We start from the raw sequence: 112,684 nt of genomic DNA, 5'->3' as shown, positions 1-112,684 counted from the left end.
CCAGACCGTAGAACTTGCCGAATGAGCGCAGCACGATCAGCCGCTCATGGCCGGGCGCGCCGGCGAAGGCTGCGACCGACAGCGACGGCTCGCACTCGACGAACGCCTCGTCGACCACCGCGCCGCGCTGGCCCAGCGCCAGCACCGCCTCGGGCGCAAGGTTGCGGCCGTCGGGATTGTTGGGGTTCACCACCACGCAGAGGTCGGCCTCGTCCGGATCGGCCACGACCTCGGAACCGACACGCCGCCAGGCCAGCGGATGGCTGGAATAGGTGGGAACCGGCAGGCTGACCCGACCTCGTGGCAGGATCTTGGGCAGCAGGCGGATCGCCGTCTCGCTGCCGGGCACGGCGACCACCCGGGCGGGGTCGTCCACGCCGAAGGCCTTCGCCGCGACGGCTTCGAGCTTGGCCAGGTCGGCCGGATCGGGCAGGCGGCCCCAGTCCTCGAAGGCCTGGGGGGGAACCGGATAGGGGCGGGGATTGATCCCCGTCGACAGGTCCAGCCAAGGCGCGGGCGCATCCGGAAAACGCGCCCGCGCCGCCGCCAGGCGGCCGCCGTGTCCGGAAAGGGACGACGGCGAACCGCTCATCAGAACTTCGCCCGCAGGCCGACGAAGGCGCCGCGGCCCAGCGAGCCGTAGCGGTAGATGGTCTCGTAGTCCTCGTCGAACAGGTTCTCGACGCGGCCATAGACCTCGAAGCCCTCCTTCACCGGGTAGGAGGCGCGCAGATCGACCAGGGTGTAGCCCTTCAGCACGCGGGTGTTGGTCGCGTTGTCGAAGCTGTCGCCGACCGATTGGACGCTGACGCCCGTCTTCAGGCCGTTCGTCCAGGCATAGTCGGCCTCGACCGTGGCGGTCTCGTCGGCGCGGCGCGCCAGGCGCTTGCCGTAGGTCGAGCCGGCCGAACGGTTCTGGGCCTTCATGTCCGTGTAGTTGGCGCTGAAGGTCAGGCGGTCGGTGGCCTTGAAGCTGGCTTCCAGCTCGACGCCGTCGGTCTTGGCCTTGGCGATGTTGGCGTAGAGGTAGGTCAGGGAGTCGAAGTCGATCTGGTTGGTCACGTCGCGGGTGAACCAGGTCAGCGAACCGCGCAGGCGGCCGTCCAGCAGGCTGTGCTCGACGCCCAGGTCCCAGCTCTCGGCTTCTTCCGGCTTCAGCGTCGTCAGGCCATAGGGGCTGTAGAGCTGGTACAGCGACGGGGCCTTGAAGCCTTCACCGTAGTTGATCCGGAACACCGTCGCGCCGGCGTTGGGGGTATAGGCCGCGCCGGCCTGCACCGTGGTGGCGTCGCCGAAGGCCGAGTGGTCGTCGCGGCGCACGCCGCCGGTCAGGGTCAGGCCCGCGACCGGCTTGGCCTGCAGTTGCAGGTAGGCGCTGTCGAGGTTGGCCGCGTGACGGTCGGGCGTCGGGTTGGGGTCATAGGTCGCCGGCGAGGCGGTGCGGAACCACGAGCGCTCGCTCTCGACGCCGAAGACCGCGCGCAGGGTCTCGCTGATCGTCCAGGTGCCTTGGTATTCGAGCCGGGCGTTGGTGCCCTTGGCGTCGAAGGTCTTGGGAACGCTTGAGTCCGGATCGAAGTTGTCGCGATCGGTCTGGGTGTAGGCCAGGGCGACCCGGCTCTCCAGGACGCCGTCGAAGCCCGTCATGCGCACGCCGCTGTAGGTCAGGATTTCCTTGGTCTTGGCGTACTCGTTGGTGTCGGCGAAGCTGTAGGCGGGGGCCGGGAAGCCGTCCACGTCGGCCTTGGAGTCGGCGTAGTAGGCGCGCAGGTCCAGGGTCGCCCAGTCGGTCAGCTTCAGGTCGACGCGGCCCGACAGGCCGTAGTTGCGATAGCCGTCCTTTTCCTTGCCGCCATAGGCCTTGTCGAAGGCCGAGACGCCGCCGGTGGTGTAGTAGCCGCCGGCCAGACGCCAGCCGCCCCAGTCGCCGCCGGCGCCCACGCCGACGCGGCCGTAGGCGGTGTCGCGCGAGCCGCCTTCGACGGTGACGTCGGTGGCCAGGTCGCCGGTCGGGGTCTTGGTCAGCATGTTGATCACGCCGCCGATGGCCTCGCTGCCCCACAGGGTCGACTGCGGGCCGCGCAGCACCTCGATGCGGCTGACGTCGCCGGCCAGCAGGTTGGCGAAGTTGTAGCCGCCGCCCGTCGAGGACGGGTCGTTCAGCTTGACTCCGTCGATCAGCACGACGGTCTGGTCGGTCTCGGCCCCGCGGATGCGCAGCTGGGTGGTGGTGCCGACGCCGCCGTTGCGGGTCACGGTGACGCCGGGCGTGCGGGCCAGCACGTCCGAGATGATCACCGCCTGGACGCTCTCCAGCTTGGCGGCGTCGATCACCGTGGTGGCGACCGCCGTCTCAGACTGCTTTTCGGGCGCGCGGCTGGCGGTGACGATCACTTCGTCGACCGCCGAGGCGGTGTCCGCGAAGGCGCAGGCCGGCAGGGCCAGGGCGGGAACTGCGGCCATCAGGGCCAGCAGGGAAACAGGGCGCATGTCATTCCTCCGTGCGCGACAAGAAGGAGCGTGTTCTCGTGAACACGCCCGGACCGAAGCGTCGCCATGCGGGAAGACCCGATCGTACGGCGCACCCCGGCCGGACGAAGGACGACCGCGACAGGCAGGTCTCCTGGCTCGCGGGTCATCGTTGCTGCGCGTCGCCTTCCCAGCTCTCTTCCGAGGAACAGACCCAGTGGCATGTGACGCGCGAACTCGCCGCTTACAGTTGCGGGGGCAGCCCGGGTTTCACACCCGAGTTCCCTTTTCATCCTCTTTGGGAGGAACCTGTCGCGCTGGCTGGACTATAGGGTGCGCCGCACACCGTCAATCTGGAGTTCCCCGTTGTCACTGACCCTGGTTCTAGGCGGCGCGCGCTCGGGTAAGAGCGCCTTCGCGCAACGGGCGGCCGAGGCGAAGGCCGCCGCGGTCGGCGTCCGACCGGTGATGGTCGTCACCGCCCAGGCCTTCGACGCCGAGATGGAGGTGCGCATCGCTCGTCACCAGGCCGATCGCGGAGAGGGCTGGATCACCCTGGAGGCGCCCATCGATCTCGTGTCCGCCTTGCATGGCCTGCCGTCGGGCGGCGTGGCGGTGGTCGATTGCCTGACCCTTTGGTTGACCAATCTCATGCTGGCGGAAAAAGATCTTTCGACCGAAGCGGCAGCGCTGGTCGCGTCCGCCGCCGCCTTCGATGGCGAGCTCTGGCTGGTGTCCAACGAGGTCGGCTGGGGCGTCGTGCCCGACAACGCCTTGGCCCGCAGGTTCCGCGACGAGGCCGGCCGGCTGCATCAGGCCCTGGCGGCCGCCTCCGACGCCGTCGAACTGGTCGTGGCCGGACTAAGCCTGCGGATGAAGTGATTCTCGGCGCTCTCGCCCAGCTTGCTCAACTTTCGGCTATGCGACGATTGCGCACGCTGACACCGGGGGCGCAGGCATGGTTAAGACCTGTTTACACATTCGAATTCACTTAATTCGACGGGCGGGCTGCCATGCGACGGATCCTCATCGCCGAAGACGACATGCTGCTTGGCGGCGTCTACGAGGTCCTGCTGGAAGAGGCGGGTTTCGAGGTCCTTTGGAGCCGGGACGGCCAGGAGGCCCTGGAAGCCTTTGACGCCTTCGCGCCCGACCTGTTGATCACCGACAACGCCATGCCGCGCATGACCGGCGCCGAACTGATCCGTTCGCTCGAAGGGCGGGGTACGCCGGTGCTGATGGTCTCGGCCAGCGATCCGAGCATGCTGCAGGTCGAGCCCGACCAGTGGCTCGAAAAGCCTGTGACGCCGGCTCGTCTGCTGTCGGCCGTGCGCGCCATGGAGCGGGCTGGCGTTCAGGCGGCGGCCTGAAGTCCCACGGCCACGGCGGTCGCGAACAACCCCAGACCCAGACCCCAGGCGGCGCAGAAGGCCAGGGTGGGGTGGCGCTGCCACCAGCGCGGCTGGGGAACACCCGTGATGGTCTTGTCGGTCATGCGGTCGTCTCGCGTGGTCGTCGAGCAACCAACGCGAGACGCCGTACCTCTAGTTCCCTCTAACCGCCGAAGCCGCGCGAGCCGCCGCCGAAGCCGCCGCGCGAGATGACGCTGCTGCGGCTCTGCACGCGGGACGGGGCTTCGTAGCGCGAGGGGGCGTCGAAGCTGTCGGTGCGCACCCGGCTGCGGCCGGTCAGGTAGTCGCGCGACACCGGATAGCCAGAGCCGCTGTAGTAGGTGCCGTCGCGGTCGCGGTACATCGGCGCGCCGCGATAGCCGCGGTTGTTCATGCCTTCCAGCGCCTGGCCGATGATGAAACCGGTCAGCAGCGGGGTGAAGAAGCTGCCGCCGCCGTTGGCCTGGCTGCGCGGCACGCACTGATCGACGCCGTAGCGCTCCTCGCAGCTCTGCTGGTCGGAGAACTTCGGCGCGTTCTCGGCGCTGGCCTTCTGGGCCTCGTCATAGGCGGTCTGGCACTGGTCGGCGGTGAAGTCGCCCGAGGCCTTGCACTCGTCGAGATTGGCGAAGCTGGAGGCGTCGACCTTCTTGCCCGAGACGGCCGCCGGGGGATCGCCCCACTGGGTGGCCGAGCCGGGATCGTCGCACGCGACCAGGGTGAAGGCCGAGCCGGCCATCAGGCCCGTCAGCGCCACGGCGCTGGAGCGCTTGCGGCGCTTGGGAGCGGGCAGGGGGGAATGGGCGTTCATGTCCGGCCTCACGAGGTCATGCAGGCGGCGTTCAGCAGGCCGACGGCCAGCGAGATCGAGGCCAGGTAGACGCCGGCGGCGACCTCGGCCTTCTCGATCCGGTCGATCAGGTCCTTGAGCACCGTGAACCGCACCAGGGTGAAGGCGGCGATCTGGATGACGGCGGCCAGGGTGGCCCAGGCGGCGAACTCCAGCAGGCTGACGGTGTGGCTGAGCGCGGACGCCAACGGCAGCACATAGCCGACCACGGCGCCGCCCAGAGCGATGGCCGCGGCGACGTTGCCCTCGCGGATCAGCTTGGCCTCGTTGTAGGGCGTCACCGCCTGGTAGACGATCTTGAAGATCACCGTGAACACGCCGGCGGCGACGAAGGCCACCAGGAAGGCCAGGGCGCTTTCGCCGAAGGCTTGGACGTCGAACATCTCTAGTTTCCCCTATGGACCGTGGTTCAGGCGCGGAATTCGCCGACTTCGAGCGGCACGCCGATCATGGTTTCGAACGAGACCTCGCGGTCCTCGGTCTCCATCTCGATCGCCAGCAGCAGTTCGCGGCCCTCGCCCGGCAGGTCGCGGGCGAACAGCATGCAGGTCTGGAAGATCCGCCGGTCCGGGATCCCGTCCCGGTCGTCGTGCAGGTCTTCCCAGAAGGTCACGGGCTCCTGGCTCTCGGCGTCCTCGCCGAACCAGAAGCGGTGGTACTCGGGCAGGCCGGCGGGCGTGAAGGTGCGGGCGCGCAGGCGCTTGCCCCAGGCGTCGCGATCGGCGCGGCTGCCCGGATAGGCGCTGTCCCAGGGGACGAACAGGGTGACGTCGGTCAGGCGCTGGCCCTCGCGGTCGTCCGAGACCGCCTGAAACATCACGTGGTCGTCGGTGTAGAACCGGTGCACGAAGCCGCCGTCCTTCAGGTCCACCAGGCCCTGGGCGGTGATTTCCAGCGTGTCGTGGTCGAGCGGGAACTTGCTGTCGGCGCCGAAGCGCTTCCAGGCCAGAGGGTCCAGCCAGACGGTCCGCCCCAGCGTCACGTTGCGGATGGCGGGCAGGGCCGACTCGGGAGCGGGCTCCTTGCGGCCGAATAAGCGACTGAACATAGTTGGTCCCTGAAAGAACGCTCCCTCATGTACGGCGCCAGCCTGCGCTGTAAAAGGGGCCATGCTCGCTCTCGACGACTGGCCTTCGACCTCCCATCTTGTATGAAACGGCCAAGATGGCCCGTGAAGAGGATCACGACCCGATGAGTCAGACGCCCTGGACTGTCCGCTCCCTGAAGGCGGCCCTGGACGAAGCGCCCGGCGTGGGCGCCGACGAACTGAGCGTGCGGGTGCTGGAAGGCTCCGACCCGATCCTGCTGGTCACCATGCACTGGCAGGGCGACCTCGAGATCTATGTCAGCGTCAGCGACCAGCAGGTCGCCGCCTCGGCCCTGCTGTGGCCCGTCGACGAACAGGAAGACCGCCACGCCTTCAACGAATTCCTGCTGAAGGCCCAGAAGCTGGTGCCGCTGTCGAACTTCGGCATCAGCGCCGTCGGCGGCCGCGACTACTACGAGCTGTTCGGCGAGCTTTCGACCACGACCTCGATCGAGGATATCGTCATCGAGTTGCGCACCCTCGCCGAGAACGCCATCGAGGCCGCCTCGGACCTGCGCGCCTCGTTCTCCACCGCCGCCTGACCCTAACCGAAGTTTCCCGGAGCCCTCCGATGTCCATCTGGCGCAAGCTGTTCACCCTGGGTCGCGCCGGCGCCCACGAAGCCACGTCCGCCGTCGTCGACGCCAACGCCATCCGCATCCTCGACCAGGAGATTCGCGACGCCGACACGGCCCAGGCCAAGGCGCGCGACAACCTGGCCACCCTGGTCGCCCGTCGGCGCATCCAGGAGAACGACGTCAAGAGCCTGCGCGAGCAGGTCGCCAAGTACGAGAACTCGGCCCGCGCCGCCGTCACCAAGGGCGACATGGACCTGGCCCGCCAGGTGGCCCAGCGCATCGCCGACCTCGAAAGCGACATCGCGCTGAAGGAGCCGCAGATCGCCGGCATGCGCGAGGCCGAGGATCAGCTCCACACCGCCATCGCCGCCACTGACCGCCGCATCGACACGCTGAAGCGCGAAGTCGAGGTCGTGAAGGTCAACGAGTCGGTGCAGCGCGCCCAGGCCGCCGTCACCGCCCGCGGCGCGGGCGCGGGTGCGTCCCTCGGCTCGGCCGCCGACAGCCTGGCGCGTATCAAGGAGCGCCAGATGGTCCGCGGTGAGAAGATCAAGGCCGCCGGCGAACTGGAAGATCGCCGTACGGGCGCGGATCTGGACGAGAAGCTGCGCGTGGCCGGCATCCTGCCGGGCCAGTCGTCGGCCGACGACATCCTGGCGCGTCTGGCCCCGGCCGCCCCGCCGCTGCAGATCGAGCAGAAGTCCACCGACGGTTCGAAGACCGAATAAGGACCCCGCGTGCGCCGTCTTTCCCTGACCCCGCGCCCAGACTGGCGCGAGAAGGCCGAAGCCGTCGGCTTCGTCTACCACCACACCGGCGGACAGGCCTATTGGGACGAGGGGACGGCGTACGCCTTCACCCTGCGCGAGATCGAGGAAGATCTGGAGCCGGCCGCCGCCGAGCTTCACGATCTGTGTCTCGATCTCGTCGACGAGGCCGTCGCCAGCGAAGAGATCCTGCAGAAGCTGGCGATCCCGCCCGAGCACTGGGACTTCGTCGCCGCCTCCTGGCGGGCCAAGGAGCCGTCCCTCTATGGACGGTTCGACTTCGGCTACGACGGCTCGGGTCCGCCCAAGCTCTACGAGTACAACGCCGACACCCCCACCAGCCTGTTCGAGGCCGCCACCTTCCAGTGGCTGTGGCTCGAGGACCTGCTGGCGCAAGGCGCGCTGCCGGCTGGGACCGACCAGTTCAACAGCCTGTTCGAGGCCATGCGCGAGCGCTTCGGCGTGCTGTTCCCCAAGGGCGGCTTCGTGCACTTCGCCAGCGACGCCGACGCCGTCGAGGACCGCCAGACGGTGCGCTTCCTCGAAGACCTCGCCACCCAGGCGGGGCTGGATCCCAAGTTCGTGGCCATGGACGCCATCGGCCTGAACGAGGAAGGGCAGTTCGTCGACAACGACGGCTACCTGCTGCAGGCGGCGTTCAAGCTCTATCCCTGGGAAGACATGCTGCGCGAGCCCTACGCGGCCAACCTCACGACGGCGAAGGTCCGCTGGCTGGAGCCGCCGTGGAAGGCGATCCTATCCAATAAGGCGATCCTTCCGCTGCTGTGGGAGCGCCACAAGGGCCACCCCAACCTGCTGGAGGCCTATTTCGAGGGCGACCCGGCCGCCGCCGACCTCGGCGCGAACTATGTGCGCAAGCCGCTGTTCTCGCGCGAGGGCGCCAATGTCGAGATCGTCGGGGCGGGCGCCGAGCCCGTGCTCGACCAGGGCTACGGCGCCGAGGGCGCGATCGTTCAGGCCTTCCACCCGCCGCCCAGCTTCGATGGCAAGCACCCGGTGGTCGGCGCCTGGATCGTCGGGGCCGAGCCCGTGGGCATGGGCATCCGCGAGGACGACAGCCAGGTCACCAAGAACCTGGCCCGGTTCGTGCCGCACATCATCGAGGGCTGACCTTCTTCTCCGTAAAATCCCCGCGAAAGCGGGGACCCAGGCTTTTTCTGAAACGCGGGGCGCTAAACGATAAAACACCTCGGTCCCCGCTTTCACAGGGGGTTTACGGATGTGGGGGAGGGCGAGGCCCGTGCTAATCTCACCCCCATGAGCGACTCCCACGACGACGGCCCGCCGGGCGAGACCCCGATCCAGCGCGCCCTGCGCCTCAAGCAGGCGGCGATCGCCGCCCGTCCCAAGCCGCCGCGCGGCGGTCGCTTCCAACGTGAGCAGGCCAACCGTATCGCGGCCGGCTCCTCCAAGCCGTGGAACAGCTGATGGCCGGTCTCAAGGACAAGCGTGGCTTCATCGACAAGGACCGCCTCGACCTCTCCGAGCGCCAGGCCGTCGAATATTGGATGAAGCGCTGGGGCGTCACCCGCGACCAGCTGACCGCCGCCCACCGCAAGGTTGGCAAGATGACCAAGGACATCGCCGCCGAGCTCGGCAAGAAGCGCTGAGCGAGCAGGGCGCTCGCCCCCCCGCTGGCCCCCATGAGTCCGTCCGGCGACTCCCGCTGTGCGATCACAATCCAAATCGGCGACGCGCGGTGGTCGTCCGCCAGTCCCGAAAAGGCGGCATGATTGTCCGTGTGGCGACGTTTCGTGCCTTTGAAATGGCGAGCGCCGTCAAACTGCGATCAAGACAACGTTGTCATGGCAATGATTTGCTGAATTCTTGGCAAAACTGCGGGAACGCAAAGCGCAGGTGGACGCGTTCTTGGCCAAAATGCTAGGGAGGCCACGGATATTGCACTGCGGGATTCAAGAACGCGGTCATGTTCCAGGGCGAGACGACCCCGATAGAGGGCGCGGCCTTTTTTCACTTTATCGCAGGGTGAATTCAAAATGCCGGTTGAGACGCTGACGAAGTCCCTTTGGGTCTATTCGTTCGGGGGAGGCGGCGCCGATGGCGACGCTTCGATGAAGAACCTCCTCGGAGGCAAGGGCGCGAATCTCGCTGAGATGTCGTCGCTGGGTCTGCCGGTTCCGCCCGGCTTTACGGTCACCACCGAGGCCTGCGTCCACTATTACAGCAACGGCAAGCAGTATCCGGCCGAGCTGGCCGGGCAGGTCGCCGCTGGCCTCGCCAAGGTGGAAGCCATCACCGGCAAGCGCTTCGGCGACGTGACCAACCCGCTGCTGGTGTCGGTGCGCTCGGGCGCCCGCGCCTCTATGCCGGGCATGATGGACACCGTGCTGAACCTGGGCCTCAACGACGAGACCGTCGAAGGTCTGGCCAAGCTGTCGGGCGACCGCCGCTTCGCCTACGACAGCTATCGCCGCTTCATCCAGATGTACTCGAACGTCGTGCTCGACCTGGAGCACCACATGTTCGAGGAAATCCTCGATGACCATAAGGACCGCCTGGACGTCCACGTCGACACCGGCCTCACCGCCGACGACTGGGCCGCGGTCATCAAGGACTACAAGGCCGCCGTCCAGAACGAGCTGGGCAAGCCGTTCCCGCAGGACGCCCAGGAGCAGCTGTGGGGCGCCGTCGGCGCCGTGTTCGCCAGCTGGATGAACGACCGCGCCAAGTTCTATCGCCGCATGCACGACATCCCCGAAAGCTGGGGCACGGCCGTCAACATCCAGTCGATGGTGTTCGGCAACATGGGCGACACCTCGGCCACGGGCGTGGCCTTCACCCGCAACCCGTCGAACGGCGACAACCGCCTCTACGGCGAGTTCCTGATCAACGCCCAGGGCGAGGACGTCGTCGCCGGCATCCGCACCCCGCAGTCGCTGACCAAGGCCGCCCGCGAAGAGATGGGCGACACCTCGCCGTCGATGGAAGAGGCGATGCCGGAGGTCTTCCAGCAGTTCAAGACCGTGGTCGAGACGCTGGAACGCCACTACCGCGACATGCAGGACATCGAGTTCACGGTGGAGCAGGGCGTGCTCTACATGCTGCAGACTCGCAACGGCAAGCGCACCGCCAAGGCCGCGCTGAAGATCGCCGTCGACATGGCCGCCGAGGGCGTGATCAGCAAGGAAGAGGGCGTTTCGCGCGTCGAGCCGGCCTCGCTGGACCAGCTGCTGCACCCGACCATCGACCCGACCGCTCACCGCGACGTCGTCACCGTCGGCCTGCCGGCCTCGCCCGGCGCTGCCACCGGCAAGATCGTCTTCGACAGCGACGAGGCCGAAAAGGCCGCCGCCAACGGCGAAGCCGTCATCCTGGTGCGCGAGGAGACCTCGCCGGAAGACATCCACGGCATGCACGCCGCCCGCGGCATCATCACCGCCCGCGGCGGCATGACCAGCCACGCCGCCGTCGTGGCGCGCGGCATGGGCCGTCCCTGCGTTTCGGGCGCCGGCGACGTGTCGATCTTCGCCAAGGAAGGCCTGTTCCGGGCCAAGGGGCGCGAGTTCAAGGCCGGCGAGATCATCACTATCGACGGCTCCACCGGCGAGATCCTGGCCGGCGCGCCGAAGATGATCGAGCCCGAGCTGACCGGCGACTTCGCCACCCTGATGGGCTGGGCCGACGACGTCCGCCGCCTGAAGGTGCGCGCCAACGCCGAGACGCCGCTCGACGCCAAGACCGCCCGCCAGTTCGGCGCGGAAGGCATCGGCCTGTGCCGCACCGAGCACATGTTCTTCGACGACACCCGCATCGCCGCGGTGCGCGAGATGATCCTGGCCGACGACGAGGCCGGCCGCCGCACGGCCCTGGCCAAGATCGCGCCCTTCCAGAAGGCCGACTTCGTCGAGCTCTTCACGATCATGGAAGGCCTGCCGGTCACCATCCGCCTGCTCGACCCGCCGCTGCACGAGTTCCTGCCGCACACCGAGGAAGACGTGCAGGCCGTGGCCCAGGCCACGGGTCTGGACGCCGCCAAGCTGCTGCGCCGCGCCAAGGAACTGCACGAGACCAACCCCATGCTCGGCCACCGCGGCTGCCGCCTGGGCGTCTCCTATCCCGAGATCTACGAGATGCAGGTCCGGGCCATCGTCGAGGCCGCCTGCGAGATCGCCAAGTCGGGCAAGGCCGCCCCGGTGCCGGAAATCATGCACCCCCTCGTCGCCAAGGGCGAGGAGATGAAGTATCTGCGCGAGCTGACCGACCGCGTCGCCAAGGCGGTGCTGGCCGAGCAGGGCGTCGACCTGAAGTACACCGTCGGCACGATGATCGAGCTGCCGCGCGCCGCCCTGCGGGCCGGGGATCTGGCCGCCAACGCCGAGTTCTTCAGCTTCGGCACCAACGACCTGACCCAGACGACGTTCGGCATCAGCCGCGACGACGCCGGCAAGTTCCTGGGCGCCTATATCGACAAGGGCATCTTCGAAAAGGACCCCTTCGTCAGCCTCGACCAGGACGGCGTGGGCGACCTGATCCGCATCGCCGCCGAGCGCAGCCGCGCGGTCCGTCCGGACGCCAAGCTCGGCATCTGCGGCGAGCACGGCGGCGACCCGGCCTCGATCGCGTTCTGCGAAAAGGTCGGCCTCGACTACGTCTCCTGCTCGCCCTACCGCGTGCCGATCGCCCGCCTGGCGGCCGCGCAGGCGGCTCTGGCCGGGAAGTAGGGAGGGGGGAGCTCCCCTCAAGACTGCGACAACTTGAAACGGCCCCGCTCCACGAGCGGGGCCGTTTTTCGTCATTCGCCCGCTTGCACGAACATCGATAGGAAGCTATCTAAATAGATAGCAAGCTACCTATCGTTCTTCGAGCATCGTTCCATGACCGACGTCCGCATCCTCAGCGAGCGCACCTTCACCGGCGCCATCCTGCGCTTGGCGCGCATCTACCGCCGCGAGGTCAACCGCGCCCTGGCCGAGCACGGCCTGTCCGACGCCCGCGCCCTGCCGGTGCTGCACATCGCCCGCGCCGGCGGCGGCATGCGCCAGGGGGTGCTGGCCGAGGAGCTGGGAGTCGAAGGGCCGTCGCTGGTCCGCGTGCTCGACCAGCTGTGCGCCGCCGGCCTCGTCGAGCGCCGCGACGACCCGGCCGACGGCCGCGCCAAGACCCTGCACCTCACCCCCGACGGCCAGGCCCTGGCCGTGATCGCCGAAGACACCGTCCAGGCCGTTCGCTCGCGACTGCTGGTCGGGGTCAGCGACGACGATCTTGCCGCCACCCTGCGCACCTTCGCCGCCTTCGAGGCGGCGCTGGAAGCCGCCAACGGGCAGGGGGCTTAAGTCCCCGCCATGCCCAAGCTCGACCGGTGGACGCTGCTGTTCTCGCTGAACAGCTTCGCGGCCGCCATGCTCGCTCTCTGGATCGGTTTCGCCGTCGGCCTGCCGCGTCCGTACTGGGCCATGACCACGGCCTATATCGTCAGCCAGCCGCTGGCCGGCGCCGTGCGCTCCAAGGCGCTGTACCGCGTGCTCGGCACCATGCTGGGCGGCGCGGCCGCCGTCGCCCTGGTGCCGGCCCTGGTCAATGCGCCGGTCCTGCTGTGCCTGGCCCTGGCTCTGTGGGTCGGCGGCTGTCTGGCCGTCTCGCTGCTGGACCGCACGCCGCGCAGCTATGTCCTGATGCTGGCCGGCTACACCGCCGCCATCATCGGCTTTCCGGCCGTCAGCCAGCCGTCCGCCATCTTCGACCTGGCCGTCTGGCGCGTGGTCGAGATCGGCCTGGGCATCGTCTGCGCCACCCTGGTCCATAGCCTCGTCTTCCCGCGCCCGGTCGGCACGGTGCTGCGCGCCCGCCTGACCGCCTGGCTGGGCGAGGCCGACCGCTGGGCGCTCGACGTGCTGAAGGGCGCCGACGCCCAGGCCTTCGCCCGCGACCGCCGCCATCTGGCCGCCGCCGCCAGCGAGATCCAGATGCTGGCCGTCCACCTGCCGTTCGACACCTCGCGCCTGCGCGAGACCTCCGGCGTCGTCCGCGCCCTGCACGAGCGCCTGCTGATCCTCATCCCGCTGCTGTCGGGCCTGTCCGACCGCATGCTGGCCCTCAAGGACGTCCGCGACCCGGCCGCCCGCCAGGCGCTCGACGCCGTCGTCGCCTGGATCGAGGCCGGCGCCACGCGCGGCCCGGGCCTGGAACTGATCGACCACCTGCGCGCCGAAGCCGCCACGCGCCGCGGCGGCGACTGGAACGCCCTGCTGGTCGAGAGCCTGCTGGTGCGTCTGGCCGAGACTGTCCAGGCCCTGGCCGAGGGCCACGCCCTGATGGTTCGCTTCGAGAACCCCGACGCGCCGCTGTCGCCGGCCCTGGCCGCCGCAACCGTCACCGCCGGCCGCCGTCGCATGCACAGCGACTTCCCGCTGGCGCTGCTTTCAGGAGCGGCGGCCGCCATCGCCGTCCTGCTGTCCTGCGCCATCTGGATCGTCTCGGGCTGGAGCGACGGCGCCACGGCCCCGGTCATGGCGGCGGTGTTCTGCTGCTTCTTCGCGGCCATGGACGACCCCGTGCCGGCCATCCGCAGCTTCGGGATCTTCACCCTGGTCTCGCTGCCGCTGTCGGCGCTCTACATGTTCGCCGTGCTGCCGGCCATCGACGGCTTCCTGCTGCTGGTCGCCACCCTGGCCCCGCCGCTGCTGTTCATCGGCCTGTTCATTCCCAATCCCAAGACCATGGGGGCGGCGCTCGCCGTGCTGATGGGCTTCTGCAACGCCATGGCCCTGCAGGAGACCTTCAGCGCCGACTTCGCCAGTTTCCTGAACGTCAATCTGGGCCAGTTCGTCGGCTTGGGCGCGGCGATCTTCGTCACCGCCGCCATGCGCTCGATGAGCATCGACGCCGGCGCCCGCCGCCTGCTGTCGCGCACCTGGAAAGGCCTCGCCCGCCTGGCCCGCGCCCGCAACGCCCCCGAGCCCGCCGCCTTCGCCGCCACCCTGGTCGACCGCCTGGGCCTGCTGACTCCCAAACTGGCTGCGGTGGGTGAGCGCCACGACCTGGTCGGCGTCGATGTCCTGCGCGACCTGCGGGTGGGCATGAACCTCGTCGCCGTCCAGGGCGCGCGCGGCGAGGTCTCGGGTCCGGCCCGCGCCAGCCTCGACGCCGTGCTCGACGGGATCGGCGACCACTACGCCGCGCTATCGGCCGGCCGCCGTCAGTCGCCGCACGCCGACCTGCTGGCCTGTCTCGATCAGGCCCTGACCCGGATGGGCCAGACCGTTTTCGTATCCGGCGGCGTCACCGGCCTCGTCGGCCTGCGCCGCAACCTCTTCCCCGACGCCCCCGCCTTCAATCCGGAGCCCGCCGCATGATCGGCGAATACAACATCGACGGCGTCTTCCTGTCGTCCGTCCTCGTCTCGGCCGTGGCCGCCCTGGCCGCCACCTTCGTGCTGCGCCGCGTGCTGTCCTGGACCGGCGCCTACCGCCTCGTCTGGCACCCGGCGCTCTTCGACACCGCGCTTTTCGTCATCCTCTGGGCCGCCGCCGTGGCCCTCGTCCGTCCGTAAGAAAAACATGCCCCAGCTGAAAACTATCCTCCCCCAAGCCGGCCGCGTCGCGGTCACCCTGGCCGTCGTCGCCGTCGCCGGTATCGGCGGCAAGCGCCTTTGGGACCACTACCAGGTCGATCCCTGGACCCGTGACGGCCGCGTCCGCGCCGACATCGTCCAGGTGGCCCCCGACGTCTCGGGCCTGGTCACCGACGTCCAGGTCGTCAACGACCAGACGGTCAAGGCCGGCCAGCCGCTGTTCTATGTCGACCGTGACCGCTACGCCCTGGCCGTCCGGCAGGCCGACGCCGCCGTCGCCGCCCAGAGGGCCCAGCTGGCCCAGGCCCGCCGCGAACTGGCCCGCAACCGCCTGCTGGGCGACCTAGTCGCCGGCGAGGTCACCGAGCAGAGCCTGGCCAAGGTCGAGCAGGGCCAAGCCGCCCTGGCCCAGGCCGACGCCGCCCGCGATCTCGCGGCCCTCAATCTGAAGCGCACCCTGGTCACCGCCCCCACCGACGGCTTCCTGTCGGACCTCACCCTGCGCACCGGCGACTACGTCACTGCCGGCAAGCCGGTGCTGGCCCTGATCGACAGCCGCTCGTTCCGGGTCGAGGGATACTTCGAGGAGACCAAGCTCAAGGGCCTGCATGTCGGCCAGAAGGTCGACGTCCGCGTCATGGGCGAGGACCGCCCGCTGCACGGCCACATCCAGTCGATCGCCGCCGGCATCGAGGACCGCGACCGCGCGGCCGGCGCCAGCCTGTTGCCCAACGTCAACCCGACCTTCAGCTGGGTGCGCCTTGCCCAGCGCGTGCCCGTTCGTGTCGCCCTGGACGAGACCCCGAAGGACCTGCGCCTGATCGCCGGCCGCACCGCCACCGTCGCGGTTCTGGGCCAAGGCGTGCGGGCTGCGGGGGCGAAGCAATGAGTACGCTCCGCACCCTCGGCGCGGCCGCCTCTCTGCTGGTCCTGGCCGCCTGCACGACCGTCGGTCCCGACTACAAGCGCCCCGACGCGGCCAAGATCAACGAACCGGCCGCCCAGGCCCCGTTCATGGGCGCGGCCAACCCGGCTGTCAGCCAGGACCCGGTCCCCGACGGCTGGTGGAAGCTCTATGACGACGAGACCCTGAACGGTCTCGTGCAGGAAGCCCTGGCCGCCAACACCGACCTGCGCGTCGCGGCCGCCAACCTGGCCCGGGCCCGCGCCGTGGCCGGCGAGGCCGACGACGCCGGCGGGTTCTCGGCCGGCGCCTCGGCTGCGGCCATGCACGCCCGCGAGTCCGGCGAGCAGTACCTGCTGACCGAGCCCCTGCCGGTCGAGAACCTGGCTGACGCCGGGGTCAAGGTCTCCTACCAGGTCGATCTGGTCGGCCGGCTCAAGCGCGCCGCCGAGGCCGCCCACGCCGACGAAGACGCCGGCCAAGCGGCTCTGGACCTGGCCCGCGTCAGCGTCGCCGCCGACGTCGCCCGCGCCTATGTCGAGGCCTGCTCGTCGGGCCACGAGATCCACGTCGCCGAACAGACGCTCGATCTTCAGCGCAAGAGCCTGGACGTCACCAATCGCCTGATCGCCGCCGGCCGCGGCACGGCGCTGGACGCCACCCGAGCCCGCGCCCAGGTCGAGCTGCAGCGCGCCGCCATCCCGACCTTCGAGGCCCATCGCAAGGCCGCGCTCTACAAGCTGGCCGTGCTGACCGGCAAGCCGCCCGCCGAGTTTCCGAAAGCCGTCGAGGCCTGCGCGGCGCCGCCGAAGCTGTCGCAGCCCCTGCCGGTCGGCGACGGCGCGGCTTTGCTGAAGCGGCGTCCTGACGTCCGCCAGGCCGAGCGCACCCTAGCTGGCGCCACGGCCCGCATCGGCGTCGCCCGCGGCGCGCTCTATCCGAACATCAGCTTCGGCCTGGGCGCGGGCACGACGGGCCTGCTGGCCGATCTGGGCCAACCCGCCGCCAACCGCTGGAGCCTGTCGGGCCTGGTCTCCTGGACCCTGCCGGGCGAGGGCGAGCGCGCCCGTATCCGAGGCGCCGAGGCCGGCGCTGACGGGGCGCTGGCGAAGTTCGACGGCGTCGTTTTGAACGCCCTGCGCGAGACCGAGACCAGCCTGACCGCCTACGCCCACGAACTCGACCGCAACGCCGCCCTGCGCGCCGCCCGCGACGAGGCCGACAAGGCAGAACGCCAGGCCGCCATCCTCTACAAGGCCGGCCGCACGCCCTACCTGCAGGGCCTCGACGCCCAACGCACCCTGGCCGGCGCCGAAGCCGCCCTCGCGGCGTCTGACGCGGCCGTCGCGGCGGATCAGGTCAACCTCTTCCTGGCGCTAGGCGGCGGCTGGGAAAACGCGCCGGCGGTGAAGGTGGTGCAGGCCCAGCGCTGAATCCCTCTCCCCTTGTGGGAGAGGGTGGCCTGCGAAGCAGGTCGGGTGAGGGGTCTCTCAGAACTCAAAGCTGCGTACGGCGGCCAGGCGGGGTAAAGCGTCCAACATCTGAGAGACCCCTCATCCGTCGGCCTTCGGCCGCCACCTTCTCCCGCAAGGGGAGAAGGATCAGCCGACCCGCTCGCTCCAGAGATCCAGATCCGTCTCATGTCCGATCAGGGCCAGGCCCGAGGCGATCGACTCGAATTCGCCGCCGCTTTCGATGCGCTCGACCCCGAACCGCCGCAGGAAGATCTCGCGCACCGCCGGCACGAACGACGAGCCGCCGGTCAGGAACACGCGGTCCACGCCGTCGGCCGACAGGCCCGAGCGCTCCAGCGCCTGGTCCATGGCCGTCTCGATGGCCTTCAGTTCCGGCGCGATCCAGGCCTCGAGCTCGGTTCGCGCCACCTCGCGCTCGATCTCCACCGAGCCGGCCTTGAACGAGAACAGCGCGCGCTCCTGGCTCGACAGCGCCTCTTTCAGCCCCGAGACCGAGCGGTAGAGGGCGTAGCCGTGGTTGTCGTCCAGCACCTCGATCAGGCGGGCGATCTTCTCCGGCTCGACCGCCGTGCGCTCCAGGGCGCGGATGTCGCGCATGTCCTTCGACGCCCGCAGCATGGCCAGCTGATCCCAACGGGCGAAGGCGGTGTAGTAGCGCTGGGGGATCGGCAGGCGGCTCGACATCGCCTTGTAGAGGCTGCCCTTGCCCAGTTCCGGCGACACCACGTTGTCGATGATCCGGTAGTCGAAGGCGTCGCCAGCCACGCCGACGCCCGAGCGGGCCAGCGGGACCGAGCGCAGCTGACCCTCGTGACGCTCGAACCGAACGATCGAGAAGTCGCTCGTGCCGCCGCCGAAGTCGGCCACCAGCACCGTGGCGTCTTCCTTCAGCTGGCGGGCGAAGAAGAAGGCCGCCCCGACCGGTTCGTGGGCGTAGCGGATGTCGGAGAAGCCGAGGCGTTCGAAGGCGGCCTCGTAGCGGCGCAGGGCCAGGGCCTCGTCCGGATTGCCGCCGGCGAAGGTCACGGGCCGACCGACGATCACGCGTGGCGGCAAGTCGCTCATCTGGTCGCCGGCATGGTCGCGCAGCTTGAACAGGAACGCCGCCAGCAGGTCCTCGAACAGGTAGCGGCGATCGAGGATCTTGGTCTCGGTGAAGGCCGCGCTCGCCGCGAAGGTCTTGAACGACTGGACGAAGCGGGTCTCCAGCGGGTCTTCGACATAGGCCTCGATCGCCCAGGGGCCGGCCTCGATGACGCGCTCGGTCGGCCGGCCGTCGGGACCGGCGACCGAATGGAAGCTCAGGGCCGAGCGGAAGGCGAAGATGTCCTTCTCGCCGACGGGAAAGCGCACCAGGCGCGCGGGACCGCCGCCGTCCGCGATGGCGACGACGGTGTTGGTGGTGCCGAAATCGATGCCGATCGTCGGCTGGACGGCGGACGTCATGAGAAAGCTCGGGCCGGGGAGGGGCCGTGCGTCCTACAGCCATCAGCGCGGGGGTCAAGCGACTTAACGGGGTTTTTACGTCGTAGTCGAAAAACTGGGTTCAGTAACCGCGAAACCGGCGCGGACTTAGACAACATCCGGGGGGAAACAGACATGAAGCTCGACGATCTCAAGATCGCCTCGAAGGTCGCCCTGCCGGCCGTCGTGCTGGGCGCAGCTGTGCTGGCCTGCACGGGTCTGGGCGTCTGGCAGCAGAAGAGCCTGGACGCGGCCACCAGCCGTCTCGTCGAGCATCGCGCCCCCGCCGAGGTGCAGTCGGCCCGCTTCAGCCGGCGCCTGGCCATGATGGGCCACGCCGCCCATCGCACCGTCACCTATGACGGCGGTTCCGAGCAGGCCCTGGCCGCGTCCAAGGAACTCGACAAGGTCTATGGCGAGGGCAAGGACAGCCTGGCCAAGATGACCGGCTTCGACCCCGCCGTCGCAGAGAAGACCCAAGGCTTCGCCGCCCGCATCGACGCCTTGTACGCGGATGCGCGCGCCGCGGCCGATAAAGGTTTGTCCAATGATGACACCGGTGCCATGTCGCATCTGGCGGCCATGGACCCGGCTATCGAGGGCCTGGCCAAGGACGTGAAGGCCTGGGGCGACGGCTATCATGAAGAGACCGATGCAATGGTCGCCGCCGCGCGCTCCAAGGCCGAGCGCGGTGTGCTGCTGACCCTGCTGTTCGGCGTCGCCGCGGCGCTGGGCGGCGTCGCCTTCGCCCTGTGGATCGGGGCGGTGAAGATCTCGCGTCCGGTGGCCGGCCTTTCGCGGGCCATGAGCGATCTCGCCGAAGGGCGGCTGGAGGTCGCCGTGGCCGGCGCCGGCCGCCGCGACGAGGTCGGGCAGATGGCCCGCACCGTGCAGGTGTTCAAGGACAACGCCCTGGCCCTGAAGAGCGCGCAGGCCGACCAGGCTCGCAGCCGAGCCGCCGGCGACGAGGAGCGCGGCCGCAACGAAGCCGCGCGCGAGGCCGCCGCCCGCGAGCAGGCCTTCGTCATGGAGCGGATCGCGCAGGGCCTGTCGCGGCTGTCGCGGGGCGACCTGACCGTGCGCGTGGCCGAGGCCTTCCCCGACGGCTATCGCCAGCTGCGCGACGACTTCAACGCCGCCATGGGCCATCTCGACGAGGCCATGGGCCAGATCCTGTCGGCCGTCGACGGCATCGGCCGGGGCTCGGACGAGATCGCCGCCGCCGCCGACCACACCGCCCGCCGCAGCGAGCAGCAGGCCGCCAGCCTGGAAGAGACCGCCGCCGCCCTCGACGAGATCACCGCCACGGTCCGCCGCGCCTCGCAGGGCGCCGGCGAGGCCGCTCGGGTGGTCGGCTCGGCCCGGGGCGACGCCGAGCGCTCGGGGCAGGTGGTGCGCGGCGCCGTCGAGGCCATGACCGGCATCGAGACCTCCTCGCGCCAGATCGGCCAGATCATCGGCGTCATCGACGAGATCGCCTTCCAGACCAATCTCCTGGCCCTCAACGCCGGCGTGGAAGCCGCCCGGGCGGGCGAGGCGGGGCGCGGCTTCGCCGTCGTCGCCCAGGAAGTCCGTGCGCTGGCCCAACGCTCGGCCGACGCCGCCAAGGAGATCAAGACCCTGATCTCGACCTCGGCCCGCCAGGTCGACGAGGGCGTCAAGCTGGTCGGCCAGACCGGTGAGGCGCTGGAAGGCATCGTCTGCAAGGTCGGCGAGATCGACGCCCTGGTCCGCGAGTTGGCGGCTTCCGCCGGCGAGCAGGCCACCGGCCTCAACGAGGTCAATGCGGCGGTGAACCAGATGGACCAGGGCGTGCAGCAGAACGCCGCCATGGTCGAGGAAGCCAACGCCGTCGCCCACGCCCTGAAGAGCGAGATCGCCGGGCTGGTCGAGATGACGGAACGGTTCCGGGTGTCGGGCGAAAGGGAGGCGCGCGGCTACCGGATGGCGGGGTAGGGTTCGGTTCGCATTGACTTTTCCTTCGCGCGCCCGTCCTTGGCGCGCTCACTTGGAAGGGCCGGATCTTGGAACAGTTCGACGTCGTGGTGCTCGGGGCCGGCGCGGCCGGCATGATGTGCGCCATCGAGGCCGGCAAGCGCGGTCGCTCGGTGCTGATCGTCGATCACGCCAAGGCGGCGGGCGAGAAGATCCGCATCAGCGGCGGCGGCCGCTGCAACTTCACCAACATGGGCGCGACGCCGGCCAACTTCCTGTCGGCCAATCCAAAGTTCTGCGTCTCGGCCCTGCGCCGCTACCGGCCGGCCGATTTCATCAATCTCGTGCGCAAGTACGGCATCGATTTCCACGAGAAGACCCTCGGCCAGCTGTTCTGCGACGGCTCGTCGAAGGAGATCATCGGCATGCTGCTGGACCTGATGGACCAGGCCGGCGTGGTGCTGCGGCTCGAGACATCGGTACAGGGCGTGGCCAAGAAGGGCGAGGGCTTCGTCGTCACCCTGTCGAGTGGACCGGTCGCCTGCGCCTCGCTGGTGGTCGCCACAGGCGGCAAGTCGATCCCGAAGATGGGCGCGACGGGGCTGGGCTACGAGATCGCCCGCCAGTTCGGCCTGGCCATCGTCGAGACCCGGCCGGCCCTGGTGCCGTTGACCTTCGAGGCCCGCACCCTGGAACGCCTCTCGCCGCTGTCGGGCGTCTCGATCGACGCCGTGGTCAAGAGCGGCAAGACCAAGTTCCGCGAGGGGATGCTGTTTACCCACCGGGGCCTGTCGGGGCCGTCGATCCTGCAGATCTCGTCCTACTGGCGCGAAGGCGGCGAGATCGTCGTCGACATGGCGCCGGGGACCGACGTCTTCGCGACGCTGAAGGCCGAGCGCGCCGCCAACGGCCGCCGGGCGCTGCACACGGTGCTGGGCGAGATCGTGCCCAAGCGCCTGGCCCAGAAGATCGTCGAGGACGAGGGCGTCACCGGCAACATCGCCGACTGCTCGGACAAGGTGCTGGCCCGCGTCGCCGGGGTCGTGAGCGCCTGGACCTTCAAGCCGGTGGGCTCGGAAGGCTATCGCACGGCTGAAGTGACGCTGGGCGGGGTCGACACCGACGGCCTGGATTCGCGCAGCATGGAGGCCAAGGCCGTGCCGGGGCTCTATTTCATCGGCGAGGTCGTCGACGTCACCGGCTGGCTGGGCGGGTATAACTTCCAGTGGGCCTGGGCGTCGGGCTGGTGCGCGGGGCAGGCGGCCTAAGAAAAACCCCTCAGTCGCCGGGCGACTGAGGGGTTTTCGAAGGCGGACTACTTCTTCTTGAACGGCTTGGGCTTGCCGGCGAAGTCGCTCTTGCCCTTGAAGGGCTTGGGACCCTTGAACGCCGGCTTGTCGCCGAAGGCCGGTTTGGCCTTGTAGGGCTTGGCCGGGGCGTCGCCGAACGCCTTGGGCGCGCGGGGCTTGTATTCACGCGGGGCGTCGGCGTTGTCACGGCCCTCGGCGCGCGGCTTGTAGGCCCGCTTCGGCGCGCCGTCGCTTTCGATCGGCGAATAGGGACGCGGAGCCGCATCGCGATCGCGCGGCTTGAAGTCACGGGGCTTGTCGTCCCGCGGCGGGCGCGGCTTGTAATCGCCCTTGGGCTCTTCGCCACGGCCGTACGGCTTGGCGCTGCTCACGCCGTCGCGGTCGTAGCCGCCCGGACGCGGGGTGTGGTCGCGCGAGCCGGGGGCGTTGACGCGGGGGCCGCGCGGGGCGTCGTCGTAGTTGCGCGGCGGACGCGGGGCGCGGGGCGCGTCGCCGTCGAACTCGCGACGCGGACCGCGCGGGGCCGGCGCGGCGGTCGGGGTGATCGAGACGTCCTCGCGAACGGTCGACTGGACCGCGGCGCCGAACTTCACCGCCGCCTCGGCCGAGATCTCGAACTTGGTGTCGTAGTCGAAGATCCGGATCGAGCCGATGTCCTTCTTGGTGATGTGGCCCTGGCGGCAGATCAGCGGGATCAGCCACTTGGGATCGGCGTTGCCGCGACGGCCGACGCTGATGCGGAACCACTCCGAGCCGTCCATGCTGGTGCGCGGTTCGCGCTCGGGACGGTCGCCGAAGTCACGCGGGGCGAAGTCGCGGTCGCCGCGCGGCTCGCGCGAACGCGGACCCGGATCGGCGCCGTGGCGCGGGTCGTCGTAGATTTCTTCCGGCGCTGGCAGCTTGGCGCGGCGGGTGCGGATCAGCGCCGCGGCGATCTCGGTCGGGGTGCGCTTGGCCAGCATGGCTTCGGCCAGGGCTAGGTCTTCCTCGTTCGAGGCCTCGGCGAAGATCGGATCGTCGAGCAGGCGCTCGGTGTCCTTGGCGCGGATCTGGTCGGCGCTCGGGGCGCCGCCCCAGACGCCTTCGACGCCGGCCGCGAACAGCAGCTGCTCGGCCTTGCGACGGCGGGTATAGGGCACGACGAGCGCCGAGACGCCCTTCTTGCCGGCCCGGCCGGTGCGGCCCGAACGGTGAAGAAGCGTGGCCTTGTTGACCGGCAGTTCGGCGTGGATGACGAGGCCCAGGTCGGGCAGGTCGAGACCGCGGGCGGCGACGTCGGTGGCGACGCAGACGCGGGCGTGGCCGTCACGCAGGGCCTGCAGGGCGTCGGCGCGCTCGCGCTGGCTCAGCTCGCCGGACAGGCCGACGACGGCGAACCCGCGCTCGCGCAGCTTGCTGTGCAGCGAACGGACGCCTTCGCGGGTGTTGGCGAACACCAGGGCGCCGGGGCTTTCGAAATAGCGCAGCAGGTTGACGACGGCGTGTTCGGTCTCGTTCGGCGCCACGCGCACGGCGCGGTACTCGATGTCGCGGTGCGGCTCGTTGCGGTCGATGGTGTCGATGCGCAGGGCGTCGTTCTGGTAATTCTTCGCCAGGGCGATGATGTCGCGCGCCAGGGTGGCCGAGAACAGCAGGGTGCGGCGTTCGGCCGGAGCGGCGTCGAGGATGAACTCGAGGTCTTCGCGGAAGCCCATGTCGAGCATCTCGTCAGCCTCGTCGAGGACGGCGACCTTCAGCTCGGACAGGTCCAGGTGGCCGCGTTCGATGTGGTCGCGCAGGCGGCCCGGGGTGCCGACGACGATGTGGGCGCCGTAGTTCAGGGCGCGCTGCTCGCGGCGGGCGTCCATGCCGCCGACGCAGTTGACGACCGTGGCGCTGGCCTGGGCGTAGAGCCACTCCAGTTCGCGATTGACCTGCATGGCCAGTTCGCGGGTCGGGGCGATTACCAGGGCCATGGGCAGGCCGGCCTTGGGCAGGCGCTCGGCGTCGCCCAGCAGGGTCGGGGCGGCGGCCAGGCCGAAGGCCACGGTCTTGCCCGAGCCGGTCTGGGCGCTGACCAGCAGGTCGCGGCCTTCGGCGTCGGCTTCCAGCACGGCGGCCTGGACGGGGGTGGGCTCGGCGTAACCCTGAGCGGCGAGAGCCCGCTCAAGAGCGGGGTGAGAGGCGGGGAAGGGCATGTTGGTCCAGTTCGATCCTGCAGGCGGCGTGCACACAAAAACGCCCGCGGCCTGCGCCACGACCAAATTACGACCCCGATGTCCCGGACCCGTCTGATTGGTCACTTGTCATGAGAATAAACTCCTCCGGCCGCCAAAACGAGGCGCTCGGGCGACCGAGGAAGTTTGGAAAGGCGCGTTAAGACGCCAATCTGCCTCGAAAGGCAAGAGCCGGCGGATAATTAGCCCCCACTGCGGCGCTTTGGCCGCAGCGTTTGGTTAAATGAAAACGCCCCGCCCGGATGGTCCGGACGGGGTGCCGTTCAGGCGATGCGCAGTGCGATCAGCTCTTGGGCGGAGCCATGTTCGGCAGCTTGCTGGCCGTGGCCTTGTTGGCGTCGTGCTGGGCGGGCGGCAGCGGGATCAGGCCGCGGCCCTGCAGATAGCCGCCGCGGCCGGTGGCGGCGTCGGAGACGAACTCGGCCAAGTATTCCTTCAGGCCCGGAGTCACGCCGACCTGGCCCTTCTTGACGTAGATGTAGAGCGAACGCGACAGCGGGTAGCTGCCGTTGGCGATCGCCTGCGGGGTCGGCTTCACGCCGTTGACCGCCGCGCCCTTGATGACGTTGGCGTTCTCTTCGAGGAACGAGAAGCCGAACACGCCCAGGGCGCCCGGGGTCTTGGTCAGGGTGCCAACGATGGCGTTGTCGTTCTCGCCGGCGTCGATCCAGCCGCCGTCCTTGCGCAGCGGGTCGATCTTGGCCTTGAAGGCCTTCTCGTCGCTGTCGTGCAGGGACTTGGCGGTCGGGAACTTCTTGGCGCCGTTCTCGATGGCCAGTTCGACCCAGGCGTCGCGGGTGCCCGAGGTGGGGGGCGGCCCGTAGACCAGGATGCGGTTGGCCGGAAGGCCGGCGCCCACGTCCTTCCAGGTCTTGTACGGGTTGGCCACGAACTGGCCGCCGCGCAGGGCGTTCTGGGCCAGGCCCAGATACAGGTGCTCAAGCTTGAAGTTGTAGTCGGGCGACTTCTTGTCCATCGCGATGACGATGCCGTCGAAGCCGATCTTGATCTCGACGATGTCCTTGACGCCCTTGGCCTTGCAGGCCTCGAACTCGGACTTCTTCATCGGACGCGAGGCGTTGGCGATGTCGGGGAAGCCCTCGCCCATGCCGCCGCAGAACATCTTGATGCCGCCGCCGGTGCCCAGGCTCTCGACCTTGGGCGACTTCTTGCCGGTCTTCTTGGCGAAGTTTTCGGCGACGCGGGTGCTGAACGGGAAGACGGTCGAAGAGCCGGCGGCCCAGACGTAGTCACGGGCGGCGTGGGCGCTAGGCGCCAGGGCCAGCAGGCCGAGCGCGGCGGCGGCTCCGAGGAAGGCTTTCATGGACGACATCCTGATGGTCGGCTTGGGGCCACGGGGATCATTGGACGCGTTGAAGGATCCGGGGGACCGATCCTTCAACCTCGCCGCGCGCAGACTAGCGGCGGCGAGGTCGGCTATTTGTCACAGTTCGACGACAGATTTGCGACACCGTCCACGAAAACGTCCGATCACGGATCAGGATGCGTCGGTGGGCGGGTGGCGATCCAGGACGTCCAGCACCTTCTCCTTGGGACGGGCCAGCACCGCGCCCTTGGGCGTGACGACGATCGGGCGCTCGACCAGGATCGGGTGTTCGACCATGGCCGCCAGGATCGTCTCGTCGGAGGTCGCCGGATCGGTCAGGCCCAGCTCTTCGGCCGGCGTGCCCTTGACGCGCAGCAGGCCGCGGGCGCCGAGACCGGTGCGGGCGGCCAGATCCTTCAGCTGCTCCAGCGTCCAGCCGGTCTTCAGATATTCGACGACGGTCGGCGCGTAGCCGGCGGCCTCGATGATCGCCAGGGTGTTGCGCGAGGTTCCGCACTTGGGATTGTGGAAGATGGTGACGGGGAAGTCGGTCATGCGGGCCTCTCGATGCTTTGGCGAGGCAGATAGCAAGTCGGTCGCCCGGTCGCCACGGGATGCGTGACGCTTCAGGATAGTAGTTGCGATTCACTCGCAATGATGCGAGGAGGGCGCCCCCGACCGGAGAGGAGCGCCCGATGCGCGACGACCGGGGTCTGGACGACCCGCCGCCTTCACTCGACGAACTCCTTTCGGAGCCGATCGTCCGTCTGCTGATGCGTCGGGACGGGGTGGAGGAGGGCGAGGTCCGCAAGCTTATCGCCCGGGTCGCCCTCCGCCGGAAACGCTAGAGGCTCTTGAGGATCAGGTTGGGCAGCACGCTGTTGTCCCACTCGGGCGTCTTGGGCGGGTTATCGCCGACCCGCAGCACGATCAGGCGCTTGGACGGCACGATGTAGACCACCTGGTTGGAGTTGCCGCAGAAGAGATAGAGGTCCTCGGCCGCGTAGGGCTCGCTGTGCAGGATCTTGGGCCAGGGCAGGTCCGGCGCGGCCCAGCCGCGGCGCTCCAGATAGGGCGCGCCGATATAGACGCCGAGGCCATAGTGCGGGTTCTGCTCGGTCGGGGTGCGCATCTCGCTCACATAGCCTTCCGGCAGCAGGCGCACGCCGCCGTGGATCCCGTCGTCGAGCAGCAGGATCGCCAGGCGCAGCCAGCTTTCGGCCGGCAGCAGGATGCAGCAGCCCGAGTGGGCGAGACCGCCCGGACGGTCGAGCCAGATCTGGCCTCCCGGCGCGTCGATGGGCTTGAGCACCTCTTCGGAGATGAACTCGGCGTAGCGGCGGCCGGTGGCGCGCTCGATGACCAGGGCCACCAGTTCCGAGGTGGCGTTGGCGTAGTCGTAGCGGCTGCCCGGCGTGTGGACGAGCGGGTAGTCGTTGATCAGCACGTCGTCATGGCGCGGGTGCAGGTAGGCGCGGTTCAGCACGTCGGCAGGATCGGTGCTGAAGCCCTGGGGCAGCAGGCCCGTGCGCATGTCCAGCGTGTGGCGCACCAGGATGTCGGCCTTGGGCGTGCCCTTCCACTCGGTGATGAAGTCGGCGACCGACTGGTCCAGCGACTCGATCACGCCCAGGGACAGGGCGCGGCCGATGGCGACCGCGGTCAGCGGCTTGGCCAGCGACTTGGAGGCCAGCAGGGACGGGCGGGCCGCGCCGGCGAAATAGGTCTCGCGTTCCAGCACGCCGTCGCGCCAGACCATGAAGGCCTTGGCGTTGCTGTCCTTGGCGTAGGCCTCGGCCGCATCGAGCGCCGCGGCGTTGATCGTGGCTGTGGCGGCGGCCGGAATCAGCGTGCGCCCAGCCGCGCCGGGCACGGGCTCCAGCGTGTCGTAGGTCTCCTGCGGAGCGTTGGCGGCGGCCTGAAAGCGCTGAAGATACAAAGCCTCGTCGGCTGACGTTACGGAAGTTTCAGCGGTCATCTCGGGCTCCGACGTTATGTGAGCCTGACCGTAATTCCACGAATTGCCACTTCGTTGACCGCGTGGTCAAATATCCGCCCTGCGAAAGAGCAGGCGACGCACAAAAGACGACTCCGACCGTGGCGGGGCTTCGTTGCGCTATCCGGCGAACGGATAGTCGGGACGTGGTTTCCGCCAGACCCTCGCCGCCACGGTCTGGAGTTCGCGTGAATCTGGAGGAGGCGTTTCTATGGAAAAAGGTGTGCCGATCAGGGCCATCAGCCGCTGCATCTCGGTGCTGCAGGCGATCAACCGCCGTGGTTCGCTGTCGATGATGGAGATCGCCCAGACCTCGGGCGTTCCCTATCCGACGGCCTGCCGTATCGTGCAGACCCTGCTGCACGAGAAGCTGATCGAGCGGGAGCCGGCCCGGAAGCGCTATCGACCGACCATGCTGGTGCAGTCGCTGTCGCATGGGTTCCAGGAGAGCGATCGCCTGGTCGCCTGCGCCCGCCCGCACATCGTCGACCTGACCGCCAAGGTCACTTGGCCGGTGTCGATCGCTACCCGGGTCGGCCAGCAGATGATGATCCGCGACTCGACCCACACGATGACGTCGCTGACGCTGAACAACTACTATCCGGGCTACACCCTGCCGATCCTGGAGAGCGCGGCGGGCAAGGCGTATCTCGCCTTCGCCAGCCCCGACGAGCAGGCGGCCGTGCTGGAGGCCTATCGGCGCGGCGAAGGCCAGGTCGATCCGCTGACGCTGCAATATGCGGAGTCCGGCGGCATGTTCTCCGACATCGTCGAGGCCGGCTGGGCGACCAAGGGGCGCAATCCCTATACCGCCACCCCGGGCAAGACCTCGTCGATCGGCGCGCCGATCTTCAACAGCGAGGGCGTCTGCGGGGCGCTGGTGCTGGTGTTCTTCAGCTCGTCGATGAAGATGCCGGACGCCGTCAAGCAGTACGGCGACAAGCTGAAGTCGGCCGCGGCCGCCATCAGCCGCGACCTGTCGGAGCCGCTGTCCCGCGCCGCCTGATGGCGCGGGCGAGCGCCTCAGGCGGTCTTCTCGGGCGTGGTCCATTGCGGATAGCGTCCCATCAGGAGGATCAGCGCGCCGCTGGCGACAAAGCCGGCGGCCGCGATCGCCAGGGCGCGGCCGTAGCCGCCGTCATGGTCGTAGAGCGCGCCGAAGCCGATGGCGCCGATCGGCACGCCCAGGGAGATGGCGATCCCCAGCAGGGCGTAGATCGCGCCGTAGGAGCGCATGCCGAAATAGCGGGCGACGAAGAAGGCGGCGACGTCGACTTCGCCGCCTTGCGCCGCGCCGATCAGCAGCACGGCCAGGACCGCGATCGGCCACTGGCCGTGGCCGATCGCCAGCAGGCCGACGCCGAGGGCGGGCAGGACGAGGGCGATGGCCGCCGGGATCGGGGCCCAGAAGCGGTCGACCGCCCAGCCGACCACGATCCGTCCCAGCATCACCGACACCGCCAGCAGGGCCAGCATCCAGCCGGCGATGCGGGCGTCGAGGCCCTGGTCGGTGAGGATCGGCTGCAGCTGGCTGATGACGCCGGTCAGGCCCGCCGTCGCCAGCAGGATGGCCAGCGACAGGATCCAGAAACGGCCGGTCTTCAGGGTCTGGCCGACGGTCAGGCCGACCTGGGACACGCGCGTGGCGGCGGCGATCTCGATCTCGCCCGCGCCCTGTTTGGCCAGCAGGCGAGGGCGCTCCCACAGGGCCAGGAAGACGGTGGGCAGGGCGACGACCAGCGACAGGGCCGCCAGGGCCGCATAGCCGCCGCGCCAGCCGTGATGGGCGATGACGAAGCTCAGGGTCGGGGCGCTGAGGGCGGCGATCAGCGAGACGCCGGTCAGGGTCAGGCCCAGCGACAGGCCGCGGCCCTTGTCGAACCAGGTGTTGACGGCGCGGGTGTAGCCGATCGGCCCGGTGCCGCAGCCCAGGATCACCAGCAGGGCGAAGAGGCCGTAATAGGCGCCGAGCGACGGCGGCATGGCGGCCAGGCCCAGATAGACCGCCGCCAGCAGGACGATGGAGACCATCGCCACCGGCCGCACGCCGACCTTGTCGATCAGCCAGCCCAGCACCGGGGCGACGAAGATCGCCGCCAGGGCCGCGCCCTGGGCCTGGGCGATCTTGCCACGGCTCCAGCCCAGATCGGCCTGAAGCGCCTTCACGAAGAGCGAGCCCACATACTGCTGCAGGCTGATGCCGCAGCCGACCCCGATCCCGGCGGCCAGCACCACGCTCCAGCCCTTGCGGAATTCGTCCCGAACCTCGCTCACGCCTCAAGTCCCCCAATAGCCCCATTGGAGCATCCGACGGCTCGCGCGCGGCGCGCCATCGCTTCGCGCGGCTTGGTCGACAGGCGGGGAGGGCGCGCGCGAAAGCGGCGGCCAGACCGCTCGCGCTTCAAAACAGATCCCAGTTCATTCCGACGGAGTTTCCCATGGCGGACGCCAGCGACGCAGCGATCTTCGGCCCCTCGCGGGAGGCCCTGGCCTTCCTGGCGGAGAGCCATGGCCAGCTGATCGGCGAGGCCTTCGTCGAGGGGCGCGGCGAGACTCTGATCGAGGTCGAGAACCCGGCGACGGAGCAGACCATCGCCAAGGTGCGCGCGACCTCGGCCGAGGATCTCGACCTGGCCGTCGCCGCCGCCCGCAAGGCGTTCAAGGTCTGGAGCCGCACGTCCGGCGCCGACCGCGCCCGGATCATGCTGCGCTTCGCCGACCTCCTGGAGCGCGACGCCGACAAGCTGGCCGAGATCGAGGTGCTCGAGAACGGCATGCCGATCGCCCTGTCGGGGGCGACCATCAAGGGCTTCTGCGCCGACTACGTCCGCTACTATGCGGGCCTGGCCACCAAGCTGGAGGGCTCGACCATCCCGGCCCGGGCCAACGGTCGAGAGGCGCTGGACCTGCTGGTCTATACGGTGCGCGAGCCGGTGGGCGTGGTCGGGGCGATCGTGCCCTGGAACGTGCCGGTGTCGATGATCATCCTGAAGCTGGCGCCGGCCCTGGCCTCGGGCTGCACGCTCGTCTTGAAGAGCGCCGAGCTGACGCCGCTGACCTCGATCCTGGTGGCGCGGCTGTGGCTGGAGGCCGGCGGCCCGCCCGGGGTGTTCAACCTGATCCACGGCCTGGGCCATGAGATCGGCGCTGCGCTGGTGGCCCACCCGGGCGTCGACAAGATCACCTTCACCGGCTCGACCGCCGTGGGCAAAGAGATCGTCCGCGCGGTCAGCCATGACCTCAAGCGCGTGACCCTGGAGCTGGGCGGCAAGTCGCCGTTCGTGATCTTTCCGGACGCGGACCTGGCCGACGCCATCCCGTCGGCGGCCCTGGCCTGCTTCTTCCTGTCGGGCCAGAACTGCATGGCCGGCACGCGCCTGTTCGTGCACGAGAAGGTGCTTGAGCCGGTGCTTGAGGGCCTCGCCCAGACGGCCGCCTATCTGAAGGTCGGTCCGGGCCTGGACCCGACGACCATGGTCGGTCCGCTGGTCTCGGCCCGCCAGAAGGGGCGGGTGCTGGAGCATGTCGAGGCCGCCGCCGCGCAGGGCGCGCGCCTGACCTATGCCGGCGGCGTGCCGGACGGCCCCGGTCACTATGTGGCTCCGACCATCTATGCCGACGTCAGCCCCGACATGCGCCTGGCGCGGGAAGAGGTGTTCGGTCCGGTGCTGGGCGTGCAGGCGTTCGGCGACGATGACGAGGCGCTCTTGTCGGCGATCAACCAGACGACCTACGGCCTGTCGGGCTCGGTCTGGACCAAGGACCTCTCCCGCGCCCACCGCATGGCCCGCGCCATCGACAGCGGCCAGGTGGGGGTGAACATCCACGCCGCCCTGAGCCCGGAAACCCCGTTCGGCGGCAACCGCCAGTCGGGCTGGGGCCGCGAGTTCGGGCGCGAGGGGATCGACTCGTACCTGAAGACCAAGGCCGTGAGCGTGAACCTGGGTCCGATCTGATCCGGGAGAAGGTGGCGCTGGCCCCGAGGAACCTCCCCCTGTGGGGGAGGCGATCGCGCAGCGATCGGTGGGGGGAGTTGGTGCGAGATGGGCCGACGCCTCGAAAGCTGAAAACGGCCCCCCACCGGCCTTCGGCCGCCTCCCCCACAGGGGGAGGTTCCTTGTGGTTCTGAGCACGGCTTTCCCGCCTCACGCGGTGAACCGCTGAGCTTGTGAAGGAGAGCGGAGCGCCCGGGCGACGCCCGGAGTGCTGTGTGTTGTTACCGTTTCGACGAAGCCTAGGCGCTCCGCGCGGTCGTTTGGCTGCCGGCTTCCCGGGCGGCGGCGCTCTTAACGCCTTACCAGGACCATCCGCCGGGTTTCCCGTTTGGACGGCGACGAGGAGAGGGGGCTCTGTAATCCTCGCCCAAGCCGACGGCGGGCGGGCCTGGCCAGCGCCAGGTTCCCGGACGCGACGGATCTTCCCAATCCGCCCCAGTCCCGCTCGATCGCATCCCGCCGCCGCATGGTCGCTGGCCGCGCGCCCCTTCGGTGCGGCGAGACGGGGTTATTATGCGGCGGGTTTGAGCGCGTCTGATCCAGAGCGGTGAGAAAGTTGCAAGGGGTTGGATTGGTTGGGGTTTGCGGCGAGATCGACGGGGATGCAGCTTCGTCTGTCCCCGTCAGCAGACCCCCCAACCGTAAAATCCCCGCGGAAGCGGGGACCCAGGCTTTTTCTGAAACGCGCGGCGCTCGACGATAAAACACCTGGGTCCCCGCTTCCGCGGGGATTTTACCGAGGAGGGCGGTCGGCGGGTTGGAAGCTGAAAACGGCCCCCCTCCGGCCCTGCGGGCCACCTCCCCCAGAGGGGGAGGATCGTTAGCCCAGACCCTCGACGATCAGGTTGGGCAGCACGGCGTCGTCGAAATCCAGCCTGGGCCGGCCGATCCGCACGATGACGAGGTCCCGCGACGGCGAGACGTAGACGCGCTGGCCGCCGAAGCCGTCGAAATAGACGAGGTCGTCGGCGATGAACGGCGCGGAGTGCGGGGCGGCGTAGGCGGTGGAGGGGCCGTAGGGGCGCTTGCCGCCTTCGATCGGGGCGGCGCGCCAGACCAGCAGGCCGTAGGCGGGGTTGAGCGGGTTCTGCGCGGTGACTTGCGCGATCCAGTCGGCCGGCAGCACCTGGCGGCCGTCGATCGCGCCGCCGCCGGCGACAAGGCGGCCCAGCTGCAGCCAGTCGCGGGCGCGGGCCTGGAGGCCGGCGAAGAAGCGCGGCTCGCCGTCCTCGCGCTCGACCCACAGCCGCGCGTCGGCCCCGCCCATCGGCGCCCACAGCGCTTTCGAGAGATAGCTCGCCGCGTCGCCCAGCCCTTTGGCCGCGACGGCGCGCGACAAGGCCAGGCCCGCCACCTGGGCGGCGACGTTGTAGTAGTCGAAGATCTCGCCGGACGGCCGCTGCGCCTGGACGGAGAGGGCGGTCTCGCTGATGCGGTCGCCGAGCATCAGGGCCAGGGCCACCGGATCGCCCTTGTCGAGGCTGTGCACGGTGAGGCCCGAGCTCATGCCCAGCAGATGGCGCAGCGGGATCTGGCCGCGCGGGTCGTCGCGCCATTCGGCGATATAGAGGCCGGCCGGATCGTCGATCGAACCGATCGCCCCGTCGCGGATGGCCGCGCCGTAGAGCAGGCCCAGCGCCGACTTGTGCATCGAGAAGGTCTCGAACAGGCTGTCGGCGGTGACGTGCGGGGCGTAGACCTCGTGCCGCAGCGCGCCGCCGGACCAGACCAGCAGGGCCAGGCCGTCATAGCTGTCGGAGAAGGCCTGGGCGGCGTCGAGGGCGGCCTGCGAGACGCCGCCGGCGATGACCGGCGTAGCGTCGGGCGCGGCAGCGCCGGCCACCGGGCGCAAGGGGGCGTAGCCGTGGATCTCGTCCACGCCGCGTCCGTTCATCGTCGTCATTGCAAGCCCCCGGAAACCGTCACTGAAAACCCCGTGACCCTAGGCTCTAGCGCGGTTCGCAAACGGTTGCGCGCAAAGGCGCCCGCACAGCGGATAGGCGTTCTGTGACCCCTGTGAATCGAGGGCGCGAGGACTAGCGTCGAGCCTGGAATTTCAGCGTCCCGGGGAATGCGCCATGACCTTCGTCGTCCGTTCGGTCGAACCTCAGACGGAGGGGGCGAAGGCCTTCCTCGCCAAGCGTCGCAAGCAGCTCTTCATCGGCGGCGCCTGGGTGGACGCAGCCGGCGGGGACACGTTCGAGACGAAGGATCCGGCCACCGGCGTGGTGCTGGCCGACATGGCCAAGGGCGGGGCGGCCGACGTCGATGCGGCCGTGGCCGCTGCGCGCAAGGCCTTTGACGGCGGCGAGTGGCCTTCGCTGACCCCCATGCAGCGTTCGCGCCTGCTGTGGACCCTGGCCGACCTGATCGAGGCCAATATCGACGAACTGGCCGAGCTGGAGACGCTGGACCAGGGCAAGCCGCTGTATGTCGGCCGCTGGGCCGAGATCCCCGGGGCGGTGAACCAGTTCCGCTACTATGCGGGCCTGGCGACGGCCATCGAGGGGCGCACGATCGACAGCTCGATCAACTACCAGCCGGCCGGTAAGCAGATGGCCAGCTGGACCCTGCGCGAGCCGGTCGGCGTGGTCGCCGCCATCGTGCCGTGGAACTCGCCGCTGGTGCTGACGGCCATGAAGCTGGCGCCGGCCCTGGCCGCCGGCTGCACCGTGGTGCTGAAGCCCGCCGAAGACACCTCGCTGACCGCCGTGCGCCTGGCCGAGCTGGTGCAGCAGGCCGGCTTCCCGGCGGGCGTGCTGAACCTGGTGACGGGCCTGGGCGGCGAGGCGGGCGCGGCCCTGGCCTCGCACCAGGACGTCGACAAGGTGGCCTTCACCGGCTCGACCCCGACGGGCCGGGCGATCCTCGATGCGGCCAAGGGCAACCTCAAGAAGGTCAGCCTGGAGCTGGGCGGCAAGTCGCCGGTGGTGATCCTGCCGGACGCCGACCTGGACCTGGCCATCCCCGGCGCCGCCAACGCCATCTTCTTCAACGCCGGCCAGGTGTGCGTGGCCGGCTCGCGGCTCTACGCCCACCGCTCGATCTATGACCGCGTGGTCGAGGGCGTCGCGGCCCAGGCCAAGGGCTTGCAACTGGGCCATGGCCTGGACCCGGCCACTCACATGGGTCCGCTGGTGTCGCGCAAGCAGGCCGACCGCGTCGCGGGCTTCGTGGCCGGCGCGGCCGCGGCGGGCGCGGAGGTGCTGACCGGCGGGGTGCAGGGCGGCGACGAGGGCACGTTCGTGACCCCGGCCGTGGTGGCGCGGGTCACGCCCGACATGGCCATCGTCCGCGAGGAGGTGTTCGGCCCGGTCGTGGTCGTCCAGGCCTATGACGAGATCGACGAGGTGGTGGCCGCCGCCAACGACAGCGAATACGGCCTCGCGGCCAGCCTCTGGACCGAGAGCCTGTCGCACGCCCACCGCCTGTCGCGCCGCATCAAGGCCGGCACGGTGTGGATCAACTGCCACTCGATGTACGACAACGCCCTACCGATCGGCGGGGTGAAGGCCTCGGGCTGGGGGCGCGACAGCGGTCAGGTCGCCCTCGATGGCTACCTGGAATGGAAGACGGTCTGCGCGGTCGTCTGATGGCCCTGGACATCGTCGAGATCGCCGTCGGCGATCGCACCATCGGGCTTGCCGTGGCGCGGCCCGAGGGAGCAGCCAGGGCCGCCGTCGCCTTCTCGCACGGGGCCTTCTCGGCTCCGGGCAAGTACGCGGCCTTGCTGGAAGGCTGGGCGGCGCGGAGTCTGCTGGTCGCCGCGCCCCTGCACGTGGACAGCACCGACCACCCGCAGCGGGAGGCCTACGATCAGGCCGCCGTCTGGCGCACGCGGCTGGAGGACCAGGCCGCGACCCTGGACTGGCTGGCCGGGCAGGGGCGTTTTAGCCTCGCCGCCGCCGGGCACTCGTTCGGGGCGCTGCTGGCCCTGGCGGCCGGCGGGGCGAGCGTATTGGCGCCGCCTGGCGCGCCGACGCTCGACAGCCGCGTGAAGGCCGTGGTCGCCCTGTCGCCGCCGCCAGCCACGCCGCCGCTGATCCCGGCGGAGGGCTTTGCGAGCACCGCCGCGCCGCTGCTGGTTCAGACCGGCGACGCCGACGTGCTGCCGGGTTTCGTCGACGACTGGCGCCAGCGCCTGATCGCCTTTGAGGCTCCGTCGCCGGGGGATCGCCACGCGCTCGTGCTGCCTGGTGTCGACCACTATTTCGGCGGGCTGATCTGCCGGCCGGAGTTGCCGGGACCCGCGCAGGCGGAGGGACTGGCGCAGGCGATCGCGGCTTCGGCCGATCTGATCCTCGCCCATGCCGCCGGCGACGCTTCGGCGGCCGCCCGCATCGCGGCGCGGTCGAGCGATCCGAGCTTCACCACCCGCTGACCGTTCTGCGGATAGCGGGTCGGCCGGACCTTTCAGGACGTTTCGACGGAGGTAAAGTCCTTCATCGAAACAAGGTTTTAGAGGTGCGTCATGGAAGCTCCGGCACTGGCCCAGCGCGGTCGCGCGTCGCTCGATTTCCAGGCGGGCGTATCGAAGGCGACCTTCGGCCTGCACTTCGCCTCCGAGGCGGAGCTGGCCATGAAGGGCGTCAACGCCCAGACCATGCCCGACGACATGGATGAGCGCCACGCGCTGGTCGTCGAGACCCTGGCCGACTCCAAGATCTTCAAGATCCGCGAGCTGTTCGGCGAGTGGGCCTCGCGCACCCACGGCGCGCACTGCGACGAAGCCTTCGAGGAGCGCCGCGCGGTTCTTGAGCCGTACCTGAAGGCCCTCGACGAAGGCCCGGCCACGCTGGACTACGGCGACGGCGAGACCCCGCCCAGCTACTGGAGCAAGGTCTGGTTCCACCGCACCACCGGCGGCTGGGACCACATCGACCACACCGGCTACGTCCACGGCGAGCTGGTGCACAAGCAGCTGGTGGCGCGCGGCTATGGCGGCGACATCTTCGGCCAGCGCCGGGCGGCCGCCCAACAGGCCCCGCGCCGCGACTACAAGGAAATCCTCGATATCGGCTGCGGCTCGGGCCACTTCACCCAGGCCCTGCAGGAGACCTTCCCGGAAGCCCAGATCACCGGCATCGACTGGTCGGCCCGCATGCTCGAACAGGCCCGCCGCGTGGCCAACGAGAAGGGCTGGAACTGGAAGCTGATGGTCAAGGGCGGCGAGAACTCCGGTTTCGCCGACGAGAGCTTCGACCTCGTGACGACCTTCATCCTGTTCCACGAGGCCCCGCCGCGGATCATCAAGTCGATCCTGGAAGAGGCCTTCCGCATGCTGAAGCCGGGCGGCGACATCATCATGGCCGACGTGCCGCGCTACGCCGAGATCGATAAGCTAAGTTCTTGGCGCTACGACTACCTGGCCAAGTGGGGCGGCGAGCCCTACTGGCGCGCCTCGGCCAGCATGGATCTGATCCAGATCTGCAAGGACATCGGCTTCGTCGACGTCGAGGGCGCCACCCAGGCCCCGACCCACGCCTACTACGTGCTGCGCGCCCACAAGCCCGCCTGATCCTTCCGACAACGAGCGAGCGACATGAACGCGATGACTCCGAAGACCTTCGAGCGCCCGATCTCCGAGCCGGTGAACCGCCGGATGCTGTCCGCCGACCAGATCGACGACCTGGGCGAGGCGATCCTGTCCCTGACCCGCGAGGTCTGGGTGCTGACCGACCGCGTCCACGTGCTGGAGGCCGTGCTCGAAAGCCACGGCGTGCTGGCCAATGCGGAAGTCGACGCCTTCCAGCCGGGCCCGGAACTGCAGGCCCAGCTGAACGCCAAGCGCGACGCCATCGTCCAGAACCTGCTGCGCTCCCTGCGGGCCGCGCCCGAGGCGCGCAGCTAACGACGTCCCCGCTGCATCTGCGCAGTGTGAGCCTGGCGCGGTCCGAAAGGGCCGCGCCTTTTTTTGTACGCAGGGAACCTCCCCCTGTGGGGGAGGCGATCGCGAAGCGATCGGTGGGGGGAGTGTCTTGGAAATAGGCCGGCGTCCGGGAAGCTGAAAACTTCCCCCCACCGGCCTTCGGCCGCCTCCCCCATAGGGGGAGGTTCAACTAAAGCCCCAACGCCCCAGGGTTCATCAGGCCCTTGGGGTCCACGGCCGCTTTCACCGCCTTGACCAGGTCCAGCGCCGGAGCCTCAAGAACGTCCGCGTACGGATAGAGTTTGCCGAGCTGGAAGTGCACGGCGCCGTACTCGGCGTAGAGCTTGATGATCTGCGCCTTGAGCTTCCCCACGAAGGCCGTGGTCTCGGGATCTTCGGGGTACTGGGGCAGGCTGGCCAGGTGCTCGGCCGGCAGGACGCCGGCGTGGTAGGCGGTCTGCTCGCCGGGCCAGTAGAGGGCGACCTCGTAGAGGAAGCCGGACGGGCGCAGCACCTCGAACATGCCGCCGCGCCAGACGCCGCGGGCGGTCATCTCTTCGGCGTGGCTGGCGTAGAGGGCCTCGAGCGCCGCGTGGAAGGCGGCGACCTGGCTGTGAGGCAGGATGCCGTTCATCGGGGCCCAGCGCTCGCCCTTGGGACCGAGCACGTTGTAGAGCGGGGCGAACGGCATGCCGCGCACGATGGTCGGCATGGTGTTGGGGATCTCGACCCCCTCGGCCGTCATCAGGGTGCGCAAGCGATCCAGGCGCGCCTTGGCCTCGCGGTCGTCCACCCCCTCAAGGATGTAGTGGACCATGTACTCGGCCTTGCGCAGGGCGCGGTCGCCGGCCAGGGCCATCTTGCCGAGCTGCTTGAGGCCGGCGACCAGCGACGGCGAGCTCTTCAGCACGGTCAGGGCCATCTGCACGACGGCGGCGTTGTCCTGGCGGGCGATCTGGCCCTGGGCCAGCGGTGCGTCGATGGCGAAGTGCTCGTCGTCGAGGTTTTCCAGCGCCGCCGCCCGCATGGCGCGGGCGAGGCTGGGCAGGTCCTCGAAGGCGAAGGAGGCGCACTGGAAGGCGGCCTTCTTGACGATCAGCGGCAGGGTGATCCGCGTCTTGATCCCAAGCGCGCCGCAGTCGCCCAGGAACAGGCCGCAGAGATCGGGGCCGTACCAGCGGGCGAAGGGCGAGCCGCCGCGGGCGGCCGAGCCGGTGCGCAGCAGGGAGCCGTCGGCGATCACGACGTCGACCGACACCGCCGACTCCGCCGAGCTGCCGAACTGGCCCGAGCCGTGGCTGATGGCGTGCTGCGACATCGACCCGCCGATCGTCGCGGCCAGGCCCGAGAACGGGCCGAAGAACGGGGTGCGCAGGCCCAGCGGATCCAGAGCGTCCTTCAGCTGAGCCCAGGTGACCCCGGCCTCGACCGTGACATAGGCGTCGGTCTCGTTGATCTCGACGATGCGATCGAGGGCGCCGGTGTCGATCAGCACGGTGTCGGCGCGGGTCGCCAGGTAGCCGTCGGTATAGGAGGCGCCGCCGCCGCGCGGGACGATGGCGACCCCGGCCGCCGCCGCCTCGCGCACCACCGCTTGCAGCTGGTCGACGTCGGCCGGGCGGACAACGGCCAGGGGCGTCTTCAGCGTGCGGTAGACGTCGGTGGCGAAGGGCAGGGCGGCTTCGCCCGTCAGGACGCCGCCGGCGCCGACGATCGCCTCCAGGCGTGCGAGGAGGCCAGCGGCGGCTGGGGCGGTACGCGTCTTGACGGGCATAGGCTTTACTCAGGTCTTGGCGATGTCTTCGATGGTGGCGCGGAAGCGCTCGGCCGTGTCGGCCGCGGCGGCTTCCGAGGCGTCCTTGCGGGCCAGGTAGAACAGGCGGCCCAGGAAGTCCTGGCGCCAGGCCTCGCGGGCCTCCAGGGCGGCCTGGTCGAGCTGCAGGGCCTCGATCTCGGCGGCCAGGTCCAGGCCCTTGGCGGCGTGGACGCGTTCGGCGCTGTCGAGGCGGTCGTGCAGCACGGCCAGTTCGTTGGCCAGGACCATGATCATCGACATGGCCTGGTCGAGGCCCGGGGCCTCGTAGAACTGAGGGCGCTTGCCCTTGGCGTCGCGGATGACGTGCGGGCGCTCGGCCTGCGGAGCGTGGGCGTTCATCGTGATATTCCTTTGAACTCAGGCCTTGCGGGCGATCAGGACTTCCCAGCCGCCGCCGGGAGCGTATTCGCCGGCGGCGAACTCACGGTCGGAGACCGCCGCGCTGGCGTCTTCGCTGTAACCGGCGGCCTGCTGGGCGACGAACTCCATGATGGCCATGGGCGCGGTGTCGAACTTGACGCTTTCGGGCGGGAAGCCGGCGGCCTTGGCCAGGGCGACCTGGTCGGTCTCGCGCATGGCGCCCCAGAAGGGCTCGTTGTTGTACCAGGTCTCGTTGTCGAGGATGAACTGGGTGAACGGGTCCATGTTGTCGAACGGCGGCAGGTCGGCGTGGATCATGTAGCCGCCGGGCGCCAGCAGGCGATGGCACTCGTTGAAGATGCGCGGCATGGCCTTGCCCGACGTCTCGTGCAGCAGGATGTGGCTGACGATCAGATCGAAGGAGCCGTCCTCGAAGCGGGTCTCCTCGGCGTTCATCTGGGCGAAGTTGACTTCCAGGCCGAGGCCCGCGGCGCGGGCGTGGGCGTAGCGCACCTGCGGGGCGGCGACGTCGACGCCCCAGACTTCGGCGTCAGGGAACAGCTCCTTGTAGGGCAGGGTCGAGTGGCCGACCGTGCAGCCCAGATCCAGGATCCGCTTGGGCTTGAAGCCGTCGAGGCGACGGTTGACGTAGTTGCAGACCGAGCGGCCCATGTCGTCGTTGAACGGGCCCATGTAGCCCATGGCGTAGAGATAGACGCCGCGGTCGTAGAGGGCGCCGGTCGAGATGTCGTCTGGGGCCACCGCGCCGGCATAGCCGCCGGGCATGCAGTGGATGTCGATCGAGGTCACGTAGCGCGGGGTCTCGAATTCCTCGGGCAGGTCGAGCTTGCCCTTGGCCGACGCCGACAGGCCGCGGGCCTTCTCGATCAGGTCGGGCAGTTCACGGTCGATCGTGACGTTGGTCGATTCCCAGAGCAGCTCCTGGGCGATGCGGTTGGCCGCCGCGTAGTGCTGGAAATAGAGGTCCTTGACCATGGCCGAGCGGATGTCGCGGCGGTCGGCGGGGGCGCGGCCATGTTCGCGCTCGAAGGCCTTTGCGGCGCGAACGCCGAACACGGGACCCAGGCCCGGCAGCAGACCCTGCTGGATGAACTGCTTGAAGCTCTTGGTGAATTCCTGGCGCGAGCCCTCGTCGTGGGTCGGCTTGGGCAGGATCGGATGGTCGATCTGCTGGAAAGTGTTGAGCATCTCGGCGGACATGGCGGCCTCCAAACAGCCGGCCCTCAAAGGGCGGCGCGAACTGAGGCTAATCTGAAGGGGACCGATCAGTCAAAATATTGCGTTCAGCAGATGCTCCGCTAGGCGGTCAGCCTGCGGCGGAGGCAGGCGAGGGCTGTTGACGGGCAGGGGGCGGGCGGACGCAGGGGAAGGCGCAGGCGGCCTCGCCCGCAGCGACGGCTGACAGGGCTCCACAAGGGCGTGTGTTCACCGAAGCCGACACTTGCTCATGGCGGTGACTTAATTGTCTGGAATGGGCAGCCGAACCACTTCGGCTCACGACCCTATGCGGACAGGGGAGCGAAGATGATCCCTCTCTCTTAGAGAGAGGGAGGGGCCCATCGCGTAGCGATGGGAGGGTGAGTGGTTACATCTTCAGCCGGCGTGCCGGCACATCGCCCGCAACAGCGCCAAGATTTCCCAAGGGCTTCGCCTACCCACTCACCCTCCCACGCCTACGGCGCGGGCCCCTCCCTCTCTCCATGAGAGAGGGTTTCGGTGGCCGAAATTGCTCGTTGACTGTTCTGACAAAGAATTAATGTGATTTACTGCATCTGACCGCCCGCTCCGACGCCTCTAAAGCACGTGTCTAAAATGATCCGCGCATGTCTCAATGCAGGTGCGCGGCATGTGAACTTGTGTCTTGGGGCAGTCGGAGGGGGCTTATGAGTGGAGTTGAAATTTTTGCGCCGCGCAGCGCCAGAGTTCGGCGTACATGGACCGCTGCGGCAATAATTCTGATCGTTGTTTTCTTTCTGATCGGGCAGCTGGCGACGATCTTCGGCATATTGAAGCCGATGGGCTATCACAAGGCGGATCTTGATACGCAATGGCGGCCGCTTGCCATCTACCTGGCCGCGGGAGGCGTCACCGCACTTCTCATTGTTGCTTGGGCGTGGCTGTTCGAGCGCAGATCGCCCGCGGCCTTGGGCTTCAAGGCCAGGATGGTCGGCGCCTATCTGCGCGGCCTGGCCGTCGGAGGACTTGGCCTCGCCGCCGTGGTCAGCGTCATCTTCGCCGCGGGTGGTTACAAGGCTGCCGGGAGCCTGTCGCCAGGCTTGCTGACGCCGGCGGTTCTGACGCCGTTTCTCGCCCTGTTCGTCGGCTATATGATCCAGGGAGCCGCCGAAGAGGTCATGTTCCGTGGCTGGCTGATGCCTTTGGTGGCCTCCAGGCATGGACTGGTCGTAGCCGTCCTTCTGAGTTCCGGTTTCTTTACTCTGCTCCATGCGAGCAACATCGATCCGTCGAAGGAACTCGTGCTCGGGCTCTTCAACCTGTTTCTCTTTGCCGTCGTACTTAGTCTCTACGCCATCAAGGAAGGGTCGTTGTGGGGCGTGTGCGCCTTCCATACGGCCTGGAACGTCCTGCTTGGCACGGGCTTCGGACTGGAGGTCAGCGGTATGAAGGTCGCCATCGCACCGGTCGTCGTGGGTCTGGCGCCGGTCTCGGGCGCGCCGTGGTGGCTCACCGGCGGGGTTTTCGGCCCGGAGGCGAGCATCGCCGCGACGATTGTGCTCGCCGGAGGCTGCGCCTATCTGATTGCGAAGGGGGCGCTGACCAATCGATCCCCTCTCTCTTAGAGAGAGGGAGGGGCCCATCGCGCAGCGATGGGAGGGTGAGTGGTTACACCCTCAGCCGGCATGCCGGCACATCGCTCGAAACAGCGCCAAGATCGTCGCCAAGATCGTCCAGGGGCTTCGCCTACCCACTCACCCTCCCACGCCTTCGGCGCGGGCCCCTCCCTCTCTCCACGAGAGAGGGATCAGGTGCTCAGACCTCCACCGTCCCGGCATCATACGCGAAGAGGCCCAAGGTCTCTTCGTTCTTGATCTCGGTCATGCCGTAGAGGTGGGCTTCGTCGCCTTCCAGGCGGTCGGCGTTGAGGTTGGATTCGACCTGGATGAAGCCGCAGCGCTCCTTGCGGGCGGCCTCGTAGCGGGCGAGGGCCTCGGGAACGTCCGACGCGGCCTCGAAGGCGCGGGCCAGGACGAGGGCGTCCTCGATGGCGGCGGCGGCGCCTTGGCCCAGGAACGGGGTCATGGCGTGGGCGGCGTCGCCCAGCAGGGCCACGCGGCCGCCGCGCACCCAGGTCTTCAGCGGCTGGCGGGCGAAGACGGCCCACTTGTAGAGGGCGGACGGGTCGATGGTGTCGAGCAGGGCCTGGACGTCGCTGCTCCAGCCCTCGAAGGTCTTGCGCAGGTCGGCGAGGTCGGCGCGGATCGTCCAGCCTTCCTCGGCCCAGCCCTCCTGGCGGGCGAAGAAGACGAGGTTCAGCAGGGTCGAATTGCGCAGCGGATAGCGCACGGCCATGCGGCCCGGTCCGATATGAATGCCGGGGAAGTGCGCCAGATCCTCCAGCAGCGGACCCTCGACCGGCACGATGGCGCGCCAGACGACGTGGCCGGTGAAGTGCGGCTCGCCCGGATCGAAGCCCTTGCGCACGCCCGACTTCACGCCGTCGGCGCCGATGACGGCGTCGCCCTTGATCTCAGTCCCATCAGCCAGCACGGCGATCGCGCCGTCGGCGGTCGGCTCGGCGGCGACGCAAGGGCTGGACAGGCGCACGGTGGCGCGGCCGGTGGCTTCCAGGGCCTCGACCAGGATGGCGTGCAGGTCGGCGCGGTGGATGTAGACGTAGGGCGCGCCGTAGAGGTCGCGCACCTTCTGGCCGCGTTCGAAGGCGACCAGGTCGCGGCCGTCGGCCCAGTGCTGCACCCGCTGGCGCTGGGGCTCGACCCCGGCCGTGGTGATGGCTTCGGCCAGGCCCAGGTGGTGGTAGACCCGCATGGCGTTGGGGGCGAGGGTGACGCCGGCGCCGATCTCGCCCAGGGCCGGGGCCTGTTCCAGCACTTCGACGGTGTGGCCGGCGCGGGCCAGGGCGATGGCCGCGGTCAGGCCGCCGATGCCGGCGCCGGCGACGATCAGGTGCTGGGGACGCATGGGCTTAGTCTCCGAATACTCAGGCATAGGTCGCCGCGTCGGCCAGCAGGGCGTCCAGCCCGGCGACCGCGTTGAGGCGAGGAAGGTCGAGAATGTCGAGGCCGTCGGTCGTGCCTTCGGATCGCAGCCTGGCGAGCCATTCGGGCGCGTAGCGGGCCAGGCCGTGCAGCAGCAGCATGGGATGCAGGGCGATGGCGAAGCCCAGGGCTTCCAACTCAGCGCCTGTGCGCACGGCGGTGATCCCGCCTTCGACGAGGTTGTGGACCAGGGGCACGCGAGCGGCGAAGCGCTCGGCCACGGCCCTGGTCTCTTCGAGGGTGCGGGGACCCTCGACGAAGACGATGTCGGCGCCGGCCTCCAGATAGGCCTCGGCGCGATCCATGGCGGCCTCGGGGCCTTCGACGCCCAGGGCGTCGGTGCGGGCCACCACCAGGGTTTCCGAACGGGCGTCGAGCGCGGCGCGGACCTTGCCGACCATCTCGGCCAGCGGGATCACGCCCTTGCCGCGCATGTGGCCGCAGCGCTTGGGGAAGGTCTGGTCTTCCAGCTGCACGGCGGCGGCGCCGGCCCGTTCCAGCACCTTGACCGTCCGCTGGGTGTTCAGGGCGTTGCCAAAGCCGGTGTCGATGTCGACGATCAGCGGGATCTCGACGCGGTCGGCGATGGCCCGCACCGCGTCGGCCAGTTCGCCGACGCCGACCAGGCCGACGTCGGGACGGCCTAGCCGGGCCAGCGACAGGGCCGCGCCCGACAGGAACGCCGCCTCGAAGCCGGCCTGCTCGACCAGCAGGGCCGAGAAGCCGTCGTAGCAGCCCGGCGCGGCCAGCAGCCGGCGGCGGCCGTCGGGGCCGGCCGCCAGCCGCTCGCGCAGGCGCTGGGCCGAGCTCATTACTCCGCCGCCTGGGCGCCTGTGCCCGTCGGGATGTGGCTTTCGTGATTGGCCAGATACCAATCGGCGATCTCTTCGCGGGTGGCGAACCACACGCCCGGCAGGCTCTTGGCGTGCTGGATGAACTCGCGCAGGGCGCGGATCCGGTAGGCCCGGCCCGAGACGTGCGGGTGCAGGCCGACGTTCATCAGCCGGCCCGAGGTGGCGCCCTCCTTGTAGAGGACGTTCAGTTCCTCGATCAGCACGTCGCGGTACTCGTCGGTGGTGTGGCCGCGGCGGGTGAGCAGGGTGAAGTCGTTGATCTCGTTGGAATAGGGCGTCGAGACGATCGGGCCGCTGGGCGTGCGCAGCAGGTAGGGCTGGTCGTCGTTGAGCAGGTCGCAATAGAAGGTGCAGCCGTGCTCGGCCAGGATGTCGGCGGTCTGCAGCGTGCCGCGCAGAGACGAGGACAGCCAGCCCTTGGCCCGCTTGCCGACGAAGCGCTCGTACTGCTCCAGCGAGCGCAGGACGATGTCGCGCTCCTTGGCCGGGTCATGGGCGAAGTCGGTCAGCAGCTCGCCCTGTTCCCAGTTGTGGGCCAGCAGCTCCCAGCCGCGCTCCAGGCAGGCGTCGGTCATGGCCTTGCGGCGCTCGAATGTCACCGCGTTGGTGGTGCAGCTGGCCTTGATCCCCATCTCGTCGAACAGGTCGAACAGACGCCAGATGCCAACCCGCTGGCCGTATTCGCGCCAGCTGTAGTTGGGGAAGTCGGGCGTGTCGCCGGCCAGCACGTCGGGCAGGATCGCCGGCCCGCCGGCGTAGTACTTCTCCTTGGTCGGCTTGGTGAGGTCCCAGGTCTCCAGGTTGAAGGTCAGGACCAGGGCCACGCGCGCGCCGTTCGGCCAGGTCAGCGGCTTGCGGTGCGGAAGCGGAACGTAATCGTATTCCATACTGATGCCCTTTGATCCCTAGTGCTCGAGCAGAAGCGAGCCGAAGCCGTCGATCTTGTCGGTAATTCCCATGCTCCGGAGAGCATGCCAGTAGGTGGCGGTGTTGATGGCCACGACCGGCTTTTCCAGCCAGAACTCGGCGATGCCGGCGACCTTGGCGAAGGCCAGGTTGGTGCCGCACTGGACGACGGCGTCTGCGCCTTCCGACACCTCGATGGCCGCGCGCTTCAGTGTCTGCGGGCTCTCGTGGGCGATCAGCATCGGGGAGGGCGATTTCAGGCCCTTCACCTGGGTGACCTCGTAGCCCAGGTCCTCGAAGAACTTGCGCACCTGGTTGTCGCCGACCGGCATGTAGGGGGTGATGACCCCGATCTTCTTGATACCGCCATAGGCCTTGAGCGCCGCGTCGACGGCGGTGGAGCCCATGACCACGGGGACGCCTTTGGTGCGCTCCAGCATGCGCTGGGTCAGGCGCTCGGCGCCGTCGGCGCCGTCCCAGAAGGTCTCGGCCGACATACCCATGACCACGCAGGCCGGGTCCATGCTCATGGCGATATCGACGCTGTCCATGGTCGCGTCACGGATGTTCTGCAGCATCACCATGAACGACTCGTCGTCGGTGACCTTGGTGTCCGGGATGGCGATGCGCTGGAAGTGGTTGGTGACGCCGCGCGGGCGCATGTCGTCGTATTCGGGCTGGACGCTGGTGTTGGTCGACGGCGCGATCACCGCATACTTCAGGCGGTGTCCCAATGAATCCGGCATGACGCTTCCCTCGACGTTTCGATGGCCGAGGAATGGCAAAGCCGGATCGTCCGCGCCGCAGCCCAGCGGCCGATATCCGCCCGGCGGATAGGAAAAAGCGCCGGGGAAGCGGGATGGGCGGGCGTCGCTAGGGTCGTCGTTGAACCACAACGGAAATTCTCCCCGGGGGACGAGACCATGGCCGCTTTTATCATCGCGACGACCGTCATCACCGACGCGCCCCGCTTCGGGGAATATGTGAAGGCCATCGCCGGCCTCGCCGAGCGCTTCGGCGGCGAGACCTATGTGCGGGGGCCGGTCACCGAGGTCTTGGAGGGCGAGGTGCCCGAGGGCGAGCGCGTGATCGTCACCCGCTATCCCGACGCCGCGGCCGCCAAGGCCTACCTGCATTCGCCGGAATACCAGGCCGCCAAGGTCCTGCGCCAGGGCGCGGGAACCGTCGTGGTCCGCATGATCGTCGTCGACTGAGATTGACGCGTGTGACGGGGCGCGTGGGGAAGCCGCGCCCGCACCCGCCGACCAAAAACTAGCGAGGTTCCGTGGAACGATTCCAAGTCGTCGTAGCGGGCGCCGGGCCCGTGGGCTCGGTGGCCGCCTATCGGCTGGCGCAGCTCGGCGTCGATGTGTTGCTGCTGGAGAGCGCGCCGCGCTGTCCCGAGGACCTTCGGGCCTCGACCATGCATCCGCCGACGCTCGACATGATGAAGGCGCTGGGCGTGCTGGAGGACCTGGAGGCCCAGGGCCTGCGCGCGCCGGTCTATCACTATCGCAACCGCACGACGGGCGAGGTGATGGCCTTCGACATGGGCGAGCTGTCCGACATCAGTGAGCATCCGTACCGGCTGCAGTGCGAGCAGTTCAAGCTGGCGCGCCTGCTGACCGAGAAGCTGGCCGGCCATCCGAACGGGCAGGTGCGGTTCTCGCATCGCCTGGCCCACTTCACCCAGGACGACCAGGGCGTCACCGTCTCGATCGAGGCGCCGTTCGGCATAGAGCAGGTGCGCTGCGACTATCTGATCGGCGCCGACGGGGCCAATTCGATCGTCCGCAAGTGGCTGGACATCGAATTCGAGGGCTTCACCTATCCGGAGAAGTTCCTGACTCTGTCGACCGACTGGCCGCTGGAGGACCACTTCAACGGGCTGGCCCACGTCAACTATGTGGCCGATCCCAAGGAATGGTGCGTGCTGCTGCGGGTGCCGTCGCTGTGGCGGATCCTGGTGCCGGCCAATGGCGACGAGAGCGACGAGAGCCTGCTGTCCGACGCCAAGAAGGCCGAGGTGCTGGGCGGGCTGATCGGCGACGGCGAGACCGTGCAGACCGTGCAGACCGTGCACCGCACGCTCTACAAGGTGCACCAGCGGGTGGCCAAGACCTACCATGTGGGCCGGGTGCTGCTGGCGGGCGATGCGGCCCACCTCAACAATCCGCTGGGCGGGTTCGGCATGAACTCGGGCATCCATGACGTCTGGAGCCTGACCGAGAAGCTGGTCGCCATCCTGCAGGACAAGGCCGATCCGGAGAAGCTGCTGCCGCTCTACGACCGCCAGCGGCGGGCGGTGATGCACAAGTTCATCCAGACCCAGACCATCGCCAACAAGGCGGCGATGGAGGCGGGCACCGCAGAGGCCTATGCCGAGCGCGAGGCCAAGATGCGCCAGATCCTGGCCGATCCGGACCAGCGCCGCGAGTACCTGCTGCTGCAGTCGATGTACAAGAGCCTCGAGCTCGAAGCGGCCACGGCCTGAGGAGCTTGCAGTGATGATCCAGTTCCACACCGTCAATACGGCCAACGGCCAGAAGGCGCGGATCGTGCTGGAGGAGACGGGGCTGGCCTATGCGGCCACCCCGATCGACCTGATGGCCGGCGAGCACAAGCAGGCCGCCTACAAGGCGCTGAGCCCGTTCGGCAAGGCGCCGGCCATCGTCGATCCCGACGGGCCGGGCGGGGCGTCGATCGTGGTCTCCGAGACCCTGGCCATCGCCTGGTACCTGGCCGAGAAGGCCGGCGGCGCGCTGCTGCCCAAGGGACCGGCCGAGCAGGCCGAGTTCCTGATGTGGGCCTCGGCGGTGTCGTCGTCGGTGGCCGGCGCCTTCACCAACCAGTTCGTGGCGACCTTCCTGGCGCCCGAAAAGACGCCGTGGCTGATCGAGCGCTCGGTCGCCGACTGCCACGAGCAGCTGGCGGCGTTCGACGCGCGCCTTTCGACCCGCGACTACATGCTGGGCGATCGCTTCACGATCCTCGACGCGCTGTTCTTCCCGGTGGTCGCCAATTCGGCCAAGCGGCTGGAGGGCGGGCTTGGTCCGTATCCGAACCTGGCGCGCTACGAAGGCTTCATCGGAACGCGGCCCGGCGTGCAGCGGGGCATGGCGTACGGCTGAACGGAAAGCAGCCGGGGCGAACTCGCCTCGGCTGCAACCTCCGCGCCGTTTTCGGCCGCAAAGCCTTGTGAGAGTGTGGCTCGCACGGTTAACGCGACGAGGCCGCATGGAGCGCAGCTGGATCAAGGGGCGGGTGTTCGTGGTCGACGACGACCCGGTGCTGCTCGCCTTTCTCGAAGGCGCGCTGGCCAAGTCCGGTTATCTCGTCCAGGCGTTCGAAACCGCACGCAGCGCCCTGCACGCCGCGGCCATGGACAAGCCCTCGATCTGGCTGATCGACATCCGCATGCCCGACGTCGACGGCACCGAGCTCTTGAAGATGCTGCGGGCCAGCGACGAGCACCGCGAGACGCCGGTGGTCATGCTGACCGGCGATGGACGCCTGGACCGCATCGCCACCGCCATGGGCGCGGGCGCGACCACCTACCTGCTCAAGCCGTTCTCGCCGCAGCAGGTGGTGGAGAAGGTCTACGCGGTGCTGAATTTGGGGTAGGGGGACCCGCACCTTTCCCAGGAGGGAGAGGGAGGATACGCCGCTAGCGTTACTACCCCACCCCGTAGAATCCCCGCGAAAGCGGGGACCCAGGCTTTTTCTGAAACCCACGGCGCTCGACGATAAAACACCTGGGTCCCCGCTTTCGCGGGGATTTTACGGAAGGTGGGGGCGGAGGATCTTCCCCCGTGGTGAGGCTCTCAGAGGCAGAGCCTCACCAAGCCACTTCCGACCCCGCCAGATCCAGGAACTTGCCCGTATCCTCCAGGCTCACCCCGGCGATCACCTTCTGCTGCCCCGCCACGCTTTCCTCGACGGAGTAGGGGGCGTCGGGGCCGCCGAGGGCGGTGCGGGTCCAGCCGGGGGCCATGGCGATGACGGTGACGCCGTCGCCCTTCAGCTCGACCGCCAGGCCCTTGGCCAGCATGTTCAGCGCGGCCTTGGACGAGCGATAGGCGTGCGAGCCGCCGTAGACGTTGGTTCCGATCGAGGCCAGGCCGCTGGACATCATGACGATGGTCTTGTCCGCGCCGGCCTTCACGTTCTCGATCAGGGCCGCGGTGATGCGGAACGGCGAGACGACGTTGGTGGCCAGGATGTCGGCCCAGATGTCGTAGTCCATGCCGGACAGGGTCTGGTGGGCCATGCCGTCGGGCAGGGGGATGGGGCCGTAGGTGCCGGCGTTGTTGATCAGCACATCGATCGCCACGCCTTTGAGCCGCTCGGCCAGGGCGGCGACGGACGCGGCGTCGTTCACCGACAGGGCTTCGATCCGCACCTTGCCCGAATGGGCGGCGGCGATGGCCGCAAGCTCGTCGGCCGCACCAGGATTGCGGCAGGTGGCGATAACGTCCGCGCCGGCGGCGGCGTATTGGCGGACGTGCTCCAGGCCGATGCCGCGATTGGCGCCGGTGATCAGGACCGTGGTCATGGCGTGCTCTCTCGTTCGTTGCTGCGCCGACTTGAACCGGCCTGGAAGGCGAGGGCGGGGCGGCCGCGATCTTCGCCGCTGTGCGGATAACGGCCTCGGGCCAGGGGAGCGGGCGAGGGGGCGGCGCTAGGACCGAGGCTCGAAGATTCCGCTGGAGCCGCCGTGACGCTCATTCGCAAAGCTTATGCCGACACCGTCGCAGGCCAGGTTCACCTGCGCCGGGTGGACGGCCCCGGCGACCCGATCGTGCTTCTGCACCGCACCCCGGTCAGCTCGGCCTGCTTCGACGGCGTGCTGGCCCGTCTGGCCGGCCGCCGCGCGGCGATCGCGCTGGACACGCCCGGTTTTGGCCAGTCGTTCAAGCCCGAAGGCCTGCCCTCCACGGTGGACTACGGCGGCTGGCTGCTGGCGGCGCTGGACGCCCTGGGCGTCGAGCGTTTCCACCTGGCCGGCCACCATACCGGCACCCACATCGGCGCCGAGATCGCCGTCGCTGCGCCAGGCCGCGTGCGCTCGCTACTGCTGAACGGCGTGCTGTTCGCCACCGCCGAGGAACGCGAGATGTTCCGCGCCCAGGTCGGCCAGGCCGCGCCGATCGACGCGCACGGCGCCTATCTGATCCAGTCCTGGGGAACGATGAAGGGGCTGCTGCCGCGCTTCGACGCCCAGTTGGTTCAGACCGAGTTCCTGGGCGCGATCGGCGCGCCGGACGGCCGCAACCAGGCCTTCGGGGCGATCTTCGACCAGGACTTCGCCAAGGTCTTCGAGGGCGTGGCCTGCCCGGTGACCGTGCTGCAGGCGGCGGACGACCCGCTGGCCGGCTTCGTCGGCCGCATCCGCAAGGCCCGCCCGGGCGTGGTGGTCACCACCCAGGGCAAGACCGGCGTCGCCGCGCCCGAGCTGGAACCCGAGATCTTCGCCGAGACCTTGCTGGCCTTCGCGGCCGGCGTCGAAACCACGCCCCCGAACACCCCCCTTCAGTGGACCCCGCCCATGACCAATCGCCGTTTCTCCCTCGTCCGCGCCGAGCAGGGCTTCGAGCTGGCCGAGTCCATCACGCCGGTCCCGACGCCGGGTCCGGGCGAGGTGCTGGTGCGGGTGCGCGCCGTGGCGCTGAACCGCCGCGACGTGATGATCCGCAAGGGCTGGTATCCGGTGGGCGAGGCCGACGGCTTCACCCCGCTGTCGGACGCCGCCGGCGAGATCGTCGCGGTCGGTGAAGGCGTCGAGGACCTGGCCGTGGGCGACCGCGTCGCCTCGACCTTCTTCCAGAACTGGGCCGGCGGCCGCATCACCTTCCCGGCGGTGATCTCGTCGCTGGGCGCTGGCGGCCCGGGCGTGCTGGCGCAGCACGTGGTGCTGTCGGCCGGCGGGGTGGTGAAGCTGCCCGAAAGCCTGGACTTCGTGCAGGGCGCGACCCTGACCTGCTCGGGCGTCACGGCGTGGTCCTCGCTGGTCACGCATGGCGGCCTTCAGGCCGGCGACTGGGTGGTGACCCTGGGCACCGGCGGTGTCTCGCTGTGGGGGCTGCAGATCGCCAAGGCCTTCGGGGCCAAGGTGGCCGTGGTCGGCGGCGACGACGCCAAGCTGGCCCGCGCCGTGCAACTGGGCGCCGACCTGACGGTGAACTATCACACCACGCCCGACTGGGAGGCCGCTGTGAAGGAAGCCTCGTCCGGCGGCGTGCAGCACGCCCTGGAACTGGGCGGCGCCGGCACCCTGGCCAGGTCGCAGGCCAGTCTCGGCGTCGGCGGTCACGTCGCCGTCATCGGCGCCCTGGACGGCTTCGGCGGCACCCTGGACGCCTCGGCCATGGTCATGGCCGCCCAGCGCGCCACCGCGATCTCGGTCGGCTCGCGCGCCGATCACCAGGCGCTGTCGGACTTCGTGGCGGCCAAGGGCATCGTCCCGGTGGTCGACGCGGTGTTCGGCCTCGACGCCATCGAAGGCGCCTACGCCCGCGCCGACAAGGGCGCGTTCGGCAAGGTGGTGGTGACGCTTTGATCTGATCCTTCTCCCCTTGCGGGAGAAGGTGTCGGCGCACGCCGACGGATGAGGGGTCTCTCAGACGTCAAACGCCGCGAAAGCTGATCGGCTTTCGCGGCGTTTCTGTGCGTGCGACCCCTCACCCGACCTCCTTCGGAGGCCACCCTCTCCCGCAAGGGGAGAGGGGCGCGGTCAGATTTCCACCACCTCGACCAGCGCGCCGCCCGGCGCGCGCAGGACGCCGGCGCGCTTGCCGGCGTAGACGGCGCCGTCGCGGGGTGTGGGAGCGGCGATCCAGTCGCCCTGGACGCTGTCGAAGTCCGGGTGCTTGAGCGTGCAGATGGCGACGCCGGGCGGCAGGGCGCCGGCGTGGCCGGGGCGCACGGTCGCCTCGACCGGATACTGGTCGAACTCCAGGAAGACGTCCTTCTGATACGTCGCCGTCGCCAGGGCGTGGCGGCTGTCCTTGGGCAGATCGAAGGCGTCGTTGATCATGTTGTAGACGATGGTCATCGGCGCGCCGACGTCCAGGCCCAGGGTCTGGCTAAACCAGGCGCCGCTAGCGTCCATGTCGTCGCTGGCCAAAACGAGGATGAACAGCTTGTCGATCAGGCTGCCGGGATAGGGCAGACCATTGCCGGGCGAGACGATCTCGGTGAGGTAGACGATCTCGCCGTCAGGACCCTTCACCTGCATCGGGTGGATGGTGGGCAGGCCGTCGATGCGCTTGGGCGGGCCGATGATCTCGAATGGCGCGTCCTGCATGCGGGCGTTCACGGCCATGACGTCCTGGCAGCAGATCTCGATCGCCGCCCAGCCGTAGGTGCGCAAGGGACGGTATTCCGGCACCGGGTCGCCCTCGACGAAGCGCAGGAAGACGTCGGCGCCGCTGGCCGGCTGCAGCACGGCGTAGGGCCGACCGGCGCTGGCCGGAGCGCCCCAGCTGGCGGCGAGATCGGCGGAGACCTCGCCTTGCTCGACCACGGTGTAGTCGAGCCATTGGGTATAGCGCTGCGCGGTCGCGGCGACGTTCGGCGTCACCAGGGTGGCGGCCCTAAGAAGGTTCATCGGTGGGATCCTGAAAAGCTAGTCGCGCAGCTCGACGGCCACGTCTTCGGAGGCGACATCGCCGGTCGCGACCGCAGCCTCGGCCTCCTGCTGGACGATGCGCAGCACGCGGGCGAGATATTCCTGCAGCCACAGGCCGCGTTCGGCGGCGGCTTCGGCCGAGGGCTCGAAGCGTTCGATCTGCGCGCGGTCGAGACCGCCTTGGGCTTCCAGAACGCGTTCCAGCGTGTCGAGCCGGGCGCGGGTGACGGCCAGTTCCTGGACCACGGCCATGGTCACGGCCAGGACGCGCTCGACCTCGGGATCGGCGAAGAAATAGGGGCGCTTGCCGGCGGGTTTGGCGCCGGCGTCGGCCAGGGCGTCTGCGATGCTCATTTGGACTTTCGCGCTCCGATCACGCGCCAGGCTGCCTTGCGCCCATAGTCTTCGCTGTCGTCGTCGGCGGCGTCGGGGAAGACCTCGCGGTCGACCACGGCGGTGACGCCGTCATGGATCAGCTCGTCCTCCGCAAAGCCGGCCTCGACCATGCGGGCGTCCAGGTCGATCTCGTGCAGCGTGCTCCAGAAGGGCTCGTTGTTGTAGAAGGCGTCCCAGTCGCGCATGGCCTGCTCGAACAGCGGCATGGTCGGCGCGTATTGCGGCTGCTCGACATGCAGCACCACGCCGCCCGGGGCCAGCACGCGGCGGCTCTCGGCGAAGATGGCCTTCATCGAGGTCAGCGACAGTTCGTGCAGGAACATGGTGGTCTGCACCCAGTCGAAGCTCTCGCTTTCGAAGCGCGACAGGTCGGCGCCGTCGGCCTGGACGAAGCGGATGTTGGTCACGCCCAGCGAGGCGGCGCGGGCGGCGGCGTAGCGCAGCATCGGCCCGCCAACGTCGATGGCCACCACTTCGGCGTCCGGGAAGGCCTGGGCGATCGGCAGGACGCTGTGACCGACGGTGGCGCCGATGTCGAGGATGCGCTTGGGCTTGAAGTCCGGCAGCCGGCGCTTGACCCAGCGCACCACGGCGTGGCCGCCGCCGTCGGAGAAGCGGCCGAGCAGGCCCCCGGTGGTGGCGAAGCCGCCGTGGTCGTAGTTGGCGCCGCCCGAGACGTCGCCCTCGAAGCGCTCGACGTGATAGCTGCCGGGCATGCAGTGGTGATCGACCGCCGAGACGTAGCGCGGGATCGGCAGGGTCGGATCGAGTTCCAGCTGGCCGGAGTTGGCGTTGAGGGCGGCGGCCTTGGCGGCCAGCTCCTCGGCCTGGCGCAGGGTGGTCCAGCGGCCGGCCTGCTGGCGCTGTTCCATGGTCATGCGGCGCAGGGCCGACCAGGTCTGGAAGGCGGGATCCTTCAGCAGGGCCTTGCGGACCTCGTGGCGATCCTCGGGCGCGCGGCCGTGGGCCTTCTGGAAGGCCGGCTCGACGCGGGTCTCCCAGGCCTGCTTCACGCCGGGGATGAGGCGCGTGGAGAGGTGGCGGTTGAGCTGGGCCAGGACGTTCAGCCGCTCGATCTCGTCGTGCGACATCTCGGGGAACACCCCGTGGCGGCCGACCTTGCGATAGTCGGGCGGGCCGTCATAGGCCTGGATCGGCCCCTCGTTGACGCGACCGGACATGGCGAACTCCTACTCAATCGGCGGAAGCTTGCGCCCGTCCGGCGGCCGGCGGGGATGCGACGACGCGAAAATCCGCCTGCCGGGGAAGGGCGGGATCAGGCGCCAGGAACGGCGACCCGCTCTCCGGCGGCGGCCTCGATACGCTCCTCCTCGACGGCATGGGTCGAGGCGAAGCGGTAGCGGCCCAGCGGCAGCAGGACGAGGCCGCCCAGCACCAGCAGCACGGTGGCGACGACCAGCGACAGCTGGTAGCCGCCGCTGCGGTCGAAATCGGCCCCGAAGGCCACCGGCCCCAGACCCGATCCCGCCGCATAGGCGCAGTAGAGGCAGCCGTAGAGCGTCGAATAGGACCGCGCTCCGAAGTAGCGGGCGATCAGGAAGGCCAGCAGGTCGAACTCCATGCCCGCCGCGACCCCGACCAGGGCGATCGCGACCAGGGCGCCGGCGAAGCCGGGATCCTGGCCGTGCAGGATGAGGCAGCCCAGGGCCGGCAGGCACAGCAGGACCAGCGCCACGGCCGGGGCCCAGAAGCGGTCGACCAGCCAGCCGCCGGCCACGCGTCCGGCGATGACCGACAGGCCGACGACGGGGGCCAGGCTGACGATCTCGGCTTTGCTGAAGCCCTTCAGCTTCAGCATGTTCTCGAGGTTCGGCAGCGGGCCGGCGATGGCGAAGGAGAACAGCAGGAAGCCGCCGGCGATCAGCCAGAACTTCGCATCGCGCAAAGCCTGCGGCAGGGTCAGGCCGGGCAGGGGCGCGGTCTCGGTATGGACGCGGCCGACGCCGGGGTCCTTGAAGGCCAGCAGCGCCACGGGCAGGGCGATGACCAGGGGCAGGGCGCCGGTGACCAGGTAGGCCGCCCGCCAGCCGTGGGCCTCGATCATCCACATCAGGAACGGCTTAATCAGAAACCCGAAGACGCCGGTGCCCATCAACGCGATCCCCAGCGCCAGGCCCTTGTTGGCCTCGAAGCCGTTGTTGATCGCCCGGGTCCAGGTGGTGGGCAGGGTGCCGGCCCCGACCGCGCCCATTAGCGCCCAGTTCAGATAGAACAGCGGCAGCGAGCCCTTGGTCAGCGAAAAGGCCATGAAGGCGAAGGCGAACAGCACCAGCGAGGCTATCGCCACCGGCCGCACGCCGATCCTGTCGCCCAGCCAGCCGATGATCGGGCCGACGATCATCACGGCCACCGTGGCGACCGGCAGGCCCAGCATGATCGAAGCGAAGCTCCAGCCGAACTCCTTGGCCAGCTGCGGCGCCAGCATGCCGATGCTGTAGAAGGGCAGAGGCGACAGGCCCAGGCCCACGCCCAGCACGACGCTGAGCAGCAGCGGCCAGCCCCGGCGGAATTCGCCAGCTTGCTTTTCGGATAGTTTCGCCATCGCCGTTTGCCCCGCCGCGATCACATCGGTAGGCGAGGCAGCCTGGGGCGCTAAGCTTCGCCCGCAACAGGAATATCCGGAGCAGTCGCCTTGCGATCAGACGTCAGGCCCGGCGCCGCCCTTTCGGGGGTCAAGGTGCTCGATCTTTCCCGCGTGCTGGCTGGTCCTTGGGCGACCCAGACCCTGGCCGACATGGGCGCCGAGGTGGTCAAGGTCGAGCGCCCGGGCGTCGGCGACGACACCCGGGCCTGGGGGCCTCCGTTCTTCGAGACCACTGAAGGCGGCAAGGGCGACGCGGCCTATTTCACCTGCGCCAACCGCAACAAGCGCTCGGTGACCATCGACATGGCCGATCCGCGCGGCGCGGCGCTGATCCGCCAGATGGCCGCCGAGGCCGACGTGGTGGTCGAGAACTTCAAGGTCGGGGGCCTGGCCAAGTACGGCCTGGACTACGAGAGCCTGGCGGCGATCAATCCGCGCCTCGTCTATTGCTCGATCACGGGTTTCGGCCAGACCGGGCCCTATGCGCCGCGGGCCGGCTACGACTACATGATCCAGGCCATGGGCGGGCTGATGTCGGTCACCGGCCAGCCGGACGGGGCCGAGGGCGCCGAGCCGATGAAGGCTGGCGTGGCCGTGGTGGACCTGTTCACCGGCCTCTATGCGGCCAACGCCATTCTCTGCGGCCTGCTGCATGCGCGGGCGACGGGGGAGGGGCAGCACATGGACATCGCCCTGTTCGACGTGCAGGCCGCCGTGCTGGCCAACCAGGCCAGCAATTACTTCGCCACCGGCAAGCCGCCGGGGCGCCTGGGCAACGCCCATCCCAACCTCGCGCCCTATCAGGTGTTCGCCACGGCCGATGGGGCGATCGTGCTGGCGGTGGGCAATGACGGCCAGTTCCGCGCCTTCGCCAAGGCCGCTGGGGCGCCGGAACTGGGCGAGGATCCGCGCTTTGCGACCAACGCCCAGCGGGTGGCGGCGCGGGCGCAGCTGGCGCAGCTGATGGCGCCGATCCTGGCCGGCCGCGAGACCAAGACCTGGATCGCCCTGCTGGAGGCGGCCGGCGTGCCGTGCGGGCCGATCAACAATATCGACCAGGTGTTCGAGGAGCCGCAGGCGATCCACCGCCAACTGGTGGTGGAGCAGGCGCGGGAGGATTTGGCCGCGCCAGTCCGCACCGTGGCCTCGCCGATCCGGGCGTCGAGGACGCCTGTCGTGGTCGAGCGTCCGCCGCCGAGCCTCGGGGCGGATACGGCGGCGGTGCTGAAGGGACTCGGCAAGAGCGAAGCCGAGATCGCTGAACTGAAGCGCGATGGCGTGGTCTAGGCGCATCTCGGGGTTGCGTCGAAGCAAGAGCGGTGACGCTATGGAGCGATCTCGCGGAGGACCCCTTGATCGCTCGCAACGCCTTGTGGCCGCTTGGCCTGATGCTGCTGTTCTCCGGCTGCGCCACGGGCGGGTTCGAGATCTCGGCCGCCGATCAGGATGCTGCCGTTGAGCGTAGGGACAACGCCCAGTCCGCGCAGATGGAAGCCGAGGGGATGCACGGGAGCTTCTTTCCGGTGAAGCACGGCGTCGGCCACTGCCGATGGTCTCGGCTCAAGCCCTCGGTGGCCGTCTGCCAGACCTCGTACGAAACGACCGGCCGCCAACGAGTCGCGACGAAGCGGTATCGACGCGACTCGGACGGAGATTGGGAACTGGTCGACTAGGTCCGACCTACCGCGCCGCCCGCGCCACGCCCTCGGGCATGGCTCCGGCGAAGTCGATGACGCACATGGCGCCGTACGAGCGGTGGCCGCCGCAGGCGACGCCGGCGCTGCTGTAGCCGGTCGACAGGATGTTGCGGCGGTGGCCGCGGCCGGGCACGCGGCTGTCGACGATCAGTTGGCGCACCACGTCGCGCGGGTCCTCGTAGCCGTAGGAGATGTTCTCGGCCGACATGCCGGCATAGACGCCGTACTTGCGCAGCCGCTGGCCCAGGCTTCCGCTCGCGCCGTGACCGACGTCGCCGCGCGAGGCTTGCGCGCGGGCATGGTCGCGGGCCGCGTCGTCGATGCGCCCGTCCGAGGTCAGCGGCGGCAGGGGGCGCTGACGTTGCAGCTCGGCGACCGCTTCGTCCAGCGCCTGCGGGTCTTCGCGATAGAGGCCCTGGTCGCGGCTCAGTTCGCGGGCATAGGCCTGGGGGTTGGTCCGCACATAGTTGATCTCGTCGAGCACCGCCTGCTCCTGGGTCTGGGCGGCGGCCATCCGGGGCAAGGCAAGCAGCAGCAAGCCGGCGAGCGCCAGCACTGGGCGACGGTAAGAACGCATGGGTACCTACAAGATCGGAAAGCCCCTCGGTCTGTGCCTTAGCACGCTTCTTCGGATTCGCACGGCGCCGCCGAACGTCGCGGGCGAGGGGATATCCGTACGGCGATAAATTCGGCGACGAAGCGCCCGGGCGCCTGGCGAGGCGGCATCAAGGCGGGACGACAACCGCCGGATTCCACGATGCTTCTCGCCCTGCTGACGCTGCTGCATGTGCTGGTCTTCGTCTACTGGCTGGGCGGGGACCTGGGGGCCTTCTACATCTCGCGCTACCTGACCGACCCGGCGCGCACGGTGAAGGAGCGGGGCCTGGCCCTGCGCGTGCTCAACGACATCGACATGGCGCCGCGCACCTGCCTGATCCTGGCCCTGCCGACGGGCCTGACCCTGGCCAAGGTCAAGGGCTGGTGGGACGTCTCGCCCGTGGCCGTGGCGGCGGTCTGGGCGCTGTGCCTGTTCTGGCTGGTCATGGCCTGGAGCATCCACATCCATCACAGCCCGCCCAAGGCCGGGATCCGCCGCATCGACATCGCCATCCGCTGGGGCGTGCTGGCGGGGCTGGGCGGCTACGCGCTCGCCAGCCTGACGGGCCTGGTGACCGCGCCGCTGTTCATCGCCCTGAAGATGCTGATCCTGGCGATCGCCATTTCCTGCGGCCTCTTGATCCGCCGCCAACTGGCCCCGCTGGGCGCGCCGGTGACCACCATGCTGACCACCGGCCCAACGCCGGAGAGCGACGCGGCGATCAGCGCCGTGCTGGAGGCCACGCGTCCCGTGGTGCTGACCCTCTGGGTCCTCCTGATCGGGGCCGCGTTCCTCGGCCTCTTCACCCCCACCTGACGGAGCCACGCCATGACCCTGCGTTTCGAACCGACCATGGTGCGCGAAGACAAGACCGCGCGGCAGCTCTACGAGGCGGTGAAGGCCAATCCGGCCCGCGCCCGCTTCGGCTTCGGGTCCAAGGCGGCGGTGGTCAATATCGACTTCCAGCAGGCCTATACGCGGCCGGACCTCTTCCCCAAGAGCGCCTACGTCACCGACCCCGACCAGATCGCCCACGTCAACCGCCTGTCGGCCCTGGCCCGCGCGCGGGGCATGCCGGTGATCTGGACGCGGGTGATGTACAAGCCCGACGGTGGCGACGCCGGCGTCTGGGGCACCCGCACCGACACGCCCGACAGCCTGCAGAACATCAAGCAGGACAGCGAGCGCCACGCCTTCGACCCGCGGGTCGAGATCGATGCGGCTGTCGACCTCGTCTACGACAAGCGCATGCCCAGCGCCTTCTTCGAGAGCCCGCTGCAGAGCTATCTGGTCTGGCACAAGGTCGACACCGTGATCCTGACCGGCGGCTCGACCAGCGGCTGCGTGCGGGCCAGCGCGGTGGAGAGCCTGTCGCGCGGCTACCGCACCATCGTTCCCGAGCAGTGCGTGGCCGACAAGCACGAGAGCTACCACTTCGCCAACCTGACCGACCTGCAGCTGAAGTACGCGGACGTGGTCGACGTGGAGGAGGCGGCGGCCTGGCTGAAGGGGTGAGGCGCGGTTGGCGGCGGATAGTCGCCGCCACCTCCTCTCTGGACGCGTCGAAAGCGGGCGTCAGGTCGCGGCGAATTTCATCTCACGCCATCGACCCGGCGTTACGCCTTCCCAGTCCCGGAATGCGCGATAGAACGAGCCGGTGTCCTGGTAGCCCAGCAGATAGGCGATCTCTTCGATCCCCGCGCTCGGATCATCCAGCAATTGACGGCTGAGCTCCTGACGCGCTTCCGACAGCAATTGCCGGAAGGTCGAGCCTTCTTCCGTCACCCGCCGCTGAAGCGTCCGCTCGCTGACGCCCAGTTCATGGGCGATGTCCGAGATTTCGGGGCGACCCGAAGCCATGCGGCGCTTGAGCACCACCTTGATCTGCTCGCCCATCGTGCTGTCGGACTCGAGTTCGCCGAGGGCGGCGGCCAGCGCCGGGGTCAGGATTTCCAGCATCTCGGGATTGTGGCCCGGGAAGGGTAGGTCAAGGTCGGCTGCGTCGATGACCAGCGCGTCCCTTTCCGCGCCATAGCGGATCGGGCAGCCGAAATAGCTTTCCCACGCGTCGTGCCGCACCGACGGCCTGGCGAATTCCACGCGCCGGGGCGCGATCCGCCGTCCGCTCGCCCTGCGCCCCAGTTCAAGCAGGGCGGTGAAGGCCAGGTCGACGAAGATGGCCGGTGCGGGGCCGTTGGCGAACAGCCACTCATTGGTGATGACGCATTCGCCGTCGGCTTCGACCAGACTGAGTTTCTCGGGCGTGCAAAGCCGTTTGAAGCGTGCGACCCGATGAAGCCCGTCGCGATAGTCGCGCGCATAGAAGGCGGCCAGCATCGACGGCGGATAGACGCCGGTCTCGGTGGCTTCGACCAGTCGGATGCCCAGATCCGGCAGATGGCTCAGCGAGGCGATCGCCGTCCACAGGGCGAAGAACTGCTCGGTGGATACGAAGGCGTCGGCGTTGATATGGAGCGTCGCCGGAAGACGGGCCTGCCGCAAGACCGCCGCCGGAGCCAGGCCGACGGCTTCGATCGCGCGCCAGAAGGCCGTCGGCAATCGACACCGGTCGAGCTGGGCCTGGCTGGTGGTCATGTCGGCTCCCTAGCCCATCTGGCTCATGATGATGCGGTCGAAGGCCCGGTCGCCCAGCCAGCGGCGCAGGGCGATCATAGGCTTGGCGTATTTCCCCACGACATAGCGCGTCTTCGGATCACGCGCCTTCAGCGCGCTGGACACGACGGCCGCGACCCTGGTCGCCGGCGTGCCACGCCCCTGGCCGTAGGCGCCGCGCGTCGACCTGACCACGGCCTCGGTCATCGGGGCGTAGACGCCGCCGCCCGAGCGGTTTTGGATACCTTCGGCGACGACGTCGCCGAAGCCGGTCTCGATCAGGCCGGGCTCGATGATGATGACGTCTATGCCGAACGGGTCCAGTTCGAGCCGCAGGCAATCCGACCAGCCTTCGAGCGCATGCTTGGTGGCGTGGTACCAGGCGCCGAGCGGCGTGTAGATCTTGCCGCCCATCGAGCTGATGTTGACGATCTTGCCCTCGCGGCGTTTGCGCATCTCGGGCAGCACCAGTTGCGTCAGACGCGCGACGCCGAACAGATTGACCTCGAACTGATAGCGGGCTTCATCCAGCGAGATGTCCTCGACGGCGCCGTAGAGCCCGAAGCCGGCGTTGTTGACCAGAACATCGACCCCGCCGACCTCGACATTGATCCTGCGCACGGTCTCGATGATGTCGGCTTCCTTGGAGATGTCCATCGCCACGGCCTTGGCGCCGAGATCCACGAGATCGGCCATCCGATCGACGCTCCTCGCGGCGACGTAGACCTGATAGCCGTCCTTGATCAGCCGCTTGGCGATCTCCTTGCCCATGCCCGAAGACGCGCCCGTGACCAGCGCGACCCTTTTTCGGCGTTCCAACATCATCGACCCTTCCTGACTGTCGAAAGGAAGCTAGGCGCGATGGTCCGCCACGGCATTGGCAAGACGCGCCAGATCGATCGCAGAGCGCGCCATTGTCTTGGCCGTAGCGGCCTCAGCCCACCGCCGCTACAGCCGCCCGCCCGGCCTCGACGCCGGTGAGCCAGGCCCCGTGCGCCGTGGAGAAGGCGTCGGGCGAGCAGGCCTCGCCGGCGAAGAACAGCCTGCCATCCACCGGCGTCGTCAGGCGGGCGCGGTCGCCGGCGCGGCCGGGCAGGGCGTGGGAATAGGAGCCGCCGGCGAACGGGTCGGCGGCCCAGGCGGTTTCCGCCAGCACATGGACGCGCGAACGCAGGCCCGAGCCGTAGAGGCCGACCAGTTCGTCGATCGCGAACGCCGCCGCCGCGCCAGGGCCTTGCCCTTCCAGCGAGCGGGCGTGGGCGCCGCCGAGGAACACCTCGATCACGGGCCGGTGCAGCGGGAGCAGGTGATAGGCGCCGGTCGCGGTCCTGCGGGGATCGCCGAACAGCTGGCTCTCGGGCGCGAAGGCTTCGGGCTCGTCGACCTGGAGGAACACCTTGTCGGCCAGGCCCAGCGGCAGGCCGGCGGCGGCGTCCAGCTTGCCTGCCAGGTCAGGGACGAAGCGCAGGGCGCCCGAGGTCAGGATCGCGGTGGGAACGCAGATGATCGCCGCTCGCGCCGAGATCGCGCCCTTCGGCGTCTCCAGCACCAGGCGCGGGCCGTCGTGGCGGATGGTGGTCACCGGGGTGGAGAGACGGGTCGGCAGGGCGGGCGCCAGGCGGGCGAGGCCCGCGCCATAGCCTTCGGCCACGCGCCAGTCGACCTCGCTGTCGTCATAGGCGGCGTAGTCGTGCAGCGAGACCCGGTCGAACTCGGCGCCGTTGTAGAAGGCGCTGAAGGCGTTCAGCAACGGGTTCCAGGGATCGCCCGGCAGTAGCAGTTGCGAGGCCGGACGGTCGGGGCCGCCGTCCTCGGCGGCCGCCGCCAGCCGTTCGTCCAGAGCCTGGAAGGCCGCGCCGAACGCGGCGCGCTCCTCGCGGTCGAAGGCGGGATTGTCGGCGATGTTGGCCCAGGGCGGCGGGGTGCGGTCGATGGTCAGGCCCAAGGCCTCGAACCGGGCGACCAGCGGGTTGCGGTCGGCCGAGTGCAGCCATTCGCAGCCAAGGTCCAGCGGCCCGACGGGGGAGGGGATCGTCCAGCCGCGTCCGCCAAGCCGGTCGCGGGCTTCCAGCAGCAGGCCCGAACGGCCGCTGGCGGCCACTTCACCGGCGGCGGCAAGGCCCGCCGCGCCGGCGCCCACGATCGCGATGTCGACGTCTGTCATGCGATCTCAATAGCAGGGCGGGGCGGTGGTTCCGCCAGGGACCGGGCAAAAGAAAAGGCCGCCAGCGGGGGAGCTGGCGGCCCTCAGTATGGGATTTCGGGGAGGAAATCCGAAGCTTAGTCGACGACCTGGTAGCGGCCCGAGGCGTCGGGGCAGACGCGGACGAAGCGCTTCTGGGTGCGGCCGTCGGGCAGATAGATCGGGCTTTCGGCCAGGGTGCAGCCGTTGGCGTCGGCGCGGCCCTCGGTCACCCGGTAGGAGCGCTCGGACTCGTAGGTGTAGCCGCCGCGACGATCGTACTGGGCGTCGTCATAGCCGCCGGCGTTGCGGTCGTAGTCGTCGTAACGGTCGTTGTAGGCGCGGGGCGGCGGGGGAGGCGGCGGCGGGGTCGCGCCGGGGGCGCAGGCGGCCGAGCTCTTGCCGATGTTGCCGCCGACGACCGCGCCGAGCAGGCCGCCCAGCACCGCACCTTCGGTCTTGGCGCCGCGGGCCGCGACGCTGCTGCCGATGGCCGCGCCGATGCCGGCGCCGGCCAGACCGCCGCCGGTGGTGCGGTTGGTCGTGCTGCGGCGGCAGGGGTCGTAGTAGTAGCCGTTGCGGTCATAGGCGCCGCCCTGGCCGCCCTGATAGCCGCCCTGATCGTAGCCATAGGCCTGGGCCGAGGCGATCGTCGGGGCCGCGGCTCCGACGAGGGCCGCGCCGGCGACGATGGCGCTGATGGCGGTCCGGATCATCATCGAAAAACTCTCCCTGAAGGCGGGCGTGACGATCGGGGGACCGTCCGTTGCTCGCACCATGCCAAGCCGTAGCTGAACGGTCGTTGACCGGGCCGTTCATCTTCGTTCACGCACGCGGCCCCCGAATGAGGTATGGACGCGTTCGAACTGGCTTCTTCGGCGTCGAACTTGGCGCGGAAGAGGCGGAAATTTGGCCATGCCCATGGCTTGGCTTGAACGGATCGGAACCCGGCGCGGTTCCTTCAAGGCGACTTTTGACAATGCGAGAACTGACTATCGACGCCGTCGGCGGCCAGGGCGACGGCGTGGCGGCCGGTCCGGCCTTCGTGCCGCTGACCCTTCCGGGCGAGAAGATCACCGCCCGGATGGAAGGCGCGCGCGGCGAGCTCGTCGACATCCTCGAGGCCAGCCCCGAGCGGGTCGCGCCGCCGTGCAGGCACTTCGGCCACTGCGGCGGCTGCGCCCTGCAGCATTGGGACATCGCGCCCTATCTCGACTGGAAGCGCGATCAGGTGCGGTTCGAGCTGAAGCGCGAGCGGATCGAGACCGAGATCCTGCCGACCATCGCCTCGCCGCCGGCCTCGCGCCGCCGGGTGGCGCTGCACGCGCGCGGCGGCAAGGGCGGGGTGCGCCTGGGCTTCAAGGAGCGCCGCTCCTGGAACCTGGTGAAGATCGAGGAATGCCCGGTCACCCATCCTAAGATCGTCGCGGCCCTGCCGGGCCTGGCGCGACTGGCCCAGCCGTTCCTCGAGCACCCGAAGTCGGCCCCGACCCTGCACGTCACCCTGACCGGCACGGGCCTGGACATCGACGTCACCGGCGTCGAGCGCAAGAGCGGGGGGCTGTCGGCCGACGCCCGCGTGCAGGCGGCCATGACCGCCGGCGAGTTCGACTTCGCCCGCGTCACCCTGGCCGGCGAGACGTTGTACATGGCCCGCCAGCCGCTGGTGAAGCTGGGGCCGGCCATCGTGCCGCTACCGGCCGGATCGTTCCTGCAGGCCGTGCCCGCAGCCGAGAAGGCCATGGCCGACTTCGCCCTGGCGCACGTGGCCGGCGCGGCCAAGATCGCCGACCTGTTCTGCGGCGTGGGCACCTTCACCTTCCGCCTGGCCGAGATCGGCTCGGTCTACGCCGCCGACTTCGCCGAGCCGGCGATCGCGGCGCTGAAGGCGGCCCTGGGTTCGGCCCCGGGCCTGAAGGCGATCACCGCCGAGGCGCGGGATCTGACCCGCCGGCCGATGCTGTCGACCGAGCTCGACAGGATGGACGCGGTGGTCTTCGACCCGCCGCGCGCCGGGGCGCTGGAGCAGGCGCACGAGATCGCCAAGTCCAAGGTCTCGCGGGTGGTGGGGGTGTCGTGCAATCCGGCGACCTTCGCCCGCGACGCCGGCGTGCTGATCGACGCGGGCTTCAAGCTGGAGAAGGTGCTGCCGGTGGACCAGTTCCTCTGGTCGCCGCATATTGAGCTGGTCGGCGTCTTCTCGCGATGAGGCGGCATGGTCCAGGACGAACGAAGAGGCGAGGGCGGGCGTAGGGCTTTTACGCTCGACGCCGCCGCCCAGCGGGGCAAGGCGGCGGCCAAGGCCGCCTGGTGGACCGCCGCCGGCGGCCTGGCCAAGTTCATGACCCGGCCGACCGAGGGCAAGGCCGCGCCGCGCTTCGCTTCCGAGGCGCCGCCGGTGTCGCGGGCTCGCCTGCGCCGCGCCTATTTCGCGGCCTTCGAGAAGGACGCCGCCGACGTCGCCGCCGGCCTCTACCCGCCGATGGAGGATGCGCCCGCTGATCCGGCCGGCTCGATCCTCAAGGCCTGGGATTTCCTGGCCGACGCTCGCGAGGTCGATCAGCGCCGCCGGCGCGGCGACGGCGTCGAGGTACGCGACGATCCGAAAAGCCAGGGCTATCCGGCCTATTACCGGCAGAACTTCCACTATCAGTCGGGCGGCTGGTTCACCGCCGAGAGCGCCCGCCGCTACGACGCCCAGGTCGAGGCGCTGTTCTCCGGCGCGGCCGGGGCGATGCGCCGGCGGGCCTTGAGCTTGCTGGCCAAGCATTGGCGAGGGCGCGACCAGCGAGAGCTCGGCGCCATCGACGTCGCCTGCGGCTCCGGCGCCTTCCTGCGGGACCTGGCGCAGGCTTTCCCGCGCGCGGCCCTGGCGGGCGTCGATCTGTCGCCAGCCTATCTGGTCGAAGCTCGCACCCGCTCGGGCCGGGGCATGGTGCAGGCCAATGCCGAGCATCTTCCCTTCGCCGATTGCAGCTTGGACGCCGTGACCTGCGTCTACCTGTTCCACGAACTGCCGCCGCGCGTGCGCCCCATCGTGGCCGCCGAGATCGCCCGGGTGCTCAAGCCCGGCGGCGTGCTGGCCTTCGCCGACTCCGTCCAGCCGTCGGACGAGCCGCAGCTGGCGCGGATGCTCGAGGTCTTCCCGGCCTATTTCCACGAGCCCTTCTACGGGAGTTACGCGCAGGAGGATCTGGAGGCGCTGTTCGGCGCGGCGGGGCTGCGCGTGATCGGGCGGGACAAGGCGTTTTTGACCAAGGCGTTGTTGCTGGAGAAATGATCCTTCTCCCCTTGCGGGAGAAGGTGTCGGCGACAGCCGACGGATGAGGGGTCTCTCAGAACCTGGACGCCGCGGCCGGTCTTTCCGCTTGCGCGGCCGATCGCACTATCGACCCCTCACCCGACCCGCTTCGCGGGCCACCCTCTCCCGCAAGGGGAGAGGGCTATTGCTGCGCGCTCACCACGGCGAACCCGGCCCCCTGCGGGTCGGTCCCCATATAGATCCAGCTGCCGCCGGGCACCTCGTGGACGTCCATCATGGTCGTGGCGCCGGCGGTCAGGGCGCGGTCGCGGGCGGTGCAGGCGCTGTCGACCTGGGCGTAATAGTTCCAGAACGACACCGGCATGTCGGGCGTCCTGGTCATCATGCCGCCGACGTCCGGACCGCCCGCCTCATAGGCGAAGAGCTGGTAGGTTCCCATCGGACCCATGTCGATGGCCTGCGTCTTCACCCAGCCGAACAGGCCAGAATAGAAGGAAAAGGCGCCTTCCAGATCGCCGGCCATCAGCTCGCGCCAGCCGAACGTGCCGGGCGCGCCTTCCGGCGGCGGCGTTGGGATCTCGTCCTGCGGGAACGGCTTGAACAGCGTGAAGACCGCGCCGTACGGATCGGCGACGACCGAGAAGCGGCCCACCGTCGGGATGTCGTCGGGCGGCATGAACACCGAGCCGCCGGCCGCGGTGACCTTCTCCACATAGGCGTCGACGTCATCGACGAAGATGTAGCCGATCCAGCCTGGGCGGGAGCCGTCCGGGCAGCCGCCCTCGGGCGTGAAGACGCCGCCGACGCCTGACCCGCCGACATTGAGGATGGTGTAGGGCGTGGGGCCGGGCAGGCCGGAGTCAGTGGGCGTCCAGCCGACGACCTCGGCGTAGAATTTCGCCGCCGCCGCGACGTCGGTGGTCATCAGTTCGTACCAGCCGAACCTTCCGATCGTATCCGACATGCTCGTTCTCCCTTTGCTTTTGTGCGCCCCGGCTCGGGCGGTTCTTGGCCATGACGAACGGCGGGCGTCCGTCCCGACAGAGGTGGTGGGCGATTTTCTAGTCCGGCATGGTCTCGAAGGTCGCCAGACCCGGCGGCAGCACGACCCAGTCGGGCTTGTCGCGTAGGAAGAGGGCCATGGTCGGCGAAAACTGCGCGGCGTCGTCCAGTGAGCCGGCATAGATCGTGTGGCTGGCGTCGACCCCGACCTCGCCGCCGAACACCAGGCCGCCGCAGGTCGGGCAGGCGTTGCGCAGGGCCGTACCGCCCCGGAAGGCCGGCGAGCGGACCTTCAGCGTCTCGCCGGTGATCGTCACCGCCGAGGCCGGAAAGCCCATGAACGGCACGAAGCCCGAGCCCGAGGCCTTGCGGCAGTCGGCGCAGCAACAATAGCCCTGATAGATCGGCGCGCCCGTGGCGCTCCAGCGCACGGCGCCGCACAGGCATCCGCCGGCGTAACGGTGTTCTGTTGTCATGGGCGGCATTGGCGGACCTTCCTGTGACAGACGCAAGCGTGGACTCGCCTCTCCCTCCGTCGTCATCCCGGCCGGAGGACCGCGTAGCGGGCCGCAGAGCCGGGATCCAGGTGACTGGACGCGGCGTCCAGATCAGGCGCCCCTGAGATGGCCGGCGCAATACGGCGGCCCCTGGGTCCCGGCTCTCCGCTTCGCTTCGGCCGGGATGACGGGCGTGGGGGTGGAAGGAGCGACTAGAACAAACTCAACTGATCCCCCGCCTTGGGCGGGACGCGGAACTGGGTGATGTCGAGGCGGGGCAGGGGCTTGTCGAGTTCGAAGCGCCTCAGGGCGGCGTGGAAGCGCTGGTTCAGCACCTCGGCGATCGGGCCTTCGCCGGTCATGCGCTTGCCGAACTCGCTGTCATAGGCCGCCCCGCCGCGCATCTGGCGCACCAGCGACATCACCCGCTTGGCGCGGTCGGGATGGTCCGACGCCAGCCACTGTTCGAAGAGGCCGTGGATTTCCATCGGCAGGCGGATGGCGACGTATCCCGCCGCCACCGCGCCGGCTTCCTTGGCCCGCTCCAGCACCGCCTCCATCTCGTGGTCGTTCAGCGACGGGATGGCCGGGGCGAACATGACGATGGTCGGCACGCCGGCTTCGGAGAGCTGGCGCACGGCGTCGAGCCGCCGCTCGGGCGTGGCGGCGCGGGGCTCCATGCTGCGGGCCAGGCGCCGATCGAGCGTGGTGATCGACACGGCCGCCCGGGCCAGGCCCGCCCGGCCCATCTCACCGAGGATGTCGAGATCGCGGGTGATCAGCGCCGACTTGGTGATGATCGAGAACGGGTGGCGATAGCGGCTCAGCGTCTCCAGCACCGCCCGGGTGACGCGAAGCCCGCGCTCCTGCGGCTGGTAGGGGTCGGTGTCGCCGCCGATATGGACGCTGCCGACCTTGTAGGTGGGCTTGGAAAGCTCGCGGTCGAGCAGCTTGCCAGCCTCGGGCTTGAAGAACAGCTTGCTCTCGAAGTCGAGGCCGGGAGAGAGGCCCAGATAGGCGTGGGCGGGACGGGCGTAGCAGTAGATGCAGCCGTGCTCGCAGCCGCGATAGGGATTGATCGAGCGGTCGAAGCCGACGTCGGGGCTCTTGTTGCGAGCGATGACGGTCTTGGACTTCATGGCCAGCACGCTGGTGGTCAGCGGCCGGGCGGCGTTGTCCTCCTCGGTCCAGCCGTCGTCGAAGGGCTCGGACGTGCGGCTCTCGTAACGGCCGGTCTCGTTGCTGCGCGCCCCGCGACCGCGCAGGGCGGCGGTTCCGGTCTTGTAGGCGGTGTCGGTGAAGGAGCGGCGCGACAGCATGGGGCGAACCTTACGCTCACATTGAGAACATAACAAGAACGATGCTTGACGCCGCCCATGGCGAAGCCGCAAAGCCTGGACATGATCTCCGTGATCCTTCCCGCCGTCGCGCCCGGTCCAGCCTCCGTGCACGCGCTCGCCCAGCTTCTGGCCCAGTTGGTGCCGGCGGCCGTCGACGGTCTGGTCAAGGAGGTGGTGATCGCCGGGGCGGCAGAGCCGGGGCTGGACGCCCTGATCGAGGACAGCGGGGCGAGGTTCGTGGCGGCTTCGGGTGATCGGGGCGCGCTGCTGGCGGCCGGGGCGGCGGTGGCGCGCGGCGACTGGATCCTGGCGCTGGATCCGGCGCGGGGACTGCCCGAGGCTTGGCGCGGTCCGGTCGAGGCGCATCTGGCCGGCGGCGCAGGGGCGGCGGCCTTGCTGGTTCCGGCGGGCGGGGTGCTGGCGCGGCTGACGGCGGCGCCGCTGGGACTGCTTGTTCGGCGGTTGGACTATGCGGCGACGGCCGGGTTCGCGGGGAGCGCGCCGGAGAAGGCGCTGGCGGGGCGGCTGAAGGCGAGGAGCGTTAGGCTCTGATTCCTCTCCCCTTGCGGGAGAGGGTGGCCTCCCGGAGGGAGGTCGGGTGAGGGGTCTCTCAGAAGCTGGTGGAGAGGCCTTTCGACCCCTCATCCGTCGACTTCGTCGACACCTTCTCCCGCAAGGGGAGAAGGGGCGTTGCAGCGCCCCCGCAAGCCGCGTTATCGAGGACCCATGTCGCTCGCCCACGCCTCCGCCGCCGCATCCGTGAAGGGCGTCGGCTGGCTGCGGCGCAGGATCCGGTCGAGCGAGCTTTGGCTGATCGCCGTGGCGACCCTGATCGGGGTGGCGGCCGGGACCTTCGCGGTCGTGCAGGCGCAGGTGGCGCATGGTCTGCAGATGCTGCTGTTTCAGATCGACATCAACGAGCGGCTGAGCGCCCAGACCCATGTGGCGCCCTGGCGGCTGCTGGCCATTCCGATCGGCGGCCTGTTGCTGGGCGGCGCCGGCTGGGCCTGGGCCAAGTACCGGCCGCGTCCGGCCGTCGACCCGGTGGAGGCCAACGCTCTGCACGGCGGGCGGCTGTCGATGAAGGACAGCGCCTTCATCTGCGGCCAGACCATGCTGTCGAACGGAGTAGGGGCCTCGGTGGGGCTGGAGGCGGCCTATGCCCAGGCGGGCGCGGCGGCGGCCTCGTTCGCCGGCCAGCGGCTGAACCTGCGCCGGGCCGACATGCGCACGCTCGTGGGCGCGGGCGCTGGAGCGGCGATCGCCGCCGCGTTCGGGGCGCCGCTGACCGGGGCTTTCTACGCCTTCGAGATCGTCATCGGGGCCTATACCGTCGCCAACCTGGCGCCCGTGGCCGCCGCCGCCCTGGCCGCCGTGCTGGTGGCCGGCAAGATGGGCGCGATCCCCTACCTGCTGAAGACCGACACCCAGGCCGTGCAGTCCTGGACCGACTACGGCCTCTACGCCCTGCTGGGCCTGATCAGCGCGGTGCTGGGCATCGCCCTTATGCGGCTGGTGGCCAACGCCGAGCGGCTGGTGACGCGCTCGTCGATCCCGCGCTGGCTGCGGCCAGCGATCGGCGGCGTCGGCCTGGCGGCGCTGGCCCTGGTGACTCCCCAGACGCTGTCGGCTGGGCACGGGGCGCTGCACCTGAACCTGATGACGGAACTGCCGCTGAAGATGCTGGTGCTGCTGCTGGCGATGAAGGCGCTGGCCTCGGTGATCTCGCTGAGCTTCGGGTTTCGGGGCGGCCTCTTCTTCGCCTCGTTGTTTCTGGGGGCGCTGATCGGCCAGGTGTTCTCGGCGCTGTCGCTGCTGATCCCCTGGGCGCCGACCCTGGATCCGACCGTCGCGGCCCTGGTCGGCATGGCGGCGCTGGGCGTGGCCGTGGTCGGCGGCCCTTTCACCATGTCGTTCCTGGTGCTGGAGGCGACCGGCGACTTCACCGTGGCCGCCGCGGCCCTGGTGGCCTCGATGATCGCCAGCGCCATGGTGCGCGAGACCTTCGGCTATTCGTTCTCGACCTGGCGGCTGCACCTGCGCGGCGAGACCATCCGCAGCGCCCACGACGTGTCGTGGATGCGGCCGTTGAGCGCCGGGCGGATGATGCGCAAGGACGTCCAGACCGTGCCGGCCTCGACCACCCTGGCCGAGTTCCGCCGCCGCTTCCCGCTGGGCTCGACCAAGCGGGTGATCATGGTCGACGAGGCGGGGCTCTACGCCGGCCTGATCCCGACCGCCAAGGCCTATGTCGAGGGCGGCGACGGCGAGAAGGCGGTGTCGAGCCTGGCGATCAACGCCGAGACGGTGCTGAAGCCCGACCAGACCATCAAGGACGTCATGCGCGCCTTCGACCACGGCGAGACCGACGAGCTGGCCGTCATCGACGACAAGCGCAACGTGCTGGGCGTGCTGTCGGAAGCCTATGCGACGCGGCGCTACGCAGAGGAGCTGGAGAAGGCGCGGCGGGAGCTGACGGGGGAGGCGGGGTAGATCATCAGGAACCTCCCCCTGTGGGGGAGGCGGCCGAAGGCCGGTGGGGGGACGTTCCCAGCTTTCGGGGCGCCGGGAGGATTACTCCCCCCACCGATCGCTTCGCGATCACCTCCCCCACAGGGGGAGGTTCCTTTCGGCGTTCTACATATCCAGCCGGAAGTCGATCACCCGCTGGCCGCTGGCCACGGCGTCGAGGGTCTTGGTCTCCGCGCCGAGCAGGCGGCGGTAGGTCCAGTACGAGGCCATGACCTTCTCGACGTAGTTGCGGGTCTCCTGGGCCGGCAGGCTTTCGATCAGCAGCAGGCTGTCGCAGTCCTGGCCCAGCTGCTGCTGCACCTTCAGCAGGGTGCCCGGGCCGCCGTTGTAGGCGGCGACGGCGCGCAGGATGTCGGGGCTCTGCAGGCCGCGGTCCATCAGCCAGGTGAAGTAGTCCTGGCCGACGCGCAGGTTGAAGGCCGGGTCGAACAGCGGGGTGTTGTCGGCCAGCAGCTTGTCGTCGCCGGCGGCGCGGGCGGCGGCCACGGGCATCAACTGCATCAGGCCCACGGCCCCGGCGCCGGAAACGGCCATCGGGTCGAAGCGGCTTTCCTGTCGCACCAGGGCGTAGACCAGGGCCTTGCTGATCGTGAAGCCGCCCTTGGGAGCCAGCTCGGGCAGGGGATAGTCCTCGCCGCCGATCTTCTTGACCGGGCGGCCGGCATTGAACGGCGCGCGGGCGTTCAGGGCCAGGGTCAGGGCGCTCCAGTCGGCGCGGGCCTTGTCGTCGGTCGCCAGCGACAGGCCGGCCCGCAGCTCGGCGCCGGCCTCAGTCCAGCGGCCCAGCTGGGCCAGGGAGGCGGCGCGGCGGGCGCGCAGGTCGGAGGCCAGCAGCTTGTTCAGCGAGGCTGGGTCGGGGCCGCTGTAGGAGACGCGGGTGATCAGGGCGGCGATCGGGTCGTCCGGATCATTGGCCACGGCCACGCCGGCCATGGACAGCTGGCGGGCGGCGATCATGCCGTAGAAGGTCTGCGGCGCCTGGGCGGCCTGGTTCAGGAGGTCGCGGACGGCGGTCTTGTCGCCGGCCATGCTGGCCGAACGGGCGGCCCAGAAGGCGCCGGCGGCGCGCAGCCAGTCGTCCTGGCCCTCGTCGTGGGCCACCTGCTCGAAATAGCCGCGGGCGTCGGCGTAGGATTCCAGGCGGAAGGCGGCCAGGCCGGCGATCCAGCGCTCGTTGGCCAGCTTGGCCAGCTTCAGGGCGGCTTTCACGTCGCCGGAATAATAGGCTTCGCGGGCGGCGCGGCCCTTGTCGGCCGGACCCGCGCTGCGCACGCCCTGGGCGACCTCGACGAACAGTTCGGGGGCCTTGGGCTCGGGCGAACGGGCGGGCTTGCGCTTCAGCGCCAGGGCGTAGACGCGGTCGGCGCCGGCCTCGTCGCCATAGAGCTTCAGCCAGCCGGTCAGGTCGTCGTAGCTGGCCGTGTAGGCCGTCGGGTGCATCAGCCGGGTCAGCGACAGCTTGCCGACCAGGCTGCGGTCGCGGGTGTTGGCGAAGGCGGCTTCGGCGGCGTCGAAGTCACCGCGATCGGCCGCCGTGAAGGCGGCCTGGTAGAAGCGCTGGTCGCTGTCGGACAGAGGTTCCAGCCCCGCGGCCCGCACCGCGGGCGCGGCGAGGTTCAGGCAAAGCGCGAGGGCCGAGACAACGGCCAGAGGGCGAGCGAAAAGCTGCAAATCGTATCCGCGCAAGGCCTCTGCAAAGGCGGCGCGCGTCCCCGTTCCGACTGGTCAGCGGCTTGTTTAATGGGGCCTTTCCGGCCGATCAAGTCTTTCGGCCAGCATCAGCAGGTCCTGCCAGGCCTTCTTCTTGGCCGCCGGCTGGCGCAGGAGGAAGGCCGGATGCAGGCTGGGCAAGGCCGGAACCTCGATCGAACCGTCCTCGGAGCGCCACTCGAACCAGCGGCCGCGAAGCGACAAAATGCCCTCCTCACGGCGCAACATGCTCTTTGCGGAGGCGCCGCCGACCATCAGGATCAGCTTGGGCTTCACCAGGGCGATGGTCCGTTCGACGAACGGGGCGCAGACGGCCTGCTCCTGGGGCGTGGGCGTGCGGTTGCCCGGCGGGCGCCAGAAGACGGTGTTGGTGATGAAGGCGCGGTCCTGCAGGCCGGCGGCCTTGAGCATGCGGTCGAGCAGCTGGCCGGCCCGGCCGACGAAGGGCTGGCCGCGGGCGTCTTCCTCGGCGCCGGGACCTTCGCCGATGACCATGACCGGCGCGTCGCCGGGGCCGCGCGAGAACACCGCCTGCTTGGCGCCTTGGGTCTTCAGTGGGCAGCCGTCGAAGGCGGCGATGGCGGCGGCCAGGCTTTCCAGGTCGTTGCAGGCGGCGGCGAGCGCCTTGGCCTCCGCGGCGGCCGCGCCGATGTCGACGCCGCCGAACGCGCCGGGACGGGGAGGAGGGGCTGCGACGGCTATCGGCTGCGGCTGGCTGCGGGCCCGCAGCAGGGCCGCGCCCTCGGCCAGGCGGTCGATCGGCTCGTCCGCGTAGCAGGCCTCGACACCCGCATCGGCCCAGAAGGCCAGCAGGCTTTCGACGGCGCGCGGATCGACGGCGAGGCTCATGACGTTTTCTCTAGCGAGTATAATGGGCTGCGTCACCGATATGTCCGCGCTGCGGTGCAACAAAAACTATCCGGTTTTCCTTGACCGCCGTGGCGTCACGTTCGGATAAAGTCCGACTCAAACAGGAAGAAGGCAGGCTCCACTCAAGAGCCTGGGGCGGGAGAAGCCATGAGCGAAGTCCTCGAACGCGAGTCGATGGAATACGACGTCGTCATCGTCGGGGGCGGCCCGGCGGGCCTAGCGTCGGCCATCCGTCTCAAGCAGCTGGCCGAGAAGGCCGGAACCGAAATCAGCGTGGCCCTGGTCGAAAAGGGCTCGGAAGTCGGCGCCCACATCCTGTCGGGCGCGGTCATCGATCCCAAGGCGCTGAACGAACTGATCCCCGACTGGAAGGAAAAGGGCGCGCCGCTCGAGACCCCGGTCACCAAGGACAAGTTCCTGCTGCTCGGCCCGCAGGGCGAGGCGAGCCTGCCGATGTTCGCCATGCCGCCGTTCATGCACAACCACGGCTGCTACATCGCTTCGCTGGGCAACGTCACCCGCTGGCTGGCGGCGCAGGCCGAGGAGCTGGGCGTCGAGATCTATCCGGGCTTCGCCGCCTCGGACATGGTCTGGCGCGAGGACGGCTCGCTGAAGGGCGTGGTCGTCGGCGTGGTCGGTATCGCCAAGGACGGCCATGAGAAGCCGGACTACCAGCCGGGCATGGAACTGCACGGCAAGTACGTCTTCATCGCCGAGGGCGTGCGCGGCTCGCTGGCCAAGCAGCTGATCGCCAAGTTCGAGCTGGACGCCGGCAAGTCGCCGCAGAAGTACGGCATCGGCATCAAGGAGCTGTGGCAGATCCCCGCCGACAAGCACCAGCCGGGCCTGGCGCAGCACACCACCGGTTGGCCGCTGGACAACCAGACGGGCGGCGGCAGCTTCATGTACCACTTCGGGGACAACTACGTGTCCATCGGCTACGTGGTGCACCTGAACTACAAGAACCCCTGGATCTCGCCCTTCGACGAGTTCCAGCGCTTCAAGCAGCACCCCTCGGTGCGCCCCTACCTGGAAGGCGGCAAGCGCATCGCCTACGGCGCGCGGGCCATCACCGAGGGCGGCTACCAGTCGATCCCGAAGCTGTCGTTCCCGGGCGGCGTGCTGATCGGCTGCTCGGCCGGCTTCGTGAACGTGCCGCGCATCAAGGGCAGCCACAACGCCATGAAGACCGGCATGCTGGCCGCTGAAGAAGCGTTCAAGGCCATCGCCGCCGGCCGCGAGGGCGACGCCCTGGTCGAGTACGAGACCGCCTTCGAGAGCTCGTGGGTGGCCAAGGAGCTGAAGACCGTCCGCAACGCCAAGCCGCTGCTGGGCAAGCTGGGCACCGCTCTGGGCGGCGCCGTCGGCCTGTTCGACATGTGGTGCACCCACCTGCTGGGCGGCTTCTCGTTCTTCGGCACGATGAAGCACGAGAAGACCGACGCCGCCTCGACGGGCCTGGCCAAGGACTACAAGCCGATCGTCTATCCCAAGCCCGACGGCGTGATCAGCTTCGACAAGCTGTCGAGCGTCTTCCTGTCGGCCACCAACCACGAGGAAGACCAGCCGGCGCACCTGAAGCTGAAGGACCCGTCGATCCCGATCGACGTCAACCTGCCGAAATACGGCGAGCCGGCGCGCCTCTACTGCCCGGCCGGCGTCTACGAGGTGCTGTACGACGAGCAGGGCGCCAATCCGAAGTTCCAGATCAACGCCCAGAACTGCGTCCACTGCAAAACCTGCGACATCAAGGATCCGTCGCAGAACATCGTCTGGACCACGCCCGAAGGCGGCGGCGGACCGAACTATCCGAATATGTAAGTAGAAAACCTCCCCCTGTGGGGGAGGCGGCCGAAGGCCGGCGGGGGGACGTTTTCAGCTTCCGCTGGTCTTGGCCGCTCGGCGATCACACCCCCCACCGATCGCTTCGCGATCACCTCCCCCACAGGGGGAGGTTCCTTGGCGTCGACTTCGGCCTCCGCCCTTGCCCCCCGCCCTGAAACCGAACAGGGTGGCCGGATGATGCGTTTCCGAGTCCTCCTGTCCCTGGCCTCCACCGCCGTCCTGGCCGCCTGCGCCGCGTCGGGGCCGCCTTTGCGCGGCGAGCAGAGCGGGTGGAACAACACACCCTGGGACGGGCGTTCGGCCTACGGCCAGTTCCTGGCCGGCCAGGCGGCGATGGAGGACGGGCGCAGCGAAGAGGCCGCCGCCTATTTCCAGGCCGCCCGCAACCTGGGCGAGGACCCGGGCCTGATCGCCGAGCGCGCCTTCACCGCCTCGCTGCTGGCCGGCGACGTGTCGCGCGCCGCCGAACTGGCGCCGGTCGCGCCCGGCGGAACCGAGGGCGTGCGCCGCCTGGGCGTGCTGACCCAGGCCGTCGATCTGCTGTCGCGCGGCAAGGGCAAGGAAGCGCAAGGCCTGCTGGCCGATCCGACCCTGGGCTTCCCGCATCGTCCGGTCGTCACCCTGCTGACCCCGTGGGCTGCCGCCGCGGCCGGCGACGCCGCCAAGGCCCAGACCCTGCCCGAGCTGCGCAACGACCGCCTCGTCCAGTATTTCGGCCGCCTGGGCCACGCCGAGATCCTGGAGCGGGCCGGCAAGACCGCCGAGGCCGAGGCCGACTACAAGGCGCTGATGGAGGTTCCGGCCGTGCGGCCGATGTTCGCCATCGACTACGGCGCGTTCCTGGAGCGCCGCAAGCGCCGCGACGAGGCCGTGGCGCTCTACGACTCCATCCTGGCCGACGCCCCGACCGATTCCGCTCTGCTGGACGCCCGTGCCCGCGCCGTCGCCAAGAAGGCCGCCCCGCCGTCGAGCACGGTCCGCCAGGGCGCGGCCAACAGCCTGGTCGCCTGCGCGGCGGTGTTCAGCAACGAGCGCCAGAGCCAGTTCGCCCTGGCCTATCTGCGCCTGGCCCTGCACCTGGATCCCAAGCGCGAGGATGCGCTGCTGATGGTCGGCGACCTGCTCGACCAGGGTGGCGACCCCGAGGCGGCCCGCGCCGCCTATGCCCGCGTGCCCGCCAGTTCGTCCCGCTATCCGGCCGCCCAGGGCAAGATCGCCTGGACGCTGCAGAACGCCGGCGACAAGGCCAAGGCCCTGACCATCGCCGAGGCCGCCGCCAAGTCGCCCAACGCCGGCCGCAGCGCCCAGCTGGTCTATGCCGACCTGCTGCGGGCCAACGACCGCTGGGCCGACGCCGTGGCGGTGATCGACCCGCTGGTGGCCGCCGAGAAGGACAAGCCCGATTGGCGCCTTCTCTACATGCGCGGCGTGTCGCTGGAGCGCGCCGGCCGCTGGCCCGACGCCGAGCGCGACCTGCAGCAGGCCCTCAGCCTCAATCCGAACGAGCCCGAGCTGCTGAACTATCTCGGCTACTCGTGGATCGACCGCAACGAGCACCTGGCCGAAGCGCTGTCGATGGTCCAGAAGGCCGTGAAGGCCAACCCGCAGTCGGGCGCCATGCTCGACTCCCTGGGGTGGGCCTATCACCGCCTGGGCGACGACAAGGCCGCCGTCGAAATGCTGGAGCAGGCCATCGAGTTCGAGCCCGGCGATCCGGACATCAACGACCACCTGGGCGACGTCTACTGGCGCCTGGGCCGCAAGACCGAGGCCCAGTTCCAGTGGCGGCGCGTGCTGAGCCTGGAGCCGACCCCCGAGCAGAAAGCCGCCGCCGAGGCCAAGCTGAAGGACGGGCTGGGGTCCAAGGGCCCCGCCAAGGCCCCGGCCGTGGCCAACGGCGCCGACACGCTTTAGGTCTACGGGCCGCAAGCCCAGTTCTCGGATACCTCGATGCGCCGTTCCGCCTTCGCCCCGGCCAAGGTCAACCTGTTCCTGCACGTCGGCGGGCCCGACGCGGAGAACTATCACCCGCTGTCGAGCCTGATGGTGTTCGCCGACGTCGGCGACACGGTGTCGATCCAGCCGGCCGACGCGCCCAGTTTCGAGACCACCGGCCGGTTCGGCGGCGACATCCCGATCGACGGCGGCAACCTGGTGGTCCGCGCCGCGCGGGCTTTGCACGAGGCGGTCGGCGGGCCGGCCCCGCCGGTGCGGCTGATCCTCGACAAGGCCCTGCCGATCGCGGCCGGCCTGGGCGGCGGTTCCAGCGACGCCGGCGCGGCCTTGCGGCTGCTGCGCGAGGCCCTGGGGCTGTCGCTGTCTAACGCCGAGCTCGAGGCCGTGGCCGGATCGCTGGGCGCCGACGGCGTGCCGTGCCTTTGGGGCTGTCCGGTCATCGCGCAGGGCAGGGGAGAGCGGCTGTCGCCGGCCCCCGTGCTGCCCGAACTGCACGCCGTGCTGGTCAACCCGCTGGTCCCGTCGCCGACCGGCGCGGTCTATCGGGCCTATGATGCGGCCGTCGATTCGCGCGGCGAGGCCCCGCCGCCCACGCCCGAGGTCTTTGAAAGCGCCGAAGAGGTCTGCGCCTGGCTCGCCGCCCTGACCCGCAACGACCTGCAGGCGCCGGCCGTCGCCCTGGAGCCGCGCATCGGGCAGGTGCTGGAACTGCTGGCCGGTGAGCCCGAGGCGCTGCTGGCGCGGATGTCGGGCTCCGGCGCGACCTGCTTTGCCCTGTGCGCCAGCGACATCGAGGCCGAGGGCCTGGCCGAGCGTATCGAGACTATGCGGCCGGAGTGGTGGGTGAAGCGGTGCCGCCTGGGCGGGCCGTTCTAGGTTCTCTTGGGGCGTCATCCCGGGCGGAGGCGCGTAGCGCCGCAGACCCGGGATCCAGGAGACTGGGCGCCGCGCAAAGGTTGCCGCCCGGTGGGTTCCCGATGCTTTGCGGCGGCCCCTGGGTCCCGGCTCTACGCTGCGCTTCGGCCGGGATGACGATGCTTTTGAGATGAGGTGGTTTCCGCCTAGTGTCCCTGGCCTTTGTGTTTAGGGAGCCCCGCATGGACCGCCGCCTGTTCCTCGCCGCCGCAGCGGCGGCCGCCGCCTCGTCGGCGCACGCCCAGGAAACCGCGCCCGCGCCGCAGCCGGCCGCTCCGCCTCCGCCCGCGCCCAAGCCGCCCACGCGCGTGGCCGTCGAGACGCCGCTGGGCCGCATCGTCATCGAGCTGGCCACCAAGGAGGCGCCGATCACCACGGCCAACTTCCTGCGCTATGTCGACCAGAAGCGCTACGACGGGGCGACCTTCTTCCGGGCTTCGCGGGCCCCTGGCGCACCGGAGTACGGCCTGATCCAGGGCGGCGTGCAGGGGGATCCCAAGCGCGTGCTGCCGCCGATCGCCCACGAGCCGACCACCAAGACCGGCCTCAAGCACGTGGACGGCGTGGTCTCGATCGCTCGCAACGCGCCGGGCACGGCGACCTCGGACTTCTTCATACTGATCGGCGACGCCCCGGGCCTGGACGCCAATCCGGCCGCCTCGGGCGACAACCAGGGCTTCGCCGCCTTCGGCAAGGTGGTCGAGGGGATGGACGTGGTGAAGAAGATCCTGGCCCTGCCCACGCCGGGCAAGGCGATCAACCCGGTCATGACCGGCCAGATCATCGATCCGCCGCTGAAGATCATCTCGGCGCGGCGGGTTCCGTAGGGGGCTCGCTGAGGAAGCCTCGCCCTTCGACAGGCTCAGGGTGAGGTTTCCTACTGATACGTCGAGCTTGCCTTGATCCTCATCCTGAGCTTGTCGAAGGACGAGGATCACGCACCGAGCCAGCAAAGAAAAAGGGCGCGGAGGCCGAAGCTTCCGCGCCCTTCTTTTTTGGACCGCTTACCAGCGGAGCCCGAAGGCTCAGCTGTGGTAGGCGCGTTCCCCGTGTTCGGAGATGTCCAGACCTTCTTCTTCCGAGTCCGGCGAGGCGCGCAGGCCGATCACCAGCTTGATCACCAGGAAGACGATGATCGAGGCGACGGCCGACCAGACGATCGTGACGCCGACGCCCTTCAGCTGGGCGATGACCTGGGTGACCAGATCGTAGGCGGCGGTGTCGCAGGTCGAGATGTCGCCGTCCTTGGCGCACGAGGTGTAGTCGACGACGCCGGCGCCGCCCCAGGCGGGGTTGACCACCAGGCCGGTGCCGATGGCGCCGACGATGCCGCCGATGCCGTGGATGCCGAAGGCGTCCAGGCTGTCGTCGTACTTCAGGGCGTTCTTAACGGCCGAGCAGAAGATGATGCAGATCGGCGAGACGACCAGGCCCAGGATCAGGGCGCCCATCGGACCAGCGAAGCCGGCGGCCGGGGTGACGGCGACGAGGCCGGCGACCACGCCCGAGGCCAGGCCCAGGGCCGACGGCTTCTTGCGGGTGATCCACTCGACGATGATCCAGGACAGACCGGCCGCGGCGGTGGCCACGAAGGTGTTGACCATGGCCAGCGAGGCGTAGGCGTTCGACTCGAGGTTCGAACCGGCGTTGAAGCCGAACCAGCCCACCCACAGCAGGCCGGCGCCCACCAGGGTCAGGGTCAGCGAGTGCGGGGGCATCGGCTCCTTGCCGAAGCCTTGGCGCTTGCCGAGGATGATGGCGCCGACCAGGGCGGCGATACCGGCGTTGATGTGGACCACGGTGCCGCCGGCGAAGTCGAGGGCGCCGAAGCTCCAGATCAGGCCGGCCTTGACGGGCGCGGTCGGGTTCAGGGCGATCGCGTCCGGACCCGGCCACCACCAGACCATGTGGGCCATCGGGTAGTACGAGAGCAGCGGCCACAGCACGGCGAAAGCGACGATGGCGGCGAACTTCATGCGCTCGACCAGCGAACCGACCACCAGGGCCGCGGTGATGGCGGCGAAGGTCGACTGGAAGGCGATGAAGGTCAGTTCCGGGATCACGACGCCGGTCGAGAAGGTGGCGACCACGCTCGACGGCGTGACGTCCTTCAGGAACAGGCGGCCCAGGCCGCCGACGAAGGTGTCCCAGTGTCCGCCGTCGGTGAAGGCGAAGCTGTAGCCCCACAGGAACCAGGCGACGAAGCCGATCAGGGCCACGGTCGAGACCTGCATCATGACCGACAGCATGTTCTTGGAGCGGACCAGGCCGCCGTAGAACAGGGCCAGGCCCGGCAGGATCATCAGCAGGACCAGCAGCGCCGAGGTCAGCATCCAGGCGTTGTCGCCCTTGTCCTGCTTGTCGACGATGGTCGGAGCGGCGGCGGGAGCCTCCGCAGCGGCCGGAGCGGCGGCCGGGGCCGGCGCGGCCTCGGCGGGCGCGGCGGCTGCGGCGGCCGGCGCGGCCTCCTGAGCGAAGGCGGTGGCGCCGATCGGCGCCCCCGCGAGAGTCGCGGCGAGCATCAGCCCGGCCAGCGGCTTAAAGGTGAGTTTCATCGTTGGTATCCCCTTTCCCCAGCGATTACAGAGCGGCCGGGCCGGTTTCGCCCGTCCGAATGCGCACGGCTTCTTCGACATTGAGGACGAAGATCTTGCCGTCGCCGATCTTGCCCGTGGCCGCGGCGGCCTTGACCGCTTCGACCGCCTTGGCCGCGGACGCATCGTCCACAACGGCTTCCAGCTTCACCTTGGGCACGAAGTTCACTTGGTACTCCGCGCCGCGATAAATCTCGGTCTGGCCCTTCTGGCGGCCGTAACCCTTCACTTCCGACACCGTCAGGCCTTCGACGCCCGCGGCGACCAGCGCCTCGCGGACTTCATCGAGCTTGAAGGGTTTGACGACCGCTATGATCAGTTTCATCCGCCTTGCTCCGGCCCGCCGTACAGGCAGGCCCCCCTTGTTTGGTTGCTAGAGCGCGTTCGCTCACTCGATCACCGCGACGCCGCCGGAATGCGGCCGCGTCGTTTCCCCGGCGCTCGCACGCTATCGGCCACGGTTCCTGGAACGGGGGCACGGGTTAGGGTTTGAGAAACGAAAGGGACGAGGCGCCGGAAAAATAATCATAGAACACTGATATTGCACTTTTAGAAGGCAAAATGAGCGTCCAGCGGCGCCGTGGCGCGGGACGTCGCTCAACGTCTACAATCGCGCTTCCCATCTCCCTTTCGGAGGATTCTCCATGCCGCCCCTGTGGGCCAAGATCGCCCCGTGGGCGCTGCTGATCTGCTCCAACGTCTTCATGACCTTCGCCTGGTACGGCCACCTGAAGCACCGGGCCATCGCCCTGCCTCTGGCCATCCTGACCAGCTGGATGATCGCTCTGCCCGAATACATGCTGGCGGTTCCCGCCAACCGCATCGGTGCGGGCGTCTATTCCACGGCCCAGCTGAAGACCGGCCAAGAAGCGATCACGCTGATCGTCTTCACGTTGTTCTCCTACTTCTACCTCGGAGAGGCGATCCGCTGGACGACGGCGCTGGGTTTCCTGCTGATCTTCGCCGGAGCTTCACTGGTGTTCTTTTTCAAGTAACGGCGAAGTCTGGATCACGAGCCCGTGAGGTCGTGCAACGGACTCGCAATCTGGAGCGTACAGCCGGCCTGGAATTCGAGCGAAAGGACCAGGCCATGTATGTGACGCGCTTCCTCTCCGCCGCCGCCGCCGTCGCGCTGCTCTCGGGCGTCGCTGTCGCCCAGACGGCTCCGAGCGCCCCTCCGGCCGCTCCCCCCGCGACCACGGCGGCTCCGGCCACGCCGGCCGCCAAGGTGACCCCGAACGGCGACCTGATCGCCACGGCCAAGGCGTCCGGCCAGTTCACGATCTTCCTCAAGGCCCTGGACGCCACCAACCTGACCAGCGTGCTGGCCAGCAATCCGAACCTGACGGTGTTCGCCCCGACCGACGCGGCCTTCGCGGCCCTGCCGGCCGGCGAGCTCGACCGCCTGATGCAGCCGGCCAACGCCGCCCAGCTGCAGAAGGTCCTGACCTACCACGTGATCAACACCAAGGTGGACAGCAGCAAGATCAACGGCGCCAAGGGCGAGGTGAAGACCGTCGAGGGCTCGGCGGTCGTCCTCGACGGCAGCGGGACCACGGCGATGGTCGACGGCGCCCACATCGTCCAGGCGGACGTGCTGGCCACCAACGGCGTGCTGCACGTGGTCGACAAGGTGCTGATCCCCAAGGACGTGCCGATCCAGGCCGCCGCGACCGCGACGGATGACGCCGCCACCAGCATGGCCTCGACGACCGCCAGCGCCGACGTGATGTCGGCCACCGACGCCGGCTCCGATGTCGCCGCCCAGGTCGCCCCGGCGCCGGCTCCGGACCAGGCCGCGACCCCGTCGGCCACCGACGCCCCGGCCGACCAGGCGCTGAACCCGACGACGGCGCCGGCGCCGGCCCCGGCCGACCCGACCGCCGCCACGACGGCGCCGACCGCCGACACCGGCACGGCCGCGCCGACCTCGGCGACCCTGCCGGCCTCGTCGCTGAACCCCGAGCAGCAGGCGACCCTCAAGGCCGGCGACCCGAACGTGGTCTCCAACCCGCCGGTCGCCGACACGCCCGAGAACCGCAAGGCCTACGGCTCGCCGATGTCGAACGCCGGCAAGCGCTCGGCCGCCAAGGGCAACTAAGTTCGAACGGCGCGTAACAAACGACGTCCCCTTCGCTTGAAGCGACAGTCGGCGGGCCCTATGGTCCGCCGACTTTTTTCAGGCCCCTGTTCGGACGTCATGCCCGCCGCCCCCAAATCGTTTCAAAGCCTCATCCTGACGCTCCATAACTACTGGAGCGAAAAGGGCTGCGTGATCCTGCAGCCGCACGACGTGGAAGTGGGGGCGGGGACTCTGCACCCGGCCACGGTGCTGCGCGCGCTCGGCCCCAAGCCGTGGAACGCGGCCTACGTCCAGCCTTCGCGCCGTCCGGGCGACGGTCGCTATGGCGAGAACCCCAACCGCCTGCAGCACTATTACCAGTACCAGGTGATCCTGAAGCCGAACCCGGCCGACATGCAGGACCTGTATCTGGGTTCGCTGGAGGCCATCGGCCTGGATCTGCGCACCCACGACATCCGTTTCGTCGAGGACGACTGGGAAAACCCCACCGTCGGCGCCTGGGGCCTGGGCTGGGAAGTCTGGTGCGACGGCATGGAAGTGTCGCAGTACACCTACTTCCAGCAGGTCGGCGGCCTGGACGTGAACCCGGTGGCCGGCGAGCTGACCTACGGCCTGGAACGCCTGGCCATGTACGTGTTCGGCGTCGACAACGTCTACGACCTGCCGTTCAACGACCCCGACTCGCCGCTGGGCGCGCTGACCTATGGCGACGTCTTCCTGGCCAACGAGCGCCAGCAGTCGGAGGCCAACTTCCACGGCTATGACGTGGCCGTGCTCAAGCAGCAGTTCGAGCAGATGGAAGAGCAGGTGCCGCTGATGCTGGCCCGCTCCTACAAGAACGAGACCCTCGTTCTGCCCGCCTACGACATGGTCCTCAAGGCCAGCCACCTCTTCAACCTGATGAACGCCCGCGGCGCGATCGCCGTCGCCGAGCGCGCCAGCTACATCGGTCGCATCCGCGACCTCTGTAAGATGTGCGCCCAGAAGTGGGTCGAGCTGCAGGAAGCCGCGTAACTCCAATGCCCCAACTGCTTCTCGAACTGTTCTCCGAAGAGATCCCCGCCCGCATGCAGGGCCAGGCCGCCAAGGACCTGGAGCGCATGGCGCGCGAACACCTGGCCGCCGCCGGCTTCCTGCCCGAGGCCCTGAAGACCTTCGCCGGCCCGCGCCGCCTGACCCTGGTGGCCGAAGGCCTGCCGCTGGCCCAGGCCGACCGCAAGGAAGAACTGAAGGGCCCGCGCGTCGGCGCCCCGCAGCAGGCCATGGACGGCTTCCTGCGCAAGGCCAGCCTGACGCAGGACCAGCTGGTCGAGCAGAACGGCGTCTGGATGGCCTTCGTCGAAAAGAAGGGCCGCCCGACCGCCGAGATCGTCGCCGAGATGGTGGAAGCCATCGTCCGCGGCTTCGCCTGGCCCAAGTCGATGACCTGGGGCACGGGCAAGCTGCGCTGGGTGCGTCCGCTGAAGCGGATCCTCTGCGTGCTCGACCGCGAGGTGGTGCCGTTCTCGATCGACGGCATCGCCAGCGGCGATGTCACCGAGGGCCACCGCTTCATGGGTGAAGCCAAACCCTTCGTCGCCAAGGACTTCGACGAATATGTCGCCGGCCTGGAAGCCCACTTCGTCGTGCTCGATGTCGAGGAGCGCAAGGCGCGCATCCTCGAAGGCTGCAAGACCCTGTGCTTCGCCCGTCATCTCGAATTGGTCGAAGACCAGGGACTTCTGGAAGAAGTCGCGGGCCTGGCCGAATGGCCGACGCCGGTGCTGGGCGACATGGATCCGTCGTTCCTCGACCTGCCGCCCGAGGTGATCCGCACCTCGATGCGCACCCACCAGAAGTACTTCGCCGTGCGCAAGCCGGGGGAGGCGGGTCTGGCCCCGCACTTCATCACCGTGGCCAACATCGAGGCCAAGGACGGCGGCAAGGTGATCGCCGCCGGCAACGCCAAGGTGCTGTCTTCGCGCCTGTCGGACGCCCGCTTCTTCTGGGACGAGGACGTCAAGACCGGCTTCGAGCCGTGGCTGGCCAAGCTGGACGGCGTGACCTTCCACGCCAAGCTCGGCACCATGGCCCAGCGCGTCGAGCGGATCGTCGCCCTGGCCGGCGAGATCGCGCCCCTGGTCGGAGCCGATGTCGCGAAGGCCAAGGAGGCCGCGCGCCTGGCCAAGGCCGACCTGACCTCGCAGATGGTCGGCGAGTTCCCCGAGTTGCAGGGGATCATGGGCGGCTATTACGCCCGCCATTTCGGCCTCGATCCCGAGATCGCCGCGGCGATCCAGGACCACTACAAGCCGCAGGGTCCTTCCGACGCCGTCCCGACCGCGCCGCTGAGCGTGGCCGTGGCCCTGGCCGACAAGCTGGATACGCTGGTCGGGTTCTTCGCGATCGACGAGAAGCCGACGGGGTCGAAGGATCCCTATGCGCTGCGTCGCGCGGCGTTGGGCGTAATCCGGATCATCCTGGAGAATGGCGTTCGCCTCTCTCTTGGCCGGGCAACTAAGTCTGCAGCCGTCTCCTGTCTTTATGCAGCTGATCTGAGTAAGCCGCCTTTCGATTCTGAATGGCGCTCTATTCTGCAAGACCTGTGGCGGCGTATCGGCGTTGAATATGCCTCTGACGCGCACTTTGGGCCTACCAGCTCTATGGCTCACGAGCTTGAGGCTGGCGTTGCAGCCGTTGGATCGGCATCGATTGACCTGTTGGCCTTCTTCGCCGACCGCCTGAAGGTCACCCTGAAGGACCAGGGCAAGCGCCACGACCTCGTCGACGCAGTGTTCGCGCTCGGGGACGACGACCTCGTGCGGATCGTCGCGCGGGTCGAGGCCCTGGACGGCTTCCTGAAGACCGACGACGGCAAGAATCTGCTGGCCGGCTACAAGCGCGCCTCCAACATCCTCAAGGCCGAGGAGAAGAAGGGTCCGCTGCCGGAAGGCACGCCTGAGGAGCCGGCCGCCGACAGCGCCGCCGAGGTCGGGCTCTACCAGGCCCTGCGCCTGCTGGACCGCCCGCTGAAGGACGCCCTGGCCAAGGAAGACTTCACCGGCGCCATGGCCCAGCTGGCCGAACTGCGCGGTCCGGTGGACGCCTATCTCGACGGCGTCTTCGTCAACGACCCCGAGCACCGCGACAACCGCCTCAAGACCCTCGCCGCCGTCCGCGCGGCCATGGGCCAGGTGGCGGACTTCGGTCTGGTAGGCGGCTGAACCTGATCCTTCTCCCCTTGCGGGAGAAGGTGTCGGCGAAAGCCGACGGATGAGGGGTCTCTCAGAAATCAAACGCCGCGGCAGCTGATCGGCTGTCGCGGCGTTTTGCGCTCGTGCGACCCCTCACCCGACCTCCTTCGGAGGCCACCCTCTCCCGCAAGGGGAGAGGGGCTATTCACACACATCCGCCCACTTGGCGTTGACAGTGTCGGTCCCGTCCGCCTCCTCGATCACCAGGGCGCCGTCGGACCAGACGAAGCGCTCGGGGCCGTCGAAGCTGTCCTGCTCCTGGTGGATGTCGACCTGGCCGCAGACCGAGACGACGTCGCCGTCCTGGTGGGTGAAGACTTGGCCGAAGACGACGGCCGTGGCTTCGGGGAAGCGGTTCTGGACGGCGATCTTGCCGCCGGCGATGGCTAGCTGGTCGTCGCCCTTGTCCTCGACCGCCTCGTCGGCGGCGTCGTGGAAGACGTAGGCCACGAGAGCGAGGCCCGTGCCGAGCAGGACCACGGCGGCGCCCATGGCGGCCAGGATGCGGATGTCGATCTTCATGACCGCAGTCGGCCGCAGGTTGCGGCGAGCGTCAACCGTCGCTCCCTTTTTCCCGTCATTCCCGCCCTTGTGGCGGGAACCCCTCTGTCAGCCGCAAGGGCGGCAGGGGCGGATCGCTGGCGATCCGCTGGCGCTTCAGGTGCGGGCGGGACCAGGGTTTCCCGCCACAAGGGCGGGAATGACGGGAGGTGAGGGGCCTACTCCCGCAGCAGCGGCAGCGACAGTCCGCCGGCCTGCCGCGCGCCGAGGATCTCGCGCCGGAACCGGAACAGCTCCGCCGGACGGCCGCCGGTTTCGCTGTCGAGGCGCCCAAGGCCCTCGACCAGGTCCTCGCGCTCGACCACGCGGCGGAAGTTCTGCTTGTGCAGCGGCACGCCGGCGATGGCCTCGACGGTGCGCTGAAGGGCCGAGAGGGTGAACTCAGCGGGCATGAGTTCGAACACCACCGGGCGGTACTTGATCTTGCCGCGCAGGCGGGAAAGCCCGGTGGCCAGGATCCGCCGGTGGTCGGAGATCATCGGCTCGCCCAGGGCCGCCGACAGGGCCTCGGGCTCGGCCGGGTCGTGGCCGTCGGCGCGGGCCCGGTCGCGGGCGGCCTCGGGGGCCAGGCCCGCCTCGTAGAGCAACTCGTAGCGCTCCAGCACCCGTTCCTCGTTCCAGGGGGCGCCGTCGAGCGCGAAGGCCAGGCGGGCGCGGGACAGGCGGTCGGCGTCGTCGCCGGCCCAGCGGCGCAGGGCCGGTGCGATGGCCTCGTCGAGCAGGGCGGGGCGGCCGGCGCGCCAGTCTTCCCAGGGGAAGAACCGGGTCCACGGCGCCCAGACGGTGTCGGGGGCCTGGGTGTCGGTGGCCTTGGGCGTCAGGCCCAGATAGCCGATCGAGACGACGCGGGCTGCGCCGGCCCCGACCTCGGCCCGGGGCGCGTCGCGGCCCTTGTCGCCGAAGGTGTAGAGCTGCTCGACATAGCCCAGCTGGAAGCGGGTCTGCTCGGTGACGAAGGCGCGCAGGGCCAGTTCGAAGGTGCGGTGGCCCTCGGGGTCGAACGGGCCGAACGGCAGGCCGGGCAGGGGCGAGGCGATGTCGGTGACGGCGTCGTGCGGGCGCACGGTCAGGACCACGACCTCGCCGTCGCGCACGGCCACGACCACGGCCGACAGGCCGATGACGACGGCGGAGGAGGCGCCTGGACCCGTCATTCGGTCTCGAACGCGGCGCTTGGCGAGGATTCGTAGCCGGCCGCCTTCGACAGCACGTGGAAGCGCTGGACGTACCGGGCCTGAGCCTCGAACGGCGGCTGGGGGACGATCTTCAGGTCGTAGCCGGCCGGCGGGGCGCCGAAGATCGACAGGGATTCGGCGTGCTCGAACCCGGCGAGCTGGGTGGCCTCGAAGAAGGCGCAGGCGCGGTCGGCCTGCTTGATCAGCTTCTTGATCGGGGCCGGGGTCTTCACCGGCAGGCCGAAGCGGATGTGGATGGCGTCTTCAAGCCGGGCCTCGAAGTCCTTGTACGACACGCCCAGCGCCGCCTTGAACGGGCTGATCATGTCGCCGATCACGTATTCGGAGGCGTCGTGCAGCAGGGCCGCCAGGCGCCAGCGCGGCTCAAGGTCGGGCTTGATGTGGGCGGCGATCTCCTCGACCACCAGGCTGTGCTGGGCCACCGAGAAGCCGTGGTCGCCGATCGTCTGGCCGTTCCAGCGGGCCACCCGCGCCAGGCCGTGGGCGATGTCCTCGATCTCGATATCCATCGGCGACGGGTCCAGCAGGTCCAGCCTGCGGCCCGAAAGCATCCGCTGCCACGCTCTCGGCTGGCCCTTATGCAGCCCTTTGGCCACGAGATCGTTCCTTACGGTGAAGGTGGTTTGAGTGCCGCATCGCTTGATGAAGATCAATGATGGCCTGGGCCGACGCCTGTGGAAATGCGTTTTGTCAGAAAGCGCGCAAAGGCGCGTCGCGGCAGGGCGTCGGAATTGGTTTTCGTGTCCGCCGCGCGCCGGCGATTTGGAGGATGGATCATGAGCTGGGCGAGAATCATGGCGCCGCTGGCCGGGGCCAAGTCCGATGAAGGCGTCCTGCGGGCCGCGGCCGAGCTGGCCGCCGGCTTCGACGCCGAACTGGCCGCGATCCACGCGCCGGCCGATGTGGCCGACCTGATGCCGTGGATGGGCGAGGGATTCATGGGCGGGGTGCAGGTCACCGCGCTCGAAAGCCTGAAGGAGGCCGCCGTCGAGGGCGCGCATGCGGTCGAGGCCCTGGTCGCCTCGGTCGGCTATCCGCGCGCCCGGGTCACCACGCTGGAATCGCCGGTGTGGGCGGGCCTGGCCATGGAGTGCCGACTGTCGGACGTGATCGTGTTCGACGACGCGGCCGCGCGCGGCAAGGGTCCGCTGGCCGAGGCCTTCCAGCAGATGATCGCCGACGAGCAGCGGCCCGTGGTCGTGGCCCGTCCCGGCCTGAAGGTGGGCGGCACGGTGCTGGTCGCCTGGGACGGCGGCAAGGAGGCCAGCCGCGCCCTGCGTACGGCCCTGCCGCTGTTGCAGAAGGCTTCGCGGGTGGTGGTGGCCGGCGCGCCGGCGGCCTCGTCGCGCAGCTTCGAGCTGGCCCGGATGGTCGATTTCCTGGCCGCCCGCGGCGTCACCGCTCAGGTGCGGGTGCTGGAGGGCGCGCACGACGCGGCCAAGCTGCTGCTGGAGGCTGCGCGCGAGGAGGGGGCGCAGGTGCTGGTCGCCGGCGCCTTCGGCCACCCGCGCCTGCAGGAGTTCATCTTCGGCGGCACGACCCGCAGTCTGCTGAACGCCGACGGGCCGTCGCTCTTCCTGTCGCACTGAGTTTTCAACCAAGAAGCCAACCAAGAAGAAGGAGGCAGTCCATGTCCCTGTCGCGCATCGTCATGCGCTTGGCCCGCAATCCGGGCACCGAGTTCGCCGGCGGCGACGACCATCGGGGCTACGCCCTGACCGCGCCGCTGACCGACGACGGCCATCTGGACGAGGCCGAGTACGCCAAGGCCAGGAAGGACTGCGCCGTCCGCCGCTTCGCCCCCGACGAGGACGCCGCCGACGGCCGCCTGGCCCGCCGGGGCGAGCGCTGGTTCTTCGACTATGACGAGGACGACCAGATCGACGATGAGCCTGTGCATCGCCTGGGCCAGCACCGCTTCGCGGTCGGCGAATACGTCACCGTCACCGACGAGGACGGCCGGCCGCTGACCTACAAGGTCATGGAAGTGACGCCGATTTGACTATTGGAGAACCTCCCCCTGTGGGGAGGCGGCCGAAGGCCGGTGGGGGGACGTTTTCAGCTACCGGATCGCTGGCCGATCTCGCAGTCACGCCCCCCACCGATCGCTTCGCGATCACCTCCCCCACAGGGGGAGGTTCCCTTGGGCCTGTCAGCCCCCGACGTTGTGGCGCACCAGCGCCTTCATGGCCTTGAACAGGTCGCCGTCCTCGCTGTCGCGGCGCTTGGCCTTGACCACGGCAACTGCCAGCGGACCGCCTTGCGGGCCGCGGGCCTCGTAGCCGGCCAAGTGATAGCCGGTCGGGGCCTTGTCGCTGGCCAGCACCAGGGTGGCGCGGACGCCGTCCTTGGCCTTGCGGCGCTGCTGGATCACCGCGCCGTCGTCATTGGCGTGGATCGAGACGTCGCCGTCCCCGTCGTCGCTGGAGCTGACCTGGACCGTGCGGCTCTCGTGGCCGCCGTCCTTGCGCTCCTCGACCTTGGTGGTCTTGCCGCCGCCGCTTTCGGTGACGTTCTTGGTGACCCGTACCTGGGCGTCGCCGTCGTTGGCGTTGATGGTCATGCCGCCGATGCGGATGTCGGCGCCCTCGTCGCGGGCGTCGATGCTGAGGCCCGGCAGCTTGATGTGGGCGGTGTTCTTGCCGCCGGGCGGGGTCGGCGTGGCTGGCGACTTCAGCTGCGGCATCAGGGTCTTGAGCTCGGCCTCGATCGGGGCGAGGGCGGCCTCGGCGTCGTTGTTCTGGAAATCGACCAGCCGCAGGCTGACCTCGGCCTGGTCGCCGGCGTACTGGCACGAGCGGCCGTCGGCGGCGACCGAGACGCGTGTCAGGCCGCCTTGCTTCTCGGGGCAGTCCAGCTTCGAGATCGCCCGCAGAGGCTCCTTCCTGTGGACCACGCCTTCGTGCTTGTCGGTCTTCACCGACACCACCGGAGAGCAGGCCACGAGGGCCGCGGCGCTGGCGGCCAGGACGAGGATGAGGCGCATAGAAAGGGTCCTTCGCGTTCGGCGCGAAAGTGTGCGGGTCGGCGATCCGCGTCCAATGAAATCGCGGTAACGGCGCCTTGTCGGCGCCGGATACTTATTGCCCCGGCCGGGCGCTGCCTTCGCGGCGGGCCAGGAAGGCCAGGCGTTCGAACAGGTGCACGTCCTGCTCGTTCTTCAGCAGGGCGCCGTGCAGGGGCGGGATCAGCTTGGTCGGATCCTTCTCGCGCAGCACGGTCTCGTCGATGTCCTCGACCAGCAGCAGCTTCAGCCAGTCGAGCAGTTCCGAGGTCGACGGCTTCTTCTTCAGGCCAGGCACCTTGCGCATGTCGTAGAAGATGCGCAGCGCCTCGGAGACCAGCTTCTGCTTGATGCCCGGGAAGTGCACGTCGACGATGGCCTGCATCGTCGCCTCCTCGGGGAAGCGGATGTAGTGGAAGAAGCAGCGGCGCAGGAAGGCGTCCGGCAGCTCCTTTTCGTTGTTGGAGGTGATGATCATCACCGGCCGGACCTTGGCCTTGATGGTCTCGCCGGTCTCGTAGACGAAGAACTCCATGCGATCGAGCTCCTGCAGGAGGTCGTTCGGGAACTCGATGTCGGCCTTGTCGATCTCGTCGATCAGCAGCACGGGGCGCTGCTCGCTCTCGAACGCCTCCCAGAGCTTGCCCTTCTTGATGTAGTTCCTGACGTCCTTGACGCGCTCGTCGCCCAGCTGGCTGTCGCGCAGGCGGGTGACGGCGTCGTATTCGTAGAGGCCCTGCTGGGCCTTGGTCGTCGACTTGATGTGCCAGGTCAGCAGCGGGGCGTTCATCGCCTTGGCCACTTCATAGGCCAGCACGGTCTTGCCGGTGCCGGGCTCGCCCTTGATCAGCAGCGGGCGTTCAAGCGCCACGGCGGCGTTGACGGCGACCTTGAGGTCCTCGGTGGCGACGTAGTCGGCGGTGCCTTCGAAGCGCTGGCTCATCTGGTATTCCTGACGGCGCGCCCGGTGTGTCGGGCGCGCATCGAACAAGTGTTCAAAACGTCAGTCTAACCTACAGAGCATCGGTCTTCCGGATCAAGCCGGGTTCTGCGGCGGTTGGCGATGACGGCGGGCCACCGAAGGCGGATCGCTGGCCGGGAAGCTCTCCTCCAGGCCTTCCTCGAGCTGTTCGTCGAGGTTTTCCGCATCTTCCGGGGCAGGGGCGTCGGGTTTGGGATCGGACATGGGAAGTCTCCTGGCGGAGCGGAATTATGCGCCGCCTTTGACGCGCGGCTAGAATGTTTTGATCGCGAACCCGACCCGCCTTCGCGGCCCTAGCCGCGCTTATCGTAGCCCAGGGCTTCGATGTCGTCGTCGGCCAGGCGCGTCGACTCGTAGTCGGAGGGCTCCTCGCTGTCGTCGGAGATCTGGTCCTCGTCCGACAGGCCGCCGCCGACCGGATCCAGCGGCTCGCGTTCGACGTCCAGGCCCTCGTCGTCGCGGCCGGATTCGAGTTCGTCGTCGATCTCCACGAGTTCGTCGTCGTCGAGGAGGTCGAGGTCTTCGTCCTCGTCTTCCGAGGCGTCGTCCTCGGCCTGGGTGACGTCGTAGACGTCGTCGATCTCGTCGAAATTGGCGATGTCCTCGCCGTCCTCGGTGAGGTTGGTCTCGTCCAGGACCTCGGCGACGTCCTGCGGTTCGAAATCGGTTTCCGGGGGCATGGCGGGTCTCCTGCTTGGGCGGCGCGATCGCCACTCGTCACGGAGTCAAACCCGCCCCGGCTGAGGGTGTTCCTGCCTATCAGCCGGCGAACTCGCCCAGAGCTTCCGACACCTGCGCCATGATCGGCCGCCAGTCGTCGTAGTTGGGGGCTATGAAGCAGCGGGCCTGCGGGTACCAGGGATAGTGGTCGGTCCCCAGGCGGGTCCAGGCGGCCGCGCCGGTCAGCAGCCACACCGGCGCGCCGCAGGCCCCGGCCAGGTTGATGGTGGCGTTGGCGAAGCCCAGCGTCAGGTCGAGCGCGCAGGAGAGGGCGGCCACGTCGTCCAGATCCTGCTTCAGGTCGATGCCGGGCGGGGTCCAGATCTCGACGCCCAGGTGGTCGCGGGCGTAGGCGATCTCCTCGTCGCAGTCGCCGTACTGCAGGTTCACGAACGAGATGCCCGGCGTCTTCAGAACGGGCTCCCACAGCTCGAACGGCGAGAACTGGCGGGCGCGCTCGGCGTTCAGGCGCAGGCTCTTCCACAGCAGGCCGACCTTGGGTCCGGGCGGGGCCTGCTCCAGCACCTTTTTCCAGTGGGCGACGCGTTCGGGATCGGGCGTCAGGAAGCGCTCGCGGGCGGGGAAAGCCTCGGCGGTCGGGCGGAAGGTCTTCAGCAGCGAGGCCATCGGGACCCAGCAGTCGATCTTCGACCAGTCCTCGATGAAGGGCGCGTTGCGGTAGGTGCGGCCCTGGTAGGCGACCGTGCGGTGGATGCTGACCTGGACTTGCGGGAACGAGCGCTCGAACAGCGGGACGAGGCGGCGCTCGACCACCACCGACAGGGCGCCGTCGGGGCCGAGGGCCTCGATCACGTCGGGCAGGGTGTTGGCGAACATCACCTCGTCGCCCAGGCCCTGCTCGGCCAGGACCAGCAGGCGCTTGCCGGCCAGATCCTCGCCGGGCTCCCAGGCGCGGACCGGCATCGGATAGTGCGGCGCGCCGGGCAGTTCGGGCGAAAGGCGCGCCCGGTAGGCCTCCCAGCCCTCGGCCACGCGGCCCAGGGCCAGAAGGATGGTCGAATGGGCGAAGCGCATGGTCGCCAGGTCTTCGGTCGACTCGGCGGCGGCGATGCCGGCCTCGCAATCGGCGCGGGCGCCCTCGACGTCGCCCAGGTCGAGGCGAGCGAAGGCGCGGTTGTGGTGACCCTTGCCGAAGTTGGGCGACAGGCGCAGGGCCTCGTCGAAGAAGGTGAGGGCGGTGGCGCCTTCGCCCATGCTGCACATCACCGTGCCCAGGGTGTTCCACAGCGCCGGCACTTCAGGATTGGCCTGGATGGCGGGCTTGAGGACGTCGATCGCCGCCGATTCCTGGTTCAGGTCGCGCAGCGCGCAGGCCAGGTTGTTGACCCCTTCGAGGTCGCCTGGCCGCTCGTTCAGGTAATGCATGAACAGCTTGGCGGCGATGTCGGGCATTTCCAGGCGGAAGGCCAGGCGGCCCAGGTCGCCCGCCACCTGGCCCTGGCTGGGCAGGAGCTGCAGCGCGGCCTCGTAGCACTGCATGGAGGAGCCGAAGTCGCCGAGCTTCTCGCGGGCCACGGCCAGGACGTGCCAGGCCACGCCCGTGCGCTCGTCCTTCTTCAAGGCCTTGAGGGCGTTCTTCTCGGCGCGGGCGTAGTCGCCCTGCTGCACGGCGACGATGGCGCGATTGAGCAGCTTCACGCTTTCGTGGTCGCGGACGGCGCGGGCTTCCAGATTCAGGCGGGCGATCGAATCGGACGAGGCGGAATCGCCCAGCTGTTCGGCGCGCAGGCCCAGGTGGACGCCTTCACCGGCCGCTTCTTCGGCGGCTGCGAGGGCGGCGGCCGAGATTCCGAAGCCGAGATTGCGGGACATGCGACCACCTTGGGCGATTGGATGACTTCATCCTCTGGGCGAGTATGCTTAATTGAGTCCTAAGCTGCGACTTACGGTCGCGTCGGCGGCAACAAGGCGTTAACCCACGGCGACCTAGGGTCCCGATTGAACGCCATTCCGGCGAACCGCCATCACGGCGGACGGGCGCAGCGATGGAAAGGAGCGGCCAAAAGTGCCTTTGAAGCTGTCGCTGAAGCCCGGCGAGAAATTCGTGTTGAACGGGGCGGTCGTGCAGAACGGCGATCGTCGCGGCGTGCTGGTCCTCCAGAACAAGGCCTCTGTGCTGCGTGAGAAGGACATCATGCAGCCCGACCAGGTCACCACGCCCTCGCGTCGGATCTACTTCCCGGTCATGATGATGTACCTGGAAGAGGCTGGCGCCGAGAAATACTACGACGAGTTCGCCACCCGCCTGACCGAGTTCATGGGCGTGGTGCGCAACGCGGCCGTTCTGGCCGATTGCATCGCGATCTCGAAACACGTCATGGCGCGTGAATACTACAAGGCGCTCATGCTGAGCCGTAAGCTGATCGATTACGAAGACGAGAGGTTGGGGAATGTCTCTTCGGGCCTACCAACAGGCGGCGACCAGGACTGAGAATCCGCGAGAGGTCGAGTACCGTCTGTTCGGACAGGTGACTCGGGCCCTCATGGAGGCTTCGGAAGCCGAGGATGGCGACATCCAGAAGCGTATCCACGCTCTGGACTGGAACCGTCGTGTCTGGTCCGCGCTGGCGACCGACTGCTCGCTGCCGGAGAACACCATGCCCAAGGAGCTGCGCGCGAGCATCATCTCGCTGAGCCTCTGGGTCAGCCGGCACTCGAGCCTTGTCATGCGCAAGGAAGAGGAGTTCGAGCCTCTGATCGAGATCAACCGCATGATCATGCAGGGCCTGGCCGCTCGCGCCGAAGCGGCCTGATCTGATCGCGCCACGGCGCCGCTCGGCGCCGATTGCCGCTTCTCTTCGGAAAAACCTGCCGCCCGGCGAATGTTGCATTCGCCGGGCGGTTTCGTTTCCGGCCTGATATTTTTTAATTCCCTTATATTTCAAGGCGTTGCGATCTGGCCTGAACTGGCCCGCCGTTTGCGATGGTTCCCGCGGGCAAAACGCCCGACCGGCAAAACGCCGGGGCTCTCCACCAAAATGGTAGGTTCCTATGATCGCCAACTCCATCAACACCAATGCCGGCGCGATGATCGCGCTGCAGAACCTGAACGCCACCAACTCGGAGCTGACCACCACCCAGCAACGCATCAACACCGGCAAGAAGATCTCGAGCGCTAAGGACAACGGCGCGATCTGGTCGATGGCTGAAATGCAGAGCGCGACGTCGAGCTCGTTGAACGCCGTGAAGGATTCTCTCCAGCGCGGCCAATCGACGATCGATGTTGCTCTGGCTGCAGGCGACACCGTCACCGATCTGCTGGGCAAGATGAAGGAAAAGGCTCTGGCCGCTTCCGACACCTCGCTCAACACCGCCTCGTTCAACGCCCTTCAGGCTGACTTCACGTCCCTGCGTGACCAGATCACCAAGGCCGTGACGAACGCCAAGTTCAACGGAGCCAGCGTCGTGGACGGTTCGACCACGAAGCTGCAGTTCCTGGCGAACGAAACGGGCTCGGCGTTCACCGTCACCTCGCGGACCCTGTCCCTCACGGGCATCGGTCTGTCGGCGGCGACGACCTTCACGACCGCCGCGGCGGCCAAGACGATGATCTCCACCATCGACACGGCTCTGACCACGACGACGAACAAGCTGGCTTCGCTCGGCACCAACTCGGTCGGCCTGGACATGCACTTGACCTTCATGGGCAAGCTGCAGGACAGCCTCGACGCCGGTGTCGGCAACCTGGTCGATGCGGACATGGCCAAGGAAAGCGCCAAGCTGCAGTCGCTGCAAACCAAGCAGCAACTGGGCGTGCAGGCACTGTCCATCGCCAACCAGGCGCCCCAGTCGATCCTGTCCCTGTTCAAGGGCTGATCGAAGAAGCGCCAAGGCGGCGACAAGCGCCGGGCGGTCGAAAGACCGCCCGGCGTTTTCTTTTTCCGGACCCGCATTTCCGGCGACCGGCGGTCGATTTTCGGGTGGGCAAAACGGTCGCATCTGCTGAAACCTGCCCGGCACATTTTGCCGGATGGCGCCTCAAGTCGGCAGGAATTGCCGGGCGACAACGTCCTAAACGAACATATAACGCAGCAATTTCAACGGCTTAAAAATTTCGCATGGGTGGGCAGGATTGGCCCGGTAGTTGCTTCCTAGTTCAGCGAGCAAAACGCTCCCGGCAGTCAAAATGACGTCGGACAACCTGAAATAGGAACATATTCGTTATGGCGCTGAACAGCATCAACACGAACTCGGGCGCGATGATCGCCCTGCAAAACCTGAACTCGACCAACAGCGATCTCGCCGTTACGCAACAGCGTATCAACACCGGTAAGAAGATCGGCAGCGCCAAAGACAATGGCGCTATCTGGGCCACCGCCAAGAACCAGTCGGCCACCGCCTCCTCGATGAACGCCGTGAAGGACTCGCTGCAACGCGGTCAATCCACGATCGACGTCGCTCTGGCCGCCGGCGACACCGTCACGGACCTGCTCGGCAAGATGAAGGAAAAGGCCCTGGCCGCTTCCGACACCTCGCTGAACACTGCCTCGTTCAACGCCCTGAAGTCTGACTTCACTTCGCTGCGCGACCAGATCACCAAGGCCGTGAGCAACGCCAAGTTCAACGGCGCCAGCATCATCGACGGTTCGACCACGAAGCTCAGCTTCCTGGCCAACTCGGACGGCACCGCCATCACGGTGAACTCCAAGACCCTGTCGCTGGCTGGTATCGGCCTGAGCACCAGCACCACCTTCGCGGACGCCGCTGCGGCCAAGACGATGATCGCTACCATCGACACGGCCCTGCAGACGACGACCAACAAGCTGGCCTCGCTGGGCACCAGCTCGACGGGCCTCGACACCCACCTGACCTTCGTCGGCAAGCTGCAAGACAGCCTCGACGCCGGCGTGGGCAACCTGGTCGACGCCGACCTGGCCAAGGAAAGCGCCAAGCTCCAAGCTCTGCAAACCAAGCAGCAGCTGGGCATCCAGGCGCTCTCTATCGCCAACCAGTCGACCGGCACGGTCCTGAGCCTGTTCCGATAAGGAACGAGCAGGGGGCGGTCCTCCCGGACCGTCCCCGCCTTTCCTTCGGCCTCGGCCGGGGAGGGGATAGCAGAGGCGCCGTCCTGACCGGCGGCGATAGGAGAGATGGAAAGCAAGGCCGCGCTGACGGCTCTGGTTCAAGAACTGTCCGCGCAAAATCCGATCGTTTCGCCCACCGTCCCAGGCTCGTCCTCGGACGGCGATGTCGTTTCCGACGCCCGCAAGGCCGAGGCGCGCAAGAGCGCCACCGAGCAGAAGGCCGACAACGGTCCTCAGCCCGGCGACCTGCGCCTGGTGATCGAGGAAGACATCGACAGCGGGGTCTACGTCTACAAGACGGTCGACCGGCGCACCGGCGAAACCCTTAAGCAATATCCGCGCGAAGACGTGCTGAGGTTCAAGGACGCTGCGTCCTACGGCCCCGGCAAGATCTATGACGGCCTGACCTAAGGCCTTGCCGCGTAAGGATTTCCGGCCAACGCTTGCGGCGCGACGTCGCAGGCGCGTTATGGTTTACGCGCGTTAACCATATTCTTACCGCCGCAACGGCAAGTTCACGGTCGATCCTGCTCGGCCGCCGAATCGCGTACCGAGCTCCCTCGTAAGTCGGCGAGAACGCCGTTCGGAGATCGTGATGACGCTGAGCGTGAACACCAATCAGCCTGCGCTGATCGCCCTGCAGAATCTGAACAAGACCAACGAAGAGATGTCGGGCGTCCAGACCCGCATCAACACCGGCCTTGCGATCTCGAGCGCCAAGGACAACGCGGCGGTCTGGTCGATCGCCCAGGACCAGCAGGCCGACCGTTCGGCCCTGTCCTCGGTCAAGATGAGCCTCGACCGCGCCACCTCGATCGCCGACGTCGCCCTGACGGCCGGGGAGTCGGTCTCCGACTTGCTCAACCAGATGCGCGAGAAGGTGGTCGCCGCCAAGGACAGCTCGCTGTCGACCTCGGCCCGCAAGGCCCTCGACGCCGACTTCCAGGGCCTGCTCAGCAACCTGACCCAGGTGGTCGACAGCGCCACCTTCGACGGCGCCAACATCCTCGACGGCAGCCAGACCACCGCCATCACCTTCCTGGCCGACGCCGACGCCCAGACCGTCATCTCGCTGAACCTGCAGACCCTGTCGCTGGGCAGCCCCAACAACAGCCTGGTCGCCACCGACAGCATCGCCACCCTGACCCAGGCCACGGCCGTTCTGACCCGCCTGGACACGACCATCGCCTCGGTCAACCAGGCGGTCGGCTCGATCGGCTCGCAGGCCAAGCAGATCGACGCTCACAACACCTTCGTCTCCAAGCTGTCCGACGTGCTGGAGACCGGGGTGGGCAATCTCGTCGACGCCGACATGGCCAAGGAAAGCGCCCGCCTGCAGGCCCTGCAGGTCAAGCAGCAGCTCGGCGCCCAGGCCCTGTCGATCGCCAACAGCGCCCCGCAGATCATCCTGTCGCTGTTCGGCAGCGGCGGCTGAGGCTGCCCCAACGTAATTGTCACAACAAACGCCGGTCTTTCCCTAGGCCGGCGTTTTTTGCGTGGTTACTCTGTGCGTCGCGGCGCAAGGGGATTCGCTCGGCATGATCGAACTGCGGGACTTGAAGGACGAAGACGAGGCGGTGCTGTTTCAGTGGCGCGCCGAGCCCGAGGTCGATCGCTGGATGTCGGACGCCGCCTTCCCCAGCCGGGAGGCGCACGCCGCCTGGTTCGAGTCGCTGCGCACCAATCCCAACATGCGCGGCTGGATGATCGTGCGCTCCGGCGCGCCGGCCGGCCTGCTGACCCTGACGGGCCTTTTGTCGCATCACCGCCGGGCCAGCTGGAACTGGTTCGTCGGCGCCGCCGACGCCCGTCGACGCGGGGTAGGGCGGGCGGCCCAGGTCCTGGGCCTGGACCGCGCCTTCGGCGAGCTTGGTCTGCACAAGGTGTTCGCCGAGGTCATGGCCGACAACGACGCGGCCCTGAAGGCCCAGTCCGCCTCGGGTTTCCGCCGCGAGGGCTATCTGCGCGGCCACGTGCTGAAGAACGGCGAGCCGCGCGACGTGGTGCTGCTGGGCATACTGGCCGAGGAATGGGCCGACCTGCGCGAAGAGGCCCGTCGCTCGCTCAGCGACGCCCACCTGATCGCCGCCTGAAGCTGCTCTCGGCGGTCGGCTCTCATTTACACGTCTTAACGAAACGTCAGCGTTCATAACCGTAGATTGCCGCTGTGTGGCGCATTGCGCCTTCCGTGGAAGCTGTCGTGATCACTTTCGACACCAGTTCGCTGCTGAGCTACTATCAGGCCAAGGTCGGCCTGACGGGCTCGACTGCGTCCGCGACGACCACGGGGACGACCTCGTCGTCGTCCAGCAAGAAAGCCATTCCGGCCGCGCCGTGGAACACGGTGACCACCGAGGCCAGCGACCTGGTGAAGTCGGCGCTGAACGGGCGCAAGTTCATCGACGAGGGCGCCGCCGAGGCGGCTTCGCCCGGCATCTCCGGCGACTACAAGAAGCTGTTCACCGCCTATCAGGCCCTGAACACCCTGACGGCCATCGCCAGCCGGTCCAGCGAGAAGAACGTCTCCGACAGCGAGATCAAGCGCCTGCAGACGGCGATGACCAAGGGCCTGACGGAGCTGACCAACTACGTTCAGAACCTGAACGGCGAGAACATGCGCCTGACCACCGGCGCGGCCATGACCACCGACAAGTCGACGGTCGGCATCCCCAAGAACGTCTACGGCTACGTCACCAGCACGCTCTACACCGGCCAGGTCGACGACGAGGTCCCGCAGTTCAAGGGCGACGTCAGCTTCGACATGGCGGTCACCAAGTTCGGCGAGACCACGACGCTGAAGATGGACCTGTCCGAGATGGGCTCCAAGCCGCGGACCATGGCCAACGTGGTCAGCTTCTTCAACGACAAGCTTTCGGCCGCCGGCTACAACACCACCTTCGCCGTCGAGCGCACGGCCGGCGTGGCGCGCACCACCACGGTCAACGGCCAGACGGTGAAGCTGCCGGCCACCGGCGACGACTTCGCCCTGCGCATCCGCGGCGACTCGATCGAGAAGCTGAACTTCACGGCCTCGGTCTCCAAGCCCGCCGTCTACATCACCACCGAGGCGGGCGATCCGGATCCGGACGACGACACCAAGACCGACGACGCGGTCATCGAGAACACCCTGACCAAGTACGGCGCCGGCACGACCACGACGGCCGGGACCAAGGTGTTCTCCGACACCCTGGAAGGCACGGTCGCCAAGGTCCACAAGACCGTCACCGGCCCCGACGGTTCGATCTACGTGCTGGCCGACGTCGAAAAGAGCGTCGAGAGCCAGACCATCAAGGGCGACCAGGACGTCGCCCTGCTGAAGTACGACTCGGCCGGCAAGCTGCTCTACGCCCGCAGCCTGGGCGCGGCCGACACCGCCACCGGCTATTCGATCGCGGTGTCGGACGACGGCAAGGTGGCCGTGGCCGGCTCGGTCTCGGGCACGCTGACCGGCTCGACCAACGGCCCGATCAACTCCGACAGCAACGGCACGGTTACCGACAGCTTCGTGTCGCTGTACGACGCCAACGGCGACGAAAGCTGGACGGTCCGTCGCGGGGGGCTGCTGGAAGACGAGGCCACGGCCGTCGCCTTCGGCCAGGACGGCGTGGTCTACGTGGCCGGCCGCACCAAGTCGGACCTGCCCGGCGCCACGGGCTCGGCCTCGCAGGGCGGCTACGACAACTATCTGACGGGCTTTGCGGCCGACATCACCGGCACGCCCAAGGCCCTGTTCACCACCCATTTCGGCAGCGCCGAGAACGACACCGTCTCGGGCATGGTCGTCGACGGCGGCAAGGTCATCGTCGCCACCAAGGAAGGCAGCGAGGCGATGCTGCGCAGCTTCGACGTCTCCACTTCGGTGGTGACCGAGAACCGCACGGCGCTGAACTCGGCCGGCGTCTACGAGACCAAGCCGGTCACCTACACCAAGGCCGCCACCATGACCGTGGGCGCGACGCGCGACCTCGGCACGCTGAAGGGCGGCGACATCGCCGGCCTGACCATCGACAACGGCCAGCTCTATGTCGGCGGCTACACCACCAACGGCTCGCTGACGGTCAACAACGTCAAGTCGGCGGCCTCGGGCGGATCGGATGGCTTCGTCGCCCGCATGTCGCTCGACCTGACCAGCACGTCCGGCGACACCCTGGCCTATTACGGCGGCACAGGCGACGACACGGTCACCGGCATGGCGGTCTCCAACGGCCAGGTCTGGCTGGTTGGCGCGGCCGGCAAGGATCTGGCGGGCCAGGCCACGGTCGGCACCAAGGACGGCTACGTCGCCCAGATCGACATGGCCACCGGCGACGCCACCTGGGAACAGCGCCTGACCGGCAAGGACGGCTACGCGACCCCGACCTCGATCGCCGTCGACGCCTCGGGCTCCAGCGCGCTCGACATCTTCGGCCTGCCGCGCGGGACGATGAACTACACCCAGTCGGACAAGATCGTGTCGGCGACCTCGGCGCGGCCGGGCGACACCTTCCAGATCCGCACCCGCGAGCGCGGCCCGCTGACCACCATCACCATCGGCGCTGACGACACGCTCGACACCCTGGCCGACAAGATCCGCCGGGCCTCGGGCTACGCCGCCAAGGTGTCGATCTCCAGCGACGGCAACATGCGCAAGCTGAAGATCACGCCGGCCTACAACACCTCGACGGTGGAAGTGCTGCCGGGCAAGGGCGACAGCAATGTGCTGAGCGCCCTGGGCCTGGCTTCGGGCATCGTTCGCAACACCAAGACCGACGACGGCCGCACCGTCTCGGCCGATGGCAAGGGGCCGGTCTACGGGCTGAAACTGCCGACCGAACTGGACCTGTCCGACGAGACGGCCCGGGCCACCACGGCCGACCTGCTGAAGTCGGCCACGGCGGCGATCCGCAACGCCTATCGGGAGCTGGCCGACATCGCCAACGGGGTGAAGGCCGACGGCTCGACCACCACCTCGGGCAAGACCGGCGGCACGGCCCCGGCCTATCTGACCAACCAGATCGCCAACTACCAGGCCGCGCTGGACCGCCTGACCGGCGGCAGCTAGGCCGCGCATGGCCTTCGCGGCCGCCGTGACGCTTGAAACCGTCATCGACGCGTCGTAGCCAGGGGGCATGGAACTTCTCAAAGATCGACGCGTGCTGCTGGGCGGCGGAGCGGCCCTGGCGGTGATCGCGGGCCTGGCCGTGGCCTTCACGCTGATGGGCGGCAAGGACCGCAAGCCGGCCGAGGATCCGCCGGCCTCGCGCGGCGGCTTGATCGTCGAGACCGGACGTTCGGACGACACCAAGCTGAACGACCCGGCGCGTCCGCTGCGCTGCTTCGTCGGCGGCCAGTTCGTGGGCGAGACCACCCTGGCCGAGTGCGCCAAGAAGAACGGCGTGGCCACCGGCGCCCTCGATGTCGGCGTCGACGAGACCGGGGCCCTGGCGGCCGCCGACCAGGCCGGCACGGTGCTGACCCCGCTGCCGCCGCCGACCGTGACCGCGCCTGTCGCCACGCCCGCGGCGACCCCGGCCGCCTCGGGCGCGACCTCGGCGCCGAGCGCGCCCCTGGCCGTCTGCCAGCGCTATCTGGGCGGCCAGTGGAACAAGCTGCCGGGCGAGATCACCCAGAACGCCTGCATTCAGCAGCTGTTCGCCGGCAAGTGCGAGCGCCCGGGCGGCGCCACCTACGGCCGCTGGGGCGACGAGACCCTCCGGCTGCTGCCGGGCCGGGTCGAGGCTTCGTCCGACAACCGTTCGTTCCACTTGGTGGTGGAGCAGGCCGCCAACTGCGCCATTCCCAGCGTCGGCTGATGGCAAGGAGTTCTCTGATGCGCGTTTCCCCCATCGCCGCCGTTCTGGCCCTCGGCGTCGCCGCGGTCGGCCTGTCGGGCTGCGTCAAGCAGACCAAGGCCCCCTTCGACCAGGGAATCTGCAACCACGTCATCGAGAAGAAGGACGGCACGCTGCAGTTCAACCCGGTCGAGCGCAACGTGCCCAACATGGAGACCTGTGCGGCGACCCTGGAAGGCATGCGCATCCGCTTCCTCCGCATGGGCCTGCGGCGGGAGCAACTGACCGGCTCCTACCAGGGCAAGTTCATCTTCGTGGAGCGCGAAGGCATCTATCTGGGCGACAGCTACGAAGGCGCCCGGTTCATGTCCCTGGTGCGCACGGGCGACGGCCGTCTGGCCGTGCCGGGCGCGCTGCCGGCGCGCTAGGACCGTTTCCGAGAGGCGAGGAGAGGGCGGTGGATAACCGCTCTCTGTTCACAGGAACGTTTGGTGAACAATTCTTGATTTCCGCCTTGCTGAGTCGTTAACGTCTCCGCTCGAGATTCCGGCGCATAGGGTCGCCGGGCGAGAACAGGGCATTCGCCAAATGGCTGGCAGCGTCAACAAGGTCATCCTCGTCGGCAACCTCGGGGCCGACCCCGAGATCCGCACCCTCAATTCGGGCGACCGCGTCGCCAACCTGCGCATCGCCACGTCCGAGACCTGGCGCGACCGCTCCAGCGGCGAGCGCAAGGAAAAGACCGAGTGGCACCGCGTCGTGATCTTCAACGACAACCTGGTGAAGGTGGCCGAGAGCTACCTGCGCAAGGGCTCGACCGTCTACATCGAGGGCGCGATCCAGACCCGCAAGTGGACCGACCAGCAGGGCCAGGAGAAGTACTCCACCGAGATCGTGCTGCAGAAGTTCCGCGGCGAACTGACCATGCTCGGCGGCCGTGGCGACGGCGCCGGCGCCGGCGCTCCGTCGGGCGGCTATGACGACGGCTACGGCCAGGGCGGCGGTGGCGGCTACGGCGGCGGCCAAGGCGGCGGCAACTTCGGCGGCGGCGCTCCGCGCAGCCAGCCCAGCGGCCCGCGCGAGAGCTTCTCGGCCGACCTGGACGACGAAATCCCGTTCTAAGGGCTCGCCTGAGCGCCTGGATCTGAAGACGGCCGGTTCCGCGAGGAGCCGGCCGTTTTTCTTTTGTGGGCTTGGGTCGCGTGACGCTTCCGTGAATTTGATGGGATGCGCAATTCGAAGCGGCACTTCTCAATTGCAACCATTGAGTGATGCTGGCTAAGGTCTCGCTTGTTTCGTTTGGCGGGGCGTTGCGTGATCAGTTCGCTTGGGGGCGTTTATCTCGTGAGGTGCGGCGCTCGACGCGGGTCGCGCCGTCCTGTCGAGCCGGCCGTGTCGGCTGGCTCGGTCGGCTTGCAAGTCATCGACGCCGTCGCCGTTGGAGCGCCCATTGCGATGTGCGGCGAGGCGCCGATGGCCTTCTCGATCGAAATTCCACACGGACAGCCGCAGGGCCCGCGAAGCGAGGGCGCGCGATGAGCATGCGACGGTTGCAAGAGCCGGGGTTGCGTGACTGCGGCCAGAGGGTGCGAACCTGGCTATCGAGAGGGGCGGCGGCTTCGATGGTCGCGGCTTTTGTGTCTTTGGCGTGGGGGTGCGGTACGGTGATGAGTAGAGAAGTGAACGTCGTCGAAGGCCATGCGACGGTGGTCAGCCTGGGCAAGTACGTGGACTGCGTACCGATTGCTCACTCCAAAGCGCTGAACAAGGTCGTGTTCGTGTGCTCGCCCGACGCCGTTCTCATCGTTTCCACCGATACGGGCGAAATCAAGAACCTGAAGCTGTCGATGATGCCCGAGCAGCCGTTCGTGCACCGGTCGGGCGACGAGATGTTTCTCTATTTCCCGGGCGGGGGCGATCAGCCCGCCATCCGGGAGATCAATGTCCGGACGGGCGAGGTCTTCGACCGCCCCATCGTGGCCGAGCCCGGCTTCCGCTTTTCCACCATCTACCTGAACCCGCGCGACGGCTGCTTCGTCGCGGCGCTCGTGTCTCCCGGCGAGAACGGCCGGGCGACGGGGGTGCTCAAGGCCTATGACTACGATCCGCGTGGGCGTGACCCGCTGCATGTGGGCGGCAAGGCCGCTGTCGAGGCCTCGCAAGGCCTGAACCCGCGCAATGTCGGCCCTCCCAATATCGGTGGGCAGGTCTGCGTGCGGGACAAGGCAGGGCGGATCGTTCTCTTCCTGACGCAGTTCGAAAGCGACCTGCGGCCCGGCGGCGTCGGCGCGCGAATGGTCCGGGTCACCGCGACCGAGGAGAAGGTGATCCATCGCAGCGATGAGAACATGCTGTTCTTCCAGCCGAAGCTCGCGCCCTACCTTTTCGCTCGCGAGCTGATCACGCCGGGCGCCCCCAAGCCGGGTCTCCTCCAGATCGACGTGGAGACGGGGGAGATGGTGCAGATTGGAACCGCAGTCGTCGGGCAGTGGGACGATTTCGATCCGTTGACGCGCACCGGCGTGGTCTCGACGCCCATAGGCAAGGATCTCTACCGGATCTGCCAGGCTGATCTGAACGGCTGCCTGGAGGCGGAGCGGGAGGTGCGGACGAGCGGAGAGCTGTTCGCTTCCAGCGTGTCGAACGGCTGGCTTGGGGATGGCTTCATCGCGATGTCCAGCCGCCCGCTGCTTGTCGGTCCGGTGGCGCAGGCGTTCGAGAAATCATCGCATATCGTTGAAAATTACTGGTTTTGAACATTGATCTTTGGGGCGGGTGATCGAGATGGCTAGCGCCAAGCAAGAGATGTACAAAAAGAAGTGGTCTCAGCTGACGTCAGAGTTGAATTCCGTCAACGTTAGCGCGGCGCAGAGAAAGCTTCTTATTCTAGAGTACACTCAAGCTGCTAGAAATATTGCGGATCAATCTGGAACTAACAATCCGTGGAGTTCCGGCGTTGGTGGCGGGAACTGGAGTCGGATTGCGGTCTCGACTTTCCAGACTGGTCAGAAGCTTGCGTCCGGTACGATCCTTTATACCAGCAATAATGGCGCGGGCGGGACGCGCAGTTCAATCTACTTTGATATGGCGTTGGACTCGTATGTGACAGCGGGTACGAAGACGCTCTACATCACCGTTCCGGGCGCGATCAATGAATTGGGCCAGAGCGAGGCGTTGCAGGCGGGGCTTGTGGGTTACGCCACGCAGGGTACGAACGATCCGAAGGGGGTCGACGCGCGGATCGCCGACACCAAGGCGTTCATCGACGCCAACAAGGAACTGATCCTGAGCGGCGGCTATCAGAGCATCGAGCTCGTTTCCTATTCCATCGGCGTGAACGAGGCGGCGTTCGCCACCGCCTATATCCGGCAACTGGCCGCCGAGCGGGGCAGTACGCTCGCCATCAACTCGACGATGGTCGCGCCCTACTACGCCCCAGGGCTTGAAAACGCCTCCAGTCGCTATGGCGTCGACCTCAGCGGAGCCAAGGGAACGGTGATCACCATGACCACGGACGTGGTCACGTTTTTCGACACCAATCATCCCAATTACATGGCTCAGAGCGCCGCGAACTACGTGGTTCTGCCGAATGTCGCCATCCAAATAAGTGGCAGTTTCTATATTATAGATCCGATAAAAAACCATGATCTGTTTTTTATCATGGATGTTTACGCTCGCTACGAGGCGGGAATTGCGAATACAGATCCCAACAAGATCGATGTGTATGTTAAAAATGCGGATGGTACATACACTGTCGTGACCAAGGATCGGGCGTTCGTGAAGGCCCGGGACCAGAACCTGGAAAGCAAGTCCGTCGCCGAGATTCTGCAGGCGTCGGCCGAGTTCCAGTACCAAGCCGGGATGATCGGTTCGATCGTCGGCTCGTCGCTCGGCAACTATCTCGCCGACGGCGACGAGATAAAAGGCATCGTCTATTCATCGATCCTCGGCGAGGTCGGCGAGCGCCTGGCGATGTCGATCACGAGCGGCGCCAGCCTCAATATCGACGCCACCGGGAAAGTCGGCGCCGCCGTTCAGGGCTCGTTCGCGTCGGATGTCGCCGCGCGGCTGCAATCGGCGGCGATCGGTTCAATCAGCTCGATGTTGACCATGTCGCTCGGCGAGGCTTTGGGCCTGGACGGGTTCGGCGCGGAGCTGTTCAACACCGCCGGCTCGACGGTGACCTCGAAGATCATCTCCAACCTGACGACCCCGAACGTCAACATCTTCGACGGCTTCAACACCGGCGAGATCTTCGCGGGCAACGGCGTCGGCACGTTGATGGCCAGCGCGCTGGGAGCGTTCCTGGGCGCCAAGCTCGGCGCCATGGTGGTCGCGCCGCAGACCCAGGCGGGCGTGGCCCTCTCCTCGATCGGTTCTGCGGTCGGCGTCTTCGCGCTCAGCGTCGGAGCCTCGGGCAGCGCGGCGAGCATCGCCGTCGGCACCTATATCTCCGGTCTGCTCGGCGGCAGCGTCGCGGGTGGTTCGACCGTCGGCGCCTGGATGGCGTTCAACGTCATCGCGCCGGGCATCGGCGCCTTCGTCGGGTTTGTGCTGGGAGCGCTGATCGGCAACCTGTTCGGCAGGAAGAAGCCGAAGATCCCGAGCGCCAACGCCGAGACCGTGCTGCAGATCCCATATGCTCGATACGAGCTAGGGACAGTGACGGTGGTCAACAACGGCAACCGCTCGCTGGTCACCTCGATGGCGACGACGGCTCGCGATACGTTGAACGGCCTGATCAGCTCGATCGCCTACACCAACACCACGGCCTATGTCAGCAACCTGAACGGCGTCGGCACGACCCAGATCTACGGCCATACCTCCAGCCAGATCTGGGTGAAGATCAACGGTGTTCAGACGAACTTCGCCTCGGCCGACGCGGCGGTGGAATACGGAACGCTGACGGCGATCCGCAACACCAAGATCGTCGGCGGCGACATCTTCGCCAAGCGCGTGATCACGCGGTCGGTGGCGAACGACCTGACTTCGCTGAGCGGCGACCTGCAGGTCGCCAGCGACTACCGCTTCTACGCTGACAACCGCGAGATGGTGAACAGCTTCATCACCGGCGCCTATGCCAGCCTCACTCAGTGGGAGCAGGATTTCTACGATCATCCGCCTCACAAGGCGCTGATCGACAAGCTCAAGGCCGATGGACCCTCGGCCCTGACGACCGATGAGACCAACTTCTACAACAGCTACAAGACGACCATCGACAAGATCGTCCTCGCGCTCGAAAATCAGGTGATGGCCAACCCCTGGATCATCACGCTCCAGCGGGCGAGCGAACTGGGTCTCGACAAGTTCACGACCTCCGACTTCTACGGCGGCCTGCGCGGGTTCATCGACAGCTTCGATCCCAAGGGGCATGGGGTGTCCTACGAGAACATCCGCATCTTTGCCGTTGGCGACGGTGCGGAGATCCAGGTGCGCAAGACTGGCAGCAACCTGTTTTCGATCCTGCCGCAGTCCAAGGACGGCCCGGGCGATAACGAGGTGCTCAACGCCCGCTTCGGTGACGGGTTGGCTGGCTGGGACATGGCGACCTATCAGGTCGGCAACCCGCAGCGCGGGGTCAATCTGAGCGCCGACTGGTCGGGCAGCGGCAACGACGTCTTCTGGATGTATATGCCGGGCGCGCCGGCGGCCGGTTCCATCATCGACACGCGCTCGGCGGCGATGGTCTCGGTGGCCGGGGCGGTCTACGAGGGCTCGGTCAAGGCGGCCCAGCATCGGGGCGCGGCCCAGATGTACATGGAGTTCTACGACGCCAACATGAACCTGCTGAGCGTGGCCTTCATGGCCGGCTCGGGCCTGGAAAGCGGCGCCTACCAGGGCAACCTGGTCAACTTCAACACCATCAGCGGCACGGCTACCGCGCCGGCCGGCACGGCGTTCAGGCGCATGGTGCTGCGGCTCGTGGCGACGCCGGGTGGGACCGATCCGTTCGGCTTCTTCACGCAGCCGACCTCGCGCTATGTCGGCGCGGCCACCTCCAACTGGACGGCGCCTGGCGAGGTGGTCAACATCGATGACTTGTCGCTGATCGGCTATACGCTGACCACGCCGGGCGCTGCGACGTCGGGCAACGACTTCATCGACCAGCGCCTGACCACGGGCGGCGTGGTGATCGACGATAATCACGCCGTCTATGTCGAGGACGGCTACTACCGCTGGGACGGCTGGGATTCCTACGAGTGGATCGACACCTCGTACTGGACCTCGGGCGACGGCGGCGACGACATCTTCGTCGGCGGGCAGGGCGGCGATCAGCTCTACGGCCGCAGCGGCTGGGACTGGCTCGATGGCCGCGGCGGCAACGACTACATCGACGGCGGCGACGGCAACGACACGCTGATCGGGCGTGACGGCGAGGACACGCTGATCGGCGGGGCCGGCGACGACTATCTGTCGGGCGGCGGCGGAACCGACAGCATGGACGGCGGCGTCGGCAACGACATCCTGGCCGATGACGCGGGTTCGGAAGTCCTGCAAGGCGGCGAGGGAGACGACACCTTCCTGATCGCCGAGGACGCCACCTTCAACTGGTTCTGGGGCGGCTATGGCGACCCCAACAGCGACCCCTACGGCCAGGACACGATCAGCGCCGAGCGCCTCGCCTTCGGCGTGGCCTTCGACCTGGATTACAGGCCGCCGGAATGGAACGGCAATCCCGACGCCACCGCCGGCAATCCGATCAGCCGCGCGGCGATCGTCACCAATGCGGTCACCGGCGCCTGGGTGACCAGCGAAGGCCTGCTGAGCATCGAGAACGCCACCGGCTCGAACTATGCCGACCGGCTCTACGGCACGACGGGCGACAATGTGCTCAAGGGGCTGGACGGTGACGACCAGCTGTGGGGCCGCGACGGCAACGACACGATCGAAGGCGGTGCGGGCATCGACACCATGGATGGCGGCGGCGGCTACGACTGGCTCAGCTATGTCGGGTCTTCGGCCGGCGTCTATGTCGATCTTTCCGCGGGCGAGGCCTATGGCGGCGACGCCGAGGGCGATGTGTTCAGCGGTTTCGAAGCCGTGCGCGGTTCGAAGGCGGCCGACCAGCTCAAGGGCTATGACGGCGGCGACAACTGGCTGGACGGCGACGCGGGCGACGACTGGTTCGTGGCCACGACCGGCAACGACGTGTTCGTCGGCGGCGAGGGCAGGGACTTTGTCGACTATTCGACGGGAACCAGCGGCGTCACGCTGAACCTGGGCGCCGCCAATGGTTCGGCCACCGGCTACGGGTCGGCCGGCCTGGCGGCCGGCCACGCCTATATCGGCGTCGAGGGGGTGATCGGCACGGCCTATGCCGACAATCTGTCGGGGGGCGATGGCGACCAGACCTTCATCGGCGGGGCTGGAAACGACATCCTGCAAGGCGGGGCGGGGGCCGACACCTACGTCCTCAATCGCGGCGACGGCTCCGACATCGTCTATGAGGACAACACGGGCTGGAACACGTTCCAGTTCGGCGAGAACATCACCTTCAACGACCTGTGGATCGGGGCGGCCGGCGGCGCCACCGGCTGGCTGGATTTCGGCATTCGTGGCACTGCCGACGTCATCCGTATGTACGGCAACACGGGGGCCTATCCGGTCGCGGGCAATAACCGGCTGAAGTCGGTCGATCTGAACGGGTCGGGCCAACTGGACGTCGCGGCCGTCGAGTACGCCATGGCCGGCGACGACAATCCCAACACGGCGCTCTATGGCGGGGCCAACCGCGCCGACCTGATCTTCGGCTACAATGGCAACGACACCATCTACGGGGCCGGTTCCGGCCAGTCGGAGACCAAGGGGAACGTTATCGTCGGGGGATGGGGTGATGATACGATCATCACCTCTGGCGGCGACGACCAATTCGCCTACGACAGGGCTCGCGACGCCAACGGTCAGGTGATTTCCAACCTCGATACGATCATCGACACCGGCGGCGAGGACACTTTGGTGTTCGGTTCGACAGTGGCGGCCGAGGACGTGATCTACCAGGTGGTCGGCAACGACCTCTACATCGGCGCCAAGGACCTGACCAACACAGCCTTGACGGCCTCGCAGGTCGTGGATCGAGTGAAGATCCAGGGCGGCGGCGTCAAGTACGTGATGATGGACGGTTACTCCAACACCGTCCTCTACGAGAGCTTCAACACGGTCGAATACGTCCTGGCCGGCGGGACCTCGATCGACCTGCGCAAGCTCGACATCGCCTGGACCCAGAGCATCACCTACAATTACGACTACGCCTATCCGATCGCTCTGGACCTGGACGGCGACGGGCTGGACCTGTCGACGGTGGAAAGCTCCAGCGTGGTGGTCAGGACGGCCGGCGGCGGGATCTCGCAGATCGGCTGGGTGGGTCCGACCGACGGCTTCCTGGCGGTCGACCGCAACGGCGACGGGGCGATCAACCAGCTGTCGGAACTGTCGTTCGTGCAGGACAAGCCGGGCGCGACCAGCGA

At 68.6% G+C, this 112,684-nt stretch carries 103 protein-coding genes, 1 pseudogene and 1 riboswitch (1 of these 105 cut by a window edge); of the genes and pseudogenes, 59 read left to right on the top strand and 45 right to left on the bottom strand.

Annotation, left to right across the window (positions count from 1 at the left end):
• Both cobD and AC07NS_RS12685 read right to left on the bottom strand, forming a co-directional pair.
• Nucleotides 1–592, bottom strand: partial view of a threonine-phosphate decarboxylase CobD gene (gene cobD, locus AC07NS_RS12690; RefSeq protein WP_494603671.1) — the 5' portion only. Its footprint begins 395 nt before the window's first position; the window shows 592 of its 987 coding nt (coding positions 1–592); it begins with the start codon at nt 590–592; its stop codon lies off the left edge, out of view.
• Nucleotides 592–2,490, bottom strand: coding sequence for a TonB-dependent receptor plug domain-containing protein (locus AC07NS_RS12685; RefSeq protein ID WP_494603669.1), 1,899 nt, complete (start codon nt 2,488–2,490; stop codon nt 592–594). The genes cobD and AC07NS_RS12685 overlap by 1 nt, the downstream gene beginning before the upstream one ends.
• Before the next feature lie 106 nt (nt 2,491–2,596).
• Nucleotides 2,597–2,797: riboswitch (cobalamin riboswitch) on the bottom strand.
• 38 nt (nt 2,798–2,835) lie between these two features.
• Here AC07NS_RS12685 and cobU point away from each other — a divergent pair.
• Both cobU and AC07NS_RS12675 read left to right on the top strand, forming a co-directional pair.
• Nucleotides 2,836–3,351, top strand: a complete 516-nt coding sequence (gene cobU / locus AC07NS_RS12680) for a bifunctional adenosylcobinamide kinase/adenosylcobinamide-phosphate guanylyltransferase (protein WP_494603667.1) — start codon at nt 2,836–2,838, stop codon at nt 3,349–3,351.
• A gap of 131 nt (nt 3,352–3,482) precedes the next feature.
• Nucleotides 3,483–3,839 carry a response regulator transcription factor gene (locus tag AC07NS_RS12675; RefSeq protein ID WP_494603665.1) on the top strand — a complete coding sequence of 119 codons (357 nt, stop codon included), beginning with the start codon at nt 3,483–3,485 and terminating at the stop codon, nt 3,837–3,839.
• On the opposite strand, the gene AC07NS_RS12670 is transcribed toward AC07NS_RS12675, so the two are convergent.
• The 4 genes from AC07NS_RS12670 to AC07NS_RS12655 are packed head-to-tail and all read right to left on the bottom strand — an operon-like array spanning nt 3,824 to nt 5,758.
• Nucleotides 3,824–3,964, bottom strand: a complete 141-nt coding sequence (locus AC07NS_RS12670; RefSeq protein ID WP_487291573.1) for a hypothetical protein — start codon at nt 3,962–3,964, stop codon at nt 3,824–3,826. The genes AC07NS_RS12675 and AC07NS_RS12670 overlap by 16 nt on opposite strands.
• Nucleotides 3,965–4,023: 59 nt before the next feature.
• Complete coding sequence (locus AC07NS_RS12665) at nt 4,024–4,671, bottom strand: DUF1190 domain-containing protein (RefSeq protein ID WP_494603664.1); 648 nt, start codon at nt 4,669–4,671, stop codon at nt 4,024–4,026.
• 8 nt (nt 4,672–4,679) lie between these two features.
• Entirely contained in the window at nt 4,680–5,093 is a 414-nt protein-coding gene (locus AC07NS_RS12660; protein WP_110118566.1) for a DUF350 domain-containing protein, read from the bottom strand.
• 26 nt (nt 5,094–5,119) lie between these two features.
• The gene (locus AC07NS_RS12655) at nt 5,120–5,758 is read right to left on the bottom strand and encodes a YjfK family protein (protein ID WP_494603662.1); all 639 of its coding nucleotides are present in this window, start codon (nt 5,756–5,758) and stop codon (nt 5,120–5,122) included.
• 143 nt (nt 5,759–5,901) lie between these two features.
• Between AC07NS_RS12655 and AC07NS_RS12650 the strand changes: the two genes are divergently transcribed.
• From AC07NS_RS12650 to AC07NS_RS12600, 11 genes are all read left to right on the top strand, one after another.
• Nucleotides 5,902–6,339, top strand: coding sequence for a YjfI family protein (locus AC07NS_RS12650; protein WP_494603660.1), 438 nt, complete (start codon nt 5,902–5,904; stop codon nt 6,337–6,339).
• Nucleotides 6,340–6,368: 29 nt separating this feature from the next.
• Nucleotides 6,369–7,103 carry a PspA/IM30 family protein gene (locus AC07NS_RS12645; protein WP_494603659.1) on the top strand — a complete coding sequence of 245 codons (735 nt, stop codon included), beginning with the start codon at nt 6,369–6,371 and terminating at the stop codon, nt 7,101–7,103.
• 9 nt (nt 7,104–7,112) lie between these two features.
• Nucleotides 7,113–8,273 carry a glutathionylspermidine synthase family protein gene (locus AC07NS_RS12640; RefSeq protein ID WP_494603658.1) on the top strand — a complete coding sequence of 387 codons (1,161 nt, stop codon included), beginning with the start codon at nt 7,113–7,115 and terminating at the stop codon, nt 8,271–8,273.
• A 147-nt stretch (nt 8,274–8,420) separates the two neighbouring features.
• A complete protein-coding gene (locus AC07NS_RS12635) occupies nt 8,421–8,591 on the top strand; it encodes a hypothetical protein (RefSeq protein WP_494603656.1) in 171 nt (56 codons plus the stop codon).
• On the top strand, nt 8,591–8,773 hold the full coding sequence (locus AC07NS_RS12630; RefSeq protein WP_494603654.1) for a DUF3606 domain-containing protein: 183 nt from the start codon (nt 8,591–8,593) through the stop codon (nt 8,771–8,773). The genes AC07NS_RS12635 and AC07NS_RS12630 overlap by 1 nt, the downstream gene beginning before the upstream one ends.
• Before the next feature lie 387 nt (nt 8,774–9,160).
• Nucleotides 9,161–11,845, top strand: a complete 2,685-nt coding sequence (gene ppdK / locus AC07NS_RS12625) for a pyruvate, phosphate dikinase (protein WP_494603653.1) — start codon at nt 9,161–9,163, stop codon at nt 11,843–11,845.
• Nucleotides 11,846–12,088: 243 nt separating this feature from the next.
• Nucleotides 12,089–12,457 (top strand): MarR family winged helix-turn-helix transcriptional regulator, encoded by a 369-nt coding sequence (locus AC07NS_RS12620; RefSeq protein ID WP_494604231.1) that lies wholly within the window; start codon nt 12,089–12,091, stop codon nt 12,455–12,457.
• 9 nt (nt 12,458–12,466) lie between these two features.
• Complete coding sequence (locus AC07NS_RS12615; RefSeq protein WP_494603651.1) at nt 12,467–14,476, top strand: FUSC family protein; 2,010 nt, start codon at nt 12,467–12,469, stop codon at nt 14,474–14,476.
• Nucleotides 14,473–14,673 (top strand): DUF1656 domain-containing protein, encoded by a 201-nt coding sequence (locus AC07NS_RS12610; RefSeq protein ID WP_110118573.1) that lies wholly within the window; start codon nt 14,473–14,475, stop codon nt 14,671–14,673. Before AC07NS_RS12615 ends, AC07NS_RS12610 begins: the two co-directional genes overlap by 4 nt.
• Before the next feature lie 7 nt (nt 14,674–14,680).
• A complete protein-coding gene (locus AC07NS_RS12605; RefSeq protein WP_494603649.1) occupies nt 14,681–15,583 on the top strand; it encodes an efflux RND transporter periplasmic adaptor subunit in 903 nt (300 codons plus the stop codon).
• A complete protein-coding gene (locus AC07NS_RS12600) occupies nt 15,580–17,031 on the top strand; it encodes an efflux transporter outer membrane subunit (RefSeq protein WP_494603647.1) in 1,452 nt (483 codons plus the stop codon). Before AC07NS_RS12605 ends, AC07NS_RS12600 begins: the two co-directional genes overlap by 4 nt.
• A gap of 168 nt (nt 17,032–17,199) precedes the next feature.
• Here the strand turns inward: AC07NS_RS12600 and AC07NS_RS12595 are convergent, their stop codons facing one another.
• A complete protein-coding gene (locus AC07NS_RS12595) occupies nt 17,200–18,519 on the bottom strand; it encodes an Hsp70 family protein (RefSeq protein ID WP_494603645.1) in 1,320 nt (439 codons plus the stop codon).
• A 153-nt stretch (nt 18,520–18,672) separates the two neighbouring features.
• On the opposite strand from AC07NS_RS12595, the gene AC07NS_RS12590 reads away from it, so the two are divergent.
• Nucleotides 18,673–20,493 carry a methyl-accepting chemotaxis protein gene (locus AC07NS_RS12590; protein WP_494603644.1) on the top strand — a complete coding sequence of 607 codons (1,821 nt, stop codon included), beginning with the start codon at nt 18,673–18,675 and terminating at the stop codon, nt 20,491–20,493.
• Between the two features lie 68 nt (nt 20,494–20,561).
• Complete coding sequence (locus AC07NS_RS12585) at nt 20,562–21,740, top strand: BaiN/RdsA family NAD(P)/FAD-dependent oxidoreductase (protein WP_494603642.1); 1,179 nt, start codon at nt 20,562–20,564, stop codon at nt 21,738–21,740.
• Nucleotides 21,741–21,787: 47 nt separating this feature from the next.
• Here AC07NS_RS12585 and AC07NS_RS12580 read toward each other — a convergent pair whose 3' ends face one another.
• From AC07NS_RS12580 to arsC, 3 genes are all read right to left on the bottom strand, one after another.
• Entirely contained in the window at nt 21,788–23,959 is a 2,172-nt protein-coding gene (locus tag AC07NS_RS12580; protein ID WP_494603640.1) for a DEAD/DEAH box helicase, read from the bottom strand.
• Nucleotides 23,960–24,281: 322 nt separating this feature from the next.
• The gene (locus AC07NS_RS12575) at nt 24,282–25,322 is read right to left on the bottom strand and encodes a substrate-binding domain-containing protein (protein WP_494603638.1); all 1,041 of its coding nucleotides are present in this window, start codon (nt 25,320–25,322) and stop codon (nt 24,282–24,284) included.
• A 174-nt stretch (nt 25,323–25,496) separates the two neighbouring features.
• Complete coding sequence (gene arsC, locus AC07NS_RS12570; RefSeq protein WP_494603636.1) at nt 25,497–25,880, bottom strand: arsenate reductase (glutaredoxin); 384 nt, start codon at nt 25,878–25,880, stop codon at nt 25,497–25,499.
• Between the two features lie 140 nt (nt 25,881–26,020).
• On the opposite strand from arsC, the gene AC07NS_RS12565 reads away from it, so the two are divergent.
• Entirely contained in the window at nt 26,021–26,173 is a 153-nt protein-coding gene (locus AC07NS_RS12565; protein ID WP_158285847.1) for a hypothetical protein, read from the top strand.
• Here AC07NS_RS12565 and AC07NS_RS12560 read toward each other — a convergent pair.
• On the bottom strand, nt 26,170–27,303 hold the full coding sequence (locus AC07NS_RS12560; protein WP_494603634.1) for a serine hydrolase domain-containing protein: 1,134 nt from the start codon (nt 27,301–27,303) through the stop codon (nt 26,170–26,172). The two genes, AC07NS_RS12565 and AC07NS_RS12560, sit on opposite strands and share 4 nt — an antisense overlap.
• A gap of 241 nt (nt 27,304–27,544) precedes the next feature.
• Here AC07NS_RS12560 and AC07NS_RS12555 point away from each other — a divergent pair, with 241 nt between their 5' ends.
• Nucleotides 27,545–28,327: an IclR family transcriptional regulator domain-containing protein gene (locus AC07NS_RS12555; protein WP_199228613.1), complete on the top strand. Its 783-nt coding sequence runs from the start codon at nt 27,545–27,547 to the stop codon at nt 28,325–28,327.
• 17 nt (nt 28,328–28,344) lie between these two features.
• On the opposite strand, the gene AC07NS_RS12550 is transcribed toward AC07NS_RS12555, so the two are convergent.
• Entirely contained in the window at nt 28,345–29,595 is a 1,251-nt protein-coding gene (locus AC07NS_RS12550; RefSeq protein ID WP_494603632.1) for an MFS transporter, read from the bottom strand.
• Between the two features lie 164 nt (nt 29,596–29,759).
• Here AC07NS_RS12550 and AC07NS_RS12545 point away from each other — a divergent pair, with 164 nt between their 5' ends.
• Nucleotides 29,760–31,277 carry an aldehyde dehydrogenase family protein gene (locus AC07NS_RS12545; protein WP_494603630.1) on the top strand — a complete coding sequence of 506 codons (1,518 nt, stop codon included), beginning with the start codon at nt 29,760–29,762 and terminating at the stop codon, nt 31,275–31,277.
• Nucleotides 31,278–32,136: 859 nt separating this feature from the next.
• Here the strand turns inward: AC07NS_RS12545 and AC07NS_RS12540 are convergent.
• Nucleotides 32,137–33,219, bottom strand: a complete 1,083-nt coding sequence (locus AC07NS_RS12540) for a serine hydrolase domain-containing protein (protein ID WP_494603628.1) — start codon at nt 33,217–33,219, stop codon at nt 32,137–32,139.
• Between the two features lie 175 nt (nt 33,220–33,394).
• Between AC07NS_RS12540 and AC07NS_RS12535 the strand changes: the two genes are divergently transcribed.
• The 4 genes from AC07NS_RS12535 (at nt 33,395) to AC07NS_RS12520 (ending at nt 37,167) form a co-directional block, all read left to right on the top strand.
• Nucleotides 33,395–34,909, top strand: a complete 1,515-nt coding sequence (locus tag AC07NS_RS12535) for an aldehyde dehydrogenase family protein (RefSeq protein ID WP_494603627.1) — start codon at nt 33,395–33,397, stop codon at nt 34,907–34,909.
• The gene (locus tag AC07NS_RS12530) at nt 34,882–35,697 is read left to right on the top strand and encodes an alpha/beta hydrolase (RefSeq protein ID WP_494603625.1); all 816 of its coding nucleotides are present in this window, start codon (nt 34,882–34,884) and stop codon (nt 35,695–35,697) included. Before AC07NS_RS12535 ends, AC07NS_RS12530 begins: the two co-directional genes overlap by 28 nt.
• A 90-nt stretch (nt 35,698–35,787) precedes the next feature.
• The gene (locus tag AC07NS_RS12525) at nt 35,788–36,834 is read left to right on the top strand and encodes a class I SAM-dependent methyltransferase (RefSeq protein ID WP_494603623.1); all 1,047 of its coding nucleotides are present in this window, start codon (nt 35,788–35,790) and stop codon (nt 36,832–36,834) included.
• Between the two features lie 24 nt (nt 36,835–36,858).
• A complete protein-coding gene (locus tag AC07NS_RS12520; protein WP_494603621.1) occupies nt 36,859–37,167 on the top strand; it encodes a hypothetical protein in 309 nt (102 codons plus the stop codon).
• Between the two features lie 208 nt (nt 37,168–37,375).
• Here AC07NS_RS12520 and AC07NS_RS12515 read toward each other — a convergent pair whose 3' ends face one another.
• The 3 genes from AC07NS_RS12515 to AC07NS_RS12505 are packed head-to-tail and all read right to left on the bottom strand — an operon-like array spanning nt 37,376 to nt 40,582.
• Complete coding sequence (locus AC07NS_RS12515; RefSeq protein WP_494603619.1) at nt 37,376–38,959, bottom strand: FAD-binding oxidoreductase; 1,584 nt, start codon at nt 38,957–38,959, stop codon at nt 37,376–37,378.
• Between the two features lie 9 nt (nt 38,960–38,968).
• Nucleotides 38,969–39,340 (bottom strand): hypothetical protein, encoded by a 372-nt coding sequence (locus AC07NS_RS12510; protein WP_101714787.1) that lies wholly within the window; start codon nt 39,338–39,340, stop codon nt 38,969–38,971.
• An 18-nt stretch (nt 39,341–39,358) separates the two neighbouring features.
• On the bottom strand, nt 39,359–40,582 hold the full coding sequence (locus tag AC07NS_RS12505) for a class I SAM-dependent methyltransferase (RefSeq protein WP_494603617.1): 1,224 nt from the start codon (nt 40,580–40,582) through the stop codon (nt 39,359–39,361).
• 683 nt (nt 40,583–41,265) lie between these two features.
• On the opposite strand from AC07NS_RS12505, the gene AC07NS_RS12500 reads away from it, so the two are divergent.
• Nucleotides 41,266–42,183 carry a CPBP family intramembrane glutamic endopeptidase gene (locus tag AC07NS_RS12500; RefSeq protein ID WP_494603615.1) on the top strand — a complete coding sequence of 306 codons (918 nt, stop codon included), beginning with the start codon at nt 41,266–41,268 and terminating at the stop codon, nt 42,181–42,183.
• A gap of 190 nt (nt 42,184–42,373) precedes the next feature.
• Here the strand turns inward: AC07NS_RS12500 and AC07NS_RS12495 are convergent, their stop codons facing one another.
• Genes AC07NS_RS12495 through AC07NS_RS12480 form a run of 4 tightly spaced genes read right to left on the bottom strand, consistent with a single transcriptional unit; the run spans nt 42,374 to nt 46,126 of the window.
• Nucleotides 42,374–43,543: an FAD-dependent monooxygenase gene (locus AC07NS_RS12495; RefSeq protein WP_494603613.1), complete on the bottom strand. Its 1,170-nt coding sequence runs from the start codon at nt 43,541–43,543 to the stop codon at nt 42,374–42,376.
• 19 nt (nt 43,544–43,562) lie between these two features.
• Complete coding sequence (locus AC07NS_RS12490) at nt 43,563–44,432, bottom strand: isocitrate lyase/PEP mutase family protein (RefSeq protein ID WP_494603611.1); 870 nt, start codon at nt 44,430–44,432, stop codon at nt 43,563–43,565.
• Nucleotides 44,432–45,361, bottom strand: a complete 930-nt coding sequence (locus AC07NS_RS12485) for a polysaccharide deacetylase family protein (RefSeq protein WP_494603609.1) — start codon at nt 45,359–45,361, stop codon at nt 44,432–44,434. The genes AC07NS_RS12490 and AC07NS_RS12485 overlap by 1 nt, the downstream gene beginning before the upstream one ends.
• 18 nt (nt 45,362–45,379) lie before the next feature.
• Entirely contained in the window at nt 45,380–46,126 is a 747-nt protein-coding gene (locus AC07NS_RS12480; RefSeq protein WP_494603607.1) for a maleate cis-trans isomerase family protein, read from the bottom strand.
• A gap of 177 nt (nt 46,127–46,303) precedes the next feature.
• On the opposite strand from AC07NS_RS12480, the gene AC07NS_RS12475 reads away from it, so the two are divergent.
• The 4 genes from AC07NS_RS12475 (at nt 46,304) to AC07NS_RS12460 (ending at nt 49,004) form a co-directional block, all read left to right on the top strand.
• A complete protein-coding gene (locus AC07NS_RS12475) occupies nt 46,304–46,594 on the top strand; it encodes a DUF1330 domain-containing protein (RefSeq protein WP_158285917.1) in 291 nt (96 codons plus the stop codon).
• A gap of 71 nt (nt 46,595–46,665) precedes the next feature.
• Nucleotides 46,666–47,874 (top strand): FAD-dependent oxidoreductase, encoded by a 1,209-nt coding sequence (locus tag AC07NS_RS12470; RefSeq protein ID WP_494603604.1) that lies wholly within the window; start codon nt 46,666–46,668, stop codon nt 47,872–47,874.
• A gap of 13 nt (nt 47,875–47,887) precedes the next feature.
• Complete coding sequence (locus AC07NS_RS12465; RefSeq protein ID WP_494603602.1) at nt 47,888–48,511, top strand: glutathione S-transferase family protein; 624 nt, start codon at nt 47,888–47,890, stop codon at nt 48,509–48,511.
• Between the two features lie 106 nt (nt 48,512–48,617).
• Nucleotides 48,618–49,004: a response regulator transcription factor gene (locus AC07NS_RS12460; RefSeq protein ID WP_494603600.1), complete on the top strand. Its 387-nt coding sequence runs from the start codon at nt 48,618–48,620 to the stop codon at nt 49,002–49,004.
• A gap of 214 nt (nt 49,005–49,218) precedes the next feature.
• Here the strand turns inward: AC07NS_RS12460 and AC07NS_RS12455 are convergent, their stop codons facing one another.
• Entirely contained in the window at nt 49,219–49,935 is a 717-nt protein-coding gene (locus AC07NS_RS12455) for an SDR family oxidoreductase (protein WP_494603598.1), read from the bottom strand.
• Nucleotides 49,936–50,097: 162 nt separating this feature from the next.
• On the opposite strand from AC07NS_RS12455, the gene AC07NS_RS12450 reads away from it, so the two are divergent.
• Entirely contained in the window at nt 50,098–51,939 is a 1,842-nt protein-coding gene (locus AC07NS_RS12450) for an alpha/beta fold hydrolase (protein ID WP_494603596.1), read from the top strand.
• A gap of 174 nt (nt 51,940–52,113) precedes the next feature.
• On the opposite strand, the gene AC07NS_RS12445 is transcribed toward AC07NS_RS12450, so the two are convergent.
• The 4 genes from AC07NS_RS12445 to AC07NS_RS12430 all read right to left on the bottom strand — a co-directional run bounded on the left by AC07NS_RS12445 (nt 52,114) and on the right by AC07NS_RS12430 (nt 55,969).
• Nucleotides 52,114–52,989: a VOC family protein gene (locus AC07NS_RS12445; RefSeq protein WP_494603594.1), complete on the bottom strand. Its 876-nt coding sequence runs from the start codon at nt 52,987–52,989 to the stop codon at nt 52,114–52,116.
• An 18-nt stretch (nt 52,990–53,007) separates the two neighbouring features.
• The gene (locus AC07NS_RS12440) at nt 53,008–53,364 is read right to left on the bottom strand and encodes a hypothetical protein (protein ID WP_494603592.1); all 357 of its coding nucleotides are present in this window, start codon (nt 53,362–53,364) and stop codon (nt 53,008–53,010) included.
• Nucleotides 53,361–54,587 (bottom strand): class I SAM-dependent methyltransferase, encoded by a 1,227-nt coding sequence (locus tag AC07NS_RS12435; RefSeq protein ID WP_494603590.1) that lies wholly within the window; start codon nt 54,585–54,587, stop codon nt 53,361–53,363. The genes AC07NS_RS12440 and AC07NS_RS12435 overlap by 4 nt, the downstream gene beginning before the upstream one ends.
• Before the next feature lie 95 nt (nt 54,588–54,682).
• Entirely contained in the window at nt 54,683–55,969 is a 1,287-nt protein-coding gene (locus tag AC07NS_RS12430; protein WP_494603588.1) for an MFS transporter, read from the bottom strand.
• A 90-nt stretch (nt 55,970–56,059) separates the two neighbouring features.
• On the opposite strand from AC07NS_RS12430, the gene AC07NS_RS12425 reads away from it, so the two are divergent.
• Both AC07NS_RS12425 and AC07NS_RS12420 read left to right on the top strand, forming a co-directional pair.
• The gene (locus AC07NS_RS12425) at nt 56,060–57,298 is read left to right on the top strand and encodes a CaiB/BaiF CoA transferase family protein (RefSeq protein ID WP_494603586.1); all 1,239 of its coding nucleotides are present in this window, start codon (nt 56,060–56,062) and stop codon (nt 57,296–57,298) included.
• 65 nt (nt 57,299–57,363) lie between these two features.
• Nucleotides 57,364–57,684 (top strand): hypothetical protein, encoded by a 321-nt coding sequence (locus tag AC07NS_RS12420; protein ID WP_494603584.1) that lies wholly within the window; start codon nt 57,364–57,366, stop codon nt 57,682–57,684.
• Between the two features lie 7 nt (nt 57,685–57,691).
• Here AC07NS_RS12420 and AC07NS_RS12415 read toward each other — a convergent pair whose 3' ends face one another.
• On the bottom strand, nt 57,692–58,285 hold the full coding sequence (locus tag AC07NS_RS12415) for a CAP domain-containing protein (protein ID WP_494603582.1): 594 nt from the start codon (nt 58,283–58,285) through the stop codon (nt 57,692–57,694).
• Between the two features lie 180 nt (nt 58,286–58,465).
• Here AC07NS_RS12415 and AC07NS_RS12410 point away from each other — a divergent pair, with 180 nt between their 5' ends.
• Entirely contained in the window at nt 58,466–59,122 is a 657-nt protein-coding gene (locus AC07NS_RS12410; protein WP_494603580.1) for a hypothetical protein, read from the top strand.
• Between the two features lie 12 nt (nt 59,123–59,134).
• A complete protein-coding gene (locus AC07NS_RS12405; protein WP_494603578.1) occupies nt 59,135–59,821 on the top strand; it encodes an isochorismatase family protein in 687 nt (228 codons plus the stop codon).
• Nucleotides 59,822–59,881: 60 nt separating this feature from the next.
• On the opposite strand, the gene AC07NS_RS12400 is transcribed toward AC07NS_RS12405, so the two are convergent.
• The 4 genes from AC07NS_RS12400 to AC07NS_RS12385 form a co-directional block, all read right to left on the bottom strand.
• Nucleotides 59,882–60,901 (bottom strand): AraC family transcriptional regulator, encoded by a 1,020-nt coding sequence (locus AC07NS_RS12400; protein ID WP_494603576.1) that lies wholly within the window; start codon nt 60,899–60,901, stop codon nt 59,882–59,884.
• A 9-nt stretch (nt 60,902–60,910) separates the two neighbouring features.
• Nucleotides 60,911–61,744, bottom strand: coding sequence for an oxidoreductase (locus AC07NS_RS12395; protein WP_494603574.1), 834 nt, complete (start codon nt 61,742–61,744; stop codon nt 60,911–60,913).
• A gap of 109 nt (nt 61,745–61,853) precedes the next feature.
• Nucleotides 61,854–63,083, bottom strand: a complete 1,230-nt coding sequence (locus AC07NS_RS12390) for a flavin monoamine oxidase family protein (protein ID WP_494603572.1) — start codon at nt 63,081–63,083, stop codon at nt 61,854–61,856.
• Between the two features lie 116 nt (nt 63,084–63,199).
• Nucleotides 63,200–63,820 carry a YMGG-like glycine zipper-containing protein gene (locus AC07NS_RS12385; protein ID WP_494603570.1) on the bottom strand — a complete coding sequence of 207 codons (621 nt, stop codon included), beginning with the start codon at nt 63,818–63,820 and terminating at the stop codon, nt 63,200–63,202.
• A 260-nt stretch (nt 63,821–64,080) separates the two neighbouring features.
• Here AC07NS_RS12385 and AC07NS_RS12380 point away from each other — a divergent pair, with 260 nt between their 5' ends.
• Both AC07NS_RS12380 and AC07NS_RS12375 read left to right on the top strand, forming a co-directional pair.
• A complete protein-coding gene (locus AC07NS_RS12380) occupies nt 64,081–65,310 on the top strand; it encodes a class I SAM-dependent RNA methyltransferase (protein WP_494603566.1) in 1,230 nt (409 codons plus the stop codon).
• A 6-nt stretch (nt 65,311–65,316) separates the two neighbouring features.
• A complete protein-coding gene (locus AC07NS_RS12375; protein WP_494603561.1) occupies nt 65,317–66,381 on the top strand; it encodes a class I SAM-dependent methyltransferase in 1,065 nt (354 codons plus the stop codon).
• Between the two features lie 163 nt (nt 66,382–66,544).
• Here AC07NS_RS12375 and AC07NS_RS12370 read toward each other — a convergent pair whose 3' ends face one another.
• The 3 genes from AC07NS_RS12370 to AC07NS_RS12360 form a co-directional block, all read right to left on the bottom strand.
• On the bottom strand, nt 66,545–67,327 hold the full coding sequence (locus AC07NS_RS12370) for a VOC family protein (RefSeq protein ID WP_494603559.1): 783 nt from the start codon (nt 67,325–67,327) through the stop codon (nt 66,545–66,547).
• 97 nt (nt 67,328–67,424) lie between these two features.
• Nucleotides 67,425–67,841 carry a GFA family protein gene (locus AC07NS_RS12365; RefSeq protein WP_494603557.1) on the bottom strand — a complete coding sequence of 139 codons (417 nt, stop codon included), beginning with the start codon at nt 67,839–67,841 and terminating at the stop codon, nt 67,425–67,427.
• A gap of 233 nt (nt 67,842–68,074) precedes the next feature.
• The gene (locus AC07NS_RS12360; protein WP_494603555.1) at nt 68,075–69,181 is read right to left on the bottom strand and encodes a PA0069 family radical SAM protein; all 1,107 of its coding nucleotides are present in this window, start codon (nt 69,179–69,181) and stop codon (nt 68,075–68,077) included.
• 57 nt (nt 69,182–69,238) lie between these two features.
• On the opposite strand from AC07NS_RS12360, the gene AC07NS_RS12355 reads away from it, so the two are divergent.
• Together AC07NS_RS12355 and AC07NS_RS12350 are read left to right on the top strand one after the other, a co-directional pair.
• Nucleotides 69,239–69,754 carry a cell wall biosynthesis glycosyltransferase gene (locus AC07NS_RS12355; RefSeq protein WP_494603553.1) on the top strand — a complete coding sequence of 172 codons (516 nt, stop codon included), beginning with the start codon at nt 69,239–69,241 and terminating at the stop codon, nt 69,752–69,754.
• Nucleotides 69,755–69,928: 174 nt separating this feature from the next.
• Nucleotides 69,929–71,695 carry a chloride channel protein gene (locus AC07NS_RS12350; RefSeq protein WP_494603551.1) on the top strand — a complete coding sequence of 589 codons (1,767 nt, stop codon included), beginning with the start codon at nt 69,929–69,931 and terminating at the stop codon, nt 71,693–71,695.
• Nucleotides 71,696–71,839: 144 nt separating this feature from the next.
• On the opposite strand, the gene AC07NS_RS12345 is transcribed toward AC07NS_RS12350, so the two are convergent.
• Nucleotides 71,840–73,405 carry a lytic transglycosylase domain-containing protein gene (locus AC07NS_RS12345; protein ID WP_494603549.1) on the bottom strand — a complete coding sequence of 522 codons (1,566 nt, stop codon included), beginning with the start codon at nt 73,403–73,405 and terminating at the stop codon, nt 71,840–71,842.
• A gap of 66 nt (nt 73,406–73,471) precedes the next feature.
• A complete protein-coding gene (locus tag AC07NS_RS12340; RefSeq protein WP_494603547.1) occupies nt 73,472–74,293 on the bottom strand; it encodes a uracil-DNA glycosylase in 822 nt (273 codons plus the stop codon).
• A 168-nt stretch (nt 74,294–74,461) separates the two neighbouring features.
• On the opposite strand from AC07NS_RS12340, the gene AC07NS_RS12335 reads away from it, so the two are divergent.
• From AC07NS_RS12335 to AC07NS_RS12320, 4 genes are all read left to right on the top strand, one after another.
• The gene (locus AC07NS_RS12335; RefSeq protein WP_494603545.1) at nt 74,462–76,135 is read left to right on the top strand and encodes an electron transfer flavoprotein-ubiquinone oxidoreductase; all 1,674 of its coding nucleotides are present in this window, start codon (nt 74,462–74,464) and stop codon (nt 76,133–76,135) included.
• 201 nt (nt 76,136–76,336) lie between these two features.
• On the top strand, nt 76,337–78,073 hold the full coding sequence (locus tag AC07NS_RS12330) for a tetratricopeptide repeat protein (RefSeq protein ID WP_494603543.1): 1,737 nt from the start codon (nt 76,337–76,339) through the stop codon (nt 78,071–78,073).
• Nucleotides 78,074–78,109: 36 nt separating this feature from the next.
• Nucleotides 78,110–78,991, top strand: a complete 882-nt coding sequence (locus AC07NS_RS12325; protein WP_494603541.1) for a 4-(cytidine 5'-diphospho)-2-C-methyl-D-erythritol kinase — start codon at nt 78,110–78,112, stop codon at nt 78,989–78,991.
• A 221-nt stretch (nt 78,992–79,212) separates the two neighbouring features.
• Complete coding sequence (locus AC07NS_RS12320; protein WP_494603539.1) at nt 79,213–79,857, top strand: peptidylprolyl isomerase; 645 nt, start codon at nt 79,213–79,215, stop codon at nt 79,855–79,857.
• Nucleotides 79,858–80,055: 198 nt separating this feature from the next.
• On the opposite strand, the gene AC07NS_RS12315 is transcribed toward AC07NS_RS12320, so the two are convergent.
• Together AC07NS_RS12315 and AC07NS_RS12310 are read right to left on the bottom strand one after the other, a co-directional pair.
• Nucleotides 80,056–81,585 carry an ammonium transporter gene (locus AC07NS_RS12315; RefSeq protein ID WP_494603537.1) on the bottom strand — a complete coding sequence of 510 codons (1,530 nt, stop codon included), beginning with the start codon at nt 81,583–81,585 and terminating at the stop codon, nt 80,056–80,058.
• A 25-nt stretch (nt 81,586–81,610) separates the two neighbouring features.
• Nucleotides 81,611–81,949 (bottom strand): P-II family nitrogen regulator, encoded by a 339-nt coding sequence (locus AC07NS_RS12310; RefSeq protein ID WP_035046383.1) that lies wholly within the window; start codon nt 81,947–81,949, stop codon nt 81,611–81,613.
• A gap of 319 nt (nt 81,950–82,268) precedes the next feature.
• On the opposite strand from AC07NS_RS12310, the gene AC07NS_RS12305 reads away from it, so the two are divergent.
• The 4 genes from AC07NS_RS12305 (at nt 82,269) to glyS (ending at nt 86,910) form a co-directional block, all read left to right on the top strand.
• Nucleotides 82,269–82,619, top strand: a complete 351-nt coding sequence (locus AC07NS_RS12305; RefSeq protein WP_110121777.1) for a DMT family protein — start codon at nt 82,269–82,271, stop codon at nt 82,617–82,619.
• 95 nt (nt 82,620–82,714) lie between these two features.
• On the top strand, nt 82,715–83,725 hold the full coding sequence (locus tag AC07NS_RS12300) for a fasciclin domain-containing protein (RefSeq protein ID WP_494603535.1): 1,011 nt from the start codon (nt 82,715–82,717) through the stop codon (nt 83,723–83,725).
• A gap of 99 nt (nt 83,726–83,824) precedes the next feature.
• Nucleotides 83,825–84,721 (top strand): glycine--tRNA ligase subunit alpha, encoded by an 897-nt coding sequence (locus AC07NS_RS12295; RefSeq protein ID WP_165256038.1) that lies wholly within the window; start codon nt 83,825–83,827, stop codon nt 84,719–84,721.
• Between the two features lie 5 nt (nt 84,722–84,726).
• Complete coding sequence (gene glyS / locus AC07NS_RS12290) at nt 84,727–86,910, top strand: glycine--tRNA ligase subunit beta (protein ID WP_494603533.1); 2,184 nt, start codon at nt 84,727–84,729, stop codon at nt 86,908–86,910.
• Nucleotides 86,911–87,081: 171 nt separating this feature from the next.
• On the opposite strand, the gene AC07NS_RS12285 is transcribed toward glyS, so the two are convergent.
• From AC07NS_RS12285 to AC07NS_RS12275, 3 genes and pseudogenes are all read right to left on the bottom strand, one after another.
• The gene (locus tag AC07NS_RS12285) at nt 87,082–87,462 is read right to left on the bottom strand and encodes a hypothetical protein (RefSeq protein WP_494603531.1); all 381 of its coding nucleotides are present in this window, start codon (nt 87,460–87,462) and stop codon (nt 87,082–87,084) included.
• A 197-nt stretch (nt 87,463–87,659) separates the two neighbouring features.
• Nucleotides 87,660–88,686: pseudogene (locus AC07NS_RS12280) on the bottom strand (NUDIX hydrolase); the annotation flags it as partial.
• On the bottom strand, nt 88,652–89,293 hold the full coding sequence (locus AC07NS_RS12275) for a YfbR-like 5'-deoxynucleotidase (protein ID WP_110121791.1): 642 nt from the start codon (nt 89,291–89,293) through the stop codon (nt 88,652–88,654). The pseudogene AC07NS_RS12280 and the gene AC07NS_RS12275, both read right to left, overlap by 35 nt.
• A gap of 180 nt (nt 89,294–89,473) precedes the next feature.
• Here AC07NS_RS12275 and AC07NS_RS12270 point away from each other — a divergent pair, with 180 nt between their 5' ends.
• Nucleotides 89,474–90,286, top strand: a complete 813-nt coding sequence (locus AC07NS_RS12270; protein ID WP_494603528.1) for a universal stress protein — start codon at nt 89,474–89,476, stop codon at nt 90,284–90,286.
• 41 nt (nt 90,287–90,327) lie between these two features.
• Nucleotides 90,328–90,699, top strand: a complete 372-nt coding sequence (locus AC07NS_RS12265; RefSeq protein ID WP_110121782.1) for a hypothetical protein — start codon at nt 90,328–90,330, stop codon at nt 90,697–90,699.
• 150 nt (nt 90,700–90,849) lie between these two features.
• On the opposite strand, the gene AC07NS_RS12260 is transcribed toward AC07NS_RS12265, so the two are convergent.
• The 5 genes from AC07NS_RS12260 to AC07NS_RS12240 form a co-directional block, all read right to left on the bottom strand.
• Complete coding sequence (locus AC07NS_RS12260; RefSeq protein ID WP_494603526.1) at nt 90,850–91,683, bottom strand: hypothetical protein; 834 nt, start codon at nt 91,681–91,683, stop codon at nt 90,850–90,852.
• Nucleotides 91,684–91,777: 94 nt separating this feature from the next.
• Entirely contained in the window at nt 91,778–92,644 is an 867-nt protein-coding gene (locus AC07NS_RS12255) for an AAA family ATPase (protein WP_494603525.1), read from the bottom strand.
• Nucleotides 92,645–92,737: 93 nt separating this feature from the next.
• Nucleotides 92,738–92,887 carry a hypothetical protein gene (locus tag AC07NS_RS12250; protein WP_494603523.1) on the bottom strand — a complete coding sequence of 50 codons (150 nt, stop codon included), beginning with the start codon at nt 92,885–92,887 and terminating at the stop codon, nt 92,738–92,740.
• A gap of 89 nt (nt 92,888–92,976) precedes the next feature.
• Nucleotides 92,977–93,363: a primosomal protein gene (locus AC07NS_RS12245; RefSeq protein WP_494603521.1), complete on the bottom strand. Its 387-nt coding sequence runs from the start codon at nt 93,361–93,363 to the stop codon at nt 92,977–92,979.
• 79 nt (nt 93,364–93,442) lie between these two features.
• Nucleotides 93,443–95,236 (bottom strand): tetratricopeptide repeat protein, encoded by a 1,794-nt coding sequence (locus AC07NS_RS12240; protein ID WP_494603519.1) that lies wholly within the window; start codon nt 95,234–95,236, stop codon nt 93,443–93,445.
• A gap of 193 nt (nt 95,237–95,429) precedes the next feature.
• Between AC07NS_RS12240 and flbT the strand changes: the two genes are divergently transcribed.
• The 13 genes from flbT to AC07NS_RS12175 all read left to right on the top strand — a co-directional run.
• Nucleotides 95,430–95,855: a flagellar biosynthesis repressor FlbT gene (gene flbT, locus AC07NS_RS12235; RefSeq protein WP_110121787.1), complete on the top strand. Its 426-nt coding sequence runs from the start codon at nt 95,430–95,432 to the stop codon at nt 95,853–95,855.
• Entirely contained in the window at nt 95,815–96,177 is a 363-nt protein-coding gene (gene flaF, locus AC07NS_RS12230; protein ID WP_110121788.1) for a flagellar biosynthesis regulator FlaF, read from the top strand. Before flbT ends, flaF begins: the two co-directional genes overlap by 41 nt.
• 238 nt (nt 96,178–96,415) lie before the next feature.
• On the top strand, nt 96,416–97,240 hold the full coding sequence (locus AC07NS_RS12225; RefSeq protein WP_110121789.1) for a flagellin: 825 nt from the start codon (nt 96,416–96,418) through the stop codon (nt 97,238–97,240).
• Nucleotides 97,241–97,587: 347 nt separating this feature from the next.
• Nucleotides 97,588–98,409 (top strand): flagellin, encoded by an 822-nt coding sequence (locus AC07NS_RS12220; protein ID WP_198574983.1) that lies wholly within the window; start codon nt 97,588–97,590, stop codon nt 98,407–98,409.
• A 105-nt stretch (nt 98,410–98,514) separates the two neighbouring features.
• Nucleotides 98,515–98,859, top strand: coding sequence for a hypothetical protein (locus AC07NS_RS12215; RefSeq protein ID WP_494603517.1), 345 nt, complete (start codon nt 98,515–98,517; stop codon nt 98,857–98,859).
• A gap of 184 nt (nt 98,860–99,043) precedes the next feature.
• On the top strand, nt 99,044–99,883 hold the full coding sequence (locus AC07NS_RS12210) for a flagellin (RefSeq protein ID WP_494603515.1): 840 nt from the start codon (nt 99,044–99,046) through the stop codon (nt 99,881–99,883).
• 103 nt (nt 99,884–99,986) lie between these two features.
• Entirely contained in the window at nt 99,987–100,541 is a 555-nt protein-coding gene (gene pseH / locus AC07NS_RS12205; RefSeq protein ID WP_494603513.1) for a UDP-4-amino-4,6-dideoxy-N-acetyl-beta-L-altrosamine N-acetyltransferase, read from the top strand.
• A 107-nt stretch (nt 100,542–100,648) separates the two neighbouring features.
• Nucleotides 100,649–103,489, top strand: coding sequence for a hypothetical protein (locus AC07NS_RS12200; protein WP_494603512.1), 2,841 nt, complete (start codon nt 100,649–100,651; stop codon nt 103,487–103,489).
• Between the two features lie 67 nt (nt 103,490–103,556).
• A complete protein-coding gene (locus tag AC07NS_RS12195) occupies nt 103,557–104,240 on the top strand; it encodes a hypothetical protein (RefSeq protein WP_494603510.1) in 684 nt (227 codons plus the stop codon).
• 17 nt (nt 104,241–104,257) lie between these two features.
• Nucleotides 104,258–104,647: a hypothetical protein gene (locus tag AC07NS_RS12190; protein ID WP_494603508.1), complete on the top strand. Its 390-nt coding sequence runs from the start codon at nt 104,258–104,260 to the stop codon at nt 104,645–104,647.
• A gap of 160 nt (nt 104,648–104,807) precedes the next feature.
• A complete protein-coding gene (gene ssb, locus AC07NS_RS12185; protein WP_494603506.1) occupies nt 104,808–105,341 on the top strand; it encodes a single-stranded DNA-binding protein in 534 nt (177 codons plus the stop codon).
• 557 nt (nt 105,342–105,898) lie between these two features.
• On the top strand, nt 105,899–106,975 hold the full coding sequence (locus AC07NS_RS12180) for a hypothetical protein (protein WP_494603504.1): 1,077 nt from the start codon (nt 105,899–105,901) through the stop codon (nt 106,973–106,975).
• Between the two features lie 346 nt (nt 106,976–107,321).
• Nucleotides 107,322–112,684, top strand: a 5,363-nt coding sequence (locus AC07NS_RS12175) for an SPM autocatalytic domain-containing protein (protein WP_494603502.1), incomplete at its 3' end; no start/stop codon positions are given.

This window comes from Caulobacter sp. GW821-FHT10A10 (assembly GCF_059415745.1).
The sequence above is the reverse complement of the archived record's forward strand: the minus strand, read 5'-3'. Positions and strand labels throughout refer to the sequence as shown.

Coding starts and splice junctions, on each gene's coding strand:
- AC07NS_RS12655 (WP_494603662.1), bottom strand. CDS start 5,758: ATGTTCAGTCGCTTATTCGGCCGCAAGGAGCCCGCTCCCGAGTCGGCC.
- AC07NS_RS12330 (WP_494603543.1), top strand. CDS start 76,337: ATGCGTTTCCGAGTCCTCCTGTCCCTGGCCTCCACCGCCGTCCTGGCC.
- AC07NS_RS12575 (WP_494603638.1), bottom strand. CDS start 25,322: ATGAAAGCCTTCCTCGGAGCCGCCGCCGCGCTCGGCCTGCTGGCCCTG.
- AC07NS_RS12305 (WP_110121777.1), top strand. CDS start 82,269: ATGCCGCCCCTGTGGGCCAAGATCGCCCCGTGGGCGCTGCTGATCTGC.
- AC07NS_RS12390 (WP_494603572.1), bottom strand. CDS start 63,083: ATGACAGACGTCGACATCGCGATCGTGGGCGCCGGCGCGGCGGGCCTT.
- flaF (WP_110121788.1), top strand. CDS start 95,815: ATGTCTCTTCGGGCCTACCAACAGGCGGCGACCAGGACTGAGAATCCG.
- AC07NS_RS12525 (WP_494603623.1), top strand. CDS start 35,788: ATGGAAGCTCCGGCACTGGCCCAGCGCGGTCGCGCGTCGCTCGATTTC.
- AC07NS_RS12255 (WP_494603525.1), bottom strand. CDS start 92,644: ATGAGCCAGCGCTTCGAAGGCACCGCCGACTACGTCGCCACCGAGGAC.
- AC07NS_RS12490 (WP_494603611.1), bottom strand. CDS start 44,432: ATGAGCTCGGCCCAGCGCCTGCGCGAGCGGCTGGCGGCCGGCCCCGAC.
- AC07NS_RS12435 (WP_494603590.1), bottom strand. CDS start 54,587: ATGTCCGGTCGCGTCAACGAGGGGCCGATCCAGGCCTATGACGGCCCG.
- AC07NS_RS12665 (WP_494603664.1), bottom strand. CDS start 4,671: ATGAACGCCCATTCCCCCCTGCCCGCTCCCAAGCGCCGCAAGCGCTCC.
- AC07NS_RS12500 (WP_494603615.1), top strand. CDS start 41,266: ATGAGTGGAGTTGAAATTTTTGCGCCGCGCAGCGCCAGAGTTCGGCGT.
- AC07NS_RS12505 (WP_494603617.1), bottom strand. CDS start 40,582: ATGTCCGCCGAGATGCTCAACACTTTCCAGCAGATCGACCATCCGATC.
- AC07NS_RS12480 (WP_494603607.1), bottom strand. CDS start 46,126: ATGCCGGATTCATTGGGACACCGCCTGAAGTATGCGGTGATCGCGCCG.
- AC07NS_RS12645 (WP_494603659.1), top strand. CDS start 6,369: ATGTCCATCTGGCGCAAGCTGTTCACCCTGGGTCGCGCCGGCGCCCAC.
- AC07NS_RS12630 (WP_494603654.1), top strand. CDS start 8,591: ATGGCCGGTCTCAAGGACAAGCGTGGCTTCATCGACAAGGACCGCCTC.
- ppdK (WP_494603653.1), top strand. CDS start 9,161: ATGCCGGTTGAGACGCTGACGAAGTCCCTTTGGGTCTATTCGTTCGGG.
- AC07NS_RS12660 (WP_110118566.1), bottom strand. CDS start 5,093: ATGTTCGACGTCCAAGCCTTCGGCGAAAGCGCCCTGGCCTTCCTGGTG.
- AC07NS_RS12445 (WP_494603594.1), bottom strand. CDS start 52,989: ATGAACCTTCTTAGGGCCGCCACCCTGGTGACGCCGAACGTCGCCGCG.
- AC07NS_RS12220 (WP_198574983.1), top strand. CDS start 97,588: ATGGCGCTGAACAGCATCAACACGAACTCGGGCGCGATGATCGCCCTG.
- AC07NS_RS12650 (WP_494603660.1), top strand. CDS start 5,902: ATGAGTCAGACGCCCTGGACTGTCCGCTCCCTGAAGGCGGCCCTGGAC.
- AC07NS_RS12250 (WP_494603523.1), bottom strand. CDS start 92,887: ATGTCCGATCCCAAACCCGACGCCCCTGCCCCGGAAGATGCGGAAAAC.
- AC07NS_RS12270 (WP_494603528.1), top strand. CDS start 89,474: ATGAGCTGGGCGAGAATCATGGCGCCGCTGGCCGGGGCCAAGTCCGAT.
- AC07NS_RS12375 (WP_494603561.1), top strand. CDS start 65,317: ATGGTCCAGGACGAACGAAGAGGCGAGGGCGGGCGTAGGGCTTTTACG.
- AC07NS_RS12350 (WP_494603551.1), top strand. CDS start 69,929: ATGTCGCTCGCCCACGCCTCCGCCGCCGCATCCGTGAAGGGCGTCGGC.
- AC07NS_RS12635 (WP_494603656.1), top strand. CDS start 8,421: ATGAGCGACTCCCACGACGACGGCCCGCCGGGCGAGACCCCGATCCAG.
- AC07NS_RS12530 (WP_494603625.1), top strand. CDS start 34,882: ATGGAAGACGGTCTGCGCGGTCGTCTGATGGCCCTGGACATCGTCGAG.
- AC07NS_RS12465 (WP_494603602.1), top strand. CDS start 47,888: ATGATCCAGTTCCACACCGTCAATACGGCCAACGGCCAGAAGGCGCGG.
- AC07NS_RS12195 (WP_494603510.1), top strand. CDS start 103,557: ATGGAACTTCTCAAAGATCGACGCGTGCTGCTGGGCGGCGGAGCGGCC.
- AC07NS_RS12545 (WP_494603630.1), top strand. CDS start 29,760: ATGGCGGACGCCAGCGACGCAGCGATCTTCGGCCCCTCGCGGGAGGCC.
- AC07NS_RS12475 (WP_158285917.1), top strand. CDS start 46,304: ATGGCCGCTTTTATCATCGCGACGACCGTCATCACCGACGCGCCCCGC.
- glyS (WP_494603533.1), top strand. CDS start 84,727: ATGCCCCAACTGCTTCTCGAACTGTTCTCCGAAGAGATCCCCGCCCGC.
- AC07NS_RS12310 (WP_035046383.1), bottom strand. CDS start 81,949: ATGAAACTGATCATAGCGGTCGTCAAACCCTTCAAGCTCGATGAAGTC.
- AC07NS_RS12460 (WP_494603600.1), top strand. CDS start 48,618: ATGGAGCGCAGCTGGATCAAGGGGCGGGTGTTCGTGGTCGACGACGAC.
- AC07NS_RS12365 (WP_494603557.1), bottom strand. CDS start 67,841: ATGACAACAGAACACCGTTACGCCGGCGGATGCCTGTGCGGCGCCGTG.
- AC07NS_RS12240 (WP_494603519.1), bottom strand. CDS start 95,236: ATGTCCCGCAATCTCGGCTTCGGAATCTCGGCCGCCGCCCTCGCAGCC.
- AC07NS_RS12615 (WP_494603651.1), top strand. CDS start 12,467: ATGCCCAAGCTCGACCGGTGGACGCTGCTGTTCTCGCTGAACAGCTTC.
- AC07NS_RS12520 (WP_494603621.1), top strand. CDS start 36,859: ATGAACGCGATGACTCCGAAGACCTTCGAGCGCCCGATCTCCGAGCCG.
- AC07NS_RS12400 (WP_494603576.1), bottom strand. CDS start 60,901: ATGACCACCAGCCAGGCCCAGCTCGACCGGTGTCGATTGCCGACGGCC.
- AC07NS_RS12265 (WP_110121782.1), top strand. CDS start 90,328: ATGTCCCTGTCGCGCATCGTCATGCGCTTGGCCCGCAATCCGGGCACC.
- AC07NS_RS12340 (WP_494603547.1), bottom strand. CDS start 74,293: ATGAGCCTCGCCGTCGATCCGCGCGCCGTCGAAAGCCTGCTGGCCTTC.
- AC07NS_RS12600 (WP_494603647.1), top strand. CDS start 15,580: ATGAGTACGCTCCGCACCCTCGGCGCGGCCGCCTCTCTGCTGGTCCTG.
- AC07NS_RS12685 (WP_494603669.1), bottom strand. CDS start 2,490: ATGCGCCCTGTTTCCCTGCTGGCCCTGATGGCCGCAGTTCCCGCCCTG.
- AC07NS_RS12535 (WP_494603627.1), top strand. CDS start 33,395: ATGACCTTCGTCGTCCGTTCGGTCGAACCTCAGACGGAGGGGGCGAAG.
- AC07NS_RS12560 (WP_494603634.1), bottom strand. CDS start 27,303: ATGACCGCTGAAACTTCCGTAACGTCAGCCGACGAGGCTTTGTATCTT.
- AC07NS_RS12605 (WP_494603649.1), top strand. CDS start 14,681: ATGCCCCAGCTGAAAACTATCCTCCCCCAAGCCGGCCGCGTCGCGGTC.
- AC07NS_RS12415 (WP_494603582.1), bottom strand. CDS start 58,285: ATGCGTTCTTACCGTCGCCCAGTGCTGGCGCTCGCCGGCTTGCTGCTG.
- AC07NS_RS12485 (WP_494603609.1), bottom strand. CDS start 45,361: ATGGAATACGATTACGTTCCGCTTCCGCACCGCAAGCCGCTGACCTGG.
- ssb (WP_494603506.1), top strand. CDS start 104,808: ATGGCTGGCAGCGTCAACAAGGTCATCCTCGTCGGCAACCTCGGGGCC.
- AC07NS_RS12325 (WP_494603541.1), top strand. CDS start 78,110: ATGCGCCGTTCCGCCTTCGCCCCGGCCAAGGTCAACCTGTTCCTGCAC.
- AC07NS_RS12455 (WP_494603598.1), bottom strand. CDS start 49,935: ATGACCACGGTCCTGATCACCGGCGCCAATCGCGGCATCGGCCTGGAG.
- AC07NS_RS12300 (WP_494603535.1), top strand. CDS start 82,715: ATGTATGTGACGCGCTTCCTCTCCGCCGCCGCCGCCGTCGCGCTGCTC.
- AC07NS_RS12510 (WP_101714787.1), bottom strand. CDS start 39,340: ATGAACGCCCACGCTCCGCAGGCCGAGCGCCCGCACGTCATCCGCGAC.
- AC07NS_RS12320 (WP_494603539.1), top strand. CDS start 79,213: ATGGACCGCCGCCTGTTCCTCGCCGCCGCAGCGGCGGCCGCCGCCTCG.
- AC07NS_RS12215 (WP_494603517.1), top strand. CDS start 98,515: ATGGAAAGCAAGGCCGCGCTGACGGCTCTGGTTCAAGAACTGTCCGCG.
- AC07NS_RS12410 (WP_494603580.1), top strand. CDS start 58,466: ATGCTTCTCGCCCTGCTGACGCTGCTGCATGTGCTGGTCTTCGTCTAC.
- AC07NS_RS12430 (WP_494603588.1), bottom strand. CDS start 55,969: ATGGCGAAACTATCCGAAAAGCAAGCTGGCGAATTCCGCCGGGGCTGG.
- AC07NS_RS12370 (WP_494603559.1), bottom strand. CDS start 67,327: ATGTCGGATACGATCGGAAGGTTCGGCTGGTACGAACTGATGACCACC.
- AC07NS_RS12355 (WP_494603553.1), top strand. CDS start 69,239: ATGGCGAAGCCGCAAAGCCTGGACATGATCTCCGTGATCCTTCCCGCC.
- AC07NS_RS12335 (WP_494603545.1), top strand. CDS start 74,462: ATGAGCGAAGTCCTCGAACGCGAGTCGATGGAATACGACGTCGTCATC.
- AC07NS_RS12360 (WP_494603555.1), bottom strand. CDS start 69,181: ATGCTGTCGCGCCGCTCCTTCACCGACACCGCCTACAAGACCGGAACC.
- pseH (WP_494603513.1), top strand. CDS start 99,987: ATGATCGAACTGCGGGACTTGAAGGACGAAGACGAGGCGGTGCTGTTT.
- AC07NS_RS12260 (WP_494603526.1), bottom strand. CDS start 91,683: ATGCGCCTCATCCTCGTCCTGGCCGCCAGCGCCGCGGCCCTCGTGGCC.
- AC07NS_RS12315 (WP_494603537.1), bottom strand. CDS start 81,585: ATGAAACTCACCTTTAAGCCGCTGGCCGGGCTGATGCTCGCCGCGACT.
- AC07NS_RS12440 (WP_494603592.1), bottom strand. CDS start 53,364: ATGAGCATCGCAGACGCCCTGGCCGACGCCGGCGCCAAACCCGCCGGC.
- AC07NS_RS12675 (WP_494603665.1), top strand. CDS start 3,483: ATGCGACGGATCCTCATCGCCGAAGACGACATGCTGCTTGGCGGCGTC.
- AC07NS_RS12495 (WP_494603613.1), bottom strand. CDS start 43,543: ATGCGTCCCCAGCACCTGATCGTCGCCGGCGCCGGCATCGGCGGCCTG.
- AC07NS_RS12565 (WP_158285847.1), top strand. CDS start 26,021: ATGCGCGACGACCGGGGTCTGGACGACCCGCCGCCTTCACTCGACGAA.
- AC07NS_RS12225 (WP_110121789.1), top strand. CDS start 96,416: ATGATCGCCAACTCCATCAACACCAATGCCGGCGCGATGATCGCGCTG.
- AC07NS_RS12610 (WP_110118573.1), top strand. CDS start 14,473: ATGATCGGCGAATACAACATCGACGGCGTCTTCCTGTCGTCCGTCCTC.
- arsC (WP_494603636.1), bottom strand. CDS start 25,880: ATGACCGACTTCCCCGTCACCATCTTCCACAATCCCAAGTGCGGAACC.
- AC07NS_RS12380 (WP_494603566.1), top strand. CDS start 64,081: ATGCGAGAACTGACTATCGACGCCGTCGGCGGCCAGGGCGACGGCGTG.
- AC07NS_RS12285 (WP_494603531.1), bottom strand. CDS start 87,462: ATGAAGATCGACATCCGCATCCTGGCCGCCATGGGCGCCGCCGTGGTC.
- AC07NS_RS12580 (WP_494603640.1), bottom strand. CDS start 23,959: ATGCCCTTCCCCGCCTCTCACCCCGCTCTTGAGCGGGCTCTCGCCGCT.
- AC07NS_RS12395 (WP_494603574.1), bottom strand. CDS start 61,744: ATGATGTTGGAACGCCGAAAAAGGGTCGCGCTGGTCACGGGCGCGTCT.
- AC07NS_RS12210 (WP_494603515.1), top strand. CDS start 99,044: ATGACGCTGAGCGTGAACACCAATCAGCCTGCGCTGATCGCCCTGCAG.
- AC07NS_RS12590 (WP_494603644.1), top strand. CDS start 18,673: ATGAAGCTCGACGATCTCAAGATCGCCTCGAAGGTCGCCCTGCCGGCC.
- AC07NS_RS12295 (WP_165256038.1), top strand. CDS start 83,825: ATGCCCGCCGCCCCCAAATCGTTTCAAAGCCTCATCCTGACGCTCCAT.
- AC07NS_RS12540 (WP_494603628.1), bottom strand. CDS start 33,219: ATGACGACGATGAACGGACGCGGCGTGGACGAGATCCACGGCTACGCC.
- AC07NS_RS12670 (WP_487291573.1), bottom strand. CDS start 3,964: ATGACCGACAAGACCATCACGGGTGTTCCCCAGCCGCGCTGGTGGCAG.
- AC07NS_RS12405 (WP_494603578.1), top strand. CDS start 59,135: ATGACCCTGCGTTTCGAACCGACCATGGTGCGCGAAGACAAGACCGCG.
- AC07NS_RS12595 (WP_494603645.1), bottom strand. CDS start 18,519: ATGACGTCCGCCGTCCAGCCGACGATCGGCATCGATTTCGGCACCACC.
- AC07NS_RS12515 (WP_494603619.1), bottom strand. CDS start 38,959: ATGCCCGTCAAGACGCGTACCGCCCCAGCCGCCGCTGGCCTCCTCGCA.
- AC07NS_RS12190 (WP_494603508.1), top strand. CDS start 104,258: ATGCGCGTTTCCCCCATCGCCGCCGTTCTGGCCCTCGGCGTCGCCGCG.
- AC07NS_RS12245 (WP_494603521.1), bottom strand. CDS start 93,363: ATGCCCCCGGAAACCGATTTCGAACCGCAGGACGTCGCCGAGGTCCTG.
- AC07NS_RS12385 (WP_494603570.1), bottom strand. CDS start 63,820: ATGATGATCCGGACCGCCATCAGCGCCATCGTCGCCGGCGCGGCCCTC.